Source organism: Pseudomonas sp. URMO17WK12:I12 (assembly GCF_000514395.1).
In the GTDB taxonomy this organism is placed as follows: domain Bacteria; phylum Pseudomonadota; class Gammaproteobacteria; order Pseudomonadales; family Pseudomonadaceae; genus Aquipseudomonas; species Aquipseudomonas mucoides.
This window is the reverse complement of the sequence record NZ_AZVV01000006.1, coordinates 1-115,343: the sequence shown is the minus strand read 5'-3', so window position 1 is coordinate 115,343 and position 115,343 is coordinate 1. Positions and strand designations below refer to the sequence as shown.

Below are 115,343 nucleotides of genomic sequence, written 5' to 3'. Positions count from 1 at the left end.
TACCGAGGCGTAGAGGTTGCCCACGCCCGTGCCGTGCAGGGCCGAGATGAAGTGGATGTCGGCGTAATCAACGAAGAACAGTCGGCGTTGCAGCTCGACCTTCACGAAGTCGCGCTCGCTCGGCGTCATGCCGTCCCACTTGTTGATCGCGATCACCAGCGCACGACCCGACTCAATGGCGAAGCCCAGCAGGTTGAGGTCGTGGTCCACCACGCCTTCGCGGGCGTCCATGACGAAGATCACCACGTTGGCGTCTTTGATCGCTTGCAGGGTTTTGACCACGGAGAATTTTTCAACTTCTTCGTGGATCTTGCCGCGCTTGCGCACACCGGCGGTGTCGATCAGCGTGTACTTCTCGTCGTTACGCTCGAACGGGATGTAGATACTGTCGCGGGTGGTGCCGGGTTGGTCATACACGATTACCCGGTCTTCACCGAGCATGCGGTTGACCAGGGTCGACTTGCCGACGTTCGGGCGACCGATGATGGCGATCTTGATACCGTCTTTTTCGCTTGGGCCAGGAATACGCTTGGCTTCCTCACCTTCGGCAACGATCTCTTCTTCGCCGTCTTCCGGCTCTTCCTCGTCTTTCGGGAAATCGCTCAGGGCGATTTCCAGCATCTGGGTGATGCCACGACCATGAGCACCGGCGATAGGAATCGCGTGGCCCATGCCTAACGGGGCGAACTCGGCGCGGGCCATTTCAGGGTCGATGTTGTCGACCTTGTTGGCAACCACGTAGGAACGCTTGTTACGTTTGCGCAAATGCTCGGCGATCATCTGGTCGGCGGCGGTAAAACCAGCCTTGGCATCTACCAGGAACAGAACGACATCCGCTTCTTCAATGGCCAGCAGCGACTGCTCGGCCATTTTTTCGTCCATACCGTGCTCGTCACCGGAGATACCGCCGGTGTCGACCAGAATGTAGGAACGCCCTTGCCACTTGGCCTCACCGTATTGGCGATCACGGGTCAGACCGGACAAGTCGCCGACGATGGCGTCACGAGTCCTGGTCAGGCGGTTGAACAAGGTGGACTTGCCGACGTTCGGTCGGCCCACCAGGGCGATTACGGGAACCATGCGGCTCTCCACTTCGTTATTTCAGAAAATACAAAAGCCGCTGCGAGGCAGCGGCTGGTGCTCGGGGCAACGCTTGAGGGCGCTGCGAACCCCGTGTTACGGGGCTGCCTGGGGATTAACCCCAAGCATAGTCAAACCTTTACTTAATGGTCAGGGCTTCCAGTTTGCCGCTGTTGCCATACACATAAATCGTGTCACCCACCACCAGCGGACGGGCACGCAGGCCGTCGCTGTCAATCTTTTCGCGGCCGACGAAACGACCGTCCACCTGGCTCAGCAGGTGCAGGTAGCCTTCCATGTCGCCGACTGCAACGTAGCTGGAGAACACTTCCGGAGCCGACAGTTGACGACGGGCCAGCGAGTCGTTGCTCCACAATGCAGTGGTGGAACGCTCGTCGACGCCTTCAACCGTGCCCGCAGACAGGCTCACGTAGACGTTGCCAAAGCCCTGGGCGACACCGGCATAGCTGGAAGCATCACGCTGCCAGAGCTGACGACCGCTTTCCAGGTCCAGTGCCGCAACGCGCCCCTGATAGCTGGCAACGTACAAAGTACCGCCGGACAGCAGCAAGCCGCCGTCGATATCGACCACACGTTCCAGCTCCGAACGACCTTGTGGAATCGCTACTCGCTGTTCCCACACCGGCACGCCGTTGGTGATGTCCAGAGCGACCACTTTACCGGTCGACAGGCCAGCCAGCGCAAGGCGGTTGGTCACGATCGGTGCGCTGGTGCCGCGCAGGGTCAGGACCGCAGGCGTACTGTCATACAACCAGCGCTGGTTGCCGGTCGCGGCATCCAGACCGATCAGACGGTCGTCCTGAGTCTGAACCACAACCACGTCACCGTTGTTGGCCGGCGGTGCGAGGACTTCACTGGTCACGCGAGCGCGCCATTTCTCTTCACCGTTGATCGCGTCCAGTGCAACGATTTCGCCTTTGAGCGTGCCGATCATGACCAGCCCGTAACCCACGCCAACGGCGCCGGAAACGGGCAGTTCGAGATCTTTCTTCCATTTGACGTCGCCATTGCTGCGATCCATCGCGACCACCACGCCAGTGACGTCGGCAGCATAGATGTTGTCGCCATCAATCGCCGGTACCAGCATGTTGTAGGTTTCGCCCTGACCGTCACCGATCGAACGACTCCACTGCTTGTGCAAGACCACTTCTTCTTTGAAGTCGACGAGCTCGGCAGGCGGCAATTCTTTTTTGCTGTTGCTGCTGCAACCCGCGGCCAAAATGGCCAGGGCCAGCAATGCTGCATGTTTCCAACGAATCACGTCACGCATCCCCTTTGGCCAGATCGTCCAGCTTGATTTGTAGGCCGCCGACCGCCGCTTCATCCGACAGGGCTGCCTTGGCTTTTTGATACGCCGTGTTCGCTTCGTCGGTACGACCCAACTGCACCAGCAGGTCGCCTTTGAGTTCTTCACGAGTGGCCAGGAATGCTTTGTCGGCATCGCCTTCGAGCAACTTCAGGGCTTCATCGGCCTTGTTCTGCGCGGCCAGTACCTGCGCCAGACGCTGACGGGCGATTTCACCCAGCGCCGGGTTGGCCGGTTTGGCGACAATGGCTTTGAGCTCGGTGGCGGCGTCGTCCAGCTTGGCGCTGTCGACCGCGACTTTCGCCACGAACAGGCTGCCGTATTGTGCGTAGGCACTGCCGGCGAACTCGCTGTTGAGCTTGCCAGCCAGGTCGGCAACACGGGCTGCGTCAGGCTTGCCGTCAGGCGTCAGCGTGGTTTCGAGCAGTTGCTGATAGAGCATCGAGGCGCCTTGCGACTGATTGCTCTGATATTTGTGAAAGGCTTGCCAGCCGAACACGATGACCAGCGCCAGCAGGCCGCCAGTAACCAGGGGCTTGCCGTTGCGTGACCACCAGTCCTTCAAATCCGCCAGTTGTTCGTCTTCGGTACTCGACACCCCAATACTCCTTAATCGCTAAATCGGCTGTTTGACAGCTTCAACCCTGCACGACGCAGGTGGCCAGGTGTGCAGCAAGCGCATCCCAGGCAATGCTTTGTTGTTCGCCCTGGCCACGCAGGGGTTTGAAACCTACCACTTGCTGGGCCATCTCATCGTCACCGAGGATCAGCGCATACAGCGCACCGCTCTTGTCGGCCTTCTTGAACTGGCTTTTGAAGCTGCCGGCGCCGGCATTGACTTGCAGGCGCAGGTTGGGCAATTGATCACGAACACGTTCACTCAGGGTCAGGCCGGCGAGTTCCGCCGCTTCGCCGAAGGCGCAGAGGTAGACATCGACCTGACGGGAGATTTCTTCCGGGATCTGCTCCAGGGTCTCAAGCAACAGCACCAGGCGCTCGATGCCCATGGCGAAACCAACGCCCGTGGTCGGCTTGCCGCCCATCTGCTCGACCAGACCGTCATAACGACCGCCGGCACACACGGTGCCCTGGGCGCCCAACTTGTCGGTGACCCATTCGAAAACGGTCTTGCTGTAGTAATCCAGCCCGCGAACCAGCTTCGGGTTGATCACATAAGGAATGCCGGCGGCGTCCAGACGAGCCTTGAGGCCCTCGAAGTGCACGCGGGACTCATCGTCCAGGTAGTCGGCCATTTTTGGCGCGTCGACCAGGATCGCTTGGGTGTCGGCGTTCTTGGTGTCCAGAACCCGCAACGGGTTGGTCTTCAGACGGCGTTGGCTGTCTTCGTCCAGCTTGTCCAGATGCGCGCACAGGAACTCGACCAGCGCTTCACGATAGCGACCGCGCGATTCGGCAGTGCCCAGGCTGTTGAGCTCGAGCTTGACCGCATCACGGATGCCCAGCTCGCCCCACAGGCGCCAGGTCAGCACGATCAGCTCGGCATCGATGTCCGGACCGTCGAGGTTGAACACTTCGACACCGATCTGGTGGAACTGGCGATAACGGCCTTTCTGCGGACGCTCGTGACGGAACATCGGGCCGATGTACCAGAGTTTCTGCACCTGGCCACCACCGGTGATGCCGTGCTCAAGCACTGCACGCACGCACGCAGCCGTGCCTTCCGGACGCAGGGTCAGGGAGTCGCCGTTGCGATCTTCGAAGGTGTACATCTCTTTTTCGACGATGTCGGTCACTTCACCGATGGAGCGCTTGAACAGCTCGGTGAACTCGACGATCGGCATGCGGATCTGCTTGTAACCGTAGTTATCCAGCAGACGCGAAACAGTGCCCTCGAAATGACGCCACAGGGGAGTCTGTTCGGGCAGGATGTCGTTCATGCCACGAATGGCTTGCAGAGACTTGCTCACTTTAAATCCTTAAATTCGTTCGGCTCAGCCGCGGGCGATGACTGCCGCGTCGGCTTCGACTTTCTCGGCCGCTTTCTGGCGGATCAAGCGTTCAAGCTCATCCACCAGATTGTCATTCGTCAGTTTCTGCGACGGCTTGCCGTCGATGTAAATCAGGTTGGGCGTGCCGCCGGTCAAGCCGATATGGGCTTCCTTGGCTTCACCCGGCCCGTTGACCACGCATCCGATGACCGCGACATCCAGCGGCACCAACAGGTCTTCGAGGCGCCCTTCCAGCTCGTTCATGGTCTTGACCACATCGAAGTTCTGCCGCGAGCAGCTCGGGCAGGCGATGAAGTTGATGCCACGGGAACGCAGATGCAGGGATTTGAGAATGTCGTAGCCGACTTTCACTTCCTCGACCGGGTCAGCCGCCAACGAGATGCGAATAGTATCGCCAATCCCTTCGGCGAGCAGCATACCGAGGCCCACGGCGGATTTCACTGTGCCTGAACGCAAACCACCCGCTTCGGTGATACCCAGGTGCAGCGGCTGGACGATTTCCTTGGCCAGTAAACGGTAGGCTTCGACGGCCATGAACACGTCAGAGGCCTTCACGCTGACCTTGAAGTCCTGGAAATTCAGGCGTTCGAGGTGCTCGACGTGACGCAGGGCAGATTCAACCAGCGCTGCCGGGGTCGGCTCGCCGTACTTCTTCTGCAGGTCTTTTTCCAGGGAACCGGCGTTGACGCCGATGCGGATCGGAATCCCGCGATCACGGGCGGCATCGACTACCGCGCGGACGCGGTCTTCGCGACCGATGTTGCCCGGGTTGATCCGCAGGCAGTCCACACCCAACTCGGCCACGCGCAATGCGATCCGGTAGTCGAAGTGGATGTCGGCCACCAAGGGCACTTTGACCAGTTTCTTGATCTTGCCGAAGGCTTCGGCGGCATCCATGTCTGGCACGGAAATGCGCACGATGTCGACGCCAGCGGCTTCCAGACGATTGATCTGGGCCACGGTGGCGGCAACATCATTGGTATCGCTGTTGGTCATGCTCTGCACAGCGATAGGCGCATCGCCGCCAACAGGCACGTTACCGACCCAGATCTTGCGGGATTCGCGACGTTTGATTGGAGATTCGCCGTGCATGACTTATTGACCCAACTTCAGGCGAGCAGTCTCGCCACTGGTGAACGGAGCGACATCAACCGCCTGACCGTTGTAGCTGACCTGCGCACCACGGGCGAAGCCCAGACGCACGGCAAACGGCGGCTTGCCGCTGACGGAAACGCTATCGCCTTTACGCTTGAGACCACTCAACAGCACCTTGCCGGTGCCATCGGTCACTTGCGTCCAGCAATCGGCGGTGAACTGCAGCTGAACCTGACCCTGACCGGCTACTGGAGCCGTCGCAACCGGTGCCTGTGCGGCAGGAGCAACCGGAGCGGTCACTACCGGTGCCGGAACCGCTGGAGCAGCCGGCGCCGGAGCAGTCGGCGTCGCAACCACTGGGGCAGTGTTGTGCGCTGGAGCAGCAACAACAGGAGCGGCGTTGTGCGTCGGAGCCACCGGTGTCGATACTACCGGAGCAGCCGGCGTGGTTGCTTCAGCTTCAGCCGGTGCTTCAGAGGAGGTCTCGGCTTGTGGCAATGCCAGCGAAGTAGTCCCTTCCGCCTGACCTTCCGCGACGGCCTGGTCTTCCGGCTCGTCCAGCGGATGGATCTGGGTGGTGCCGTCGGCGCCTTCAACTTCTACATGTTCCGGGGCGAGGCCGATCGAATCCTTGGTGCGCAGCGAGGTTTGATCCTGCCACCAGACAAAACCACCCCCAATCACCGCGATCAGCAGCAACAGGCTGACGATGCGCAAAATAGTATGGGAAACCCGTACCGGCTCTTCGATACGCCCCAGGCTGTGAACGCTGCTGCCCTGGGAATCGGTGCCGGTGGACTGGTCGAACTGCTGGACGAGAACGGCCTGGTCCATGCCCAGCAATTTGGCGTACGCACGGATATAACCGCGAGCAAAGGTATGCCCAGGCAGCTTGTCGAATGCGCCGGCTTCAAGATTGCTCAAGGAGGTGACGGTGAGGTTGAGCTTGAGGGCCACTTCGGCCAGCGACCAGCCATTGCTTTCGCGGGCCTGGCGCAAAGTCTCACCGGGGTTAACGCGATTCGCTGCTACAACTTCGGGATGCGCCGCTTTCATCATTGCTCCGACAGGTATTGCTGATATTCCGGCGTACCGGGATAGAGTCGTTTTAGTTGCAGGCCTGCACTTGCGGCCTTGTCGCGATCTTCGAACACATTTGCCAGCCGAACGCCGAGCAATAGACTACGTGCATTTTGCTCGGCCAGCAGGCTAAAACGATCGTAATAGTCACGCGCGGGCACATAATGCCTGTCTTCGAAGGACAACTCAGCCATTTCGAGCAATGCACGTGGCTGTTGGCGATTCAAACGCAGGGCTCTTTCGAGTTGCTGCTGTGCAAGATCACGCTCGCCCAACTTTGAAGCGGTCATGCCCAGGTTCTCGAATACTCGCGAACGCTCAGGATACAGCGTATCGGCGGCGGCCTGTTCAAAGCGCTCGTACGCCTCTTTGTAGCGTTTTTCCTCGAAGAGGAAGCTGCCGTAATTGTTCAGGATTCGTGCGTCGTTGGGGCGGGAAGACAATGCCTTGCGAAAATGCTGGTCGGCCAGTTCCGGCTCCATTTCAGCCTGGAACACCAGACCCAGCGCGGCGTTGGCATCAGGGTCCGAGTCATCCAGCTCCAACGCCTTTTTCAGCGGGACCTTGGCGCGCTCGGTCATGCCCTGCTGCAAGTACCCCAGGCCCAGCTGTACATAAGCCACACGCGCTTCATCGCGCCCCTTGCTGGTCTTCATCGGGTTGAAATCGCCCGACAGGACACAACCAGCACATAGGCTGGCCCACAGCAAAAGCAGCGCGAAGCGCAGGGACATAGAGATCCTCTCTTTAATTATTTCGCAGCGTTTGTAGCCATATCGTTCTCGGCGCTCAACTCGCGCACGGCGATATAACGTTCGCTGCGACGGGTGCGATCCAGCACCTGCCCTACCAATTGGCCACACGCGGCATCGATGTCTTCACCGCGAGTGGTGCGTACGGTGACATTGAAGCCTGCATGGTGAAGCTGATCCTGAAACCGGCGAATCGCGTTGTTGCTCGGGCGCTCGTAACCGGAATGCGGGAACGGGTTAAACGGAATCAGGTTGATCTTGCACGGGATGTTCTTGAGCAGCTCGATCATCTCAACGGCGTGTTCAACTTTGTCGTTGATGTCCTTGAGCAAGGTGTACTCGATGGTCAGCACGCGTTTTTCGCCCAGGGACGACATGTAGCGCTGGCACGACTCGAGCAGCATCTTAAGCGGATATTTCTTGTTGATCGGCACCAATTGGTTACGCAATGCGTCATTCGGTGCGTGCAGCGACAACGCCAGGGAGACGTCGATGTGCTTGGACAGCTCATCGATCATCGGTACCACGCCGGAGGTCGACAGGGTCACACGGCGCTTGGAAATGCCGTAGCCCAGGTCGTCCATCATCAAGTGCATGGCCGCGACGACGTTGTCGAAGTTCAGCAGCGGCTCGCCCATGCCCATCATCACCACGTTGGTGATGGCACGGTCGGCAGTCGCCGGGATGCTGCCAAACGATTTATTGGCAATCCACACCTGACCGATGACTTCGGCGGCGGTGAGGTTGCTATTGAAACCTTGCTTGCCGGTGGAGCAGAAACTGCAATCCAGGGCACAGCCTGCCTGGGACGAAACGCACAGAGTGCCGCGCTTGCCCTGGGGAATGTACACGGTCTCGACGCAGCTGCCGGATGCCACGCGCACTACCCACTTACGGGTGCCGTCGGTGGAAATGTCCTCGCTGACCACTTCAGGACCGCGAACTTCAGCAATCACCTTGAGCTTGTCGCGCAAGGCTTTGCTGACGTTCGTCATGGCGTCGAAATCATCGACGCCAAGGTGGTGAATCCATTTCATTACCTGACCGGCACGGAAACGCTTCTCCCCGATCGAGTCGAAGAATTTTTCCATTTCCTGTTGAGTCAGACCCAGCAGGTTGGTTTTTACAGTCGATGTAGTCATGGATTCACCTTCACTCTTAAGCCAATGCTTAGCGAGTGGTTACTTCAGTAGCTGCGAAGAAGTACGAGATTTCGCGAGCAGCAGCGGCTTCGGAGTCCGAACCGTGTACAGCGTTGGCGTCGATGGAGTCAGCGAAGTCAGCGCGGATGGTGCCGGCAGCAGCTTCTTTAGGGTTGGTAGCGCCCATCAGCTCACGGTTCAGAGCGATAGCGTTTTCGCCTTCCAGAACCTGAACAACAACCGGGCCGGAGATCATGAAAGCAACCAGGTCGTTGAAGAAACCACGAGCGCTGTGCTCAGCGTAGAAGCCTTCAGCTTCAGCTTTGGACAGTTGCTTCAGTTTCGAAGCTACAACGCGCAGGCCTGCTTTTTCGAAACGAGTGGTGATCTCGCCGATGACGTTTTTTGCAACAGCGTCAGGCTTGATGATGGAGAAAGTACGTTGAACAGCCATGGTGTAACTCCAGAAACGGTAATTTGTGAAAAATTAAACCCGCGAATTATACGCGGGTTCTTGGGTATTGCCTAACCTGCAGCGTGGCTCAGTCGCGTTCTTCGATCCAGTGGGCCTGAATGGCCTCCAGAATCTTTTCGCCACTATGCTCAGGCTTGTCGTCGAAATCGGGCAATTCCATAACCCATTTGCGCAGATCGACGAAGTTGACCGACATAGGGTCAACATCGGGCTTGCTTTCAGCCAGTTGGATCGCAATCTCCAGCACATCAGTCCACTTGAGACTCATGACAATTCCTTGAATCAGTGCGGCGCTTCGGCTGCGTGGTTGAGCGAGTATTTCGGAATTTCGACGGTCAGGTCTTCCGTGCCGACTCTGGCCTGACACGCCAGGCGGGACTGAGCTTCCAGCCCCCAAGCCTTATCAAGATAGTCTTCTTCCAGCTCGTCAGCCTCTTCCAGCGAATCAAAGCCTTCACGAATCAGGCAATGACACGTGGTGCAGGCACAGACGCCACCACAGGCACTTTCCATCTCGATGTGGTGTTCGTGCGCCAGTTCGAGGATGGAAATGCCGGGCTCAGCCTCTACAACCATGCCGTCCGGGCAAAACTTCTCGTGTGGCAGAAAAATGACCTGCGGCATCGTTATTCCTCAATCTCGTTCAGGTTGCGCCCCGCCAGCGCGGCTTTCACCGTCGAGTCCAGGCGGCGGGCAGCAAAGGCATCGGTCACTTGCGACAGACGCTTGGTCTGCTGCTCGATGGCGTAACCATCGGTACCTTTCATCAGTTCGGCCAGTTCCTGCATCTGCAACTCGATGACCATGCGCTCTTCGGCGTCGAGCAGGCGCTCACCGTCGACATCAAGGGCGGCCTGCACCGCCTCGATCAGGCGCTGTGCATCGACTTGCTGCTCACGCAGTACACGGGCGACTTTATCGTCATTGGCGTGCTGGAACGAATCCTTGAGCATTTTGGCGATTTCGCCGTCGGTCAGACCGTAGGACGGCTTGACCTGAATGCTCGCTTCAACGCCCGAACCCAATTCACGAGCCGAAACGCTGAGCAGACCGTCAGCATCGACCTGGAAGGTCACGCGAATCTTCGCCGCACCGGCCACCATCGCCGGAATGCCACGCAATTCAAAACGCGCCAGGGAGCGGCAGTCGCTGATCAGCTCGCGCTCGCCCTGCAATACGTGGATCGCCATGGCCGACTGGCCATCTTTATAAGTCGTGAAGTCCTGGGCGCGAGCGACGGGAATGGTGGTGTTGCGCGGAATCACCTTCTCCATCAGGCCGCCCATGGTTTCCAGCCCCAGGGACAACGGAATCACGTCGAGTAACAGCAGCTCATCGCCATCGCGCTTGTTGCCAGCCAGCGTATCGGCCTGGATCGCGGCACCGATGGCCACCACTTGATCCGGATCGATTTCAGTCAGCGGCTGACGACCAAAGGCTTCCGCGACCGCTTCGCGAACGCGAGGCACACGCGTCGAACCACCGACCATGACCACCGCGTGCACTTCTTCCAGCTCAACACCCGAATCACGCACGGCGCGGCGGCAGGCTTTCAGGCTGCGAGCGACCATCGGCTCGATCAGCGCATCAAAGGCTTCGCGGGTCAGCTCGGCTTTCCAGCCGCCATGAGCCACTTCAACCGACGAGGCGGTGGTCAGCGCTTCTTTGGCGGCACAAGCCGTTTGCAACAGTTGACGCTGCGCCCCCGGATCGAGGTCGGCGGACAGACCGGCGCTCTCGATGATCCAGCCAGCGATCGCGTGATCGAAGTCATCGCCACCCAGCGCGCTGTCGCCGCCGGTAGCCAAAACTTCAAACACGCCGCCGGTCAGGCGCAGAATCGAAATATCAAAGGTGCCGCCGCCCAGGTCATAAATGGCGACCAGGCCTTCAGCGTGTTGATCCAGACCGTAAGCCACAGCGGCGGCGGTTGGTTCATTGAGCAAACGCAGCACGTTCAGACCGGCGAGTTTGGCCGCGTCCTTGGTGGCTTGACGCTGCGCATCATCGAAATAGGCGGGAACGGTGATCACCGCGCCGACCAGCTCGCCACCCAAGGTCGCTTCAGCGCGCTGACGCAGCACTTTGAGGATATCGGCGGAGACTTCGACCGGGCTTTTCGGCCCCTGCACGGTGTCGATGAACGGCATGTGCGACTCGCCACCGACAAAGCGGTACGGCAGTTGATCGCCCAATTGCTTGACGTCGGACAGACCACGACCCATCAAGCGCTTGACCGACAGCACGGTGTTCAAGGGATCTGTGGCGGCAGCCAGTTTGGCGGACTCGCCGACTTCGACGCGATCTGCGTGATAACGCACGGCAGACGGCAGGATGACCTGCCCGTCAGCGTCGGCCAGAGGCTCGGAAAGACCACTGCGCAACGCAGCGACCAGCGAATTGGTAGTGCCCAAGTCGATCCCCACAGCCAGACGACGCTGGTGCGGTTGAGGACTTTGGCCGGGTTCGGCGATCTGCAGTAGGGCCATTGGTATCAGGACTTATCTGTATATCAGGCGTGCGACCGGAGCGGCACTGGGTTAATCGTCGAGGCGCTCTTCTAACTGGCGCACTTCGTAGGTGAGCTTGTCGAGGAACTGCATGCGCCGCATCAGGCGTTCGGCCTGCTCACGGTGCGCCGCATCATTCCAACAAGCCGCGAAGCTTTGGTTCAGTACATCCTGGGCGGTTTTCAAGCGACGCTTGAACGCTGCAACACCGGCCAGATCAGCACTGTCTTGCAGGTCTTCGAGCTCTTCACGCAGCTCCATCTGCTGCAGCAAAAACTCCGGATCATGCACCGTGACCTCCAGCGGCAGCTCACCACCGTTCAAGGCGAGCAAGTAACGCGCGCGCTTGGGCGGACTTTTGAGCGTCTGGTAGGCCTCGTTGAGGCTCGCGGATTGCTCTAGCGCCAACCGCTGCTCACGCTCGGAAGCGTCAGCAAAGCGGTCCGGGTGAACACTGCGCGCCAACTCACGGTAGCGCGTAGCCAGCTGGTCGAGGTCCAGATTGAAACTCGGTTGCAGCTCAAATAAAGCGAAATGACAAGGAGTACCCACGACAAGCCTCAGATGTTGAAGCTTTCGCCGCAGCCACATTCACCGCGTACGTTGGGGTTGTTGAACTTGAAGCCTTCGTTCAACCCTTCCTTGACGAAATCGAGCTCGGTGCCGTCCAGGTAGGCCAGGCTTTTCGGGTCGATAATCACTTTTTCACCGTGACTTTCGAACACCTGATCCTCTTCAACCACCTCGTCGACAAACTCCAGCACGTAGGCAAGGCCGGAACAGCCTGTGGTGCGAACACCCAGACGAATCCCTTCACCTTTGCCGCGCCCGTCGAGGGAGCGCCGCACGTGTCGAGCAGCCGCTTCTGTCATGCTGATAGCCATCGGTGACTCCTTACTCGTCGCCAAAACCTGAAAGTCAGATCAAGCCTTTCTTCTGCTTGTAGTCACGAACGGCCGCTTTGATAGCGTCTTCTGCGAGTACGGAGCAGTGGATTTTCACTGGCGGCAAGGCCAGTTCTTCAGCCAGCTGAGTGTTCTTGATGGTCTCGGCTTCGTCCAGGGTCTTGCCCTTCATCCACTCGGTAGCGAGGGAGCTGGAGGCGATAGCCGAACCGCAACCGTAGGTCTTGAACTTGGCGTCTTCGATGATGCCTTGCTCGTTGACCTTGATTTGCAGGCGCATAACGTCGCCGCACGCCGGAGCGCCGACCATGCCGGTGCCGACATCAGGATCTTCCGCGTCCATCTTGCCGACGTTGCGCGGGTTTTCGTAGTGGTCGATGACCTTTTCGCTGTAAGCCATGATGCTTAATCCTCACTCATCAGAGAGTCGCTCTTTAAGCCCTGCCAACCTGGGTTGTACAGGGCCGGTTCGCGGCGACTTGAAATCAGTGTGCCGCCCACTCGATTTTCGAAATGTCGACACCGTCTTTGTACATGTCCCACAGCGGCGACAGAGTGCGCAGCTTGGTAACGGCCTCGCAGACTTTCTGCGCGGCGTAATCGATTTCTTCTTCGGTGGTGAAACGGCCGAAGGTGAAGCGAATCGAGCTGTGTGCCAGTTCGTCGTTGCGGCCCAGGGCGCGCAGTACGTACGAAGGTTCAAGGGACGCCGAGGTGCAGGCCGAACCGGACGAAACCGCCAGGTCCTTGAGCGCCATGATCAGCGACTCGCCTTCAACGTAGTTGAAGCTCAGATTCAGGTTGTGCGGTACACGAGCGGTCATGCTGCCGTTGATGTACAGCTCTTCCAGGCCTTCGACCTGTTTGAAGAAGCGGTCGCTCAGGGCTTTGATGCGCACGTTTTCGGCAGCCATGTCTTCTTTGGCTACGCGGAAAGCTTCACCCATACCGACGATCTGGTGGGTCGCCAGGGTGCCGGAACGCATGCCACGCTCGTGACCGCCGCCGTGCATGGTCGCTTCGATGCGAACACGCGGCTTGCGGCTGACGTACAGCGCGCCGATGCCTTTAGGGCCGTAGGTTTTGTGGGCAGAGAACGACATCAGGTCGACTTTCAGCTTCGACAGGTCAATGTCGACCTTGCCGGTGGACTGAGCCGCGTCGACGTGGAACAGAATGCCCTTGGAGCGGGTCAGTTCGCCGATGGCTTCGATGTCGTTGATGGTGCCGATTTCGTTGTTCACGTGCATGACCGAGACCAGGATGGTGTCGTCACGCAGGGCCGCTTCGATCATCGCCGGCGTTACCAGACCATCAGTCTGAGGCTCGAGGTAGGTCACTTCGAAGCCTTCACGCTCCAGTTGGCGCATGGTGTCGAGGACAGCCTTGTGCTCAATCTTGGTGGTGATCAGGTGTTTGCCTTTGGTCGCATAGAAATGCGCCGCACCCTTGATTGCCAGGTTGTCGGATTCGGTGGCACCGGAGGTCCAGACGATTTCACGCGGATCGGCGTTGACCAGGTCTGCGACCTGACGACGGGCGTTTTCGACGGACTCTTCAGCTTTCCAGCCGAACACGTGGGAACGGGACGCCGGGTTACCGAAGTTTCCGTCAACCAGCAGGCATTCACTCATTTTTTGCGCAACACGCGGATCAACCGGGGTGGTCGCAGAGTAATCAAGGTAAATCGGCAATTTCATGGACTATCTCCTAAATCAGGCTGGCTGGCGTGCCGTTAGCTCTTTGGCTGTCATTCGACGGCGGACGCTTCAATCTTGTCCAGACGTGGCGCCTTGCTGTTGCAACGGCGCTGGTCCTGACGCTGGGCTATGTCTTGTACCTCACGGCGAGTCACAAGGTCAGCCAAGCTGATACCGCTCAGAAATTCGTGAATCTGCAGGCTCAAGTCGCACCACAAGTGGTGAGTCAGGCAGGTGTCGCCTGAATGGCAATCGCCTTGGCCCTGGCATTTGGTGGCATCTACTGATTCGTTCACCGCATCGATCACCTGGGCGACCTGGATGCCCTGCATCTCGCGGGACAGTTGGTAGCCGCCGCCCGGACCGCGGACGCTGGACACCAGATTGCTACGGCGCAATTTGGCGAAAAGCTGTTCGAGGTAGGACAGGGAGATGCCTTGGCGCTCGGAGATATCGGCCAGGGACACCGGCCCGTGCTGCGCGTGCAACGCCAGATCGAGCATGGCGGTCACGGCGTATCGGCCTTTTGTAGTCAGTCGCATGGACAATTACCACGGAGTTCGGAATGGGGCGAGTATGCAATTCCCGAGTGTTTAAGTCAACTATAAGACCTAGTACTTTAGTCAGGTTTACCCGCAAAAGAGCGGCCGCATCATAGCAAAGGCTGGACGGTTACAGCCAGCAATTGCGCGTTATCGTTCATCGCGGGCAAGCCCGCTCCCACAGGGTCCCGTGTGAACACTGAGATACCTGTGGGAGCGCGCTTGCCCGCGACTGAAGTCGACCCGGTCTAGCTCGCCTGGCTCTGATCCTTGTCCTTCACACAGGCGAAGTCTTCTTCGCGCAGTTCAGGCAGGTCCTTGGCACAGTAATTACTGCCCAGATCCTTCAGTGCGCCGCACATCCCCTCCAGACGACCATCGACCGCCTGCAAGTGATCCAGCAACTGACCAATGGCACGCGCTACAGGGTCCGGCATGTCTTCGCCGACACCGTAGGCATCGAAGCCGATTTTCTCGGCCATGGCCTTGCGCTTGGCATCCTGCTCGTCATCGGACTTGACGATGATCCGCCCTGGAATACCGACAACGGTCGCGCCGGCAGGCACTGCCTTGGTCACTACGGCGTTAGAACCAACCTTGGCACCCGCGCCGACGGTAAACGGACCCAGCACCTTGGCGCCCGCCCCCACCACCACGCCATCTTCAAGGGTCGGGTGACGCTTGCCCTTGTTCCAGCTGGTGCCACCCAGCGTCACACCTTGATAAAGGGTGACGTCATTACCGATCTCGGCGGTTTCACCAATAACGATGCCCATGCCATGATCAATAAAGAAGCGACGACCGACTTTGGCACCCGGATGAATCTCGATCCCGGTCAGCCAGCGACCGAAGTTCGACACCAGTCGCGCCAGCCATTTCAGCTCTGCGCGCCACAAGACCGACGACAGACGGTGAATCCAGATGGCATGCATGCCCGGGTAGCACGTCAGAACTTCAAAAGCGTTACGCGCCGCCGGGTCTCGATGGAATACGCTTTGGATATCTTCACGCAAACGCTCAAACATCATTAATCCTTCCGCTTTAGAAGCTCGCCACGGGCCGCTTTTTGGGTTTCCGTGAGGATGCCACGCAATATGTTCATTTCCGCCCGGCTGACCGAGCTACGTCCGTACAACCGGCGCAGGCGCGCCATCAAGTGCCGTGGTTTTTCCGGATCGAGGAATTCGATGGCCACCAGGGTGTGTTCCAGGTGCTCATAGAATCGCTCCAGCTCATCCATGGTCGCCAGTTCACCACTTTTGGTGGACGCCACTTCATCCTTCTCGACCTTGCTCGGCTGCCCTTGGGCCGCGAGCCAGGACATGCGCACTTCATAGCCCAGCACCTGCACCGCCGCCCCAAGGTTCAGCGAGCTGAACTCAGGGTCTGATGGAATGTGCACGTGATAATGACATCGCTGCAGCTCTTCATTGGTCAGACCGGAATCTTCACGACCAAACACCAAGGCAATCTCGGCGCCCTGCCCGGCTTCTTCCACCACTTTCACACCGCATTCGCGGGGATCGAGCAGCGGCCAGGGAATGCGCCGGTCGCGAGCACTGGTGCCGAGCACCAGATTGCAGCCGACCAAGGCATCTTCCAAGGTGGCGACGACTTGCGCGTTTTCAAGGACATCCCCGGCACCGGAAGCACGAGCGTCGGCTTCGTGATGCGGAAACTGCCGCGGTTCGACCAGCACCAGCCGCGACAGGCCCATGTTCTTCATGGCACGCGCAGCCCCGCCGATGTTGCCGGGATGGCTGGTATTGACCAGGACGACACGAATGTTATGCAGCACGGGAGGCAGTCTCGAACACAGAAATAAGGAGCCGAATCTTACAGTTCCTCCGGGTGTCCCGCCTCAAAAATAACTGTTCACTTTTGACGGCGTTCAATGTCGGCATGCTGCGCTGCCGCTTCTCCCCATAGCAAGCCATGAGTCGGCGCGGCGCCTTGCCCGCCAACATTGACCACTCGTCAAAAAGTGAACGTATTTCTGAGGCGGGACACACCGTTAAGCTATGAAAGCGAACACCGACCTTCTCCTGTAGAAAAGTTCTGATAGAATGCTCGGCTTTCTTTAACAACCTTAGGTGACACATCCATGCAGCCCATGCTGAATATCGCGCTGCGCGCCGCCCGCAGCGCCAGTGAATTGATTTTCCGCTCCATCGAGCGCCTGGATACCATCAAGGTCGACGAAAAAGACGCCAAGGATTACGTATCCGAGGTGGATCGCGCCGCCGAACAGAAAATCATCGATGCGCTGCGCAAGGCCTACCCGAACCACTCGATCCTGGGTGAAGAAACCGGCATGCACGCCGGCAACGGTATCGAAGGCGAAGAATACCTGTGGATCATCGATCCGCTGGACGGCACCACCAACTTCCTGCGCGGCATTCCTCACTTCGCTGTCAGCATCGCCTGCAAATACCGCGGTCGCCTGGAACACGCTGTTGTTCTGGACCCGGTTCGCCAGGAAGAATTCACCGCCAGCCGTGGTCGCGGCGCTCAACTGAACGGTCGTCGTCTGCGCGTCAGCGGTCGCACCAGCCTGGACGGCGCCCTGCTGGGTACCGGCTTCCCGTTCCGTGACGACCAGATGGACAACCTCGACAACTATCTGGGCATGTTCCGCGCCCTGGTTGGCCAGACTGCCGGCATCCGTCGCGCGGGTTCGGCGAGCCTGGACCTGGCCTACGTGGCTGCCGGTCGTTTCGACGCATTCTGGGAGTCGGGCCTGTCCGAGTGGGACATGGCTGCAGGCGCCCTGTTGATTCAGGAAGCCGGTGGCTTGATCAGCGACTTCACCGGTGGTCACGAATTCCTTGAGAAAGGCCACGTCGTTGCCGGTAACACCAAATGCTTCAAGGCAGTTCTGACGGCGATCCAGCCGCACCTGCCAGCCTCGCTGAAGCGCTAAGCCTCCAGCGAAAGAGAAAGCACCCTTCGGGGTGCTTTTTTATGCCTGCGATTTGGGTATTACCCCCAATCCTTGTGGGAGCCGGGCTTGCCCGCGATGGCGGTTTCGCCTGCACCCTTCATGGTGACTGACACATTGCTATCGCGGGCAAGCCCGGCTCCCACAGGGTTTTACGGTGATTCATGAATTCCAGGCACAAAAAAAGCACCCCGAAGGGTGCTTCTTTTAAAACGCTTAAGCTTGAAGATTTAGCGGTTTTCTTCGTTCTGCGACAGGACCAGCTTGCCTTCCTTGTCGACCGGGATCTGGTTGCCCGGATCACGATCCATCCGCACCTTGCCTTCCTTGCCATCCAGCGAATAACGAACATCGTAGCCAACGACCTTGTCGCTGATGTCATTCACTGTATTACAGCGAGTTTGAGTCGTGGTGTAGGTGTCACGCTCTTGCATGCCTTCCTGAACCTTGTTGCCTGCATAACCACCGCCGACAGCGCCTGCGACCGTAGCAATCTTCTTGCCGGTGCCGCCGCCGATCTGGTTACCCAGCAAACCACCTGCTAATGCACCGACCACCGTACCGGCAATCTGGTGTTGATCCTTGACCGGCGCTTGCCGAGTCACTGCGACATCCTTGCAGACTTCACGTGGCGTCTTGATCTGTGTCTTGACCGGTTCAACGGCTAGTACTTGCGCATACTCAGGGCCGCTTTTAACCAGGCTGTAGGTGGCAACAGCACCCCCGGCAGTCACACCGACAGCACCCAATACCGCACCAACCAGCAACGACTTGTTCACATGAACCTCCTGACCATCACATGCGGGACAAACCCGCGCTTCTCCCAGCCTTGGAGCATAAAAAAAGGCGCGAGTTCAACTCGCGCCTTTTTTGGCAGTCCGCGGGAAAGCGATGGCCGTTATGGACGGTCGTCGACTTCCTTCTCGGTTGCCGCAGGAGGAATCAGATCCTCACTGTTCAGGTTCAGCCAGATCAGCACCACGTTCGCGATGTAGATCGACGAGTAAGTACCCGCCAGAACACCGATGAACAGGGCAATGGAGAAGCCGAACAGGTTGTCACCACCGAAGAACAGCAGGGCCGCAATCGCCAGCAACGTGGAGATCGAAGTCGCCATGGTCCGCAGCAGGGTTTGCGTGGTCGAGATGTTGATGTTCTCGATCAGGTTAGCCTTGCGCAGTACCCGGAAGTTCTCACGAACCCGGTCGAATACCACGATGGTGTCGTTGAGCGAGTAACCAATGATCGCCAGTACCGCCGCCAGCACCGTCAGATCGAAAGTGATCTGGAAGAACGACAGGATACCGATGGTCACGATCACGTCGTGGATCAACGAAACAATCGCACCGACCGCAAACTTCCACTGAAAGCGGAATGCCAGGTAGATCAGGATGCCGCCCAGCGCCATCAGCATGCCGAGGCCGCCCTGGTCGCGCAGTTCTTCACCCACCTGCGGGCCGACGAACTCGACGCGCTTGACCGTCGCCGGGTTGTCGCCGCCGACTTTCAGCAGCGCTTCTGCCACTTGATGACCCAACTGTGGATCTTCACCCGGCATACGCACCAGCAAATCGGTAGTTGCACCGAAGCTCTGCACGATGGCTTCGTGATAGCCCGATGTCACCAGTTGCTCACGCACCTTGGTGACGTCAGCCGGACGCTCGTAGGTCAGCTCAATGAGCGTACCGCCGGTGAAGTCCAGGCCCCAGTTCATGCCCTTGTGGAAGACGCTGAAAATGGCCAGCGCCGTAAGGAACAATGTGACGCCGAACGCAAAGTTGCGAACGCCCATGAAGTTGATTGTACGTAACATGGCAGCCCCTTAAATCCACAACTTCTTGAAGTCACGACCGCCGAAGATCAGGTTGACCATCGCGCGGGTCACCATGATGGCCGTGAACATCGAGGTAAAGATCCCGAGGGACATGGTCACTGCGAAGCCTTTGACCGGGCCGGTGCCCATCGCAAAGAGAATCCCGCCGACCAACAGGGTGGTCAGGTTGGCGTCGAGAATCGCGGTGAATGCCCGGCCGAAGCCTTCGTTGATTGCCCGTTGTACGGTCATGCCCGCCGCGATCTCTTCACGTATCCGCGAGAAGATCAGTACGTTGGCATCGACCGCCATACCCATGGTCAATACGATACCGGCGATACCCGGCAGGGTCAGCGTTGCACCCAGCAAAGACATCAAGGCCAGCAGCAGCACCATGTTCACCGCCAGCGCGACGGTGGCAATGATGCCGAAGAAGCGGTAGATGGCGATGATGAACAGCGAGACAAACAGCATGCCCCACAGCGAAGCATCGATACCCTTGACGATGTTGTCGGCACCCAGGCTTGGACCAATGGTGCGCTCTTCAGCGAAGTACATTGGTGCAGCCAGACCACCGGCACGCAGCAGCAGCGCCAGTTCGGACGACTCGCCCTGGCCGTTCAGGCCAGTGATGCGGAACTGAGCACCCAGCGGCGACTGGATGGTCGCCAGGCTGATGATCTTCTTCTCTTCTTTAAACGTCTGGACCGCAACGTCTTTCTCGACGCCGTTGACCATTTGCTTGGTGTAGGTGGTCACAGGGCGTTGTTCGATGAAGATCACCGCCATGCTGCGACCGACGTTGCTGCGAGTCGCACGACTCATCAGCTCGCCACCGTGGCCATCCAGACGGATGTTCACTTCTGGCGTGCCGTGCTCGCCGAAGCCAGCCTTGGCGTCAGTCACTTGGTCACCGGTGATGATCAGGCCACGCTCGATCTGTGCCGGCGGACGCTTGCCTTCACGGAACTCGAAGGTTTCGGAAGTGGCTTTCGAAGCACCTGGCTCAGCCGCCAGACGGAACTCGAGGTTGGCGGTCTTGCCGAGGATACGCTTGGCTTCTGCGGTGTCCTGAACGCCCGGCAATTCAACCACAATGCGGTTGGCGCCCTGACGCTGAACGATCGGTTCGGCAACACCCAGTTCGTTGACGCGGTTACGTACCGTGGTCAAGTTCTGCTTGATGGAGTATTCGCGGATTTCCGCCAGCTTGGCTGGGGTCATCGCCAGACGCAGCACCGGTTGACCATTCAGGTCGGCCGGAACAATGTCGAAATCGTTGAAGTTCTTGCGGACCAGCGCACGGGCCTGTTCGCGGGTTGCTTCATCACTGAAGCCCAGCTGAATGGCACCGTTGAGTTGCGGCAGGCTGCGATAGCGCAGTTTCTCTTTACGCAACAGGCTCTTTACATCGCCTTCGTACACTTTCAAGCGTGCGTCGAGGGCTTTGTCCATGTCCACTTCCAGCAGGAAGTGCACACCACCGGACAAGTCCAGACCCAGCTTCATCGGGTGCGCGCCGAGGCTGCGCAGCCACTGCGGCGTGGTTTGTGCCAGGTTCAGTGCAACGACGTAGTCATCACCCAATGCCTTGCGCACGACGTCTTTGGCCGGCAGCTGATCTTCAGCCTTGGTCAGACGAATCAGACCGCCCTTGCCATTGGCCGCCAGCGTGGCTGCCTTGACGTTGATCCCGGATTCCTTGAGCGCTGTGCTCACGCGATCCAGATCAGCCTGATTGACCAACAGCGCAGTACTTGCACCGCTGACCTGAATGGCCGGGTCATCAGGATATAGATTGGGAGCGGAATAAATCAGACCGACCGCCAGCACCGCCAGGATCAGAATGTATTTCCACAGAGGGTATTTGTTCAGCATCACGCCGCCCGTTTATGACGCGGGGCGCCTTGCGCGCCCCGTCGATTGAATATGAAGTTGAAACTTAGATCGCTTTCAGCGTGCCTTTTGGCAGCGTCGCGGCAATAGCGCCCTTCTGGAACTTCATTTCGACAGTGTCGGAAACTTCCAGAACAACGAAATCGTCTGCCACTTTAGTGATCTTGCCGGCGATACCACCGGTGGTCACAACTTCGTCGCCTTTCTGCAGGCTGCTCAGCAGGTTCTTCTGTTCTTTGGCGCGCTTGGCCTGTGGACGCCAGATCATCAGGTAGAAGATGACCAGGAAACCGACCAGGAAAATCCACTCAAAGCCGCCACCCATTGGGCCTGCCGCAGGTGCAGCAGCGTCAGCCATGGCATTAGAGATAAAAAAGCTCATTTAGCACTCCAGTTGCAAATGTTGAATCTTGGGGTCAGAAAACTCAGTCCAAAGGCGGAACAGGTAACCCGCGTTTGGCGTAGAAGGCATCGACAAAGGCGGCCAATGTACCCTGTTGAATAGACTCGCGCAAACCAGCCATAAGCACCTGGTAATGGCGCAAATTGTGGATGGTATTCAACATGCTACCCAGCATTTCGCCGCACTTGTCCAGATGATGCAGATAAGCACGGGAGAAGTTCTGGCAGGTATAGCAATCACAGGTCGGATCGAGCGGCGAATCATCATGGCGATGGAACGCGTTACGGATCTTCAGCACGCCGGTGTCAATGAACAGATGCCCATTGCGGGCATTACGGGTTGGCATCACGCAATCGAACATGTCCACACCGCGGCGCACACCCTCAACCAGATCTTCCGGTTTGCCAACGCCCATAAGGTAACGAGGTTTGTCAGCCGGCATCTGACCCGGCAGGTAATCCAGCACCTTGATCATCTCGTGCTTGGGCTCGCCCACCGACAGACCGCCAATGGCCAGGCCATCAAAGCCGATCTGGTCGAGGCCTTCCAGGGAGCGCATGCGCAGGTCCTGGTGCATGCCGCCCTGAACGATGCCGAACAGCGCCGCCGTGTTGTCGCCATGGGCTTCTTTCGAGCGCTTGGCCCAACGCAACGACAGCTCCATCGACACGCGAGCGACGTCTTCGTCAGCCGGGTACGGGGTGCATTCGTCGAAAATCATCACGATGTCCGAACCCAGATCACGCTGGACCTGCATCGATTCTTCCGGACCCATGAACACTTTGGCGCCATCCACCGGGGAGGCGAAGGTCACGCCCTCCTCCTTGATCTTGCGCATGGCGCCCAGGCTGAACACCTGGAAACCGCCGGAATCAGTCAGAATCGGGCCTTTCCACTGCATGAAATCGTGCAGGTCGCCGTGCTTCTTGATCACTTCGGTGCCAGGACGCAGCCACAAGTGGAAGGTGTTGCCCAGAATGATTTCCGCGCCGGTGGCGACGATATCCCGCGGCAACATGCCCTTGACGGTGCCGTAGGTGCCCACCGGCATGAACGCCGGGGTTTCTACGGTGCCGCGTGGAAAGGTCAAACGACCGCGACGAGCCTTGCCGTCAGTAGCAAGTAACTCAAACGACATACGACTTTGGCGACTCATTCTGTTTCCTCTGGGCCACGTGGTGCGGGGTTACGGGTGATAAACATCGCATCACCGTAGCTGAAAAAGCGGTATCCATGCTCGACGGCCGCTTTATAAGCAGCCATGGCTTCGGGATAACCGGCGAATGCCGAAACCAGCATCAACAGCGTGGATTCAGGCAAATGGAAGTTGGTGACCAGGGCATCGACCACATGAAACGGGCGGCCCGGGTAGATAAAGATATCGGTGTCGCCACTGAACGGCTTGAGCACGCCATCGCGCGCAGCACTTTCCAGCGAACGCACGCTGGTGGTCCCCACCGCCACCACGCGACCACCGCGAGCACGACAGGCCGCCACTGCATCCACCACGTCCTGGCCGACTTCCAGCCATTCGCTGTGCATGTGGTGATCTTCGATCTTCTCGACGCGCACCGGCTGGAACGTACCGGCGCCGACGTGCAAGGTCACGAACGCGGTCTCGACGCCCTTGGCGGCAATCGCCTCCATCAGCGGCTGATCGAAATGCAGCCCCGCCGTCGGCGCCGCCACCGCGCCCAGACGCTCGGCGTAGACCGTCTGATAACGCTCGCGGTCCGAGCCTTCATCCGGGCGGTCTATATAAGGCGGCAACGGCATGTGCCCGACGCGGTCCAGCAGCGGCAACACCTCTTCGGCGAACCCCAACTCGAACAACGCATCGTGACGCGCCAGCATTTCAGCCTCGCCACCGCCATCGATCAGGATCTTCGACCCCGGCTTCGGCGACTTGCTGGAACGCACATGGGCCAGCACGCGATGACTGTCGAGCACGCGCTCGACCAGGATTTCCAGCTTGCCGCCGGAAGCCTTCTGGCCAAACAGCCGCGCCGGAATCACCCGGGTATTGTTGAACACCATCAAATCGCCCGGGCGCAAATGCTCGAGCAAATCGGTGAATTGACGGTGTGCCAGGGCGCCGCTGACCCCATCCAGGGTCAACAGGCGACTGTTGCGACGCTCGGCCAAAGGGTGGCGGGCGATCAGCGAATCTGGGAGTTCGAAAGTAAAGTCAGCAACGCGCATGATGGGGTTCGTCTAGCAGGGGCCGGAAGTCTAGCCGAAATAGTGAAAATTCTCTATGTACCTGATTGACCGACGGTAATCTCATCTCTATACTTCGCCGCCATTGAGCCCTGATGGCGGAATTGGTAGACGCGGCGGATTCAAAATCCGTTTTCGAAAGGAGTGGGAGTTCGAGTCTCCCTCGGGGCACCAAAATTAAGAAAGGTCTTGCTTAGCAAGGCCTTTTTTTTCGTCTGTAGAAAAGTGAGCTTGCTCATGGCTGTCGTGTCGCAGCTGTGGGAGGTAGCGAGCTTTTGATCTTCGTATTCTTGGCCGGTACGCCCCTACTCAAGGATTCACCCCATGGAACTGCTCCTGGAAACTGTCGCCCTGTTTTGCCTCAAGCTTGCTTATGAGACGGAGGATTCGAGTCCGATTCTGCGGGATGATCCAATCATGAGTGATTATGAGCGCGAGGTTTTTGGGTTGTTGGTGCGTCGAGGAGATATTGAGGGGATTCAGTTTCGGGTGGCGCACTGCATTGGTTTGGCGCTGGAAGCTTTAGACGGTGTTAACACGCCAATGGGGCGGGAGCTGCGCAGGTTGTCAGCTGATTTCAGCGCTGCCCAGAGGATGGCGCAGCTTGATACGCCGCTCATCGCGCTTAAGAATTACTTGAAAGATATTCAGTGAACAAGGCTGCGTGACAATACTAACTGTTGAGCAAACATCACCTCCCTCCGCATACCATCCGAAAGGAGGAAAAATATTCCTCACATTCGCACCAACAGCATAACAAATCCAAAACTATTGAATTCGTTGCTCACGAAACTGCATGTGTATCGACTCTTGACTTAACCCACTACGTTTAAATTTATATCTTAGAAAAGCAGACACCTGTTCTTCATGGTTTGACAAAATAATTTGTCTATCTGCAAACTCCACTCTCAAAAGGTCACTCAGTGATGCAATATTTATCTCATCCATTGATTGAACAGGATCATCAATTAATACAAATGGATTTCCAGCATACACTTTATTTAGAGCAAGAAAAAAAGCCATGCTCATAGCAGCAACTTGACCACTACTCATCGATAGGATGGCGTCATGCTCAGACTTTTCTGCCGAGTTAAACTTTAACACCCGGCCATCTTCTCCTGTTAAAATAAACAACCCCAACCCTCGTTGGTAGTTCTGAATCAAACGCCCACTATAAACATGGAAAATCAACTCAATCTCAGAAACCGTCCTCTTGGTATATTCGCCTTTCACAGAGAGCAGAGCTTGGCGTAAACCTGCAATCTTATCTTTTACGCGCTGACCAGCAGCCATAGTTTTCACCAACTCTTGCAATTCTCGCCGCTTCAACAACAAAGCATCGTTGCATTCTTTCGCATAGCAAAAATCTAAATACTCCCGCTTTGATTTCAATTTAACCTTAGAAACCCCAAAAACATCCTCAACACTTGAAAAACTTGAGCGATAAACCTCAAACCAATTTGAAATAAGGCCTTCACTTTCAGACACTTTCAAGCCCAGTACTTTTTCTTTTATCTCTGCAACCCTTCTCGCCACCACCTCGGGGTTCTCAGTATAATCCGGATAAAGATCAATAGAATAGACGGCTAGTCTATCTACGATTTTTTGAATAAGCTTAGTCTTTTCCTGTGTAGACTCAAGATCAGTAAATAGTGAGGAATTAAATTGCTTCTCCAGCTCAGCTTTCCGTTCCTCTATCTCAGTTGCAGCTACAAATAGCTCATGCTCAATAAGACCGAGAACCCTACTAATTTTTAAAATAGTACCTTCAATTTCACCTTTTATTCTAGAAATGCTTTTAGAAGCTTCTTCTAGCAAAATCTCGTAAGTAGGCCAATCAAATCCGCAAAAAGGACACTCCCCGTTCTTATCACCATCAATTTGCTGATAGCACAGCATTAGATCTTCGTGCGCCTTCACCATCAAACTAAGCTTACGATCATGACTTGATGATATCTTTATTAACCCATCCCTTTCACCTATTAACCGAACAATTTCGACTTTATTATCTATACTTGTCGATAGCTCCCCCACCTGCTGCAGAACGACTTTGTCGGCCTTAGTGCGCAAAACCAACAAATCGAGAGACAATAAAGAAATCGACTCTTTAACCGTTTTTAGACCTTGATATCTCCCAATATGGGCACCAATTTTTGCAGCAAGAAAAATCTCTTGGGATTTATCTTTCAAAAAATCGTCAATCTTGCGATTCTCTAACCTAACCTTTAACTCGTCGGCATTTAGAAATATATTCTCCACGTCATTGAAATCACTGATTAGATTCTGAAAATCGATGGCATTGGCAGACAAAACAGGCTTAGCACTATCCCATCCTGGAACAGGATCCACACTGCTTAATCGAGCGTACAAAGGAGCAACTTCGCTCACGCTCAGATTCGTATTAATTGTCGACAACTGAAGCTCTAACGCCAGTTTCTGCCGCTCCTTTTCCGGGCCACTATATTGCCGTCTAACTTGTAGCTCTAACGCCGAAAGCCGTTCAATTTTCTCAGTCAATTTATCTGTGCTAATCAGATGATCCAGCCCCTCCCGACGCTGGGTAACATTTCTAGAGTACAGGTATTTACTCTGCCCCTGTTCTAAGTAATTGAGAAGCGAAAAATTCTTCCGAAAATTATCACCAAGGACAGCCTCAAGCTTTAGGTCCTCAACCTTTCGTTCATAAACCTCTGACTCCAACGAGTCAATTCTATACAAATCAAAATAATCAAAATTATCTGGCGAATTTCGTCGTGGATTTTTAAGTTCAGAAACCTCCGCTCGGCGAGCTAAGTATAGGTACCTCCCATCGGCTTTATTTTGCAATTCAACTTTTAAAACAATGGGACCTCTCTTATTAACATTCCACACTAAATTCTCATCAAATTGCCGTCTTCTTTGATCCACAGCAATAGCTTTTGATAGATCAATTAGTCTCTGAACCCCACCTGTCAGAAGCAATTCGATTGCGTCAAATATGCTCGTCTTCCCAAAACCATTTGGCCCATCTAGAGTTATTAGCGAGGCACCTTTAAAATCAATCTGCAAATCTTCAAAAGGTTTAAAATTACAAATCCTCAGGCGAGATATCTTCCAATTCTTCATCAACCATCTCCTTTAGTAACTGTTCGGTCGTTAACTCATCATTTTCTAAATTCTCAACCTTCGACCACAAAGCTGAACCCCCTTTCAACGCCAGCATTTCTGAAACATAAAAATCAAGCGGCTTAAGATCCCCTTCTTTAACTGGAAGCTTTAAAAATGGCAGTTTAATATAGATACGCGCCGCCACCCCATACAAACTATTAGATAAAGGGGCGTTTTTATACTCTTTAAACATCTCCTCATTCTTTATTACTGCCTGCAATTCAGGAAACCCCACACCGTCCAGCAAGCTCAATTCCACATCATAATAATAAAGAAAGTATTTTTTAAAGTAGTATGGGTTTTCTTCTATATCAAATATCCAGCGCTCAACGTCATTGAACACCACACCGCTCTCAAGCCTAAAAATTACGACCAGGTCAGCATTCTTCTCAAAAGAAGGGTCACTCTTAAATTCAGCTGGCGCAAACTCAACCACATCACTATTCAATATTTCAGGCGCCACAAGCTCTGACAACTCGTAAAAAATTAGGAACCTTTTGCTATCGCCCTCAGAAAACTTATAAAAATCAAACTTTTTAGAGTTACTCCCCTCAACTTCTACTGGAGTAAAGGCGACAAATCCGGAATCATGAGCAATCTCTCGCAGCAATGATCTAATCATCAATCTTACCTCTTGCATCAGCTTTTGAAATAATCCTTGCCCCGAATGCCTTCGTAATCTTGCTTGGGACATTAACAGCCGACTTATACTCTGACTCAACCATATCAGCAGTAACTCCATTAAAAGTACAATATCGATCCATCAAAGAAAACGTTGTAGATACGTCAGCTATCAGCCAATCATACTCAAAAAGAATTTCAAAAATCGCCCCATTAGACTTTATCTCTTCAAAAATATCCTGAACAAGGATATCCTCTCGCACCTCAGATTTAGAAATGTATGCAGTAGGCAAATAAAACTGCTTGTGTCCACACACATAATAGGGCGCCCTGTCAACTATTGGAGGCATAACTATCTCGAGCAAAATATCCACATAATCAAAAACCGAAGTTTTCGAGATAGTGTCTACCCCCGACCCTAGGCAAACGGTTTTCCACAGAACCTCAAACCCTGCATCACTAAGAGATTTAATTCCCCCATATGCAGTAACGACCTTGTGATAAGCTTCAACGTCACATCGCCCAGCGAGAGCCTTCGCATACTGGTCAAATGCTTCAGCAAAAGCCAACCGCGCCTTATACATTTTATATTTCTTATCTGAATCAAACTCGGCAACCGCTTCCAACAACTCCTTAAGTTGTACACTTTTTATAGTTTGCGTATAAGCGGCCTCTTTAGCCGTCATTAAGTTATCCTGAGTAGCAGCATGGATGTACGTAATCTGTGACAATATTCGACATTGCAGCGACTCGTATTTCAGCTCAACCAATTGATTGCTACACGGCAAACCATTTAGTTTCAGATATGACTCGATCTCTAGTTTTATTTTCGATATGATATCCTGAAGAGCACAATATGGTACACCGGCGTATGTATAAAACTTTACAACAACGCCATCACTCGACGTATATTCTGAAAAATCATCCAATTTACTAGACACATGAAAATACCTAGTAGTACGCTCATTACAAAGGCGTGTCACGCTAGCTGCCTTCGCTAAGGCTTCTAAGTATTCACTTCTCTGAGTGTCCCCTAAAGCCTTTACCTGATGCGTCGAAACTGCGACCCCATCTATAATAATAGCAAAATCATCTATGCTATCTAACTGCAACTCAAATACGTCATTACTCTGAAGGCACTTTATACTGTGATAAATAGCAACATAGCCCTGGTATATGTAGCCACTCCAAGTTGTTGTTGCCGTATGCGGGTAATATATTTTATTCACCACGATTACCTTTTATCTAAGGCCTTGAGAGAATGCTCCATAGTCATTAACCTGCTAGCATCAAACCATCCTCTACGGCCACTTTCTATTATTTTTACTACTCGTACAATCAGTGGTCACCAATCATCTCTGGCCCCCACATTCTCAAAACACACGATTCTTATCACTCCAGTCACCCAGCCCTACCCGCTTCGCCCTAAACCTCCACTCTCTTTCCTCCTCACATTCACCACTTGAAGCACTGGCTGCGTAAACAAGTCGGGCTTCACTAATTGCTTGACTTGAAGGTCCGCATTTAGGATCTCAAAATCGCGGAAGTTGTAATGCGGCACGCAAACGGAGCTGTGGTAATGGCGACTCACGAGCGTTGCGCGCGCGACTCTTCTGAATGTCGGTCATATAGCACGGCATCCTCTGGCAATTGGCGTTGTAGTACTGGCAGCTTTCGTGTTGCTTGCTTTCGATGGTTTCAGGCCTCGAAAAGACAAAACTCTAACTGGGAAAGCCGCGACGGTAGTGGGCATGGAGTAGTCCTTTACAAGATGAGGCAATGGCACGAAGCTACTATCTTGACATCTCGCCGTCTACCGCCGGCAGTAAGACGTCGAAAAGGAGTGCATTGAACGGTTACACAACCATTTCGGATCAATTTCCATTACTGGGGTCGTTGGCGGACGGGTTGCAGGAAAATGACCTGCACGATACCCTCCCTCCGTCGCTGCCAATTCAGCGGCCGGGCTTGGTAACCCGAGGTAAATCACTGCGCAACAGTGCCATGCGTTCGCAGGCGCTTTTTTTTCGCCTGCGATCTGCGTTATGGCGGCTGTGCGTGGGACGTCTTCGGACGTGCCGGTTTCCTTGATTTCCCGGTTTACCAACCTGCGCACAGCTGCCACCCATTCGCTTGGTAACGAATTGTGGCGGCTCTTAAAAATTAAGGAGCTTCACAATGCGCTGTATGGATACGTACAAAATCTGGCTTTTCCCTCAACGCGACTCCCTGTTGCGTAACGCCCCACTGTCCACCCTCTCCCAGCGCCTCTCCCTCATCGGAGGTGGCCAATGACCGATCAATCCGAGCTGAAAACCATCGGCCTAACCCCTGCCATTTACTGCGCCGATCAACCACTCTTCCACGTCACTCGCGGCGTTCCCCTCGGCGATGCATTGGCCATGGCTTCTGACTTTCTGTTTCTCGCCAAGAAGCTGAATGAAGATGCCGCGTACGCAACAGACACAGACCGCCACGCCTGGGCTGCGCATTATTTGACGGCGATGAGTAAGGCGGTGGTTGATGATGCGGTGAAGGTGCTTGGGCGGGGGCGGGGTTCTGCGGCGGCGGCTGAGCGGGCGGCGGCTACGTCTGAAGGGTAGTGGTTCAAAAATGAGGTGAGTGGGCTGCTTGTGATGATGGCGGTAGATTCAGCATGAATGTTGGCTGGTCTGGCGCTTTCGCGGGCAAGCCCGCTCCCACAGGGATTGCGGTTAGCTGGAGGTCGTTGTTAGCCCCGAGTTTTCGGGGCTTTTTCGTGTTGGGGTCAGAGGACGTGTTGGGAGATCAGTTTTGAGATTTCTACCATGGATGTCCTGCCGGTGAATTCGAACTTCACTTTGCCCAACGACGAAAAGTAGATCTCCAGCTCTGAATCCAGGTCGAAGGTGCCGGACGTTTCCACCGAGTACGCCACGATGTTTTTGTAGGGCAGTGAGGTGAAGTCTTTTTTGCTGCCGGTGAGGCCCTGCACGTTGACGGCGATGATGCGTTTGTTGGTGAACACCACGCCGTCACGCATGGATTTGTAGGCGTCGATGACGTGTTCGCCGTCGAGCAAAAGGTCGGTAACGCGTTGGGCGTATTCTTCGTTTTGCTTGAGTTTGAAGAAGCCCTTGTTGTTGAAATCAATCATGTGTCGCTCCTGTTATTCAATCTGTATCGGTCCTTTGGTCCCGGCATCGCTGTCCATCCAGTAGTCCTGATTCTGCAGGCTTCGATCGCCCTGGAGGGTGAAGAGGATGTTGCCCTGGCGAAACTGCAGCGTGCCGTCGGTACGCTTGGCTTTGACCTGTTTGCCGTTGACCCACACTTGTTCCTTGGCATCGATGCGGATGGTGGCGACAGTGGCGCCGGCATCGCTCTTGGCCACCCATTGCCCGACGTAGGGGGTTGGGGCGCTTGGGCTGTCCGCGGCGGGGTTGGTGAAGCCTGCCTTGGCGTTTTCTGCCTTGCTCTTGTGGATATCGCAGCCTTGGGTTTCGCTGACCTGAGTGCAGCCGGATTGCTCCAGTTGTTTGCGATAGGTGTCGTTGATGGCGTAGGCCGGGGATTGCGCCGCGATCAGGATGACCAGCGCAGGCAGGATGAGTCGGTTCATATGTGCTCCTTTGCGATCTCGTCGGACGGCATCGTACGTTTACGGTAGCGGGCGAGTGTGCCGCGCTTGTACCACAAAACATTTCAGACAATGCGCGCCGTGGTCAGTGCTCTTCTAGACTTAACGGGTGGTCGTGGAAAGAACCAAACACGTCGCTTTGGTGCAGTCGAATCAATACCAGCGTGGCAAGCTCCCTCAATGCCCTATAAACGGTGCGGCAAAGACCGCGCCGGGCACAACAAGATGCCCGCTCAGGGTGCCCTGGCCAACGGCCTGACAATGCCACGATACCGTGACGTGGTGTGAATGCCGCAGCCGACACTTTCGGACGACCGACAACCGCCTGGTTTGTCCGTGACCGTGAGGAATGCTGTATGCCTGATGAGATGTTGCAATTGCCTATGGTCAACAGCGTGCTGGAGCGCCACAAGGGCTCTGCGGGTGCACTGTTGCCCATCCTCCATGAGATTCAGGCCGGTATCGGTTACATCCCCGATGCCGCCATCCCCGAGATAGCCCACGCCCTCAATCAGAGTCAGGCCGAGATTCGCGGCGTGATCAGCTTTTACCATGATTTCCGCACCGCGCCGCCGGCCCGGCATATCCTGCGTCTGTGTCGGGCGGAGTCGTGCAAGAGTCGCGGCGCCGAGCAGTTAGCCGCGCAGTTGCGTGATCGTCTGCAACTGGATGATCACGGCAGCAGCGCCGATGGCAGCATCAGTTTGCGTCCGGTGTATTGCCTCGGTGCCTGCGCCTGTTCGCCGGCGCTGGAGCTGGATGGTCAGGTGCATGCGCGGCTCAGTGCCGAGCGTCTCGATGCGTTGCTCGACGCTTGCCGGGAGGACGTATGAGCCTCTATTTATCCTGTGATTCCCTGGCCCGTGCCGTGGGTGCCGATGCGGTGGCGTCAGCCCTTGCCAGCCCGGACCTGCAACGCACCAGCTCTCGCGGCCTGTACTGGCTGGAACCATTGCTCGAAGTGGACACCCCGCAAGGCCGTATCGGCTTCGGCCCGCTGACCGCTAGCGATGTGCCGTCGGTGCTCGATGCGCTGCAAGGCGACCCGTCCTCGCACCCACTGGCCTTGGGCCTGGTGGAAGAATTGCCTTATCTCAAGTCTCAACAACGCCTGCTGTTCGCCCGCGCCGGCATCACTCGTCCGCTGTCGCTGGACGATTATCGGGCCCACGGCGGTTTCGAGGGTTTAACCAGGGCTGTCACTATTGGCGGCGATGAGACCGCGACCGCGGTGTTCGATTCGGGCTTGCGTGGCCGTGGCGGCGCCGCCTTCCCCGCCGGGATCAAATGGCGCACGGTGCGCGCTACCGAGGCGGCGCAAAAATACATTGTGTGCAACGCCGACGAAGGCGACTCCGGCACGTTCGCCGACCGCATGTTGATGGAAGGCGACCCCTTCCTGCTGATCGAAGGCATGGCCATTGCCGGCATCACCGTCGGCGCCAGTTACGGCTACATCTATGTGCGCTCGGAATACCCACAGGCCATCGCCACGCTGAATGAAGCGCTGGAGATTGCCCGGACCAACGGTTACCTCGGCGCCAATGTCGGCGGCAGTGGTTTGGCCTTCGATATGGAAGTGCGTGTCGGGGCCGGTGCTTACATTTGCGGTGAAGAAACCGCGCTGCTGGACTCGCTCGAAGGCAAGCGCGGGATCGTCCGCGCCAAGCCACCGATTCCTGCGTTGAAGGGGCTTTTCGGCCTGCCGACGCTGGTGCACAACGTGCTGACCCTGGCCTCGGTGCCGCTGATTCTGGCCAAGGGCGCGCAGTTCTATCGTGATTACGGCATGGGCCGCTCCCTCGGCACAATGCCATTCCAATTGGCGGGCAATATTCGTCGTGGCGGTCTGGTGGAACGGGCCTTTGGCCTGACCCTGCGTGAATTGGTGGAAGACTACGGCGGAGGCACCGCCAGTGGCCGGCCGTTGAAAGCCGCACAGGTCGGCGGCCCGCTCGGCGCCTGGGTGCCACCTTCGCAATTCGACACGCCGCTGGATTACGAAGCCTTCGCCGGCATCGGCGCGATGCTCGGTCACGGTGGCGTGGTGGTAGCTGACGACAGCCTGGACATGGCTCACATGGCGCGCTTCGCCATGCAGTTCTGTGCCGAGGAATCCTGTGGCAAGTGCACGCCCTGCCGCATCGGTTCGACCCGGGGCGTCGAGGTGATCGACCGCTTGCTGGCCGCACCGGACCAGAACGGTCGCGATGAGCAGGTGATCATCCTCAAGGACCTGTGCGACACCCTGCAATACGGTTCGCTGTGCGCCTTGGGCGGCATGGTTTCCTTTCCCGTCGCCAGCGCCCTCAAGTACTTCCCCGCCGACTTCGGTCTGCAATCTTCGGAGGCCGACCAATGATCACTCTCTTCGACCCGAACACCGACATCGATCTGGGCACGCCGGCCCGTGAAAGTCAGGTGCAAGTCACCCTGAACATCGACGGCCGCAGCATCAGCGTGCCCGAAGGCACTTCGGTGATGCGCGCCGCTGCGCTGATGGGCACCACGATTCCAAAACTGTGCGCCACCGACAGCCTCGAAGCCTTCGGCTCTTGCCGCATGTGTCTGGTAGAAATCGACGGCATGCGCGGTTATCCCGCGTCCTGCACCACACCGGTCAGCGAAGGCATGAGCGTGCACACCCAGACGCCGAAACTCGCGACGCTGCGCCGCAATGTCATGGAGCTGTACATCTCCGATCACCCGCTGGACTGCCTGACCTGCTCGGCCAACGGCAACTGCGAGCTGCAAACCGTCGCCGGCCAGGTCGGCCTGCGGGAAGTGCGTTACGGCTATGAAGGTGACAACCATCTGGCCGACGTGAAAGACACCTCCAACCCCTACTTCGACTACGACCCGAGCAAGTGCATCGTCTGCAACCGCTGCGTGCGCGCCTGCGAAGAAACCCAGGGCACGTTTGCCCTGACCATCACCGGACGCGGTTTCGAATCCCGGGTGGCAGCCGCTGGTGGCGAGAATTTCCTTGAGTCGGAATGCGTGTCCTGCGGCGCCTGTGTGCAAGCCTGCCCTACTGCGACGCTGATGGAAAAAAGCGTGGTCGAACTGGGTCAGCCCGAGCACAGCGTGATCACCACCTGCGCCTATTGCGGCGTGGGCTGCTCGTTCCGCGCCGAGATGAAAGGCGACCAACTGGTGCGCATGGTTCCCGACAAGAACGGCCAGGCCAACCACGGCCACTCGTGCGTCAAAGGGCGCTTTGCCTGGGGCTATGCCACCCACCCGGATCGCATCACCACACCGATGATCCGCAAACACATCAACGACCCGTGGCAGGAAGTCAGCTGGGATGAAGCGGTGACCTACGCCGCCAGCGAATTCCGCCGGTTGCAGCAAAAATACGGCCGCGACTCCATTGGTGGCATCACCTCCAGCCGCTGCACCAACGAAGAAACCTACCTGGTGCAAAAACTGGTGCGCGCCGCCTTCGGCAACAACAACGTCGACACCTGTGCGCGGGTCTGCCACTCGCCGACCGGTTATGGCCTGAAACAAACCTTGGGTGAGTCCGCCGGCACCCAGAGTTTCGACTCGGTGATGCAGGCCGACGTGATTCTGGTAATGGGCGCCAACCCCAGCGACGCCCACCCGGTGTTCGCTTCCCAGCTCAAACGTCGCCTGCGTGAAGGCGCGCGATTGATCGTGATCGACCCACGCCGCATTGATCTGGTGGACTCGGTGCATGCCCGCGCCGAACTGCACCTGGCCCTGCGTCCGGGCACCAACGTCGCGATGCTCAACGCCTTGGCCCACGTCATCGTCACCGAAGGCCTGCTCGATCAAGCCTTTATCGACGCCCGTTGCGAGGGTAGCGATTTTGCCCGCTGGAGCGAGTTCGTCAGCCGTGCGGAGAACTCACCGGAAGTGCTGGCCGCCGTCTGCGGCGTAGACGCTGCCGACATCCGTGCCGCCGCTCGCCTGTACGCCACCGGTGGTAATGCGGCGATCTACTACGGCCTCGGCGTCACCGAACACAGTCAAGGCAGCACCGCGGTCATGGGCATCGCCAACCTGGCCATGGCCACCGGCAACATCGGTCGCGAAGGCGTCGGCGTGAACCCGCTGCGGGGACAGAACAACGTTCAGGGCTCGTGCGACATGGGCTCCTTCCCCCACGAGTTGCCCGGCTACCGGCACATCTCCAACGAAGTGGTACGGACGCAGTTCGAGCAGGCGTGGAACGTCACCCTGCAACCCGACCCGGGCCTGCGCATCCCGAACATGTTCGAGGCCGCCCTCAGCGGCAGTTTCAAGGGCCTGTATTGCCAGGGCGAGGACATTGCCCAGAGCGACCCGAATACCCAACACGTCACCGCTGCCCTGTCGGCCATGGAATGCATCGTGGTGCAGGACATTTTCCTCAACGAAACCGCCAGGTTCGCCCACGTATTCCTGCCGGGCAGCTCGTTCCTGGAAAAAGACGGCACCTTCACCAACGCCGAGCGACGCATCTCCCGGGTGCGCAAGGTCATGGAGCCACTGGGTGGCAAGGCTGACTGGGAAGGCACCGTGGCCCTGGCCAATGCGTTGGGCTACCCGATGAACTACAAACATCCGTCAGACATCATGGACGAAATCGCCAGCCTGACGCCGACGTTCACCAACGTCAGCTACGCCGAACTGGATCGCCACGGCAGCCTGCAATGGCCGTGCAACGCCGCAGCACCGGACGGCACGCCAACCATGCACATCGAGGAATTCGTGCGCGGCAAGGGGCGTTTCATGCTCACCGGTTACGTGCCTACCGAGGAAAAGGTCAATAGCCGTTATCCGTTGCTGCTGACCACCGGGCGCATCCTCAGCCAATACAACGTCGGCGCTCAGACACGGCGTACCGAAAACGTTGCCTGGCATGACGAAGACCGTCTGGAAATTCACCCGACCGACGCCGAGAGCCGTGGCATCAATGAGGGTGACTGGGTCGGCATCGGCAGCCGCGCCGGGCAGACCGTACTGCGTGCGCGGGTCACCGAACGGGTCGCGCCGGGCGTGGTGTACACCACGTTCCACTTCCCGGAATCGGGGGCCAACGTGATCACTACCGACAACTCCGACTGGGCCACCAACTGTCCGGAGTACAAGGTCACCGCCGTGGAGGTCAGCCGCGTCTACCACCCTTCCGAGTGGCAAAAACGCTATCAGGCCTTCAGTGACGAACAGGATCGTTTGCTCAAGGAACGCCGGCATGCCCGTGGCGCTAAAGCGGAGGTGCGCCGATGAGCACTGAAAACCTGATCAAGATGGCCAACCAGATCGCCCAGTACTTCGCCACCGAACCGGACCAGCAAGCGGCCGTGCTCGGTGTGCGTAATCACCTGCAGATGTACTGGACGCCGGGCATGCGCAAGGAATTGCTGGCCTGGCAGACGGAGCATCAGGGGGCGGACATGCATCCATTGGCGCAGGCGGCGGTCAGTGGGGCGGGCTGGGCGGCATAGGTCTGGATTGACCTTGAAGATCACCCAACTTGTAATGAGGGAGCTTGCTCCCTCATTACATTGGATTCGCGCTGCGACTCAATCAAATCGATATAAACCCACAACGCCCTTCAGCTCAGAGCGGCTGATTTGATATCGTGCCTGCCATCGCCTCACCTCAACAAAGACCCACGACGTTGTTAACAGGGAAGATGGAATGCAGTTAATCAGTATGTTGATGTTCTTCGCTGCATCAGCAGGGATGTGGATTTGGGTTGTGAAGAGCCGTGGCCCGTTGAATATCTGGCTGGCGAACCTCTCGGGTGCCGTGGCCAGTTTCATCGTCGGGACTGCGGTGCTGATTCTTTGCTCGAGCTGGTTAACCCCGGACGCCCCCGTCTCGCGAGCCCCGGCCTTTGCGCTTTATACGCTGATGGCATTTATGGGCACTCTGATCGGGACCTGGCTCTTGGTATTCACCAAGTGCAACCAGGAACAATCCCCCGCTTATCGACATTTTGCTGCGGCAGCGTGCAGCCTGGTGGCCGCACTGGTTGCGCTGGTGGTGTCGGTCACGATCTTTCCCCTCAAGTGACCCCATCGGGCAATTGATGAAGTTCAGCCAGAGCTCTGCGCTATCATCGCCGGCCTGTGCGCCAAGAGCCTTGAACCCGGATGTCCGTATCTCTGCCTTTGTCTGATGACTGCCACTCACTGCCACCGGTGCTGGTCGGCCCGCTGTTGCGGCGGCTGGAACCTGCGCGGCTGGTCATGTGGCTCGTGGGTTCCCGGGCGCTGTCGCTGACGTTGCGCCTGCAAGACTGCGCCGACATCCGACTGGATGCCGGACAGTGCACCGTCATCCCGATCGGCACTCACGCGTTTATCCACTTGATCGATGTGCCGCTGGCGACCGCCCTGCCCTGCGACACCGTGATCGAATACGACCTGTTGATCGACGGGACGGGCATCGCCGAGTGGGCCCCGCATTTGCTCTACGGCGAAGCACGCTGCCCGAACTTCGTCCTGCGCTCGCGCATTGATCAATTGCTGCATGGCTCCTGCCGTAAACCCCATCACCCGGCCACCGATGGCTTGCTCTGTGTCGACGGTCTATTGGCAACGGAACATGACGCATCGCAACGCCCGGCGCTGTTGATGATGAGCGGCGATCAGATTTACGCCGACGATGTCGCGGGACCGATGTTGCGAGCAATTCATGCCTTGATCGAGCGGTTAGGACTGTTCGAAGAACACCTCGAAGGCGCCGTGGTCAGCGACAGCGCCAAGCTTTATGAGCACCCGGCCAGCTACTACCACCGTGCGGATTTGTTACCGGCGCTCAAGAGCAATGAAACCCTGCGTGATCGATTTTTCGGCGGCGCGCGCAAGCCGATCTTCACTAGCAGCAGTGCCGACAATCACCTGATGACGTTCGCTGAAGTGATGGCCATGTATTTGCTGGTCTGGTCGCCGACGCCCTGGAGATTGATCGCCCCGCAACCGCCTGCGCTGACGCCTGAGAGACGCAAGCGTTATGCCGCTGAACAGACCCATATCGATGGCTTCAAGTCCGGCCTGGGCGGTGTCGCCCGGGCCATGGCGCATCTGCCGTGCCTGATGATCTTCGATGACCACGACATCACCGACGACTGGAACCTTTCCGCGCAATGGGAGGAAACGGCCTACGGCCATCCGTTCTCCAAGCGCATCATCGGCAACGCCTTGATCGCCTACATGCTGTGCCAGGGTTGGGGCAACAACCCCGATGCGTTCAGCGATGTGCTGGAAAAAACCCGTTTGCTCAGCGTCACCGGGGCCGACCGTTACCTCGACAGTCCGGTGCAGGATGACTTGATCGATGCGCTGTTGAGCTTTCAGCAGTGGCATTACGTGCTGCCCACCACGCCCGCCCTGGTGGTGATCGACACCCGCACCCGGCGCTGGCGCAGCGAGATGAACCTCAAGCAACCGTCGGGCCTGCTGGACTGGGAAGCCCTCAGCGAGCTGCAACAGGAACTGCTCGATCATCCGTCGGCGATCATCGTGTCACCCGCGCCGATCTTCGGCGTCAAACTGATCGAAACCGTGCAGAAAGTCTTTAGCTGGTTCGGTTATCCCCTGCTGGTGGACGCCGAAAACTGGATGGCCCATCGCGGCGCGGCGCAAGTGATCCTGAACATCTTCCGACACTCGCGCACACCGGGTAACTACGTGGTGCTGTCCGGTGATGTGCATTATTCCTTCGTCTACGAAGTACTGATCCGGCACCGCAAGGCCGGCCCGAAAATCTGGCAGATCACCAGCAGCGGCATCAAGAATGAATTCCCGCCGAGGCTGCTCGAATGGTTCGACCGCCTCAACCGCTGGCTCTACTCGCCGCGCTCGCCCCTCAACTGGCTGACCAAACGCCGACGCATGCGCATCGTCCCGCACATCCCCGAACACGCCGAGGCCGGCGAACGGCTATGGAACTCGGCAGGCATCGGCCAGGTGTACTTCAATGAGAAAGGGCAACCCCAGGATATCTATCAGCACAACTCAAACGGCTCGCCCAAGACCCGGATGGTTGCGCCTGAACATGACGACTGAAACGGCGAGTCACCATGAACCTCACCCGCACGCTGATCATCGGCAACTCCGGCGCCGGCAAAAGCTGGCTGGCGGAACGATTGGCCGCACAACTCAAGGTGCCATGGATCGATCTCGACCTGATTTACTGGGTGTCGGACGAACACAGCATCGCCCGCCCATATGCCGCGGCACTGGACATAGCGCGGGTGGCGGCCGCTGAAGATCAGTGGGTGATCGAAGGTGTTTATGGCTGGATTGTCAGAGAACTTATCCACAGGGCAACGGCGCTGATCTGGTTGTGTGTGGATGACGACAGCTGTGTGGCCAATATTCGTCAACGAGAACATAGACCGGACAATGACGAGTTGCTGATAGCGTTGGTGGAATGGGCCGCCAGTTATCGGATGCGCGAAGACGCCAGTGGGTTTACCGTACACCGGCAATTGTTCGCAACGTTCACGGGCTCAAAAATCAAACTCATGGATCGAGGTGAAATCAGCGCTTTCGCCAAGTCCTCCCACACGGTTTAACAAGGATAGGTATGTTTGCACGGAGCAAGTTGGTCCCCGAACTGATGGTCATCGACCTCAAGAACAGCCTTCATTTCTGGACCTCATTGATCGGTTTCAAGATTGCTTACGAACGCCCGGAAGCGGGTTTCGCCTACCTCGATAACAACGGCGCACAGATCATGCTGGAGCAATATGCTCCGGATGACGGCCAGTGGGTGACGGGCGCATTGGAAGCACCGTTTGGTCGAGGTATCAACTTTCAGATCACCGTCGATCTCGTCGAACCGATACTTGAGCGATTGTCGGAAGTCGAATGGCCACTGTTTCGCCCGTGCGCCGATGTCTGGTATCGCGCCGATGCGGTGGAGGTCGGGCAACGCGAATTTCTGGTGCAGGATCCGGATGGGTATCTGGTTCGGTTGGTGGAAAGCTTGGGGGAGCGGCCGTATTCAGATCTGTCTGCTGCCGAGGAGACGGCCTAACTACTACGCTCTCCTGCTAACGCAGAACGCCTGATCAAATCGATTGGTGGCCTGCGCGCGGGGAAGACTAACGCCGGAAAACTTATAGAAGAGTGAACATTTGATCGTTCCCACGCAGAGCACGGGAACGATCGGGAACGTGTGTCAGGCAATGGTCACGGCCCGACAAACGCCTCTGACAACCATCTCCACTTCCCGCTCATCAATCGTCAACGGCGGCAGCAAGCGAATGGTTTTCCCGCGTGTCACATTGATCAGCAAACCGTGATCGCGCGCGGCGATCAGGGTCAGGTCGCGGATCGGTTGCTTGAGTTCGATGCCGACCATCAAGCCTTGACCACGGATTGCCAGGACGTTCGGATTGTCCGCCAATTCGCTGCGTAATCTGGCGAGCAGACGTTCGCCCTGAAGCCTGGCGTTGTCCAGCAGACCTTGTTCTTCGATGATGTCCAGCACGGTGCAACCCACACGGCAGGCCAGTGGATTGCCACCGAACGTGCTGCCATGGCTGCCCGGAGTGAACAAATCGGCGGCTTTGCCCCGGGCCAGGCAGGCACCGATGGGGATGCCGTTGCCCAGCCCTTTGGCCAGGGTCATGACGTCCGGAACAATACCCTCGTGCTGGAACGCGAACCATTGGCCGGTGCGGCCGATGCCGGTCTGGATTTCGTCGAGCATCATTAGCCACGAGCGTTTGTTGCAGAGTTCGCGCACCGCTTTGAGATAGCCCGGCGGCGCCAGCTGCACACCGCTTTCGCCCTGGATCGGCTCCATCAGGACTGCCACGATTCGTTGACCGTGGGCTTGCTGCACGGCATCCAGTGCACTGAGGTCACCGAACGGGACCTTGACGAAATCCCCCGGCAATTCATTGAACCCCAAGCGCACGGCCGGGCCATCGCTGGCGGATAACGTGCCCAGCGTCCGGCCATGAAAAGCATTTTCCATGACCACCACCAGCGGCTGCTCGACGCCTTTGTGCCAGCCATAAAGCCGTGCGAGTTTCAGCGCGGTTTCGTTGGCTTCGGCACCGGAGTTGTTGAAGAACGCCCGCTCCATGCCGGACAACGCTGTCAGCCGCTGCGCCAACCGTTGTTGCCAATTGATGCTGTAGAGGTTGGACGTGTGCAACAGCAAACCGGCTTGCTCAGTGATCGCCGAGACGATTCGAGGATGGGAGTGGCCAACGTTGGTCACCGCCACGCCCGCCACGGCGTCCAGGTATTCACGACCCGCGTCATCCCAAAGGCGCGTGCCCACCCCTTTGCTGAAACTCAGGGCCAGCGGTTGGTAAGTGCTCATCAGGCAGGCGGCGGTCATGGCATCAAGCTCCATCAATGGTCGGTGTTTTTGCAGTATGGTTAGCCACCTGAGCTGGATAAACGCTGCAATACTTCAATCATCTTAAAGCCGAGCTTGATAATGGATTTGTTCCAGGCAATGACCGTTTACGTACGCGTGGTGGAGGCCGGCAGCATGACGGCCGCCGCGCAGCAGTGTGAAATGTCCACGACCATGGTCGGCAATCACCTGCGGGCGCTGGAGCAACGCCTGGGTGTACGCCTGCTCAACCGCACGACACGGCGCCAGCGCCTGACGGAATTCGGCTCGGCCTATTACCAGCGTTGCCTTGAAGTATTGGGATTGGTCGCCGATTCCGAACGCCTGGCTGAACAGAGTCAGGATGCGCCCAGTGGCACCTTGCGTATCACGGCACCACTGACCTTCGGCACGGAAAGACTCGCGCCTGCGCTCAGCGAATTTTCGCTGCAATGCCCACAGGTCAAACTGGACGTGGTGCTCACCAACGGGCGCCCTGACCTGCTCGAAAACGGCCTTGATGTGGCGTTTCGCCTGGGCGCCATTGAGCCATCGAACCTGATCGCCCGGCCGCTGATCGACTACACCCTGACCATGTGCGCATCACCGGAGTACCTGGCACGCCGATCTACGCCGGAAAAACCCGAAGACCTGCAACATCACGATTGCTTGTCCTTTGCCTACCCGGTCGGGGATGACTGGCAATCGGTCGAAAAACAATGGCGCCTGAGCGGACCCGAAGGCGAAGTGATGGTGGCCGTCAGTGGTCCGATGTTGATCAACAGTTCAGCGGGGTTGCATCAGGCGGCCCGTACCGGGATGGGCATCGTGATGCTGCCCGATGCGCTGGTGGAACAGGACCTGCTCAACGGAAAACTGGTGGCATTGATGCAGCACTATCAACTGCCGAGCCGGCCCATGCACCTGGTGTACGCCCAGGATCGCTACCGGCTGCCAAAATTACGCCACTTCGTCGACTTTGCCATGCAGTTGTGGGGCAAACACTAGCCGTGGCAATGCGCCATGAACTAATCTCGACCCCCAGGCGAATCAATTGATATTTGCGCGTCAGGGAGAGCGGTGATGGGGGAAGCATCAAATATCACGCCGTTGAAATTCAATGTGTCAGATTTTAGCGAAGACCTGCTCCACACCATTCTGGAGCTGGTCAGCGATGGCATTTGGGACTGGAACGCCAACACCGGTTTTGTTTACCGCAACCCTGGTTGGTACAAGATGCTCGGCTACGAGCCTCATTCCCTGGACAACACCGCGTTGACCTGGGAAAACCTCATCCACCCTGACGATTACCCCCGCGTCATGGCCGTGTTTGATGACTACCTGAAACAGCGCGCCCCCACCTATCAAGCCGAATATCGCTGCCGCATGCTGGACGGCAGCTACACCTGGATCGAAGACCGCGGCTATGTGCTGTCCCGCAATGCCGACGGCACGGTAGCGCGGATGGTCGGCGCGCACCGCAGCATCGACGACAAGCGACGTCTGCTCGAGGAACTGGAGCGACGCGCTCATTCCCTTGAAGCCATCGTTGAAGAGCGCACCCGGGAATTGTCCCGGGTCAATCAGCAGCTGCAGATTCAACTCGAAGAGAACCGCAAACTCGCGGAAACCGACACGCTTACCTCCATCGCCAATCGCTACCTGATGGAAAAAAGCCTGCCTCAGGCATGCGAACGCGCCCAGCGCTTTCGATGTCCCCTGTCCCTGATCGCCATGGACATCGACGATTTCAAGATCATTAACGATCACTACGGCCATGCCTTGGGTGATGCCGCCATCGTGCAGGTGGTCGAGGGCGTGAAGCACTTCGTGCGCGAAGGCGATCTGCTGGCGCGATGGGGCGGTGACGAGTTCATCATGATCCTTCCCGATACCCCGTTGGCTGACGCCAGACTCCTGGCCGAAAAAATCCGCGATGGCCTGTCGAGCCTGCCCCCGGTGGGCGCGTTTCACGTGACCATGAGTTTTGGCGTGGTCCAGCGTTTTGAGGAAGAACAACAGACCGGGTTGCTGGCTCGGGCTGATCAGGCGCTTTATCGGTCGAAGGTGTCGGGCAAGAATATGATTTCGGGGTAACCCCCCGTTATCGCTTCCACTCACATCCCCGCCTTCACCAACACCGGCTTCTCCTGATAACGATCGGGATACAACTGCTTCAACTGCGCCACTTTCGGTAGATCGTTGATCACGATGTACGGATAGGTCGGGTGCTCGGTCAGAAAATCCTGGTGCTCCTCCTCCGCCGGGTAGAAGCCGTTGTAGGTTTCCAGCTTGGTCACTATAGGTTTGTTGAACGAATGAGCAGCGTCTAGCTGGGCAATGTAAGCCTGGGCGACGCGTTGCTGTTCGGTGTTCTCAGTGAAAATCGCCGACCGGTATTGAGTGCCGCTGTCGGGGCCTTGGCGGTTCAGTTCGGTGGGGTTGTGGGCCACCGAAAAATAGATCTGCAGCAGCGTCCCGTAACTGACCTGAGTCGGGTCGAACGTGACCTCGACGGACTCCGCGTGGCCGGTATCGCCCTCGCTGACCCGTTCATATTGGGCGGTGTTGGCCGCACCGCCGGCGTAACCGGAAACCGCTTTCTTCACGCCTTTAATGTGCTGAAAAACGCCTTGGACGCCCCAAAAACACCCGCCGGCAAACACCACTTTTTCGCTGTGGGCCTGGGTCGTTTCATCCAGCGCCGGCGGAGGGATGACGACGGCTTCTTCGGCTCCGAACGAGAACGCCGAGCACTGACTGATAATGCCGGCAGCGGCCATCCCCAACAGGGTGCGGCGCCAGGTGAACAGGGTTTTCATGGAGCAGACTCCTCAACAAATGAAATGACTTCAACCGAACGTAAACGCGTACGCCGAAACACCCGGATCGAGAAACTCGATGCTGAACGTGCGGTCGGTCACGCCGCCGCTCTGGCGTACCAATTGATACAAACGCTGTGAATTCACACGGCCGCTGCCATCGGGTGCCACATCGGTGCCGTGGGCATCGCCAGGGGCTTTGCCGTCAATGAGCACTTTGAATCGCACCGGTTTACCGTCGGCACCGGGGCCCAGTACCAAGTGCAGATCACGGGCATGGAAGCGATAAACGATGCGACTGGCTGGCGCGCTGGAAGTCGCACGCTCTGAACCGACATTCCACTTTCCGTCCAGGCTCCAGTCGTTGAGTGCCAGCTCGGCGGGAGGGCTGTACGCGGCCACTTTGTCAGGCACAAGGCCGGTTTCGGGGACGAAATGCTCCGCCCGCTGGAAACCGACATAGGTTTCCGGTGATTGCACTTCGCTCATGTCCGGCGCGAGTTGAACCCCTGTCGCCTCCGCGTTGATCAAACCGTCCGCGACGTTCACTGTGCCCGCTTCACGCAGCAGTTGCTGGATGACCCTTTCCGATTCGGCGTATTCGCCTTCACCAAAGTGGTGATAACGAATGCGCCCCTGAGCATCGGCAAAGTAGTGAGCCGGCCAGTATTCGTTGTTGAAGGCACGCCAGATCTTGTAGTCGTTATCGATGGCCACGGGGTAGTTGATACCCAGGTCCTTCATGGCCTTGGTGACATTACCGACGTCGCGCTCAAAGGCGAATTCAGGGGCATGGACGCCGATCACCACCAATCCCTGATCGCGATACTTCTCGGCCCAGGCTTTCACATACGGCAAGGTGCGCAGGCAGTTGATGCAGGAGTAAGTCCAGAAATCCACCAACACAACTTTGCCCTTCAAGGCCTGCGCGGTCAGAGGTGGGGAATTGAGCCATTGCACCGCGCCATCCAGCGCTGGGAGATTGCCTTCAATCGGCAACGCGCCCGATGCCTTGTCACTCGCTTTCATCGCGCCACCCGCGGCCATCATCGCCCCGCTGTTGTTCGGCGACTTGCCGGCCAATCGGCCCACCAGGGCTTGCTCGATCCCGCCGGTGGACGCGGTCGAAACCCGTGCCAGAATCCCGGTATCCAACCCCAGGGCAATCGCGGCGACACCCGCCAGCATGGCGGCCCCAAGACCGCGCCGAACCCATTCCCCGGCGCCAATCGAGCGCTTCATTGCCGCGAAGACTTTACCGCCGAGCAGCAGTGCCACGGCGAGCGACGTGGCGGCACCGGCCGCGTACGCCAGCAGCAACAGCGTGGTTTCGATGCTGGCTCCTTGCAGCGCCGCCCCGGTCAGCAACAGACCCAGGATCGGCCCGGCGCAAGGCGCCCAGAGCAAACCCGTGGCGACGCCGATCAGGAACGAAGCGCCGGGACGCGGCCGGGCATCGGCGCCGGCGGCTTCCGACAATCGACTGCCGGCCGCCACCAGTGGTCGAGTCAGACGCTCGGCGAGTCGTGGCAGCAGCAGCGTCAGCCCGAACAGTGCAACGAACAGCAACGCGAGCCAGCGACCGTACTGATTGACTTGCACCACCCAACCGCCGCCCACCGCCGCCAACGTCGCGAACAGGGCGAAGGTCAACGCCATCCCCGCCAACAGCGGCAAGCCACTCTTCATAAACGGCTGCCCGGTTCGCGCGAAGACAAAGGGCAGCACCGGCAGAATGCAGGGGCTGACAATCGTCAGGACACCACCGAGATAAGCGAGAACCAAAAGCCACATAGCGTCGACCTGCATCAAGCGAGTGAAATGAAATGCCCATGAATCAAGCTGCCTGTGGCTCGAACGTCAGCGCCAGACCGTTCATGCAATAACGCAGGCCGGTAGGCTTGGGCCCGTCATCGAAGACATGCCCCAGATGACCGCCACAGCGCCGACAGTGGACTTCTTCACGCAGCACGCCGAAAGACCGGTCCTGACGAGTGGCCACCGCTTTGTCCAGGGGGGCCCAGAAACTCGGCCAGCCGGTGCGACTGTCGAACTTGGTATCGGATGAGAACAGCGGCAGATCACACCCGGCGCAGGCGAAAACGCCCTCGCGATGCTCATTGTTCAACGGGCTGCTGTAGGCCCGCTCGGTGCCCTCTTTACGCAGGATTTCGTACTGCTCGTCACTGAGCATGGCGTGCCATTCGCTGTCGCTGCGGGTCACCTCGAATACCTCCGCGGCACTGGCATCACTGACCAGTGCGGTGCTGGCGGCAAATTTTGGCAACACACCGATCACCAAGGCTGCAGCGCCCAGCCCGCCGCCCGCTACAAGAAACTGTCGCCGTGAAAACATGGCCTTCTCCAAAATTCCCGATGCCTGATAAGGAACACAGCCTAGGCTTGGGTTGATCGCCAAATCCTCACGAGCAGTTAAACAATTCGTGATAACTCGGACTGAGGAAAACCCGCACAATGTGCCCATTGCGCTACAAAGGATTGAGCTTTATGGAACAGACCAAACGCGTCCTGGTGGTCGAGGACGACCTGCACATCGCCGACCTTATCTGCCTGCATCTTCGCGATGAGCAGTTCGAGGTGGTGCACTGCGCCGACGGTGACGAAGGCATGCGCCTGTTGCAGCAAGGAAGCTGGGACGCGTTGATCCTCGACCTGATGCTGCCCGGTGTCGATGGCCTGGAAATCTGCCGTCGGGCACGGGCGATGGCCCGCTACACCCCGATCATCATCACCAGCGCACGCTCCAGCGAAATGCACCGGATCCTGGGGCTGGAACTCGGCGCCGACGATTACCTCGCCAAACCTTTTTCGATGCTGGAACTGGTCGCCCGGGTCAAAGCGCTGCTACGCAGGGTCGACGCCATGGCCCGCAACCTGAAGATGGACTCGGGCAGCCTGATGACGGACGGCTTGTCCATCGACCCGATCACCCGCGACGTTTCGCTCGACGGTCGTCGCCTGGACCTCACGCCACGGGAATTCGACCTGCTGTATTTCTTCGTCCGCCAACCCGGCAAAGTCTTCTCGCGCATGGATTTGCTCAATGCGGTCTGGGGTTACAGCCATGAAGGTTACGAACACACGGTGAACACCCACATCAATCGTCTGCGGGCCAAGATCGAAACCGATCCGGCGCTGCCCGCGCGCATCCTCACGGTGTGGGGGCGTGGCTACAAATTCGCCGTCAAGGAGGAGCAGCCATGAGGCTGACCCTGACACAACGCCTGTCGCTGGTGTTCGCCATTCTGTTGCTGGTGTGCTGTGGCACATCGGCCTGGATGCAAGTGCGCTCCAACAAGATGCATGAACTGGAAGTGGTCCAGGGGCTGTCGCGCGATCTGGCGCAACACATCGCCCATGACACGGTGCTGATGGACAGCAGCGGCTTGATGCCCAATGCCATTCGTGAACTGTTCAGCAAACTCATGCAGGTCAATCCCAGCGTTGAGGTTTATCTGCTGGACACCGAGGGCAAGATTGTCGGAAGCGCCGCACCGGAGGGACGGATACGTCGGGAGCGGATCGATCTGGCCCCCGTCCAGCGCCTGCTCAAAGGCGATGCCCTGCCGATTCTCGGTGATGACCCGCGCAGCGCCGACGGGCGCAAGGTGTTCAGCGCTGCGCCATTGCAGGTCAACGGCCAGCCCGCCGGTTACCTGTATGTGGTACTGCTCAGCGAAGAACACGACCGCTTCGCCGAACGCGGTGCCACCAGCGCCGCACTCAATACCGCCCTGTTGTCCATCGGTCTGGTGGCATTGCTGTGCCTGATTGCCGGTCTGACGGCATTTGCCCTGATTACCCGACCGCTGCGGCGCTTGACCGAAAGAGTCAGTCAGTTCGACATCGACGGCGTGCCCTCCACACCGCCCACCTCCGAGCCGATGGAAAAAGCCGCCAGTCACGATGAAATCGCCGTGCTGGACGCCGCCTTCCGGCAGATGCAAACCCGCCTCAGTGAACAGTGGCGCTCGCTGACGCGTCAAGACCAGGAACGCCGCGAACTGGTGGCGAACATTTCCCATGACCTGCGAACACCACTGGCCTCGCTGCATGGATACCTGGAAACCCTGTCGCTCAAGGACGCCACGTTATCCCCCGTCGACCGGCGTCGCTATCTGGGCATCGCCCTCGATCAAAGCCGCAAGGTGGGAGGCCTGGCGCAATCGCTGCTGGAACTGGTCAGGCTGGAACACGGTTTTGTGCAACCGGTGCTGGAGCGCTTCTCACTGACCGATCTGGTGCAGGACATTTTCCAGAAATTCGAACTGACCGCCGAAGCGCGCCAGATCGAACTGAAGGCCACTTTCGCCCCTAACGTTTCCGCCGCCTGCGCCGACCTGGGATTGATCGAGCGCGTGCTGACCAACCTGTTCGACAATGCCCTGCGCAACACCCCTCAAGGCGGAGAAATCGAGCTGAGCCTGCGCCCTCAGGGGCCATTTATAGAAGTCACGGTCAGCGACACCGGCCCCGGCATCGCTGCGCCGCTGCGCGAAGGCCTGTTCCTGCGTCCCTTCAACATTGGCGGTGCACGGCGCGATGGCGGGTTGGGGCTGCGCATCGTGCATCGGATCCTGCAGTTACACGGACGTGAGATCCAGCTGATCGATCTGCCCGGACGAGGCGCGACCTTCCGCTTCTCCTTGCCGGTGGATCAGCAAACGGCGGAACAATGGGCGGTTCACTCGATGAACCTGAATTCGATGGGGAAATAGCCGACCGCACCTGCTCCGGTAACGACTATTATCCCGGCACTTGTTTTTCGGCATGGACGCTGCGTGATGCTCAATACCCTGCAACACACCCCGCTGTGGGTTTATGCGGTATTCCTGGTGCTCTGCTACTACGGAATCAAAGCGCTATCCCCGACTGAGGAAAGCAAAACCTCGCTACGCGTGACTCCGCCGATCTTGCTCGGCTGGTCGCTCTATTCACTGAACCTGTCGTTGAACCCCACCGCCTCCCTCGGTTGCTGGTTGATCGCCGTTGTTCTGGGAGGTCTGGCTGCGCTGGTGCTTTCCCAAAGCAGAGGCGTCGAACTCAATAAGCCGAAAACCGGACTGGTCGTGCCGGGAACAGCGAAAACCCTGGTGCTCTACCTGCTGTTTTTTGCCGTGAACTACTACTTCGGCTACCAGGATGATGTTCACCCGGAACAGGCCACCACGCTTGAGATGTTACTGCTCAAGGCCTCCGCATCCGGGTTTGTCTGCGGATTGATCAGTGGTCGCTCTTTGCAGTTTTATCGGGCGCTATCAGCGCTTCAGTCACAACGACCGCAAATGGCCATCGACTGAGGCCTTCTCGCAAAAATCATGACCAACCGCCTGTTCATCCGTGACAACTCGGCGTGGGTCCAATAGATTAGGCGACCTGAAAAGGCCCTGTGCTTTCTCGCCTCAATTCAAGTTAAAAGAAGTAGTGAAATTTCAATGTCCGATTCCAACACCGCTGAATCCGTAGTCACCCTGTCGTCCAAAGCGGAATACGAAAACTCCATCAATCTTTCACAGCATGTGCCTCAGGCCAAGACCATCAGCGAGATGGTCCTGGACGCTTTTCAATCCACCCGGGAAAGCGACCAGATCCGCGAACTGCGCGCCGCAATTCGCCAGGCACACGACAGCTTCGACGACGATAAAGCCTATGAACTGATGGGCGAACTCAAACAACTCAAGGACGCGGAAGCGGCCGACATTGCCGCTCTCGAAGACCTGAGCAGCAAATTCCCGATCAGCCGGATTCTCTCCAGCTTCAAGGATGACCCGGCGTTTCAGGAAATCGTCTACGGCCTCGCGCTGAAAGTGCTGAACCAGACTCACCAAGCCATCAGCAACCCAAGCAGTGGCAAAAGCAAAGTGGCTCGCGCCAAGAAAGACCTCGAAGTGTTCACCATCAGCAAGGACGGCATCAACGTCACCCTGCCACTGCGCACCCCGCGTTCAAGCCTGAACGTTGACCGCAAAGCGTTGGAGTTCCTCGGCTTTACCTTCGTCGGCGAAGGCGAAGACGCCGTGATTGAAAGCGAGACGTTCCTGGATAACGCCGGCGTCGAACAAGCGGTCAACCGCAAGAACATCATCACCGCACTGCAGCAACAAACCGCGTTCGACGGCTACAGCATCGCCGCGCAGTAACACGGCCCAACCCAAAAGCCCCGCCCTTGCAGCGGGGCTTTTTATTGCCTGCAAAAATCAGGAAATCGAAGGATGCAGCGCCGCAATCATGTCCACTTCCACCGGCGCGTTTTTCGGCAACTGATAAACACCGACCGTCGTGCGCGTATGTTTGCCAGCATCGCCCAACACTTGGGTGAAGACATCCGACGCGCCGTTGGCCACCTCACTGAGGTCGACGAAATCGAACGTGGATTTCACATAAACGGTGACACGAAGCAGGGCCTTGACGTTATCCAGTGAGCCGACGGCCTCGCGGATCAATGCCAGACCGCGTATCGCGCTGATGCTCGCGGCCTCTTGGGCATCGGCCAAATTAAGCTCCAGGCCCACCCGGCCCGGGTACTGGATTTTGCCGTTCATGCGCGGCACCAGGCCACTGACATACAGCTCATCGACATGCCGAAGCAGTGGCGCGTAATGCCCCCCGGCCGCGTTCTCGTCGTAGATATCGAAGCCATGCTCTTTCGCCATCTCGAGGAAACGTTCGTCGCGGGTTGTTTGCCTAATCATCTACTGAGCCCTCTTGATCCACCATACAAACGCGATTTTGATGGTAGAGACAGACGCTTCTCTTGATCAGGGCAAGTTCGTATAGAATCCAGCGAACTTTACTGCCAGGGAGACCAGTAAAATGCAGGCTCAACGCGCTGTGATCGCCGCCATCGAGTTCCAGCCGGGGGTGCCGCTGGTGCAGCAGATTGTCGATCAGCTGTCCGAAGCCATCAGCCAGGGAGGCCTGCCGCACGGGGCCAAGTTGCCGCCGATTCGCGAACTCTCCGAATTGATGAACGTCGGAAAATCCACCGTGGTGGACGCCCTCGACCGATTGCGGGCCAAGGGACTGGTGGTCTCACGCCAGGGCTCGGGGCATTACGTCCACCGGGCAAGCACTCAGCCCCCAACCGCTACTGCCCCAGACCTGCAACCGCAAGACACCCTCAGCCGTGTCCGCCGTGCGATTCTTATGGATAACGACGCTCTACGTCCCGGTTGTGGATTTCTACCCGGCTCGTGGTTACCGGCGGATGAACTGCTCAAAGCCGTGCGCGGCACCCTTCGTGCGACATCGCTGCGCATGGGCGAATACGGTGAGGTCGGCGGTTACCGGCCGCTGCGCGAGGCATTGCGGGTCAAGTTGTCGGGCTTTGGCATCGAAGTGCCGGTGGAGCAAATCATCACCACCGCCAACACCATGCAGGCCATCGATCAACTGATGCGCCTGTTGATAAAGCCCGGCGATACGGTGCTGCTCGACGATCCGTGCTACTTCAACCTGCACACCAATCTGGCGTTGCACGGCGCCAAGGTCCTCACCGTTCCCCGCGATTGCAGCGGGCTGGATCTGGAGACGTTCGAGCACCTGCTGATCGTCCACCGCCCCGTGCTCTATATGACCAACAGCACCTTGCATAACCCGACCGGGCACTCGTTTTCGGCGGCGCAGGTGTATCGCCTGCTGGAGTTGAGTCACCGCTACGGTTTTCACATTGTTGAAGATGACCTGTACGGCGATCTCCAGCAACGACGCACCCCGCGCCTGGCCGCCAGCGGGCTCGACAATGTCAGTTACGTGTCCGGTTTCTCCAAGACCCTGACGGCCAATAGCCGGGTCAGCTACGCCGTGTTATCACCACAACTGGCCGCCCGAATGATCAGCCTGAAGATGAGCATCGGTGGCGTGACCTCGGAACTGGCGGAGCAAATCACCTGCACCATGCTCAGCAACGGAAGCTACGCCAAGCACATCCGGCGCACGGTGGATCGCTTGTATGAGTCGAGCAGTCGCGTGGCGCGCTGGCTGGTGGAGGCCGGATGCTCAGTGTCATCGGTGCCGGGCGAAGGACTGTTCATCTGGGCGCGTCTGCCCGGCGGGTTCCATGCCGAAACCCTCGCCAACAAAGGCCTCAAGAATGACCTGGTACTGGCGCCCGGAGCGATGTTGAGTAAAGCGGCCGACGCCAATAGTTTTCTGCGCTTCAATGTTGCGCATAGCGATGATCCACTGGTGCGGGAGCGGTTTTTCCGGTTGCTTGATAAGTGAGCTTGCTGACGACCGAGGTGTGGCCATCGCGAGCAGGCTCACTCCTACACTCGATTGCATTCCACAGGAAAGAACGCGGTCGAATGCAGGAGTGAGCCTGCTCGCGATGGCCACGACACGGTCCAAAAGAAAGCCCCAACAAAAAGCCCCGCACTTCTCTCGAAGGCGGGGCTTTTGTTTACAGCATCCGACGCTTAAGGCGCGTACGTCAGCAGCAGCTCGGTCGGCACTTTGAAGTCCAGGGACATCATCACGCTCAACGCGGTAATGGTGAAGATCGAGAACACGAACAGCTTGCGTGCCCAGACCGTGTCATCCACTGCCTTGTAACCGGTCCAGGCCATGTACAACCAGTACATGCCCATGGCCGCGGCGACGGCGAGGTAGCTCATGCCGGCGTAGCCGCTGAAGGTCAGCATCAAGGTCGCCACGAGGAAGGCCAGGATGTAGATCAGGATGTGCTTCTTGGCCACCTGGATTCCGCGCTTCACTGGCAGCACCGGAATCGATGCGGCCAGGTAATCGTTGAAGCGGAAAATCGCGATGGCGTAGGAATGCGGCATCTGCCACAGGCTGAACATCACCAGCAACGTCAGTGCGGCCATGTCGAAGCTGTTGGTCACAGCGACGTAGCCAATCACCGGCGGCATGGCGCCCGACAGACTGCCCACCAGCGTGCCGTGAACCGACTTGCGCTTGAGGTACAGGCTGTAGAAGCCGACGTAGATGACGAAACCGATCACGGCGAACAGCGCGGCCAACGGGTTAGCCACCTTGTACAACAACGCAACGCCGGCAACACCCAGGACGGTCGCAAAGGCCAGGGCCAGTTTCAGGGAAATCAAGCCCTGGACCAGCACGCGGTTCTTGGTGCGTTCCATCTTCAGGTCGATGTCGCGGTCGATGCAGTTGTTGAACACGCAACCGGAAGCCACCACCAGGGACGTGCCGATCATGGCGGCCAGGAAGATGGCCAGATCGACATGCCCTTTCGAGGCCAGGAAAAATCCGCCTGCCACAGAAAGCACGTTACCGAAAATGATCCCCGGTTTGGTGATTTGGATAAAGTGCTTAAAGGACATCCGGACTTTCCTCAGTGCGCCATCATGACGGTGTGGATGCTGAACATGATCCACAGCGACAGGCCTACCAACAGGACGATTACCAATGCAGCGAAGACAAACGCGATCACGTTGTTACGCTGGGCAGCGGAGCGGTCCAGGTGGAGGAAGTACACCAGGTGCACGAGCACCTGGATCACGGCGAAGGCCAGTACGATCCACAGGGTCATGGCTTTCGGCAGCGACGGGTACATCACCAGGCCGAAAGGAATGATCGTCAGGATCACCGACAGGATGAAACCGATGGCATAGGACTTGACGCTGCCGTGGCTGTCGTCGTGGCCGTGGCCATCGTGGGAGTGTGCATTAGCCATTACAGGGTCCCCATCAGGTAAACAACGGTGAATACGCAGATCCACACCACGTCCAGGAAGTGCCAGAACAGGCTCAGGCAGCTCAGACGGGTCTTGTTGGTCGCCGTCAGGCCGTTTTTCTGGACCTGATACATCATGATCGCCATCCAGATCAGACCGCTGGTCACGTGCAGACCGTGGGTGCCGACCAGGGTGAAGAACCCGGACAGGAAGCCGCTGCGGTTAGGACCGTAGCCTTCGGAGATCAGCATGTGGAACTCGTTGATCTCCATGCCGATGAAGCCCAGGCCGAACAGGAAGGTGATGGCCAACCAGCCCAGTACCGCCTTCTTGTTGCCCTTGAACAACGCCAGCATGGCGAAGCCGTAGGTGATCGAACTGAACAACAGGCAGGCGGTTTCGCCCAGCACGTATGGCAGCTCGAAGATGTCGTGGCCCGACGGGCCACCCGCTACGTTATTAACCAGTACCGCGTACACCGCGAAGATCGACGCAAACAGAATGCAGTCGGTCATCAGGTAGAGCCAGAAACCGAATACGGTCATCTCGCCCGAGTCGTGGTGATGGTCATCGTGCCCATGTCCATCGACATGGGTGTGTCCAGCATTGGTCACTAAGTTCGACATGGTTTAAGCCTGTTCCAACGAGGTTTCAACACGGGTGGCAGTGGCCGGGATTTTCCCTGCGGCTACCAGACGTTTGCGCTGCTCGGCTTCGGTGCGCTCGATCACGTCGACCGGCACCATGTAGCCCTGGTCATCACGGGCAGCGTGGATCACGAAGTAGATCACGGCGCCGGCGAGGCCGAAGATGGCCATCCACCAGATGTGCCAGATCATCGCGAAACCGAACACGGTCAACAGAGCACCCATGACCAGGCCGGTCGCGGTGTTGTTTGGCATGTGGATCGGCTCGTACTTGACCGGAGTCTGGTACGCAGTACCGTCTTCCTTGGCTTCAGTGAACGGGTCGATGCAGTCGGCTTTTGGCAGTACGGCAAAGTTGTAGAACGGTGGTGGCGACGAGGTCGACCATTCCAGCGTGTGGGCATTCCACGGGTCACCGTGTTCGCACATGTTTTCCGGCTTCTTACGGTCACGAACACTGACGTAGAGCTGGATCAACTGGCAGGCGATACCGCAGGCGATCATGACCGCACCGAACATGGCCACGTACAGGTACGGCACCCACTCAGGGTTGGTGGTGGCGTTCAGACGACGGGTCATGCCCATGAAGCCCAGAGCATAGAGCGGCATGAACGCGACGAAGAAGCCCGAGATCCAGAACCAGAATGCTGCCTTGCCCCAACCTTCGTGCAGCTTGAAGCCGAACGCTTTAGGGAAGTAGAAGCCGAAACCAGCGATGTAGCCGAACACGGCGCCGCCGATGATCACGTTGTGGAAGTGAGCAATTACAAACAGGCTGTTGTGCAGGACAAAGTCAGCACCCGGAATGGCCAGCAGTACGCCGGTCATGCCGCCGATCGCGAAGGTCACCATGAAGCCCAGGGTCCACAGAACCTGGCTGGTCATGCGCAGACGGCCCTGGTAGATGGTGAACAGCCAGTTGAATAGCTTCACCCCCGTCGGGATCGAGATCAGCATCGTCGCCAGACCGAAGAAGGCGTTGACGTTGGCACCCGAACCCATGGTGAAGAAGTGGTGCAGCCAAACCATGAAGCCCAGGATCGAGATCGCGCCCGAGGCGTAGATCATCGAGTGGTGGCCGAACAGTTTCTTGCCGGAGAACGCCGAGATGACTTCGGAGAAGATCCCGAACGCCGGCAGAATCAGGATGTAAACCTCGGGGTGACCCCACGCCCAGAACAGGTTGACGTACATCATCGGATTGCCACCAAGTTCATTGGTGAAAATGTGGAAATCCATGTAACGGTCAAGCGTCAGCAGTGCCAGGGTAGCGGTCAGGATCGGGAAGGAAGCGACGATCAGAACGTTGGCCCAGGTGCAGGTCCAGGTGAAGATCGGCATGTCCATCAGTTTCATGCCCGGGGTACGCATTTTCAGCACGGTGGCCAGGAAGTTGACCCCGGTTAGCGTCGTACCTAGCCCGGATAGTTGTAGCGCCCAGATGTAGTAGTCCACACCCACGCCAGGGCTGTAGCCCAGTTCCGACAGCGGTGGATACGCCACCCAACCGGTACGGGCGAATTCGCCGACACCCAGGGACACGTTCACCAGCACGACGCCAGACATCAGCAGCCAGAAGCTCAGGGAGTTCAGGAACGGGTAGGCAACGTCACGCGCGCCGATCTGCAGCGGCACTGCAAGGTTCATCAGGCCGGTGAAGAATGGCATCGCCATGAAGATGATCATGATCACACCGTGAGCGGTGAAGATCTGGTCATAGTGCTCAGGCGGCAGGTAGCCCGGCGAGCCTTCGGTGGACAGGGCCAACTGGGTACGCATCATGATGGCGTCGGCAAAACCGCGCAGCAGCATGACCATGGCGACGATGATGTACATCACGCCGATTTTCTTGTGGTCGACCGAAGTCAGCCATTCGGACCACAGGTAGGTCCACTTCTTGAAATAGGTGATTGCAGCGAACACGCCCAGACCGCCGAGCGCGATCATGGCGATGGTCACCATCACGATCGGTTCGTGGAACGGGACCGCTTCCCAACTTAATTTACCAAACATCGTTTACTCCTCTGCCCCGGCAGCTGAATGCGAACTCATGTCCATCCCTTCCATCTGGGCCACTTCTTTCTCTTTCTTCTCGTGGTCCACTTTCGGACCTGGTTTCATGCCTTCGTACTTGTCGACGATGGTCTGGAACAGGTTCGGCGTGAACGAGGAGTAGAGCGCTACTGGATTGTTCTGGCTTGGTTTGGAAAGGGCTTCGTATTCAGCTTTTTCAAGCTGTTTAGGTGCCTTCTTGACATCACTGACCCAGGCATCGAAGTCCGCCTGAGAGGTGGCGATTGCTTTGAACTTCATGCCGGTGAAACCCGCGCCGCTGTAGTTGGCGGAGATCCCGTCGAATTCAGCGTTCTGGTTGGCGATCAGGTGCAGCTTGGTCTGCATGCCCGCCATCGCGTAGATCTGACCGCCCAGGCCCGGAATGAAGAACGAGTTCATCACGGTGTCGGAAGTGATCTGGAAATTGATCGGCGTGTTGGCCGGGAAGACGATCTTGTTGACCGTGGCAATCCCTTGTTCCGGATAGATGAACAGCCACTTCCAGTCCATCGATACCACTTGAATGGTGATCGGCTTGACGTCGGATTCCAGTGGTTTGTACGGGTCCAGAGCGTGGGTCGACTTGTAGGTGACATAACCCAGGGCAATGATGATCAGCACTGGAATAGCCCACACCGCGATTTCAATCTTGGTGGAGTGCGACCACTTCGGCGTGTAGACGGCGTCGGTGTTGGAGGCGCGATATTTCCAGGCGAACAGGAAGGTCATGACGATGACCGGTACCACGACAAGAAGCATCAGCAGCGTTGCGGTGATGATCAGGTTTCGCTCGTCCAGGCCAACCTGGCCCTTGGGATCGAGCAAGGTCATGTTGCAGCCTGACAGCAACAATGTGCCAATCAGCGGCAATAAGCCTAGTAGTCTGGGGTACCTGTTTTTACTCATCTCACGACCTCTAAAGCAGCTTGCGCAATGCAGTTGGGTTTTGATCGCCAACACTTCACCCTGCCAAGGGTTGGCATTTTTCTTGGATTGAATAAGGGCCGCCCGTCGCGCGTCAGACGCTGCTCGACAAATCCTGGGACAGCGGTAAGTTCTTATTCGAATTCGTGGTCAAAGGCCTTGTTACAGACCAATTCCATTTGGTGCGGATAGTTGGAAGGCTCCGACACCTGGGAGTCGCATGAGGCGTTCAAGCCTCTCGACGCCCTACTTTCTGCTCATGATGAGCAGTGCCGGGAATTCAGTGCGGGCGATTGTAGATATGTAACGATTCATAAACCATGTCTCATCCCGAAATAATTTTTATCCATTCCAGCAACAATCATTAACGGATTTCGCAAAAGTCCGGCATGGTATCGAAATTGATTCTCAACAAAAACACTAAAAATAGTAGGTCTACCTAACGCAGTTCAGACAGCTTCGGGGTGACTTCGCCCTCCCCCTACCCTGCTCAACCCCCTATGTGACAAGGGCTTTGGCAATTTGCCAGACCCTGTTAAAACTGCCTGTTCCAGCATTTCCGGGGTCAGATGATGTGCCGCGGCAACAGACCAATTTTGTTGCCCGCCCCCATGCCAATTCAGCCCCTTGAAATGCCTTGCGACACTCGCGCTGTGACAACATGTCGCACACGTGCCGCACCGTTGCTTGTCGCGCATCAAGGTCTTTTTACCTGGCCTCTGAAAATGCAAAACGCCCCGGCCCCCTCAACGAGGGCCGGGGCGTTTTTATGGATGACGCAGCAGTGCGGCGAACCGCCTCAGCGCAGCGCTTTACGGTTACGCGAAGTGAGCAACGGCACCAGAATCACGATCAGCACGAACGCTAACAGCGCCCATTGCGCCAGCGACAGACCGAGGATCGGCGGGTACGGCGTGGAGCAGAAGCCATCCACCTGGAAGCCCAGCGGGAAGATCTTCGCCAGCGGCAGACCATCGACAATCGGCTGCAGCACATCGATGCCGCAACTGACCGCAGGGTAGAACTGGGTGTAGACGTGATGCCCGGCCACCGCTGTGCCTGCCAGGGCACTGATGACCACCAGCGTCTCGAACACGGTAATGCTGCGACGGGTACGCGTGGCCGCGCCGATGAAGGCAAACACCGCGATAAACAACAACGCATAGCGCTGGAGAATGCACAGCGGGCATGGCGCCTCGCCCAACACAATTTGCATGTACAGCGCGCCGCCGATCAGCGCCAGGCAGATGATGCCCAGTAACACCAGATAGCGCCGTTCGCGCCCCAATCGCATTGTTTCCTCGCTCATCGCGTTTCCCTTTTAGATAGCAGTTGCCGCCAGTCTACACGCAGGCTCGGAGGTTTGAGAGCCTGGCGCGTGCCGGTGGATTGGGGGGAATAAACGATAGGCCGGTTAAGAAGGGATTAACTTTTCTGACTGTCATCAAGAATTGAGACCGTGGTGCGGCCATCGCGAGCAGGCTCACTCCTACAGGGAGCTGGGGTGAACACACATTTTGTGTACACCCAAAATCCCCTGTAGGAGTGAGCCTGCTCGCGAAGAAGGCGACTCGGTCTCCCGAGTCGCCACATACAGTTACTCCAACGCCGAAGCCGGCCCAAAGAACTCATAACGGCTCTGCTTCTCCGGAACCCCCAACGCCTTGAGGTGGCGCTTGATCGCCGCCATGAACCCCTTAGGCCCCAGGAAATAAGCATCCAGGTCACGCTGCTCGGGCAACCACTCGCCCAACTGCTCGCGGCTCAACAACCCGACCTTGTCCGCCGCCGGACTCACACCGTCATCCTCGGCGTAGCAATAGAAACGCTTGAGTTGCGGATGACGCTCAGCCAACCCATCGATCCAGTCGCGAAAGGCATGCACGCTGCCGTTACGCGCGCAGTGGATAAAATGCACCGGGCGCTCGGTGGCCAGCGCGGCTTCGAGCATCGCCAGTGTCGGAGTAATGCCGACACCGCCGCTGATCAGCACCAGCGGTTTGTCGCTGGCCGTCAGGGTGAATTCACCTGATGGCGGGAACAGCTGGATGCTCGCCCCGACATGCAACTGATCGTGCAAATGGTTGGACGCCCGCCCACCGGTTTCACGCTTGACGCTGATGCGGTACTCGCCCTTGTTTGCCAGCGCCGACAGTGAGTAGTTGCGACGGATCTCTTCGCCGTCGAGGATCAGTTTCATGCCGATGTACTGGCCAGGCTCAGCCTCAAGAATCGGGCCTTTGTCGGCAGGTTCGAAGTAGAACGAGGTGATTTCCGCGCTTTCTTCAACCTTGGCCGTGACGATGAATTCCCGCGCCCCGCGCCAGCCGCCGGGCGCCTGTTCCTTCTGATCGTAGATGCTGGTTTCGGCACCGATCAGAATCTCGGCGAGTTGCCCATAAGCAGCGCCCCAGGCCGCGATGACTTCAGGGGTGGCGATTTCTTCGCCCAGCACTTCGGCGATGGCACGCAGCAGGCAGGTGCCGACAATCGGATAGTGTTCCGGCAGGATTTGCAGGGCCACGTGCTTGTTGATGATCTTGGCCACCAGGTCGCCCAACTGGTCGAGCTGGTCGATGTGCCGTGCGTACATCAAGACACCGTTGGCCAACGCACGCGGCTGATCACCGCTGGCCTGGTGGGCCTGGTTGAACAGCGGGCGGACTTCCGGGTATTCGGAGAGCATCATGCGGTAGAAGTGAGTAATCAGCACTTCGCCGCCGCTTTCCAGCAACGGTACAGTGGATTTGACGATGGCACGGTCTTGAACGCTCAGCATAAGGACGACTCCGGAGCTTGATGTGTATTTCCTTAGACTTATCAGTTTCCGTGCCAAGTAATAAAACCATATAAATCAATAGTTTAAGAACATCGTAGTCATATCGACACACACTGTTTTATAGTCATGTCGACTACACGGAGTCACTATGACTGCAAAATCCCTGCTCACCGCCCTGCTGCCCCTGGTCTCCGACCTGTCCCGCGAACTGCCCGAAGGCGAGCGTTATCGACGCTTGCTCGAAGCCATGCGCGCCCTGCTCCCCTGCGATGCCGCGGCCCTGCTGCGCCTTGATGGCGAATGGTTGGTGCCGCTGGCCGTCGATGGCTTGAGCACGGACACCCTGGGCCGGCGCTTCAAAATCAGCGAGCACCCGCGATTCGAGGCTTTGCTGAGCAGCCACGGCCCGACCCGTTTTGCGGCCGACAGCGACTTGCCCGACCCTTACGACGGACTGGTCGAGGGTCTCGACGATCATCTGGAAGTCCATGACTGCATGGGTTGCCCGCTGTTCATCGACGAGCGCCCATGGGGTTTGCTGACCCTCGACGCCCTCGACCCGGAGCAATTCGAACCGATCGAACTGGATGCCCTGCAAGCCTTTGCCAGCCTCGCTGCGGCCACAGTCAACGCTGCCGAGCGCATTGAGCGCCTGGCCAACCGCGTCGAAGACGAGCACCAGCGCGCCGAGGTTTACCGTCAAGCCAGCGGTCAGCAGAACCGCGAGTTGATCGGCCAGAGCAAGTCCCACAAACGCTTGGTGGAAGAGATCAACCTGGTGGGTGGCAGCGACCTGACCGTGCTGATCACCGGCGAAACCGGGGTCGGCAAGGAACTGGTCGCGCAGGCGATTCACGCCGCCTCTGCCCGCGCCGACAAACCGATCATCAGCCTCAACTGTGCGGCACTGCCCGACACCTTGGTCGAAAGCGAATTGTTCGGCCATGTGCGCGGCGCGTTCACCGGCGCGATGAATGATCGTCGCGGCAAGTTCGAACTGGCCAATGGCGGCACGCTGTTTCTCGATGAGGTCGGTGAACTGTCACTGACGGTGCAGGCCAAGCTGCTGCGCGTCCTCCAAAGCGGCCAGTTGCAGCGCCTCGGCTCGGACAAGGAACACACAGTGGACGTGCGCCTGATCGCGGCGACCAACCGTGACCTGGCCGAAGAAGTGCGCAACGGTCGCTACCGTGCCGACTTCTACCATCGCTTGAGCGTTTACCCGTTGTTAGTCCCGGCACTGCGCGATCGCGGGCGGGATGTATTGCTGCTCAGCGGCTTCTTCCTGGAGCAAAATCGTTCACGCATGGGCCTCAACAGCCTGCGTTTGAACAGCGACGCCCAGGCGGCCTTGCTGGCCTACAACTGGCCGGGGAATGTGCGGGAGCTGGAGCATTTGATTGGTCGCAGCGCGCTTAAAGCGCTGGGTAATTGCAAGGATCGACCGAAGATTCTCAGCCTGAGTGCGGCGGATCTGGATTTGCCTACTGGCAGTGTCGAGGTGCTTACCGAACAACCCGTCGTCAGCCCTGTGTCATTAGTAGCCGGTGATCTGCGTGAGGCCACGGAGAATTATCAGCGGCAATTGATCAGCGCTTGCCTGGAGCGGCATCACAACAACTGGGCGAGCGCGGCGCGCGAGTTGGGCCTGGATCGGGCGAACCTCGGGAGGATGGCCAAGCGCCTAGGGATGAAATAACCCCCCCACTGTGGCGAGGGAGCTTGCTCCCGCTCGGCTGCGAAGCAGCCGCAAAACCTGAAAATGCGGATAGTCTGAAAACACACATCACCTGATCGGGAGTGCTTCGCACTCCAGCGGGAGCAAGCTCCCTCGCCACAGGGTTCGCCGTTGGGCCGGGAATGGGTATTTAGCCTAAAGCCTGCCCCCAACAAGTCGATAACCCGGCATCAATAGTTTTTGGCGACTTTTTACTCGCCCATCACCTTTTTCCACAGAAGGTTTTTATGTCCACCAACAAAGCCCGCGCAGATTCACTTTCGCTTTTGCTGTTTACCTTGCGCAGCGGCAAGCTGATGGCGATCAACCTGCTCAAAGTCAGCGAAATCATCCCCTGCCCGCCGCTGACCCGGCTGCCGGAGTCGCATCCTCACGTTAAAGGCATCGCCACCCTGCGCGGCGCTTCGTTGTCAGTAATCGACCTGAGCCGTGCCATCGGCGAACGCCCGCTGGAAGACCCGAACGGTGGCTGCCTGATCGTCACCGACGTCAGTCGCTCCAAGCAGGGCCTGCATGTTCAGGCCGTGAGCAAGATCGTCCACTGCCTCACCACCGACATCCGCCCGCCACCCTTTGGTTCCGGCGGCGTGCGCTCGTACATCACCGGCGTGACCTCGGTCGACGGCACGCTGGTGCAAGTGCTGGACATCGAAAAAGTCATCCACGGCATCGCCCCGGCACAGATCGAAACGGCCCCCACCGAACTGAGCATGGAAGACGCTGAAGTACTGGGCAGCGCACGCATTCTGGTGGTCGATGACAGCCAGGTCGCCCTGCAACAATCCGTGCATACCCTGCGCAACCTCGGCCTGCAATGCCACACCGCCCGCAGCGCCAAGGAGGCCATCGACTGCCTGCTCGACCTGCAAGGCACGGCCCAGCAGATCAACCTGATCGTCTCGGACATCGAAATGTCGGAGATGGACGGCTACGCCTTCACCCGCACCCTGCGCGAGACGCCGGACTTCTCGCACCTTTATGTGCTGCTGCACACATCGCTGGACAGCGCGATGAACAGTGAGAAAGCGCGTCTGGCCGGGGCCAACGCGGTGCTGACCAAGTTCTCTTCGCCCGAACTGACCAAATGCCTGATCGAGGCGGCCCGGGCTGTCGCTGAACAAGGTCATTAAGAGGTGGCCGAGCACTTTTGCTATTTGATGCGGCGCAACCTCGCCGAGGCTGTGCCGGTGATCACCTGGCCTGAAGGCATCGTCCTCAGCCAATACCGCCCTGAATTGGCAGTCGCCGTTCATCACTTGATGGAACAGGGTTACCAGGACGGTGGCGGCCGCGTCCCGATACTGGAGGTGTGGCAGCAGCGGTTTGAAACCGATCCCGAATACGATCCAGCCCTGTGTTTCATTGCGCTGGATGCCGACGGCATCGTCGGTGTATGCCAGTGCTGGACCAGCGCCTACATCAAGAACTTGGTGGTCCACCCGCGGGCGCAACGCCTCGGGCTGGGCCGCGCCTTGTTGCTGCAGGCGTTTCACGTGTTTCAGCAACGTCGGGAAGGGTTTGTCGATTTGAAGGTGTTGGAAGACAACCTTCGGGCGCAGCGATTGTACGAAAGCGCCGGGATGTATGTGGTCCGCCGGGAGCCAGTTCCCGTCTGACCCGCATCATCAGACCTTAAGGCATACTCGGCCATACAAACCCAATGGATGCCCGACCAATGAAAGCCGCCACCCTGACCTTCCTCTGCCTCACCGCCCTCGCCTCCCAGGCCCACGCCTCCAGCCCCGACGCCTGGGCCGCCTACGACAAAGCCGTCCTCACCAGTTGCACCAAAGCCAGCGGCCTGAAAAACGCCAAGCCCGTCGGCAACCCTGCGCAATTCGATGACCGGGTCGACTACACCGCCCTCCTGCTGCAAGGCCAATACCCGCAAAAACACATGAAAGGCCAGCAAGGCACCGAGCTGTGCCTCTACAACAAGAAGACAAAAACCGCCTATGTGACCGAGTGGGACTCCGTTCACCCGACCGCCAAGTCCCAGTGAATGGCGCATAACTTGCTTCATCGCTGAGCAGTGCGGTGACATTCTGTCGCCGTTTCTTGCCCTCACATGCGGCCCGGCGATCAATGAACACAACGTTTTCCTGCGTAGGTTGCGGCAAGTGCTGCACCGACCACCACGTCCCCCTGACCCTGGCGGAAGCCCGCATGTGGGCGGCCGATGGCGGTCAAGTGATCGTGCTGGTCGAGGGTTTTCTGGGTAACGGCCTGGGCTTGCCGGTGCAGCAACGCGAACACGCCGAACGCCGTTCGGTGCTGGTTCGAAGCGGCGCGTCCGAGGCGTACGTGGCGATCACCTTCGCCGCCTATAACGTCGGTCGCTGCCGGAATCTTGACGAAGACAACCTGTGCCGCATCTACGAGCGCCGACCGCTGGTGTGCCGTATCTACCCGGCAGAAATCAACCCGCACATCCTGCTGAACACAGCGATCAAGGATTGTCCGCCCGAGTCATGGGAACAGGGCCCGGATTTGATCATCGGCGGTCAGGTGGTGGATCAGGAGCTGGTGGAGTTGATCCAGCGTTCTCGCCAGGCGGATCGCGATGATATTCAGGCCAAGGACGCGATTTGCGCGTTGCTGGGGATTCGCACGACAGCGCTGAAGGGCGATGGGTTTACCGCTTATCTGCCGGACATGAACGCGTTTGCCACGGTCATTGATCAAGTGTCAGCGCAACCACTGGCGGCGCCGGAGGGTGAGTGGCTGTTTCATGTGTCGGGGGATGACATTGCCGGGCAGGTGCAGGCGGCGGGTGCGCAACTGGTGACTGAAGCACCGGTGAACTATGCGTTTATTTCGTTGCGGGCGGCTTGATTCAGGATTGATGTCGCCGGGTATGGCCCATCGCGAGCAAGCTCGCCCCCACAGTGGTTCTTCGTCGTACACAGAATCTGTGACCTGTGACGTTAACTGTAGGAGTGAGCCTGCTCGCGATGACGGCAGATCAGGCACCGCTCAAGTCAAATCCTAGCGCTTGCCCATCGAACGACGCGTACCCGGAGGCGCCGCCCCAGGCGTCTTGGTATGACCATTCTTCGCGCCATTCTTGTACCAGGGCTGACTGGCGTTCTTCGCGGCAGCCAGATCACCTGGTTTGAACGGGAACTTGAACGCCGGGATCGCGGTTTTGGTTTCGCTGTCTGCGCTGGAGTCGACGCTGTCTGGCAGGTCTGCCTGGTCGTCGCTCAAAGCGTCGGCAACCGGCGGTTGTGTCGGGGAAGTCATGAAAGCTCCGGGTGATGCACATAGAGTCGGGCCCGGTCAGCGAGCCGCGAAAGGCGGCAGTATACCTGTGTCGAGAGCCGCAAGCTTCACACCGCGCGTGAGTCCGTCGGGTTTTGTGCTGGCGGGCCCATCGCCGCAAATTTGAAAATCCCAAACTGACAGCCCCGTCAGTTAGCAGTCACCTTCCTGACGGGCTGACAGGGTTATAAAGAAGGGTATAAACCTGAAAATACCCCAACCTCTCAGCCCGGCGCCCCACTCGCATGCGAATTCAGAAAAAACCCGCCTTGATCGCAGGTCTGCTAATGGCCTTGGCAGCGCTGGGCACCTGGTACCTCGTCAAACCGGCCACCGCCAAGCTCACCGCCCCGACCGCCATCCCGGTGCGCGTGGTCAACGTCGTTGAGAAAGATGTGCCGCGTTATGTCAGCGGTATCGGGTCGGTGTTGTCCTTGCACAGTGTGGTGGTGCGCCCGCAGATCGACGGCATTCTCACCAAAATCATGGTCAAGGAAGGCCAATTGGTGAACAAAGGTGACCTGTTGGCCACCATCGATGACCGCTCGATCCGTGCCAGCCTCGATCAGGCCCGCGCTCAACTGGGAGAAAACCAGGCGCAGTTGCAAGTGGCACTGGTCAACCTCAAGCGTTACAAATTACTGAGCGTTGATGACGGCGTGTCCAAACAGACCTACGACCAGCAACAAGCGCTGGTCAATCAGCTCAAGGCCACCGCCCAGGGCAACCAGGCTTCAATCGACGCCGCTCAGGTGCAGCTCTCCTACACACAGATTCACTCGCCGGTCACCGGGCGCGTCGGTATTCGTACAGTGGATGAAGGCAACTTCCTGCGCATGACCGACGCCCAGGGCCTGTTCACGGTGACGCAGATCGACCCCATCGCCGTTGAGTTCTCCCTGCCGCAGCAAATGTTGCCGACCCTGCAAGGGCTGATCGGCGACCCGCAACGCGCACAAGTGAAAGCCTACATTGGCGCCGACACCGACGGTGAAACCGGCAATTTGCTGGGCGAAGGTCACTTGACCCTGATCGATAACCAGATCAACGCCAACACCGGCACCATCCGCGCCAAGGCCGAATTCAACAACCCCGGGCAGAAACTCTGGCCGGGCCTGCTGGTGACGGTAAAAATTCAGACTGCCTTGGAGAAAGATGCGCTGGTGGTGCCACCCACCGTCGTACAACGCGGTCCCGATCAACACTTCGTGTACCGGGTCAACGGCGACAAAGTGGAAACCGTGACCGTGCAGGTGGTTGCCCAAGGCAGCAGTCAGGACATCATCAAAGGCGTGAAACCGGGCGATGTGCTGGTCAGTGATGGCCAGTCGCGACTCAAACCGGGGTCGACCGTGCAGGTCATGAGCGATCCGCCACAAGTGGTGCAAACGGAGCCGAAGCCATGAAGGGCCACGGCTCGGTCTCGGCCTGGTGCATCGATCACCCGGTCGCCACCATCCTGCTGACCTTTGCGCTGGTGCTGCTCGGCGCCATTGCCTTCCCGCGCCTGCCGATTGCGCCGCTGCCGGAAGCCGAATTCCCGACCATTCAGGTGGCCGCGCAATTGCCCGGCGCCAGCCCGGAGACCATGGCATCGTCGGTGGCCACGCCGCTTGAAGTGCAATTCAGCGCCATTCCCGGCGTGACCCAAATGACGTCGAGCAGCGCCTTGGGCTCGACCAACCTGACCCTGCAATTCACCCTCGAAAAAAGCATCGACACCGCCGCCCAGGAAGTCCAGGCCGCGATCAACACCGCCGCCGGCAAACTGCCCAAGGACATGCCAACACTGCCGACCTGGCGCAAGGTCAACCCCGCCGACAGCCCGGTGCTGATCCTCAGCGTCAACTCCACGCAAATGCCCGGCACCGAGCTCAGTGACCTGGTGGAAACCCTGCTGTCCCGCCAGATCAGCCAGATTGAAGGCGTAGGCCAGATCAACATCACCGGTCAGCAACGTCCGGCGATTCGCGTTCAAGCCTCGGCGGACAAACTCGCCGCTATCGGCCTGACCTTGGCCGACATACGTCTGGCGATCCAGAACACCAGCCTCAACCTGGCCAAAGGTGCGTTGTACGGCGAGTCGAGCATTTCCACGCTGTCGACCAACGACCAGTTGTTTCACCCCGAGGAATACAGCCAACTCATCGTCTCCTACAAGGACGGCGCTCCGGTTCACCTGCGGGATGTGGCCAAAGTCGTCAACGGGTCGGAAAATGCCTACGTGCAAGCCTGGGCCGGTGACAAGCCGGGGGTGAACCTGGTGATTTCCCGGCAACCGGGCGCGAACATCGTCGAGACCGTGGATCGAATTCAAGCCGCGTTGCCGGCGCTGGAAGCCATGCTCCCCGCCTCGGTGCAGGTCGAGGTACTGGTCGACCGCACCCAGACCATCCGCGCGTCCTTGCATGAAGTGGAAATCACCTTGCTGATCGCGATCATGTTGGTGGTGGCGGTGATGGCGCTGTTCCTGCGCCAATGGTCGGCGACGCTGATTGTGTCTGCAGTGTTGGGCGTTTCCCTGATCGCGAGTTTCGCCCTGATGTACATCATGGGCTTCAGCCTGAACAACCTGACCCTGGTGGCAATTGTGGTGGCCGTGGGGTTTGTGGTCGACGATGCGATTGTGGTGGTCGAGAACATTCACCGACACCTTGAGGCTGGCGAGGGCATGCGCGAAGCGGCGATCAAGGGCGCGGGCGAGATTGGTTTTACCGTGGTCTCGATCAGTTTCTCGCTGGTGGCGGCGTTCATTCCGCTGCTGTTCATGGGCGGCGTGGTCGGGCGGCTGTTCAAGGAATTCGCCCTGACCGCGACGTCGACGATCATGATTTCGGTGGTGGTGTCGCTGACCCTGGCGCCGACGCTGGCCGCGCTGTTCATGCGTGCGCCGGTGCACCACGCCCACAGCAAACCGACGTTCGGCGAACGCTTGGTGGGCGGCTATGAAAAACTGCTGCGCCGCGCCCTCGCCCATCAGAAATTGATGATCGGGGTGTTTGGTCTTTCCCTGTGCCTGGCTGTCGTCGGTTACATCTTCATTCCGAAGGGCTTCTTCCCGGTGCAGGACACCGGTTTTGTCCTCGGCACCACCGAAGCAGCCGCCGACATTTCCTACGGCGACATGGTGAAAAAACACCTGGCGATGGCCGAGATCGTCGCGGCGGATCCGGCGGTTGCGGCGTTTTCCCACTCGGTCGGGGTGTCGGGCAGTAACCAGACCATCGCCAACGGGCGCTTCTGGATTTCCCTGAAAAAACGCGGCGACCGCGACGTCTCCGCCAGCCAGTTCATCGACCGGATTCGCCCACAACTGATGAAAGTCCCCGGCATCGTGCTGTACCTGCGCGCCGGCCAGGACATCAACCTCAGCTCCGGCCCGAGCCGCGCCCAGTATCAATACGTGCTCAAGAGCAACGACGGCGCGACCCTCAGCACCTGGACCCAGCGCCTCACGGAAAAACTGCGCCGCAACCCGGCGTTCCGCGATATTTCCAATGACCTGCAACTGGGCGGCAGCATCACCCACATCAGCATCGACCGCAGCGCCGCGGCGCGTTTCGGCCTGACCGCCAGTGACGTCGACGAAGCGCTGTACGATGCGTTCGGTCAGCGACAGGTCAATGAATTCCAGACCCAGATCAACCAGTACAACGTGATTCTGGAACTGGACACCCAGCAACGCGGCAAAGCCGAAAGCCTCAACTACTTCTACCTGCGCTCGCCGCTGAGTGGGGAAATGGTGCCACTGTCGGCGCTGGCCAAATTTGACGCACCCACGGTCGGTCCGTTGTCCATCGCCCACGACGGCATGTTCCCGGCCGCCAACTTGTCGTTCAACCTCGCGCCTGGCGTGGCGTTGGGCGATGCGGTGATCATGCTCAACCAGGCCAAGGCCGACATCGGCATGCCGGCGGCCATGAGCGGCAATTTCCAGGGCGCGGCCCAGGCATTCCAGAGTTCGCTGGCCAGCCAGCCGTGGCTGATTCTGGCGGCGCTGGTGGCGGTGTACATCATTCTCGGCGTGCTTTACGAGAGCTTCGTGCATCCGCTGACCATCATCTCGACGCTGCCGTCGGCGGGGCTGGGGGCGGTGATCATGCTGTGGATCTGCGGCCAGGACTTTTCGATCATGGCGCTGATCGGGCTGGTGCTGCTGATCGGTATCGTGAAGAAGAACGGCATCCTGATGATCGACTTCGCGCTGGACGCCCAGCGCAACCGTGGCTTGCCGCCGGAAGAGGCGATTTTCCAGGCCTGTATCACGCGGTTCCGACCGATCATCATGACCACCCTCGCCGCCTTGCTCGGTGCGCTGCCACTGATGCTCGGCTACGGCACCGGCGCCGAACTGCGCCAGCCCCTGGGTATCGCGGTGGTTGGCGGCTTGCTGGTGAGCCAGGCGCTGACGCTGTTCACCACTCCGGTCATATACTTGTGGCTTGAGCGGCTATTTCACGGGCCCAAACCTTCGCCGGTACCGGCGTTGGCGACCACAGACTGAGGCGGGGTCATGCGCGTTCTGATTATCGAAGACGAAGAAAAAACCGCGGACTATTTGCACCGCGGCCTGACGGAACAGGGGTACACCGTGGATGTGGCGCGGGACGGCGTTGAAGGCCTGCACCTGGCGCTGGAAAGTGACTACGCGGTGATCGTCCTCGACGTCATGCTGCCGGGCCTCGACGGCTTCGGCGTGCTGCGCGCCTTGCGTGCGCGCAAGCAAACTCCGGTGATCATGCTCACCGCCCGCGAGCGCGTCGAAGATCGCATCAAAGGCTTGCGCGACGGCGCTGACGATTACCTCGGCAAGCCGTTTTCCTTCCTTGAACTGGTGGCGCGCCTGCAAGCGCTGACCCGGCGCAGCGGCGGTCACGAACCGGTACAAGTGAGTATCGCTGACCTGTGGATAGATTTGATCAGCCGCAAAGCGACCCGCGCCGGCACACGCCTGGACCTGACCGCCAAAGAGTTCTCGCTGCTGAGTGTGCTGGCTCGTCGGCAAGGCGAAATCCTCTCGAAAACGGCGATTGCCGAGATGGTCTGGGACATCAATTTCGACAGCGACGCCAACGTCGTCGAGGTCGCGATCAAGCGTCTGCGGGCCAAGCTCGACGGGCCGTTCGACGAGAAGCTGCTGCACACGATTCGTGGCATGGGTTATGTGCTGGAGAGCCGTGGTGTCCAGTAACTCCATCGCACTGCGCCTGAGCGGGATGTTCACGTTGGTGGCGCTGTTGGTGTTTTTGTTGATCGGCTGGGCGTTGTATCAGCAGGTCGACAAGGGCCTGGGTCTGTTGCCCGAAGCCGAGCTGGATGCGCGCTACAGCGTGCTCGAATCCACGGTTGGCCGTTACGGCACGCCCGAGCATTGGGTGAAGATCAACAACAAGCTCAAGCTGCTTGGCGAGGAAGACAAGCGCATCAGTTTCTGGATTATCAGCGGCGATCCGCCGTACGAATATGGCAACCCGACGCCGCAGATTCGCGCCTTCGCCGAAGGGCCGCTGGGCATGCGCGACTTGCAGTTGCCGGATCATCCTTATCCGCTGAAAGTGCTGGTGAGCCAGTTCCCGGCCAAGGATCAACGCCCACCGCTGCGCTTCATGATCGGCATCGACACCGAAACATTTTTCGAGACTCAGCATCACCTGCTGATCGCGCTGATCAGCCTGGCGATTGTCGGCGTGTTGCTGGCGTCCGCGTTAGGGTACTGGGTGGCGCGCATCGGCCTTAAACCCTTGATCAAACTGTCCCAGGAAGCCCAGCGCCTGGCGCCGCCGCTGCGTTCCGGACGCTTGCGCCTGTCGTCGCTGCCGCCGGAGTTGAATCAATTCGTCAACTCGTTCAACTCCACACTGGAGCGGGTTGAGCAGGCCTATTCGCGGCTGGAGTCGTTCAACGCCGACGTCGCCCATGAATTGCGCTCGCCGCTGACCAACCTGATCGGCCAGACCCAGGTCGCGCTGACGCGCGGGCGCTCGGCCGAACACTATTTTGAAGTGCTGCAATCGAACCTCGAAGAACTGGAACGGCTGCGCTCGATCATCAACGACATGCTGTTTCTCGCCAGCGCGGACCAGGGCAGCAAGGCCACCAAACTGACGTCCACTTCCCTCGCCGTTGAAGTGGCGACAACGCTGGAGTATCTGGATTTCATTCTTGAGGATGCACAGGTTCAGGTGCAGGTCAGCGGCGATGCGCAGGTGCGGATCGAGATCGCGCATCTGCGCCGGGCGTTGATCAATTTACTGAGCAACGCGGTGCAGCACACTGAGCCCGGGCAAGTGATTCAGGTACGGATCGAGGTTGAGGAACATCAAGTGAGCATTGGTGTGGCCAACCCTGGATCGCCGATTGCCAGTGAGCATCTGCCACGGTTGTTTGAACGGTTTTATCGGGTAGATGCGTCGCGCAGCAACAGTGGCAACAATCACGGATTGGGGCTGGCGATCGTCAAGGCGATTGCGCTGATGCATGGCGGCGATGTGTTTGTGCGCAGCGACCACGGCATGAATACCTTCGGTATTCACCTCCCCGTCTGACCCCACCCATGATCATTCCCACGCAGAGCTTGGGAATGATCACTGGCAAACTGTTGCTTCTGGCGCAACAGTCCTTTCTTCGATTGGCTCTGTTTCCCATTGGCCAAGATCCTTATCTTTGCCCGCACCAAACAGCACTTGCCAAGCAAGAAGGTTTAAAAGATGTCCAACATTACGGGTATTGCCAGCGCTTTCGTTTTGTCCTCATTGTTTCTGTCTCCGTTCGCAATCGCGGAAGAGTCGCAGACGTTCGTCGCGCAAAATGCTGCACGCGCCGCCGCCTACGATCAGAGCGAAATGACGGCCAAGGCTCAAGACGCCGCGCAACCCCCTCAAGCGTCCACTTCCGCCACCCAGCAACGGGTTGAGAAAGACAGCTGACTCATCGAACACCTGTTTCCCTCGACACTTTTCATCGGCTCTTCCCTTTGAAAAGTTGTCTTCAAAGCCGCTGCTATCAGCGGCTTTTTTTCATTGGGGATTGGCGCAAGTGCGTTCCCGCTCAATGTCTTCTAAGCTTGAATAAGTAAAGGCCAGCGCGTTTTGCTGGCCTTTTTTATGCTCTTCAAGCAGACAAACGCCCCATGCCAGTGAGCCCCCCCCAACACCTATCAGGCAAGACCGGACGACCTGAGCTCATGGTGATGCTTGGCAGCCTGCTGACGGTGATCGCGATTCTCAGCATCGTCGCGTTTCTGCTGATCCGCGAACACGCCAACGCCCAGCAGGCCGCGACCCGCGGCGCGACCACCATTGCGCAGTTGATCGACGCAGACGTGCTGCGCACCGTCGAGCTCTACGACTTGACCCTGCAAGGCCTGATTGCCGCGTCGCAGCGCGAAGACCTGAAACAGGTTTCGCCGCAGATTCGCCATCTGGTGCTGTTCGATCGCTCCACCACCGCGCGCTTCAAGGGCGATATTTTGTTGTTGGACAAGCACGGGGACGTCCTCGCCGACTCATCGCTGATCGATCCCAAGCCCGGCAACTTTGCGGACCGCGACTATTTCCTCGCCCATGCGTTTAACAGTGACACCGGCATGTTCATCAGCCGGCCATTCAAGCCCCGCTGCGACTGCGACGACAGCGAGGAATGGCGGATCAGCTTCAGTCGACGCATCTCCTCGTCCACTGGCGAGTTTCTCGGCGTCGCCGTGGCATCGATGCGCCTCGCGTACTTCGAACAATTATTCAACAGCCTGGACATCGGTAACGACAGCACCCTGAGCATCATCAATGACGACGGCATTCTGCTCGCACAAAAACCTCATCTGATCAACGACCCCATCGGCAAGAACTTCGCCGGCAGGCCCAATGTCATGCGCATCCTGCGTGAGGGCGCGGGCAGCTTCGACAGCGTGTCGAGCGTCGATCATCTACAACGCCTGTACACCTTTTCCAGGGTCGGCAACCTGCCGTTGACGGTCATCGTCGCGCTCTCCGGCAACGAAGTGTTCGCCACCTGGAAGCGCACCGCGATTGTCATCAGCGGTGCCACCGGCGTGCTGTGCATCGGCCTGCTCTGGCTGACCTGGTTGCTGTGCCGCGAGCTACGCCTGCGCCATCACGCCGAACAGGAGTTGGCGCTTTTGGCCGCCACCGATGCCCTGACCGGTGTCGCCAACCGCCGAACCCTGGATCAGACCCTGCGCCATGAGTGGTTTCGTGCTCAACGCTCGGGTAAGCCGCTGTCGGTGCTGATGGTTGATGCAGACCACTTCAAGGCGTTCAACGATCGCCATGGCCATCAGGGTGGCGATGATGCGTTGCGGGCCGTGGCCAAGGTGATCTGCGCCAATGTACGGCGGCCCGGGGACCTGGTGGCGCGGTATGGCGGTGAGGAGTTCTCGGTGATCCTGGCGGAAACGGACAACGCAGGGGCCCGGCAGATTGCCGAAAAAATCCGCGTGGCAGTGGAGCAGATGCCATTGGTGGCGGGGGCGGAAACACCGATCACTGTCAGTATCGGGATCAGTACCTGGACGACGGAAAAGGAAATCAGTCTGGAGCAGTTGCTGTTTATGGCGGACAAAGCGCTGTATCAGGCCAAGGAAGGTGGGCGCAATCGGGTGGTGACTGCGCAGTGAGCTCTGCGTTGCAGCGCAGGGCCTCATCGCGGGCAAGCCCGGCTCCCAAGTAATGCGTCGGACCTAAATCTGTGGCTCTCCAAATAACCCGTGGGAGCCGGACTTGCCCGCGATGAGGCCGGAACGAACATCGCACGACTTTCCCAGGGGCATAAAAAAAGGCCACCCGAAGGCAGCCTTTAAAAACTAGAGAGGTTTTTTGCTTACACGGCCGCGACGGGACGCATGTAAGAGATCGGTGCAGTGCTGGCGTCTTCGAAAGTCACGACTTCCCAAGCATCTGTCTGCTCAATCAACTTGCGCAGCAGCTGGTTGTTCAATGCATGTCCGGACTTGAAGCCCTTGAACTCACCAATCAGGCTATTGCCCAGCAGGTAGAGGTCACCAATTGCATCGAGGATCTTGTGCTTCACGAATTCGTCTTCATAGCGAAGACCGTCTTCGTTCAGTACGCCATCCGCGTCGACCACAATAGCGTTTTCAACACTGCCGCCGAGTGCGAGGTTGTGCTTGCGCAGGTACTCGATATCACTCATGAAACCAAAGGTACGGGCGCGGCTGACTTCTTTTACGAACGAAGTGCTGGAAAAATCCACGCTTGCACTTTGTGTGCGGTCACGGAAAACCGGGTGATCGAAATCGATCTCGAAGCTCACCTTGAAACCTTCGAAAGGGACGAAAGTGGCGCGCTTGTCGCCATCTTCCACTGTCACTTCCCGCAGGATCCGGATGAACTTCTTGGCTGCGTCCTGTTCTTCCAGGCCGGCCGACTGAATCAGGAATACGAAAGGTCCAGCGCTACCATCCATGATCGGTACTTCGGACGCGGAGAGCTCGACGTAGGCGTTATCGATGCCCAGGCCAGCCATGGCCGAGAGCAAGTGCTCCACCGTGTCCACTTTGACGTCACCGTTAACCAGTGTGGTCGACATAGTGGTTTCGCCAACGTTTTCTGCGCGAGCAGGAATCTGCACCACAGGATCGAGGTCAGCACGACAAAACACGATGCCGGTGTCGATAGGCGCGGGCTTGAGGGTCAGGTATACCTTCTCCCCGGAGTGCAGGCCTACACCTGTGGCACGGATAATATTTTTCAGTGTGCGTTGTTTAATCATGGCTTGGGCCGCTTCAGCGCAAATTGCGAACTGGTATCAACAAAGGCTGGCGATGATAGCAGACCAGACCTTTGCTGAACACCAATCAACTTCATAGCCCTGATACATTCCATCAATCAGCCTGACGACGCAGGAAAGCCGGGATGTCCAGGTAGTCCAGATCATCTTGCGGATTCATCTTCGCGGCAGTCGCAGCACCGGCCTGAGCCTGGTTGCGCATGACGGTCGGACGGTCCAGGTCACGGTAGTTCACCGCTGGCTGTTCCTGACGAGCGGGCGCCGATTGTTGCGGCTGGGAGGCCATCGAGGTGTGAACGGTGTTGTCGATGACCTTCACAGGCTTCTCGATTTTCGCGCCCAGACCGGTAGCAACCACAGTCACGTGCAGCTCGTCGCGCATGTCCGGATCGATAACGGTACCGACCTTGACCATGGCGTGCTCGGAAGCGAAGGCTTCGATGATGCTACCCACGTCGGAGTACTCACCCAGGGACAGGTCAGGACCGGCGGTGATGTTCACCAGGATGCCGCGTGCACCTTGCAGGTTCACGTCTTCGAGCAACGGGTTGCGAATGGCCGCTTCGGTGGCCTCGCGTGCACGGTTCGGACCGCTGGCGCAGCCAGTGCCCATCATCGCCATGCCCATTTCGCTCATCACGGTACGGACGTCGGCGAAGTCGACGTTGATCATGCCCGGACGCTTGATGATGTCGGAGATACCGCGAACGGCACCGGCCAGTACATCGTCAGCCTTGGCGAATGCGGACAGCAGGCTTGCGTCCTTGCCAAGGATGGTCAGCAGTTTCTCGTTGGGAATGGTGATCAACGAGTCGACGCTTTCGGACAGCAGACGGATGCCTTCGTCCGCGATCTGCATGCGCTTGCGGCCTTCGAACGGGAACGGACGAGTCACCACCGCAACGGTGAGGATCCCCATTTCCTTGGCCACTTCGGCAATGATTGGCGCCGCACCGGTACCGGTACCGCCGCCCATGCCAGTGGTGATGAACACCATGTTGGTGCCCTGCAGGACTTCGGCAATGCGCTCACGGTCTTCGAGAGCGGCCTGACGACCTACTTCAGGGTTGGCGCCGGCGCCCAGACCTTTGGTCACACCGGTACCCAGTTGCAGGATGGTCCGCGCGCCGATGGATTTCAGCGCCTGGGCATCAGTGTTGGCGCAGATGAATTCAACGCCTTCAATGTTGCTCTTGACCATGTGGTTGACAGCGTTGCCGCCGCCTCCGCCAACACCGATAACTTTAATAACCGGGCTTGCGGGGATGTTGTCTACGAGTTCGAACATTTTCCCTCTCCTTTACGTTCTCTAGTTTTTTCGCCTACTGCCTGTATCTACAACGGTGCTGCGATAAATCTTTAGAAGTTGCCTTGTACCCAGCTCTTGATGCGATCGAGCAAGGCGGCTTTCGGTTCTTCATTGCTGTAGCTGTCACGGCTGCTGATGCCCGAGAACGAAATCCCGTCGGACTGCTTTTGCAGGCCGTACATCAACAGGCCAACGCCGGTGGAATAAATCGGGTTGCGGACCACGTCGTCCAGGCCCTTGACGCCATGCGGCACGCCCAGGCGGACCGGCATGTGGAAAATCTCTTCAGCCAGCTCGGTGGCGCCTTCCATCTTCGACGTACCGCCGGTCAGCACGATGCCGGCCGGGATCAGGTCTTCGTAGCCGCTGCGACGCAGTTCAGCCTGGATCAGCGTGAACAGCTCGTCGTAACGCGGCTCGACCACTTCGGCCAGGGCCTGACGGGACAGCTCGCGTGGAGGACGGTCGCCAACGCTTGGGACCTTGATGGTTTCACCGGCACCGGCCAGCTTGGCCAGGGCGCAGGCGTAGCGAATCTTGATTTCTTCGGCGTACTGGGTCGGGGTGCGCAACGCCATGGCGATGTCGTTGGTCACCTGATCACCCGCAATCGGGATCACCGCAGTGTGGCGGATTGCGCCTTCGGTGAAGATGGCGATGTCGGTGGTGCCGCCGCCGATGTCCACCAGGCACACGCCCAGCTCTTTCTCGTCGTCGGTCAGCACCGAGTAGGCCGAGGCCAGTTGCTCAAGAATGATGTCGTCGATTTCCAGACCGCAGCGACGCACGCATTTTTCAATGTTCTGTGCGGCGTTGACGGCGCAGGTGACCACATGGACCTTGGCTTCCAGACGCACGCCGGACATGCCCAGTGGCTCGCGAACGCCTTCCTGGTTATCGATCACGTAATCCTGCGGCAGGGTGTGCAGCACGCGCTGGTCAGCCGGGATCGCCACAGCCTGGGCAGCGTCGAGAACGCGCTCAAGGTCGGCCGAGCTGACTTCGCGATCACGAATCGCCACGATGCCGTGGGAGTTCAGGCTGCGGATGTGATTGCCGGCCACGCCGACAAACGCCGAGTGAATGCGGCAACCGGCCATCAGCTGCGCTTCTTCGATGGCGCGCTGGATCGACTGAACGGTGGACTCGATGTTCACCACCACGCCTTTCTTCAGGCCACGGGACGGATGGGTACCAATCCCGACGATTTCCAGCGTGCCGTCGTCCGAAACCTCGCCGACCAGCGCCACCACCTTGGAGGTGCCGATATCGAGACCGACGATCATTTTGCCGCTTTGCACGTTTGCCATGGGTCCTGCCTCTTCTTAATTCTTCGCGACAGCGGGTTGGGCTGTCGTGGGCGCTACAGGTTCCCGCCAGCCAACAGCGAGGCCGTTGGCGTAGCGCAGATCGATGCGCGCAATGTTCGTAATCTGTTCTTTGAGCGTCTTGTCATAGATGGCAATGAAACGGCGCATCTTCTCCACCAGGTTGCCGCGCCCCAGCAGCAGTTCGATCCCCGGGCCGGCACTGCCGGCGCCGGTGGTCAGGAACCAGCTGCCGCGTTCACGCAACTCCAGGCGTGCAATCGAGAAGCCCAGCGGCCTGAGCATCTGGCTCAGCACCTGGTATTGCTGCATGACCTGCTGTTGAGCCCGTTGTGGGCCGAACAGCTGCGGCAAATGTTCGTAGTTCGCCAGTTCACGCGGGGTGAACGCCTGGCCCTGGTTGTTCAACAGCGACTCATCGCCCCAACGGGCCACCGGCAGTTGTTCTTCCAGGCGGATCACCACCTGATCCGGCCACACCCGACGCACTTCGGCGTGAGCAATCCACGGCATCGTCTCAAGCTCGGTGCGCATGCTTTCCAGGTCGATGGTGAAGAAGCTCGACGCCACGTACGGGGCGATCCGCTGCTGCACGGCTTGCTGGCTGATGTAACTCAAATCACCCTGCACGTTGATCTTGGTGATCGGCCGGTCGGCGTACGGCAGCAAACGCTGTGCGCCTTCGTAAGTGCCAAACCCCAGTGCAACCAACAGCACTGGCCAGAACAACGCTTTGAGAAAACCAAAATTGGCTTTCGGCAGGCGCATCGACATCGGCTCTTTGGCCACCATTCGGCTGGCACCCCGTGGCACCGGCTTGCGGCCGGGTGCTGGGGGTGGCTGATGTCTTAGCTGCGCGCCTTGCATGGTCTTACCCTCGCGGCTCGTTATTGCCGGCAATGCTGGCGGCCAAAATCGCCAGAACCAGTTGCTGGAAATCCAGACCGGCGGCACGGGCCGCCATCGGCACCAGGCTGTGATCGGTCATGCCCGGCGCGGTGTTCACTTCCAGGAACCAGAACTGCCCGTCAGCGTCCTGCATCACGTCTGCCCTGCCCCAACCGGCGATACCCAGCGCCTCGCAGGCTTTCGCCGTGAGGTCCATGAGTTCCTTTTCCTTGGTACTGTCGAGCCCGCATGGAATGCGGTACTGGGTATCGTTGGCGATGTACTTGGCGTCGTAGTCGTAGAAGCTGTGCGTCGTGCCCAGGGCAATCGGAGGCAACACCTGGTCACGCAGGGTGGCGATGGTGAACTCCGGACCGTGAATCCATTGCTCGACCAACACTTGCGAATCGTAGGTACTGGCCGCTTTCCAGGCGTCGATCAACTCGGACGCAGAACTCACTTTGGCCATACCGATACTTGAACCTTCATGCGCCGGTTTGACGATCAAAGGGAAGCCCAGTTCCGTCGCTGCCGAAATACAATCGGCCTCGCTGCTCAACACGGCATGGCGCGGCGTCGGAATACCCAGGCTGTGCCAGACCTGCTTGGTGCGCAGTTTGTCCATGGCCAGTGCCGAAGCCAGAATGCCGCTGCCGGTGTACGGAATGCCCAGGCATTCGAGCAGGCCCTGCATGCTGCCGTCTTCACCGCCACGACCGTGAAGAATGATGAAGGCGCGGTCGATTTTTTCGTTGAGCAAACGCTGCAACAGGTCATCGCCGACGTCGAGGCCGAACGCATCCACACCAGCACTTTGCAGTGCAGCGAGGACCGCGTTACCGGACTTCAGCGAAACCTCACGCTCGGCACTCTTGCCGCCGAACAGCACGGCGACGCGGCCGAAGTCTTTCGGCGCAACGGTGGAGACGAGATTGGCGTAAGCAGCAGTCATTTCAACTTCCCCACGGCAGGTGCAGCAACGGCACCCGCGAACAACGGACTGTTCAACAGTTTTGGTGCGAGACCGCCGATATCACCGGCGCCCTGGCACAACAGGATGTCGCCGGCACGCAGCAGCGGCTTGACCAGCGGCGCGAGGTCGACACCACGCTCGATGTAGATCGGGTCCAGCTGACCGCGCTGACGGATGCTGTTGCACAACTTGCGGCTGTCAGCGCCCGGGATCGGCTCTTCGCCGGCCGGATACACTTCCATCAGCAGCAGGACGTTGGCGTCGGCCAGTACATTGACGAAATCGTCGTACAGGTCGCGGGTGCGGCTGTAACGGTGCGGCTGGTAAACCATCACCAGGCGGCGCTCCGGCCATCCACCGCGTACGGCCTTGATCACGGCGGCAACTTCGGTCGGGTGGTGACCGTAGTCGTCGACCAGCATCACGTTGCCGCCTTCGACCGGCAGTTCGCCGTAGACCTGGAAGCGTCGGCCGACACCCTGGAACCCGGACAGGCCCTGGACGATGGCTTCATCGCTGACGCCCTCGTCAGAGGCGATGCAGATGGTCGCCAGCGCGTTCAATACGTTGTGGTTGCCCGGCATGTTCACCGAGACATCCAGCGGCTCGCGTTCAGGGCGCAGCACGGTGAAGAAGGTCTGCATGCCCTGCTGACGCACATTGATCGCGCGCACGTCGCAGTCATCGCCGAAGCCGTAAGTGACGGTCGGGCGCTTGACCAGCGGGAGGATTTCACGCACCACCGGATCGTCCAGGCACACCACGGCCAAACCGTAGAACGGCAGGTTGTGGAGGAACTCGACGAAGGTTTTCTTCAGTTTGTTGAAGTCACCGTCGTAGGTCGCCATGTGGTCGGCGTCGATGTTGGTGACCACGGCCACCAGCGGCTGCAAGTGCAGGAAACTGGCGTCGCTTTCGTCGGCTTCGGCGATCAGGTAACGGCTGGTGCCGAGCTGGGCATTGGTGCCCGCGGCATTCAGGCGGCCACCGATGACGAACGTCGGGTCCAGGCCACCGGCCGCGAACACCGAAGCGATCAGGCTGGTGGTGGTGGTTTTGCCGTGGGTACCGGCGACGGCGATACCGTGGCGGTAACGCATCAGCTCGGCCAGCATCTCGGCGCGCGGCACCACCGGGATACGGCGTTCCAGCGCAGTCGCGACTTCCGGGTTGGAGGTGTTGACGGCACTCGACACCACCAGCACATCGGCAGCCGCGGCGTTTTCGGCGCGGTGGCCGATAAAGATATGCGCGCCGAAAGATTCCAGGCGCTCGGTAACCGGCGAGGCTTTCAGGTCGGAACCGGACACTTCATAGCCCAGGTTCAACAACACTTCGGCGATCCCGCACATGCCCACTCCGCCGATGCCGACGAAGTGGATTTTACGGATGCGGCGCATTTCCGGTTGCGGCATGGCTTTCTGATTCTCAACCATGAGCCACCTCCAGGCAGGTATCGACCACGTTACGGGTGGCATCGGGTTTGGCCAGGCGGCGTGCCGCGTTAGCCATATCGTTGAGTCGTTGTGGTTGCATCAGGACCTCTGTCAGGCGAGCGGCAAGATCCGCTGCGCCAGTCGTTCTTTGCGGCATCAGGAAGGCAGCGCCTTCACGGGCCAAATAATCGGCGTTGCGGGTCTGGTGATCGTCGATCGCGTGGGGCAAAGGCACCAGCATCGAGGGCAGACCGGCGGCGGCCAGTTCACTGATGGTCAGCGCGCCTGCGCGGCACACCACCAGGTCGGCCCAGCCATAGGCTTGGGCCATGTCTTTGATGAAAGGCTGCACTTGCGCCTCGACGCCAGCCGCGCGATAGCGCTCTGCAGTCACTTCATCGTGGTTTTTACCGGCCTGATGAAACACTTCCGGACGCAGGTCGGGGGCGACTTGCGACAAGGCTTCAGGCAGCAATTTGTTCAACGGTTCTGCGCCCAGGCTTCCACCCAGGATCAGCAAACGCGCCTTGCGACCGGCCAGGGCTGGTCGCGCCGTTTCGAGGAACAGCTCGGTGCGCACCGGGTTACCGGTGGTCCGACGGCTGTCCGACAGGGTAAAGGTGTCGGGGAACGCTTCACAGACTCGGGCGGCCAACGGCACCAGCAACCGATTGGCGGTACCGGCCACGGCGTTCTGTTCGTGAACGATCACCGGCACACCGGCCAGTTTGGCGGCAACTCCACCAGGGCCGGTCACGTAACCACCGAAGCCGACCACACACACTGGCCGCAGCTGACGAATGATCGCCCGCGCCTGCCAGACGGATTTAAGCAACATGAACGGTGCCTTGAGCAGGGACAATTTGCCCTTGCCGCGCAAGCCACTGGCGTTGATCCGGTGCAGTTCGATCCCGGCCATCGGCACCAGGTCGTTCTCGATGCCGCGCGGCGTCCCGAGCCAATGCACGGTGTAACCGCGGGCCTGGAATTCGCGAGCGCAGGCCAGTGCCGGGAAAACGTGCCCCCCGGTGCCGCCCGCCATGATCAATACGTTAGCGCCCATGGGGTGGCTCCTCGGCGAAGTCACTTTCATGGAACTCCATCTCCTCACTGCCCAGGTGGGTTCGACTCTCCCACTCGATGCGCAGCAACAAGCCGAGACAGGCACCGCAAATCACCAACGAACTGCCGCCGTAACTGAGGAACGGCAGGGTCAGGCCTTTGGTCGGCAGCAGGCCGACGTTCACGCCGATGTTGATCAGGAACTGACCAATCCACAGGAACGACAGACCGTAAGCAATGTAGGCAGCGAAGAACTGCTTGGCCTTCTCGGCCCAATAACCGATGTACATGCCACGAATACAGACAAAGACGAACAGCGCCACGGTGCACAACGAGCCCACGGCCCCCAGCTCTTCAGCCAGCACCGAGAACACGAAGTCGGTGTGGGCTTCTGGCAGGTAGAACTGTTTCTGTACGCTGTTGCCCAGGCCAACGCCCAGCCATTCGCCGCGACCAAACGCGATCAATGCCTGGGACAACTGATAGCCGGCACCAAACTGGTCGGCCCACGGGTCGGCAAAGTTGGTCAGACGCGCCATTCGATACGGCTGCACTTGAATCAACAGCACCACCGCCGCAACGGCCAGGACCACCATCAAGGAAAACCGGAACAGCCCGACCCCGCCCAGGAACAGCATCGCCGCCGCCGCCCCCATCATCACGACGGTGGCACCGAAGTCCGGTTCCATCAGCAGCAGACCGGCCATTGGCAGCAACACGATGAATGGCTTGAAGAAACCCATCCAGCTTTCGCGCACTTCTTTCTGGCGACGCACCAGATAGCCAGCGAGGTAGATCACCACGAACACCTTGGCGATTTCGGAAGGCTGAACGTTGAAGAAGCTGAAACCGATCCAGCGCATCGAACCGTTCACTTCACGGCCGATCCCGGGAATGATCACCATCACCAGCAAACCGAATGCACCCAGCAGCATCAGCCAGCCCAGGCGTTGCCAGGTGGCGATCGGGATCATCATGGTGATGACGCAGGCACCCAGGCCCAGAACAATGTAGATAAGGTGGCGAATCATGTAATACAGGGCACTGCCCGATTGCACTGCGGCAACTTCGGTCGAGGCCGATGCAATCATGACCAGCCCCAGGCCGATCAAGGCCAGGCAACCGGCGAGCATCGGGAAGTCGAGGTCGACCCCGCGCCCGGTGATGATCGGCGACGGATAAGGCTTGATGATGTTTCTCAGGCTCATGCCAGTTCCTCCACGGCTTGGACGAACTGATGACCACGGTCTTCGTAGTTCTTGAACATGTCGAAACTGGCGCAGGCCGGTGACAGCAGCACCACGTCACCGGGGTGGGCTGCCGCGCGGCATTGCTCCACGGCTTCGACCAGCGAACCGACACGAATCAGCGGCACGGCATCGCCGATGGCCTGGCCGATCTTGTCGGAGTCACGGCCCATCAGGATCACAGCGCGGCAGTTGGCAGCCACCGGATCACGCAGGTCATTGAACTCGGCACCCTTGCCGTCGCCACCGGCGATCAGCACGATCTTGCCGTCGATGTCCGCGCCCAAACCTTCGATGGCCGCCAGCGCGGCCCCCACGTTGGTGGCTTTGGAATCGTTGTAGTAGCTGACGCCGTCCAGATCACGCACCCACTGGCAGCGATGCTCGAGGCCGGCAAAGCTGCGCAGGGCCGTGAGCATGGCGTCGAATGGCAGACCGACGGCATGGCCCAGGGCCAATGCCGCCAGGGCGTTGGACTGGTTGTGGGCGCCACGAATTTTCAACTCGCGCACCGGCATCAGGTTCTGGAATTCGAAGGCCAGGTACTTCTCGCCGTCTTCTTCGCGGATACCGAACGCCTTGAAATCAGGTTTGCTCAAACCGAAGGTCCAGCAAGGCTGGCCCTCGCCCATCAGCGGACGGCTCAGGGCGTCCTGACGGTTGACCACAAACTGTCTGGCGCCACGGAAAATCCGGTGCTTGGCCAGGTGATAGGCCGGCAGACCGCTGTAACGGTCCATGTGGTCTTCGCTGACGTTGAGCACGGTCGCCACTTCGGCGTTCAGTTGATCGGTGGTTTCCAGCTGGAAGCTCGACAGCTCCATCACGTACAGCTCGATGTCATCGTCAAGCAGGTCCAGCGCTGGCGTACCGAGGTTGCCGCCGACCGCCACACGCTTGCCCGCCGCGACGGCCATCTCGCCAACCAGAGTGGTGACGGTGCTTTTCGCATTGGAACCGCTGATGGCGACAATCGGCGCCTTCGCGTTACGCGCGAACAGCTCGATGTCACCGGACAATTTCACGCCACGGGCGGCGGCAGCCTGCAGGGCCGGGGTCGCCAGCGCCAGGCCGGGGCTCACGTAGAGCTCGTCGGCACGGCACAGGAACTCGACGTCCAGCTCGCCACAACGCACTTCCACGTGCGGATAGTCACGCTTGAGCGTGGCCAGTTCCGGTGGATTTTCCCGCGTATCGGCCACAGCAAACGACGTGCCCCGGTTCGCCAGGAAGCGAACCAGGGACATGCCGCTCTTGCCGAGGCCGACAACGATGCGGAAGTGGTCAGAAGCGATCAGAGACACGAGTTTCTACCTCAGCTTCAGGGTGGCAAGGCCGACCAGCACGAGAATCACGGTGATGATCCAGAAACGGACGATCACGCGTGGCTCAGGCCAGCCCTTGAGTTCAAAGTGGTGGTGAATCGGTGCCATGCGGAACACGCGGCGACCGGTCATCTTGAAAGAAGCAACCTGGATGACCACCGACAGGGTCTCCATCACGAACACACCGCCCATGATGAACAGGACGATTTCCTGACGGACGATCACCGCGATGGTGCCCAGCGCGGCGCCCAGCGCCAGTGCGCCGACGTCGCCCATGAACACTTGAGCCGGATAGGTGTTGAACCAGAGGAACCCGAGGCCCGCCCCGATCAGCGCACCGCAGAACACGATCAGTTCACCCGCGCCCGGTACATAAGGAATCAGCAGGTATTCAGCGAATTTCACGTTACCCGACAGGTAGCAGAAGATCCCCAGACCGCCGCCGACCATCACGGTCGGCATGATCGCCAGGCCATCGAGGCCGTCAGTCAGGTTGACCGCGTTGCTCGAGCCAACGATCACGAAGTAGGTCAGGACGATGAAGCCTGCGCCCAGCGGAATGCTGTAATCCTTGAGCATCGGCAAAATCAGGGTGGTTTCTACCGGGGTGGCCGCGGTCATATAAAGGAAGACCGCAGCGCCCAGACCGAACACCGACTGCCAGAAGTACTTCCAGCGACTCGGCAAGCCACGGGAGTTCTTCTCGATCACTTTGCGGTAATCGTCGACCCAGCCGATGGCACCGAACAGCAACGTCACCAGCAGCACGGTCCAGACATAACGGTTGCTCAGATCAGCCCAGAGCAGGGTGCTGACACCGATGGACGACAGAATCAACGCGCCGCCCATGGTCGGCGTACCCGACTTGGACAAGTGCGACTGTGGACCGTCGTTGCGAACGGATTGGCCGATCTGACGGTTCTGCAGGGTGCGGATCATCCACGGGCCATAGCACAGCGACAAGACCAGCGCGGTCAGCACACCGAGAATCCCGCGCAGGGTCAGGTACTGGAAGACCGCGAAGCCTTTGTAGAACTGTTGCAGATACTCCGCTAGCAGCAGCAGCATTAATGTTTCTCCAGACTGGACCCGCACAAAGCGGCGACGATGTTTTCCATCGCAGCGCTGCGCGAACCCTTGATCAAAATGGTGGTATTGGTGTCTTGCTCGGCGCCCAGCGCCTTGATCAGTTCAGCCTGAGTGCTGAAGTGAAAGGCCTGTGGACCGAAAGCGTTTACGGCGTGAACCATCATGGGTCCGACGGCATACAGCGCAGATACTTTGCCGCGGGCGTATTCGCCCACATCGCGGTGCCCCTGCTCCGCCCAATCGCCCAACTCGCCGATATCCCCGAGCACCAGAACGGTGCGACCGGAAAAGCCGGCGAGTATATCAACGGCAGCGCACATGGAGGTCGGGTTTGCGTTGTACGTGTCATCAATCACGCGCATGCCGTTGGTGGCCAATTGCGCGACAGAGCGGCCCTTGACCGGTTGCACGGCGGCCAGGCCGGTGGCAATGCCGAACAGCGACACGCCCAAGGCATGAGCGGCTGCGGCAGCGGCCATGGCGTTGGCGACGTTATGCGTGCCGAGCAGGTTCAATTGAACACGCTCCACACCGTCAGGCGTGTGCAGGTTGAACGCCGGGCAACCACGAGCGTCGCGGTCCAGGTCGCTGGCATAGAAGTCGGCGCTGAGGTTGCTCAGGGCGAACGTCAGCACTTTGCGACCGGCAGCGCGGGTCTTCCAGATTTCAAAAGCCTTGTCGTCGAGATTAAGAACGGCGATGCCATCGGCCTCAAGCCCTTCGATAATTTCGCCTTTGGCTTCAACGATTTTTTCCGGCCCGCCAAACTCGCCAACGTGGGCAGTCCCGGCGTTGTTGAGGATGGCCACGTGGGGTTTGGTCATGCCCACGGTGTAGGCAATTTCGCCAAGGCGCGAAGCACCGAGTTCGATCACGGCGGCGGTGTGTTCCGGCGCGAGTTCGAGCAAGGTCAGCGGCACGCCGAGGTCGTTGTTCAGGTTGCCACGGGTCGCCAGTACCGGACCGCGCGTGCGCAGGATGCTCGCAAGCATCTCCTTGACCGTGGTCTTGCCGCTGGAACCGGTGATGGCTGCAACCGGGTGGGTGAACGCGGCACGGTTCAATGCGCCCAGTTGACCGAGCGCTTGACGAGTGTCCTTGACCAGCAGTTGTGGCAACGCGCTGTCGGCGACTTCACGCTCGACCAGCGCCGCTACGGCACCTTTTTCGGCCACGTCGTTCAGGTAGTCATGACCGTCGAAACGCGGGCCGGTCAGGGCAACAAACAGTTGGCCGGGCTTGATCGCGCGACTGTCGATGCTGACGCCATCAAATGTGGCATCGGCATTGAGCAGTTGGCCATTCAATGCGCCGGTCAGCTCGCTCAGTTTCAAGGCTTTAAGCATGGGCCACCTCCCACGCGGTCAGGGCATGATCGGCCTCGACCAGATCGGAAAAATCGTGACGCTCGCCGTTGATTTCCTGATAGTCCTCGTGACCTTTGCCGGCCAGGACAATCACGTCATCCGCCGAAGCGCTGGCGATCAATTGGGCAATCGCCTGGCCACGACCGGCCACGAACGTCACTTTATCCACAGCCGTGAAGCCGGCGCGGATGTCATCGAAGATCACTGACGGGTCTTCGGTGCGAGGGTTGTCATCGGTGACCAGTACGCCGTCGGCCAGACGCTCGACCACTTCGGCCATCAGCGGACGCTTGCCGCGATCACGATCACCGCCGCAACCGAACAGGCACAGCAAGCGACCCTTGGCGTGTGGACGCAGGGCCATCAGGACTTTTTCCAGCGCATCCGGGGTGTGGGCGTAATCGACCACCACCAATGGCTGAGTACCGCCACCGAGGCGCTGCATGCGACCGGCCGGGCCTTCGAGCTTCGGCAGGACGCTGAGAATTTCGTCCAGCGCATAATCCAGACCGAGCAAAGCGCCGACGGCGGCCAGCACGTTGCTCAGGTTGAAGCGACCGAGCAAGGTGCTGCGCAAATGGTGCTCGCCCTGCGGCGTCACCAACGTGGCGCGCACACCTTCGTCATCGAATTGCGCTTCACGGCAATACAGGTAGGCGCTGCTGTCTTCGAGGCTGTAGGTGATCAAACGCGACTCACGCTTTTCGGCGGCCAGTTGCCGGCCGAAGTCGTCGTCGAGGTTCACCACCCGGCACTTCAAATCATTCCAGGCAAACAGCCTGGCCTTGGCTTCGCCGTAGGCCTGCATGGTGCCGTGGTAATCAAGGTGATCGCGGGACAGGTTGGTCATCACCGCCACATCAAACGCCAGCGCCGTGACGCGGCCCTGATCCAGCCCGTGGGACGAGACTTCCATGGCGACCGCTTTGGCGCCGGCCTTTTTCAGGTCGGCCAGGGTCGCTTGCACGGCGATTGGATTCGGCGTGGTGTGCAGGCCGCTTTCCAGCGCGCCGTGGAAACCGCAGCCCAACGTGCCGACGATGCCGCAATGTTGGCCAAGCAGATCAAGCGCCTGGGCTACCAATTGGGTCACGCTGGTTTTGCCGTTGGTGCCGGTCACGCCCACCAGGTTCAAATGACGGCTCGGGTCGCCATAAAAGCGCCCGGCGATGTCCGACAGCTGTGCGGCCAGGCCTTTGACCGGAATCATCGGCACGTCGGTGATCGGCAATACGGTCGAGCCTTCGACTTCATACGCCACCGCGGCAGCGCCGCGTTGCAGCGCGTCGGCGATGTGCGCACGACCGTCGAAACGCCCGCCAGGAACAGCGAGAAACAAGTCGCCAGCGCGCACGTTGCGGCTGTCGAGCGCCAATTCGCGGATCAATAGATCGCGGCCAGCGTGGGCGAAAATTTTATTCAGACTTAGAGACATCAGCCGCGCCCTCCATTGGCTTTCAGCGGAACAACGGGAGTCGCGTTCGCGGTTTGTGTCGGCGGCAGGTTGTCCGGCGTGATGTTCATCAGGCGCAGCGTCCCGGACATCACTTTGCTGAACACCGGCGCCGAAACCAGACCACCGAAGTAACCGGCCTTGGTCGGTTCGTCGATCACCACGACGATGGCGTAACGCGGATCGCTCATCGGGCCGAAGCCGGCGAACAGCGAGCGGTAAGAGTTCTCGGCGTAGCCCTTGGTGCCCACCGACGTTTTACGTGCAGTACCCGACTTGCCGGCCACGTGATACGCCGGCACCTGCGCACGGAACACACCACGCGGCGCTTCGATGACCTGGGTCAGCATGCCTTGCATGGTTTTTGCGACGGCTTCCGGCAGCACTTGCGTGGTCTGCGGCGCCTTGTCGGTTTTGATCAGGGTCAGCGGCGCGAGACGACCGTTGTTGGCCAGCGCCGAGAAGGCGTGAACCAGCTGGATCGCCGTCACGGAAATACCGTAGCCATAGGACAGCGTGGCGGTTTCAGCCTTGCGCCATTCACGGTAGTTCGGCAGGTTGCCGACGCGCTCGCCCGGGAAGCCGAGGCCGGTGTCCTGGCCGAGGCCGACTTTTTGCGCCAGACGGAAAATCGTTTCGCCGCCGATATCGAACGCGACCTTACTCATGCCGACGTTACTGGAATTGATCAGAATCCCGGTCAGGTCGAGCACCGGGCCTTCGGTCTTCGAGACGTCCTTGATGGTGTACTTGCCGATCTGCAAGGAGCCTGGGTACACCTCGACGGTGTCGCTTGGTTTCCAGCGGCCGGTCTCGATGGCGGCGCTCATCGAGATCGCTTTCATGGTCGAACCCGGTTCGAACACGTCGATCATCGCGCGATTACGCATCATCGCCGGTTGCAGGTTGCGACGGTTGTTCGGGTTGTAGGTCGGCTGGTTGACCATGGCGAGGATCTCGCCGGTCTTCACGTCCATGATCACCAGGCTGCCGGCCTTGGCGCCATTCTCGATGATCGCGTTACGCAGTTCGCGGTTGGCCAGGTATTGCAGGCGCAGGTCAATGGACAACGCCAAGGGCTTGCCGGCCTTGGCGTTTTTGGTGACCTGGACATCCTTGATCAGCCTTCCGCGCCGGTCCTTGATGACTTGACGCTTGCCAGCGACCCCGGCGAGCCATTCGTCATAAGCCAGTTCGACGCCTTCACGACCGTGGTCATCGATGTCGGTAAATCCGACCATGTGCGCGGTCACTTCACCGGCCGGGTAGAAACGCCGGAACTCTTCAATGCCGTAGACGCCCGGTACTTTCAGGTCGAGCACTGACTGGCCCTGCTCGGGGGTCAGCCCACGCACCAGATAGATGAATTCTTTGTTGGCCTGGGCTTCGAGACGTTCAGCCAGGGCTTTCGGGTCCTGACCCAGCGCTGCCGCCAGTGCCGGCCATTTTTCCTTGGCCGTTTGCATTTCCTTGGCGTTGGCCCACAGCGTGGTGACCGGCGTACTCACGGCCAAAGGCTCGCCGTTACGGTCGGTGATCAGACCACGGTGAGCCGGGATAGGAATATGACGAACACTGCGCGCATCGCCCTGACCTTTAAGAAAGGCACGGTCGATGACTTGCAGGTCGATGATGCGCCAGGAGATCGCCGCAACCATGATGCCGAGCAGCCCCAGCACCACGCGAAAACGCCATGGGAACATTGCCCCTTCGAGTTTCATCATGGCGTCACCATCTGCACTTCAGCGGCGCCAGGAATGCGCATCTTCAGTTGTTCGGTGGCCAGCACTTCGATACGGCTGTGGGCGGTCCAGGTGCTCTGCTCGAGAATCAGGCGGCCCCACTCGGCCTGCGCCTTGTCGCGCACGCTCAGCTCGTTGTACAGCGAGTTCAACAGCTGACGGTTCCAGTGAGCGCTGTACGACACGCCGATCGCCGAAACAAGCACGGCCACAAACAGCAGCAGCATGAAAAAGCTTCCGCCGGGCAGTGGCTTGGCGAAAAGCTTGCTCACCGCAGCTTCTCCGCGACGCGCATGACGGCGCTACGGGAACGTGGGTTGGCTTTGAGTTCGGCCTCGGAGGCGGACTGCGCTTTGCCATGGATTTTGATGATCGGTTCGAAGGCGACGTGACGCACCGGCAGATTGCGCGGCAGGTTGTCGGCTTCACCTTTAACCAGTTTGCGCATGAACAGTTTGACGATGCGGTCTTCCAGCGAGTGGAAGCTGATGACGACCAGGCGGCCGCCGACTTCCAGGCATTCCAGCGCCGCTTCGAGGCCGGCTTCCAGATCGCCCAATTCGTTATTGACGTGAATGCGCAGGCCCTGGAACGCACGGGTCGCCGGGTTCTTGCCCTTTTCCCACGCCGGGTTGGCGACTTTCAGGACTTCGGCCAGGTCGGCGGTGCGCTCGAACGGCTTGATGTCGCGGCGCTCGGCGACGGCACGGGCCATACGACCGGAGAAACGTTCCTCGCCGTACTCTTTGAACACCCGAGCGATTTCTTCGACCGGCGCGGTGTTGACGAACTCGGCAGCGCTGATCCCGCGGGACGGGTCCATGCGCATGTCCAGCGGGCCGTCATTGAGGAAACTGAAGCCGCGCTCAGGGTCGTCGAGCTGCGGCGAAGACACGCCGAGGTCGAGCAAAACGCCGCTGACCTTGCCGGCCAGACCGCGGTCGGCGACTTCCGAACCGAGCTCGGCAAAGCTGCGCTGCACAACGACAAAGCGGCCGTCTTCGGCCGCTAGCGTCTGCCCGGTGGCAATGGCTTGAGGATCCTTGTCAAATCCGAGCAACCGGCCATCAGGCCCCAGCTGACTCAAGATCAGCCGGCTGTGACCGCCGCGCCCGAACGTACCGTCCAGATAGCAGCCATCAGGACGTACGGCGAGAGCCTCGACGGCTTCGTCAAGCAGTACGGTGATGTGGTTAAAGCCGCTATCAATAGTCACAGGATCAAATCACGCAGTTCATCAGGCATGGCGCCCGGTTGTTGAATAGCAGCCAGGTCAGCGGCAGAAACCGCATCCCAGGCATCCTCGTCCCACAATTGGAACTTGTTCAGTTGGCCTACCAACATCGCGCGCTTATCCAACTTGGCATATTCACGAAGACGCGGTGGAACCAGAAAACGACCACTGCCATCGAGCTCGAGGTCGACGGCATTACCAATCAGTAAACGTTGCAGGCGGCGGTTCTCTTCGCGAAGCGAAGGCAGTGCGCGCAGTTTGGTTTCGATAATTTCCCACTCATCGAGGGGGTAAACACACAAACATGGATCAACGGCATCGATTGTGACGATTAACTGACCGGAACTACGCGAAACGAGCTCGTCACGGTACCGGCTCGGCATGGCGAGACGGCCCTTTGCATCGAGACTGATAGCGTTAGCTCCGCGAAACACGTCAGCGTTTCTCCAAATTTTAGCGTTTTACGTTCAAAAAACCCACTTCATGCCACTTTCCGCCACTTGCGCACACTATAGGAATGCGGCCACCGCACCGTCAAGGCGCGGATTAAAGGAAAACCCTTACAGAACTGAGATTTAGGAGCACAGAAGGAGGTGTTACGGGAATCTGACGTGTCATTCGACCCAATAACTTGAATCAGCACGGATGGCTGCGTTCGAAAGTTAAAGTAGTTTGTTAAGAGTAAGATTTTTTTGGTATTACGAAAGTGCTTCTGCTGATGATTCTGAACGGAGGGAAACTGCCATCACTGGCGCCCTGTTCAACGATTCAAACAGGGAGGGGAAAAAGGTGGAGAGTCGATCTGTAAGCCGGGTTCTGTCTTGAACAGTCATTCGTCTACGATGGCCATCACTGGACATCTTTAGCAACCTACCCGGTCCCAGCGCGGGCCACGCCTTGGGACCCTATTTGGTCTTGCTCCAAGTGGGGTTTACCTAGCCACGAACTGTTGCCAGACGTGCGGTGCGCTCTTACCGCACCTTTTCACCCTTACCGGCGCCGAAGCGCTTAGGCGGTTATTTTCTGTGGCACTTTCCGTAGGCTCACGCCTCCCAGGCATTACCTGGCACTTCGCCCTATGGAGCCCGGACTTTCCTCCCCCCCCTAATTTTCATAGAGGGCAGCGACTGTCCGATCGACTCTCCGCCGCGAAGGTTAACGGCAGAGCGGCCGAAGAACAAGCGCTAAACGCCTTTGGCCCCTCCTGCACATCGGGTTTTACTCGCCCTTCTGTTTATCCAGTGCGACCTGATACAGCACATTCTTGCGCTCGCCGGTGATTTGCGCCGCCAATGCCGCTGCACGCTTGAGCGGCATCTCCTCTAACAACAAATTGAGGATGCGCATCGCTTCGCTGCTGACGGCGTCCTCGGTCTCAGGCGCAGCCCAGCCAGCCACCAGCACCACACACTCACCGCGCTGCTGATTGCTGTCCGACTCGACGAACTCGCGCAACTCGGCCAATGGCAGGCCTTTAAGGGTTTCAAAGGTTTTGGTGATTTCCCGAGCCAGCAACGCCTGACGCTCACCACCGAACACCAGCTCCATGTCTTGCAGGCATTCAAGGATGCGGTGCGGGGCTTCGTAGAAAATCAGCGTGCGTGGTTCTTCCTTTACCAGTTCAAGACGAGCGCGACGACCGACAGCCTTGGCCGGCAGGAAACCCTCAAAAATGAACCGGTCGGATGGCAAACCCGCTGCCGACAGCGCCGCGATCAAGGCGCAAGCTCCCGGCACCGGCACCACATTGATCCCCGCAGCACGGGCCTGACGCACCAGGTGATAACCGGGATCGGAAATCAGCGGCGTACCGGCGTCGGAGATCAGCGCTACATCGTCACCGGCCAGCAGGCGGGTGATAAAGCGGCTACCTTCATCCCGCTCGTTGTGTTCGTGACAGGCGGCCAACGGTGTCGGGATACCGAAATGCTGCATCAAACGCTGGGAGTGACGCGTGTCTTCGGCAGCAATCAACGCGACGTCGCGCAGGATCTTCAGCGCACGCGCACTGATGTCGTCCAGGTTGCCGATGGGCGTCGCCACCACATAAAGCGAGCCAGCAGCGGAATTCAAAGCACCTGGAGCAGTCAAAGCGCACACCTCATGATCGGTAAAAGGCGACATTGTAGCGCGTAGCGGCGCTTGCGATACGTCTGGCCCTTGACGGGTTTTTCCGCCATTTGTGCAGTGCTGCAACATTTACACGAGCTAAATTGATCGATTCACGCCAGTAACATCGCGCCCCGGCCAGTGCTTGGGTACAATTCCACGCTAATTTGATCGAGTATCAGGAACACTACATGATCGCTTGCCTGCGGCTGTTCACTGCCCTCTGCCTCGCTGCCTTGCTGGCGGCTTGCGCCAGCTCGCCCTCCTCCAGCCTTGGCGAACTTCCACGGACCCCGGATGCCAGTATCGAGCAACTGCTCGAGCAGGCGAATCAAAGCAAGGATCCGGAAAAAGCCGCCCTGTTGCGCTTGAGCGCAGCGGACGCAGCCTACCGACAAGGGAATGCCGGCCAGTCCGCGCAAATCCTGCAGTTGGTTCCGGTCGAGCAACTCAAGCCTGGCCCACAAGTCTTCGCCAGCACGCTGGCGGCGGAACTGGCGATGGTGCGCAACCAGCCCAAAGCGGCACTGACTGCCTTGAGCCATCCGAGCCTGCAACACCTGAGTGAATTGCCCGTCGAGCAACAGGTTCGCACGGGTACTGTTCACGCTCGCGCCCTTGAAGCCGATGGCCAGACGCTCGCCGCCGCACGGGAGCGTATTTTCATCGCGCCGATGTTGAGCGGTGAAGCAGCCAGCAAAAACCACGAAGCGATCTGGACCCTGATCGCCTCACTGCCTACCGAGCAGCTGCAACCCACCACCTCCGACGACCTCGGTGGCTGGATGGGCCTGGCGCTGGCCGTGAAATCGGCCGGTACGCTGGAACAACAGCAAGCCGCGATTGATAACTGGCGCGCGCAAAACCCTAAACACCCTGCCGCCGTTCATCTGCCGCAGGCACTGACCAACCTCAAGGAACTGGCCAGCCAGCCCCTGAGCAAGATCGCCCTGCTACTGCCACAGGACGGCCCGCTGGCCTCGGTCGGCAAAGCATTGCGCGAAGGTTTCATGGCGGCTCACTACCAGGCACAACAAGCCGGGCAGAAGCCACCGGCCATCGAGTTCTATGACAGCTCGAAGCTGACGTCGATGGACGAGTTCTACCGCAAGGCCCAGGCCGATGGCGTGCAACTGGTGGTTGGCCCGCTGGAGAAGCCGCTGGTCAAACAGCTTAGCTCGCGTCCGCAACTGCCAATCACAACCTTGGCACTGAACTACAGCGAAGGCGAACAAGGCCCGGCCCAACTGTTCCAGTTTGGCCTGGCGGCTGAAGACGAAGCCCGCGAAGTGTCTCGCCGCGCTCGTGCCGATGGCCTGCATCGCGCCGCGATCATGGTGCCAAAAGGCGAATGGGGCGATCGTGTACTCCGCGCCTTCAGCCAGGACTGGCAGGCCAACGGTGGCAGCATCGTCGCCACCGAACGCGTCGACCAACCGGTTCAACTGGCCCAGCAGATTGCTGACATGTTCCAGCTGCGCCAGAGCGAAGGCCGCGCGAAAAGCCTGCAAAGCACCGTAGGCTCGCAGGTCGCTGCCCAGCCTTCACGTCGCCAGGACATCGAGTTCATCTTCCTGGCCGCCACTCCGCAACAGGCCCAGCAGATCAAACCGACCCTGAACTTCCAGTACGCAGGCGATGTGCCGGTTTACGCCACCTCCCACGTGTTCAGTGCCAGCGGTGACGTCAATCAGTACAACGACATGAACGGTATTCGCTTCTGCGAAACCCCGTGGTTGCTGGATGCCAATGATCCACTGCGCAAACAAGTGACAGCACAATGGCCACAAGCCGGCGGCAGCCTCGGTCGCCTGTATGCCATGGGCGTCGATGCCTACCGTCTGGCGCCACGCCTGGGGCAACTCAAGGCCTTGCCGGACAGCCGCATCTCGGGCCAGTCGGGCAGCCTGGGCATGACCCAGAACCAACGCGTCGTGCGCCAGTTGCCTTGGGCCCAGTTCGTCAACGGCCAGGTTCAACGCCTGCCTGACACCCCGAACTGATGCCTGACAGGTCACGCCAGCAAAGCGGTCAAGATGCCGAGCGCCATGCGCTCGAGCATCTTCAACAACACGGTCTGCGCCTGCTGGCGCAGAACTGGTTGTGTAAACGCGGCGAGCTTGATCTGGTCATGCTTGATGGCGATACAGTAGTATTCGTTGAAGTCCGCTACAGAAAAAATACCCAATGGGGTGGCGCGCTCGATAGCATCGATGAGCGCAAACGGCAGAAACTGATTTTCGCCGCGCAGTATTTTCTTCAGCGCGAGTCGCGTTGGGCCAATTCCCCTTGCCGCTTCGACGTGGTTGCCATCGACAGCAATCTTGATCAGTTGAACTGGATTCAGAATGCCTTCGACAGCTGATCGCTTGCGCCCCGAACCGGACACCTACACCCAACACTTTTGCTCTTTGCTTTGCGGGCTGCACATTCATGTGCCGAGTAGCCGCGCTAATTAAGGTCACACAGATGGACATGCAATCCCGAATTCGCCAGCTTTTTCAGGCCAGTATCGACACCAAGCAAATGGCGATGGACGTACTTGCACCGCACATCGAGCAAGCCAGCCAAGTGATGGTCAACGCCCTGCTCAATGAGGGCAAAATGCTTTCCTGCGGCAACGGCGGTTCCGCCGGCGACGCCCAGCACTTTTCGTCGGAGCTGCTCAACCGCTTCGAGCGTGAGCGCCCGAGCCTGCCAGCCATCGCGCTGACCACCGACAGCTCGACGATCACCTCGATTGCCAACGACTACAGCTACAACGAAATCTTCTCCAAACAGATCCGCGCCCTCGGCCAGCCAGGCGATGTATTGCTGGCGATTTCCACCAGCGGCAACTCGGCAAACATAATTCAGGCGATCCAGGCCGCACATGATCGCGAAATGATTGTCGTAGCATTGACCGGTCGCGATGGCGGCGGCATGGCGTCACTGCTATTGCCCGAGGATGTCGAGATTCGCGTACCGGCCAATGTCACCGCACGTATTCAGGAAGTCCACCTGCTGGCGATCCATTGCCTTTGCGATCTGATCGACAGCCAACTGTTCGGGAGTGAAGAATGACCCCTAATCGCCTAGGCCTGATGGCCTTGACCCTGTGCCTGATCGGCATCAGCGGCTGCACCTCGGTGGTTAACGCCAGCCGTGAAGCGCCGATTGAAGATGACCGTGGCACACGCACCTTCGGCAGCAAGATCGACGACTCCCTGATCGATACCAAAGTCGGCGTCAACGTGGCCAAGGCCGACCCGGCCCTGGACAAGGATTCGCACATTGTCGTTACCAGCTTCAATGGTGTGGTGCTGCTCGCCGGGCAGACGCCTCGCGAAGACCTCAAGGCCAAGGCCGAGCAGGCCGCAGCCGCTGTGCAGCGGGTAAAAACCGTGCACAACGAATTGCAGATCCTGCCGCCCTCCTCGCTGCTGGCACGCCAGAACGACGCCTGGCTGACCACCAAGATCAAGACCCAGATGCTCGCAGACGCCAACATCCCCGGCTCGCGCATCAAGGTGGTGACCGAAAACGGCATCGTCTACTTGCTAGGCCTGCTGACCAAACAGGAAGCTGCTCAAGCGACCAATCTGGTACAAGGCGTTTCCGGCGTGCAGAAGATTGTGAAGCTGTTTGAGTACATCGACTGATCCACACCTGTAGGAGCACGGCTTGCCGGCGATGGCGTCTTTGAATCGCCATCGCGAGCCAGCTCGGCTCCTACGGAAGTAATAAAAAAGGCGATCCATCCGGATCGCCTTTTTTATTACTTCACCACTTTCAAACTGGGTCGACCGCTGGGACGCGGCGGCTCGCTGTCGGGTGGCGGAATATCATCATCCGGCTCAATCTCTTCTTCGTCTTCCATAGGCGATTCCAGATCGAACACCATGCCCTGACCGTTCTCCCGGGCGTAAATCCCCAGGATCGAGGCGATAGGCACGTACAGGGTGTGTGGCACACCGCCGAAGCGCCCTTCGAAGCTGACCGCCTCGTTGTCCATGTGCAAATGCCGCACGGCTTGTGGCGACACGTTCAAGACGATTTGACCGTCACTGGCAAAGCCCTGAGGCACCTGCACCGATGGGTATTCCGAATTGACCAGCATGTGCGGGGTGCAATCGTTGTCCACAATCCACTCGTAGAGCGCGCGGACCAGATAAGGTCGACTGGAGTTCATAGCGGCTCCTTAAGCCTTAGCGCATATCGCGTTCGACACCAGACAGACTTGCCTGGAAAGCCTCACGCGCAAACGAGCGCTCCATATAATCAAGCAGCGGCTTGGCAGGCCGCGGCAGTTCAATACCCAAAATCGGCAAGCGCCAGAGTATTGGTAATAGGCAGCAGTCCACCAGACTTTGTTCCTCACTGAGGAAAAACGGCTTGTCGGCAAACAGCGGCGACACGCCCGTCAGGCTCTCGCGCAGCTCTTTACGAGCGACGACGCGGGCTGCTTCCTTGGTCTTCGAATCCAGGATCAGATCCACCAGGCCACACCAGTCGCGCTGAATACGATGAATCAGCAGACGGCTGTTTGCACGCGCCACAGGATAAACCGGCAGCAAGGGCGGGTGCGGGTAACGCTCATCCAGATATTCCATCACCACGGTCGACTCCCACAACGCCAGGTCACGATCGACCAGGGTGGGCAGGCTTCCGTAAGGGTTCACCTCAATCAGTTTAGGCGGCTGGCGACCAGCTTCCACGTAAATGATCTCGGCGCTGACACCCTTCTCTGCAAGTACGATACGCACTCGGTGGGAATAGTGGTCGGCGGGGTCGGAGTAACAGGCCAACCGATTGGTCACGCCCATGGCGGTCCTCCTCGCTTGTTGAAATTATCGAAAGCGGAAAAACGAGCGCGCCCAGAGGACGCCTCCCGTAACGCCTGGATCACCAGACTCGTTACACCTTCAGAGGCGCCCTTGGGCGCGCGCGATTAACAGCAACTGCTTGAATCTTTATCAGTGCACATCTTTCCAGTATTCGCGCTTGAGCAGATAAGCGAACACGAAGAAGAACGCCAGGTACAGCAAGACGTAAGTACCAATGCGCTGATGTTGCAACTTAACCGGGTTAGCCGAGTAAGCCAGGAAGGTTACCAGATTCTTGACCTTCTCATCGAACTGCTCTTCGGTCAGGGCTCCCGTTTTCGGCACGATGGTCATTTGATCACAGGCTTCATGCGTCAAAGGCGTACCGGTCAGCGGGTCAAACTGCTTCTTGCCGTCTTCGACGATCTGAACCTGCTTGCAACCGATGATCTGACGACCTTGCAGGCCCGCCAGGACGTTAGGCATACCGACGTTCGGGAAAACCTTGTTGTTCACGCCCCATGGACGCGACGGATCTTCGTAGAACGACTTCAGGTAGCCATAGAGCCAGTCAGTACCGCGAACACGAGCCACCAGCGTCAGATCAGGCGGAGCCGCGCCGAACCAGGCCTTGGCGTCTGCCGGCTGCATGCCGATGCTCATGTGGTCGCCAATCTTGGCGCCGGTGAATACCAGGTTCGAGAGCATCAGCTCATGGGGAATGCCCAGGTCATCCGCAACGCGCTCGTAGCGCTGGAACTTGGCGCTGTGGCAGCCCATGCAATAGTTGGCAAAGGTACGTGCACCATCTTGCATGGCAGCCTTGTCGGAAACGTCGATGTCGACCTTTTCCAGCTCGGGACCACCATGTTCAGCCGCGAAGGACAGGACAGGCAAAGCAGCAAAAATCAGCGCAAAAAATAACTTTTTCATCAGCCAGTCACCCTTTCCGGAACCGGTTTGGTCTTCTCGAGCCTGGTGTAGAACGGCATCAGAATGAAGTAGGCGAAGTACAGGAAGGTACAGACCTGCGACAGCAACGTCCGCTCAGGAGTCGGGGCCAACACGCCCAGCACGCCAAGGATCACGAACGAAATGCAGAACACCCACAGCCAGATCCTGCTCAGCCAGCCTTTGTAGCGCATCGACTTGACGGGGCTACGGTCCAGCCACGGCAGGACGAACAGCATGGCGATCGACGCACCCATGGCAATAACACCCATGAGCTTGTCCGGGATGGCCCGCAAAATCGCGTAGAACGGAGTGAAGTACCAGACCGGAGCGATGTGCTCTGGGGTCTTGAAGGCGTTCGCCACTTCGAAGTTCGGTTTCTCGAGGAAGTAACCACCCATTTCCGGGAAGAAGAACACGATCGAGCAGAAGATGAATAGGAACACCACCACGCCGACGATATCTTTCACGGTGTAGTACGGGTGGAAGGCAATGCCGTCCAGCGGTACGCCGTTTTCGTCCTTGTGTTTCTTGATGTCGACGCCGTCCGGGTTGTTCGAACCGACTTCGTGCAACGCCAGAACGTGCAGCACCACCAGACCGAGGATCACGATCGGCAACGCAACAACGTGCAGGGCGAAGAAGCGGTTCAGGGTAATACCGGAAATCAGGTAGTCACCACGGATCCACTGGGTCAGGTCGTTACCGATGACCGGGATCGCACCGAACAGCGAGATGATCACCTGGGCACCCCAGTAGGACATCTGGCCCCACGGCAGCAGGTAACCCATGAAGGCTTCAGCCATCAGCGCCAGGTAGATCAGCATGCCGAAGACCCACACCAGCTCACGCGGCTTCTGGTACGAACCGTAGAGCAGGCCACGGAACATGTGCAGATAAACCACGATAAAGAACGCCGAGGCGCCAGTGGAGTGCAGCAGACGCAGGATCGAGCCGTACTCGACGTCGCGCATGATGTATTCGACGGAAGCAAACGCCTCTTCTGCCGACGGGGTGTAGCTCATGGTCAGCCAGACACCGGTGACGATCTGGTTAACCAGAACGAGCAGTGCCAGGGAGCCAAAGAAATAGAAGAAGTTGAAGTTCTTCGGGGCGTAGTACTTGCTGAGATGGTCTTCCCACATTTTGGTCGCGGGAAAGCGCGCATCAACCCAATCCATGAACTTGCTCATCACGCTTTCTCCGTATCGACGCCGATGACAATGATGTCGTCGGTCTCATAGGAATGCGGGGGAACTGGCAGGTTCAAAGGCGCAGGTTGCGACTTGTAGACGCGGCCAGCCAGATCGTAGTGGGAACCGTGGCACGGGCAGAAATAACCGCCTACCCAGTCCTTGCCCAGATCAGCAGGTGCCACTTCGGGACGGAAGGTCGGCGAGCAACCCAGGTGTGTGCAGATACCGATCAGCAGCAGTACTTCTGGCTTGATCGAACGCGTTTCCGGGTCGACATAAGTCGGTTGTGTCGAGTTCTTGGAGGTCGGGTCAGACAACTGGCCCTCGATCTTTTTCAGATTCCCCAGGATTTCCGTAGTACGGCGGACAATGAATACCGGCTGGCCGCGCCACTCAGCAATCATCTGCTGGCCTGGCTCGATTTTGCTGACATTCACTTTCACCGGTGCACCTGCGGCTTTCGCCTTGGCACTGGGAAACCATGACCCCACGAACGGGACCGCAGCCCCCACCGCTCCTGCAGCACCCACCACGGATGTGGCTGCTACCAAGAAGCGACGCCGGCCTGCATTCACGCCGTCATTGCTCATTCAGTCCTCTCCCATCAGCTTTTGTGGCCTGTTAAATCAGGCATCTACTAAGTAAATCTATGTACTTATAAAAATTTTGCCGAATGGTAATGAAAAGCCCCAATTCTGACAAGGTAATTACCCAAGGGCTCCACTGCCAAGCCTTGCAGTATAGGGGCTCTACGGCTGTGGCAAGTTGTCACAGCGCAATTCTTTGATAAATCGCACGCATAAAAAAACGCCCAGCTCCGCGAGGAGACTGGGCGTTCTTTTTTGAACGTGAAAGCGAATTAACGCTTCGAGTACTGCGGACGCTTACGCGCTTTACGCAGACCGACTTTCTTACGTTCAACTTCACGAGCATCGCGAGTAACGAAGCCAGCTTTGCGCAGAGCGCCACGCAGGGTTTCGTCGTACTGCATCAGTGCGCGAGTGATACCGTGGCGGATTGCGCCAGCTTGACCACTTACACCACCGCCGATCACGGTGACGTAGATGTCGAACTTCTCGACAGTCTCAGTCAATTCCAGCGGCTGACGAACTACCATGCGGGCAGTTTCGCGGCCGAAGAAATTATCCAGCGAACGGTTGTTGATGGAGATGTTACCAGTACCCGGACGCAGGAAAACGCGTGCGGTTGCGGTCTTGCGACGGCCAGTGCCGTAATTTTGAGTCGCCGACATAATGAACTATTCCGTTAAAACTTCAGTTCTTGGGGCTGCTGAGCAGTATGAGGGTGTACAGCGCCCGCATAGACTTTCAGCTTACGATACATGTCGCGACCCAGCGGGTTCTTAGGCAGCATGCCTTTGACCGCGGTCTCGATCACGCGCTCAGGGGCTTTAGCGATCAGCTTTTCGAAGTTGATCGACTTGATGCCGCCCGGGAAACCGGAGTGGGAGTAGTAGATTTTGTCGGTGGTTTTAGCACCGGTTACACGAATCTGCTCGGCATTGATAACGACGATGTAATCGCCGGTGTCAACGTGAGGAGTGTACTCAGCTTTATGCTTGCCACGCAGACGGCTCGCGATTTCGGTGGCCAGACGACCCAGGGTCTGACCTGCAGCGTCGACGACAAACCAGTCGCGCTGTACTGTTTCCGGTTTAGCAGTAAAAGTTTTCATTCTTTATAGCCTCAGGGGCCGCCCTGTAAATTAGACGGCGGATCTTACTGAATAGTGCGTACTTTGACAAGTCAAAGGCAGCCGGATACAGACGCTTTCGGGGGCTCGGGTCGGCGCGTCCGTTCAACGGCAAGATTCTTCGGCGGCGGCGCATCACTTCCACTGCAGAAAGAGGTGCGCAATTATGCAGATTGCGAAAAATAATTCAACCTGCTTTTATGATTGTTTTGCCCGAGGAGTACCCGATGGACTATCGCCAGCTAGGCAGAACCAATCTGAATGTGAGCGCCATCTGCCTCGGAACCATGACCTGGGGCGAGCAAAACAGCGAGGCTGAAGCCTTCGCGCAGATTGAACGGGCCAAAAGTGCCGGGATCAATTTCATCGACACCGCCGAGATGTACCCGGTGCCACCCAAGGCCGAAACCTACGCCACCACCGAGCGCTACATCGGCAATTACTTCAAAAGTCGCGGCGATCGCGCCGACTGGATCCTCGCCAGCAAGATCGCCGGCCCCGGCAATACCATCGATTACATCCGTGATAAAAACCTGCGCCACAACCGCCAGCACATCACCGAAGCCGTGGACGCGAGCCTGAAACGCCTGCAAACCGACTACATCGACCTCTATCAACTGCACTGGCCGGAACGCAGCACCAATTTTTTCGGACAGCTGGGCTACAAGCACAAGAGCGAAGCCAACCTCACGCCGCTGGAAGACACCCTCGAAGCGCTGGACGAGCAGGTCAAGGCCGGCAAGATCCGCCACATCGGCCTGTCCAATGAAACACCATGGGGCACCATGCGCTTCCTCGCCCTGGCCGAAGCCCGTGGCTGGCCGCGCGCCGTGTCGATCCAGAACCCGTACAACCTGCTCAACCGCAGCTTCGAAGTCGGCCTGGCAGAAATTGCCATTCGCGAACAATGCGGCTTGCTCGCTTATTCGCCGCTGGCGTTCGGTTTCCTGTCGGGCAAGTACGAAGGTGGCGCTCGCCCACCAAAAGGCCGCCTGAGCCTCTACAGTCGCTTCAGCCGCTATTTCAACCCACAATCGGAAGCAGCGTGCAGCCGTTACGTGGCACTGGCCCGTGAACACGGCCTGGACCCGGCGCAAATGGCATTGGCATTCGTGACCCAGCAACCGTTCGTCACCAGCAACATCATTGGTGCGACGACGATGGAGCAACTGGAGAGCAACATCGCCAGCTTCGATTTGAAACTGTCGGATGAAGTGCTGGAGGGGATTGAGGCGATTCACAAGGATCACCCGAACCCTGCACCTTGATTGATCCTTAAAACCAATCGCGGGCAAGCCCCGCTCACACAGGTTCGGTTATTCCTGTGGGAGCGAGGCTTGCCCGCGATGGCGCCAGTTCAGTCAATGCAGATCAAAGCGAACGCGCAATAATCTCCTTCATGATTTCATTGGTCCCCGCATAAATCCGCTGCACCCGCGCATCCGCCCAAGCCCGGGCAATCGGGTATTCCCACATAAAGCCGTAGCCGCCATGCAACTGCACGCACTCATCGAGTACCTTGCATTGCAGGTCCGTGCCCCAATACTTGGCCATCGCCGCCGTCGGCACGTCCAGCTTGCCTTGCAGGTGCAACTCCAGACAGCGATCGACGAAGACTCGGCCAATCTGAATTTCGGTGGCCATCTCCGCCAGCTTGAAGCGCGTGTTCTGGAAATCGGCAATCGCCTTGCCGAACGCCTTGCGTTCGCGGGTGTAGTCCAGCGTCCATTGCAACGCAGCCTCAGCCGACGCCAGCCCGCCGATGGCCACGGTGAGGCGTTCTTGCGGCAATTCCTGCATCAGGTAAGCGAAGCCCATCCCGGCCTGCCCCAACAGGTTTTCCTTGGGCACCCGAACGTCCTGAAAGAACAATTCCGACGTGTCCTGCGCCTTCATCCCGACCTTTTCCAGGCGCTTGCCCTTGTCGAAGCCGGGGGTGCCGGCCTCGACCAGAAACAGACTAGTGCCCTTGGCGCCGGCCTTCGGATCGGTCTTGGCCACGACAATTACCAGGTCCGCCAGAAAGCCGTTGGTGATGAAGGTTTTCGAACCGTTGATGATGTACTCGTCGCCATCCAGCACCGCCGTGGTCTTCACCCCTTGCAGGTCGGAACCGGCCCCCGGCTCGGTCATGGCGATCGCCGTGACCATCTCGCCGGACACCAGTTTCGGCAGGTATTTGTGCTTCAACGCCTCACTGCCGTAATGCAGGATGTAAGGCGCCACAATGTCCGAATGCAGGGAGAAACCGATCCCGGTCAGCCCCAGGCGCCCGACCTCTTCGATCACCACCGCGCTGTACAAAAAGTCCGCGCCCAACCCGCCGTATTCCTCCGGCAGATGCGAACACAACATCCCCGCCTCCCCGGCCTTGTTCCAGAGTTTTCGGTCGATATAGCCTTGTTTTTCCCAGTGTGCATGGAACGGAACGGCCTCTTTTTCGAGGAATGTACGCACGCTGTCGCGGAAAAGTTCGTGCTCGGAACTGAACAAGGTTCTGGGGATCATGCGGCACCTGTCGTTATTGTTAGAGGAATGGCCCTTCAGAGACTAAGCCTCACCTCCGACACAGGACACTGGACACATCAGACAAAAAATAAGACGATCCAGCCGTTTGATGACCACTTTCCCTTATAAAAATAAAGTTGAATTATGTCTAAGCACGTCTCCACGCCCCTGCGGCGCGTCAGCATCCTGGCGATCGACCGGGTTTTCGCTTCCACCCTCCTGCAAGCCAAAGATTTCTTCCATCTGGCCAGCCTGCGCTATGGAAAACAGCTGGGCCAGGGCCTGACACCGGCATTTGAAACCCGGTTGGTCAGCCCCGACGGCAAGCCAGTGAATAGCTTCAGCGACGTGATCATCCCGGTAGACGGCGGCCTGGAAAACGCCGACATCATCATCCTCCCCGCCTTCTGGGACGACTTCGAGACGCTCTGCAAACGTTATCCGCAGGTCTTCCCGTGGCTGCGCGAGCAACATGCCCGCGGTGCGGTGCTGTGCGGCGAAGCCACAGGGGTGTTCTGGCTCGCCGAGGCCGGCCTGCTCAATGGCAAGGAAGCGACCACGTACTGGCGCTTCTTCAACGCGTTCGCCGAGCGCTACCCGCAGGTTCAGCTGAATCAGGACAAGCACCTGACCGACGCCGACAACCTGTATTGCGCCGGCGGTACCACCTCGGCCTGCGATCTCTACATCTACCTGATCGAGCGCTTCTGCGGCGCCAACGTATCGCAGGCCGTGGCGCGGGATATCCTCTACGAAGTCCAGCGCAGCTATTCCCCGGGACGGATTGGTTTTGGCGGCCAGAAGCTGCATCAGGACGTGATCATCCTGCAGATCCAGCACTGGCTCGAAGAGCACTTCGCCGACAAATTCCGCTTCGAAGACGTCGCCCGCGAACACGGCATGAGCATCCGCAACTTCATGCGCCGCTTCCAGACCGCGACCGGCGACAAGCCGCTGCATTACCTGCAACGCCTGCGCATCGAAACCGCCAAGGGGCTGCTGTCCGGCAGCCGCAAGAGCATCAAGACCATCAGTTATGAGGTCGGTTACGATGATGCAAGCTTCTTCGCGCGGCTGTTCCGCCAGCACACGGAACTGTCGCCGAACCAGTATCGGCAGCAGTTTCAGCAGGCGGCGTAATACTCAAATCCAACACATATCCAATGTGGGAGCGAGCTTGCTCGCGATTGCGGTGTGTCAGTCGACATCAATGTTGAATGTGAAACCGCCATCGCGAGCAAGCTCGCTCCCACAGGGTCCGCGCTGGATTCAAGGTCTGCTCAAGGCATAAAAAAGGGCCTGCAAATGCAGGCCCTTTTTTTGTGTCCGAATCGTCCTACGGCTTGTGCGCCCGGGACAGGAATTCGTGCGACTGCATTTCCAGCAGACGGCTGAGCGTGCGCTGGAACTCGAAGTTCAGGCGACCGCCGGTGTAGAGGTCTTTGAGCTCGACTTCGGCTGAAATGATCAGCTTGACGTTACGGTCATAGAACTCATCGACCATGTTGATAAAGCGACGGGCGATGTCATCCGTGGTGACGCTCATCTGCTCGACACCGCTGAGCAGCACGGCGTGGAAGATCTTGCCCAGTTCGATGTAATCGTTCTGGCTGCGTGGGCCGTCGCACAGTTCGCGGAAGTCGAACCAGGCCACGTCATCACACGTACGTACCGCGCGGATGGCGCGATTCTCGATCATCAGCACGTCATTTTCGACCGCGGCGGTGCATTCCGGCGTCAGTGCGCGGAAGCTCTTGCGCAGGCTTTCCTGAGCGGCTTCGTCCAACGGAAAGTGGAACAGTTCCGCTTGTTCAAGATGACGCAGACGGTAATCGACGCCGCTGTCGACGTTGACGATGTCGGTGTTCTGCTTGATCAGCGCGATGGCCGGCAGGAAGCGCGCGCGTTGCAGGCCGTCCTTGTACAGGCCGTCCGGCACGATGTTCGAGGTCGCGACCAAGGTCACGCCGTTCTTGAACAGCTCTTCCATCAGCGTGCCAAGAATCATGGCGTCGGTGATGTCGGAGACGAAAAACTCATCGAAGCAGATCACGCGCGACTCGTCGGAGAAACGCTTGGCGATGATGGTCAGCGGGTTTTTCTCGCCACCGAGGGTCTTCATCTCCTCGTGCACGCGCTTCATGAAGCGGTGGAAGTGAGTCCGGGTCTTTTCCTTGAACGGCAGCGCTTCGAAGAAGGTGTCGACCAGGTAAGTCTTGCCGCGACCCACGCCGCCCCAGAAGTACAGGCCCTTGACCGGCGCCTGCTCTTTCTTGCCAAACAGTTTGCCAAACAGGCCCGGCTTGCTCTGCGAGGCCGCGACCAGATCGTCGTACAGGCGCTGCAAATGGCGCACAGCAGTTTCCTGCGCGGCGTCATGGAAGAATTCCGGGCGCTTCAGATCAGCTTGATATCGTTCTAGGGGCGTCATAATTCGTTAGCAAGGCAACAAAAACGGGCCGTCACTGTAGCGACGGCCCGGGGGAATGGCAATCGGCCCTTGGTCGGGTCGAGCCGCTGTTTTATTCCTGAACCGGCGTCAACGTAACGCGCAGGGCGTCGATGGCGCCGTCACGCGCGGCGCTGTCGGCGAATGCCGGGCTGTCTGCCACACACTCGCCTTCCAGCCAGACACTGAAGCTCAGGTCTTCGCTGCGCAGGTCCAGAGGCTGGCCCGCTTGCAGTTGCTTGGTCACTTGCCCAGCGGTTTTGCCGTCGGCAAAGTTGCGCGACAACAGCAGTTGCTCGCCATCGGCCGCCAGCAGACGGAAGCGGAAACTGCCGTCGTCTTCACGGAAGCTGACAAAACGTGCTGCTTTCGCGGCTTTTTTCTTGGTAGTGGCCGCGACTTGAGTCTGCGCCACGAAAGAACGCAGGCCGACCGCTTCACGCAGTTCGTGAAGGAACGGTGTCGCCACGGCACGGGCCTTCTTGGCGCCGACTTGCAGCATGTCTTCCAGGTCCGCCGGGCGTTCGATCAACTGGTGATAACGCTCGCGGGACTCGCCCAGTTCGCTGTCCAGCAACTGGAACAGACGATTCTTCGCTTCGCCCCAACCCAGGCCTTGCAACAGTTCGCTGCGGAACTCGTTGGACTGCGCCGGGGTGGCAAATGCCTGGAACAGTGTGAACAGGTGCGAATTGTCCGGGTCTTTGGCTTCGCCCGGCGCGCGCGAATCGGTGACGATCCGCGAAATCGCGTCCTTCATCTCTTTGGCGCTGCTGAACAACGGGATGGTGTTGTCGTAGCTCTTCGACATTTTGCGACCGTCGAGGCCTGGCAGCGTGGCAACACTTTCTTCAATCAGCGCTTCAGGCATGGTGAAGAATTCTTTGCCTTGACCGAACAAATGGTTGAAGCGCTGACCGATGTCGCGGGCCATTTCCACGTGCTGGATCTGATCGCGACCGACCGGCACCTTGTGCGCGTTGAACATCAGGATGTCCGCGGCCATCAGCACCGGATAGCTGTACAAGCCCATGGTAATGCCTGCATCCGGGTCTTCGCCGGTCTCGACGTTCTTGTCCACCGAAGCCTTGTAGGCGTGGGCGCGGTTGAGCAGGCCCTTGGCGGCGACGCAGGTCAGCAGCCAGGTCAGCTCGGGGATTTCCGGGATGTCGGACTGGCGATAGAACGTCACGCGGTCCACATCCAGGCCACCGGCCAGCCAGGTCGCGGCGATTTCCAGACGCGAGCGCTGGATGCGCAGCGGGTCATCGCATTTGATCAGGGCGTGGTAGTCGGCCAGGAAGTAGAACGAATCGGCATTGCTGTCACGGCTGGCGACGATCGCCGGGCGGATGGCGCCGGCGTAGTTGCCCAGGTGTGGCGTGCCGGTGGTGGTGATGCCGGTGAGGATACGGGTACGAGTCGTCATGGGTAATCGCTTGTCAGACTGCAATCAATTCGAAAGACGCGGCAGGATCAGATCCTTGAGATCGGTCAGCTTGCCATGAAAAAAGTGTCCGCATTCTGCCACTTTCAGCAGCTCATGGGGACGCTCGAGTTTCGCGGACCAATCGTAGACGACTTGCGGGTCAATCACTTCGTCGGTTTCCGGCTGGATCAGGGTCAATTCGCCGTGTTGCGGCAGTTGATCCTGATCGCCCAGGCGCATGACAGCGGGCGCTACCATGAACACATGTTTCAGCTGTTCGCCCTTGGCTTCCAGGCGTCCGCCGAGACTGGCGGCAACAAAACCGCCGAAGGAGAAACCGAACAGGGTCAGTGGCAAATCTGGATGTTTGGCCCGCAGCCATTCGGCCACCGCCTCGGCATCGTCGACTTCGCCGGTGCCCATGTCGTGGGCGCCTTCGCTGGCACCGACGCCACGGTAGTTGAACCGCAAGGTAATCAAACCGGCATCACGCGCGGTGCGCTGCAGGGTCGACACCACTTTGTTGAGCATGGTGCCGCCCTGCACCGGGTTCGGATGGCAGATCAGCGCAATGCCGCGTGGCTGCTCATTATCGAGGTAAAGGGCTTCCAGTTGACCCACCGGGCCATCAATCACTACAGGGGTTTCGCGCATAAGCAAGGAAGGAACTCCGTGACCTCGAATCGGGTCGACTCGTCTAGCAATTTGTCTGTGCCAATCTATTGCGAGTGAATCGCGGTATACAGCGCAGGTTCGAGCCGTTAACGTAAAGCAAAGCCGTTTATAGAGGAAGGACTCGTGGAACACTCGCTCTTAGTTTGGTTGTTACCGACTCTTGCCCTGGTTGTGGGTGTCGCCATTGGATTCCTGATCGCTCGCCTGGTGCCAAATGCCGCGCCGAGCAGCACGCAACGTCAGCTGGATGACATTCAGGAACGTTTCGACAATTATCAGAATGAGGTGGTAACCCACTTCAACAGCACGGCCACCCTGGTCAAGAAGCTGACTCAGAGCTATCAGGAAGTGCAGGATCACCTCGCCGAGGGCGCCAACCGCCTGGCCCTGGACGAGCAAACTCGCCAGCGCTTGCTGGCCTCCTTGCACGCCGATGCGGCAACGGCCCCGCGTGAACGCCTGACGCCGCCGCGCAACCAGGAGCCGCCTCGCGATTACGCACCAAAATCCCCGAACGCGCCGGGCATGCTTGATGAGCATTACGGCCTGAAGAAGTAATCAGGTTTAGCGCAATACAAAAGCCCTCGGACGAGTGATTGTCCGGGGGCTTTTTTGTTGCTGATGTTTGGGTTGTCAGCACTGGCCTCATCGTCGGAACAAATCACACAAAAAAGCCCGCCCGATCTGTTGAGGATCGGGCGGGCTCTTTTTTTTACGCCTGGGGTTCAGTCAGGTTGGTAAAGGTAAAACGGTTATTACTGAGGATACTGCTGACCCGGAATCGCTTTCAAGTTGACTTCAACGCGACGGTTCTGTGCCCGACCATTGGCATCACCGTTGCTGGCAATCGGATTATCCGGGCCGGCACCGCGAGCCGAGAGATTGGCACCGCTCACGCCTTGCGACGTCAGGTAAGTCGCCACGCTCTGTGCACGACGCTGGGACAGGTCCATGTTGTGCTGACGCCCACCGGTGCTGTCGGTGTAGCCGACGATCTCGATCTGGTTCTGGTTGAACTCCTTGAGCGAGCCCGCCAGGTTGTTCAACGGCTGATAGAAGCTTGGGGCGATGTTCGCCGAATCGGTGGCGAACGTGATGTTGCCCGGCATGATCAGTTTGATCTGATCGCCCTGGCGCTGCACTTCAACCCCGGTGTTGGCCATGCTGGCGCGCAGTTTTTTCTCTTGCTGGTCGGCGTAGTAACCGTAACCGGCGGCGGAAGCACCCACCACCGCAGCGCCGATCAGCGCGCCCTTGCCACGGTTATCGTGGTTGATCGCGGCACCGGCCAAGGCACCCGCCAAGGCACCGAGGCCGCCGTATTTAGCGGTTTTGCTCATGCCTTCGGAGCCAGTATCAGCCTGCCCCTGAGGCTGGCCATTGTAAGGGTTGGGCGAAGCACAGCCCGACAGCAAGGCCACTGCGGTAGCGACAATAATCAAAGGACGCATGGTGAACATTAAGAGCTCCTACTTTTTGCATTCTGTGGTGCAACGGACTTAAGCATTGGACCTTTGCGGGCGTTGGATCGTCGCGCCGGTCAAAAATTCCCTGTGTTACAAATCAGGCCCGCACGAACGGGTTCTCGCGCATTTCATCGCCCAGACGCGTGTCCGGACCATGCCCGGTGACCACGGTCGCTTCTTCGTCGAGGGTATACAGCCGCTGCTTGATCGACCGCACGATGGTCGCCTGATCGCCGCCCCACAAATCCGTGCGCCCTACCCCGCGTCGAAACAGCGTATCACCGGCAATCAGCAGCTTAGCCTCTGAAAACCAGAAGCTCATGGAACCTGGCGTATGCCCCGGTGTGTGGATCGCCACACCGCAACCGCAAGCCAGTTCTTCGTCATCGGCCAACCAGCGATCCGGCGACGGAACCGGCGTATAAGGCACTCCGAACATCTGGCACTGCATTTCCAGGTTGTCCCAGAGAAACTGATCTTCTTTGTGCAGGTGCAACGTCGCGCCGGTTTTCTCCTTGAGCTGACCGGAGGCCAGGAAGTGATCCAGGTGCGCGTGGGTATGGATGATGCTGACCACCTTCAAGCCCAAGGCATCGAGGCGCGCCAGAATCAATTCATGATTGCCGCCCGGGTCGACCACGATCGCCTTTTTAGTGATCGGGTCGCCGATGATGGTGCAGTTGCACTGCAACGGGCCGACGGGGAAGGTTTCGCGGATCAGGGCGGGGTTTGTAACGGTCATGGGAAATCGATGGCCTGTATTGGACAGAAGGCATTGAACATGGCTTCAGGATTCTACGCCACTCGCCGATACAGTTCTCCAGGCCAATTACTTGACGTCAGCAACAGAAAAGTAGTGGCCAGATGATGTCAACTGTACCGATTCTGGTGCAGAATTGTACTTTTGTAGCGGCCGCATCCAGGAAGGGCCGCAGCGCACTCAGGAATTTCGCATGCCCACTCCGACTGGTTCCACCTTAAGCTTTTATTCTTCGTTGACTGGCGTCAAACCCGTAGACAGTCTGCTCTCCGGAACTTACTGGCTAGGTTCGAGCTGGACCGTTGGAGGGTCGACGAACCTGAGCTACAGCTTCATCTCGGGCAGCAATTCCTACTTTGCTACCAACTACAGTGCCGACAATGAATACCTGGCAATGTATGAGCTGTCGCAGGACCAGCGTGGCGGCATTATCAGAGCGCTGAGCTCTTGGAGTGCGGTCGCCAATATCAAATTCACCCAGACCACCGACGATATCTCGAACGTCGGAGACCTGCGCTTTGGCGGCTATGCGCTGATGAAGGATCAGGCCGCTGCCTGGGCCTACACACCGTCCAATACGCCCAAGGGCGGGGATGTCTGGATCGGCGACCCAGCCAATGAGTTCCCGATCAATGGCTCCTACGATTACATGACCTATATCCACGAAATCGGTCATGCCATCGGACTTAAACACCCCTTCTCACCCAACTCGCTGAACACCACGATCCTGGACCCGTCGCTGGACGATGTCCGCTTCACCGTGATGAGCTACAACAATAACTACTCGTATCAGCCTACAACGCCGATGCTTCTGGACATTCTCGCGATCCAGGCACTGTATGGGGCCAATACCCAGTGGCAATCCGGTGACAACGTTTATCGTTGGGAGAGCTACCAGAAGGTATTCGAAACCATCTGGGACTCCGGCGGTACCGATACGATTGACGCCAGCAACCAGCTGAATTCGGTCAACCTCGACTTGAACGAGGGCGCGTTCAGTTCCATCGGTGTCTACTTTGAGAACAGCACCAGCGGGACCACTTACATCTTCAACAGCGGTCTTGCGATTGCTTACGGTACGAAGATCGAAAACGCTATTGGCTCGACGTTCAACGATATTTTGAAAGGCAATGCCCTGGACAACGTCCTGGATGGCCGCGAAGGCGCGGATACCATGTACGGTGGCGCGGGTAACGATACTTACTACGTCGACAATAAAAATGATGTGGTCGTTGAAACCGGTACGTCCGCCACGGAAATCGACTCGGTAATTTCGACGGTCAGCTACAACCTCACCTTCAGCCCCAACGTGGAAAACCTCACGTTGCTCACTAGCGGCAACCTCAACGGGACCGGCAACGCTTCGAACAACGTGATCCTGGGCAATGCCGGCAACAACATCATCGACGGCGGCGTGGGGGGCGACTATCTGGCCGGCGGCGCGGGCAACGACACCTACATCGTCGACAATGTGAACGACGTCGTCATCGAGACCAGCACTCTGGTCAGCGAAATCGACACCGTTCGCTCGTCGGCGACGTTCATGCTGGGCGCGAACCTGGAAAACCTCATCCTGACCGGCAATGCCAGCGTCAACGCCATTGGTAACGCACAGAACAACGTGCTCACAGGCAATGATGGCGACAACCAGTTGAATGGTGGCTTAGGGCTGGACACCATGATCGGTGGCAAGGGCAACGATGCCTACGCGCTCGACCAGGTCGGCGAACTGACGCGGATTCAGGAAAACGCCGGGGAAGGCAATGACTCGCTGTACGTGGTCTACAACGCAGACCAAGGCAACGCCATCAACCTGGGCGTGAGCAATCTGCAGAACGTCGAGAACGTATTGCTGTTGGGCACCGGCGCCTTTTCGGCGGTCGGCAACGACCTGAACAACGCCCTGACCGGCAACGGCTCGTCCAACACGCTTGACGGTGGACTGGGCAACGACACCCTTGATGGGGGCGCTGGCGCCGACACGATGATCGGCGGACTCGGTAACGACACCTATGTCGTGGACGACGTTGCGGATTCGGTGGTCGAAGCCGCCAACGAAGGCATCGACCTGGTCCAGAGCTCCATCGGGTATGCGCTGGGCGCCAATATCGAGAACGGCCAACTGGTAGGTACTGCCCAGGTCGACCTTACCGGTAACGATCTGAACAACCTCCTGACCGGTAACGCGGGCGCGAACATTCTCAACGGCATGGCCGGTGCCGACATCATGGACGGCGGGGCTGGCAACGACAGCTACTACGTCGACAACGTCGGTGACGTGGTCATCGAACGGGGCGCGTCCACCTCGGAAATCGACGCAGTCGCCGCCTCTATCGACTACACCCTGGGCGCCAATGTCGAATACCTGACCCTGCTGGGCTCGGCCAATCTCAACGGCACCGGCAACATCCTGAACAACGTGATCACCGGGAATGCCGGCGACAACATCCTCGATGGTGGCGCCGGCGGCGACTACCTGGCGGGAGGGACGGGTAACGACACTTACCTGGTCGACAATGTCGGCGACGTGGTGGTGGAAACCAGTACCCTGGTCAGTGAAATCGACACTGTGCGCTCCTCCGTGACATTCACGCTGGGTGCAAACCTGGAAAACCTGACGCTCGTCGGCACGAACACCGGCCCCATCAACGCGTTCGGCAACAGCCAGAACAACGTGCTGACGGGCAACGATGCCGACAACCAGTTGAGCGGTGGCGGCGGTCTGGACACGATGATCGGCGGCAAGGGTGATGACGGTTACATCCTGGATCAGTCCGGTGAACTGGCGCTGGTTCAGGAAAACGCCGGAGAAGGCAGAGACTCGCTGTACGTCACCTACAACGCGACCGCACAGGATTATGTGGTCGACCTCGGCTTGAGCAATCTGCAGAACGTCGAGGACGTCCTGATCCAGGGCAGCGGCGCATTCAGCGTGACCGGCAACGCCTTGAACAACGGCATGATCGGCAACAGTGGCGACAACCTGATAGACGGCGGCCTGGGCGCCGACTTCATGGCAGGCGGCACAGGCAACGACACCTATGTCGTCGATAACATTGGCGACGTCGTCAGTGAAACCAGTACTGTCGCCGGCGAAATCGACACCGTGCGCTCCTCGGTCACCTACGTGCTCGGCGCCAACCTGGAAAACCTCACCCTCACCGGCACCGCCAACATCAACGGCGTCGGCAACACCCAGAACAACGTGCTGATTGGCAATGATGGCGACAATCAGCTCAACGGTGGCGCCGGACTGGACACACTGATCGGTGGCAAGGGTAACGATGACTACGGTATCGACCAGGTGGGAGAACTGGCCCGTGTTCAGGAAAATGCGAACGAGGGGATCGACACGCTCTACATTGGCTACAACGCCGGCGACCCGAGGCTGTTCAGCAGCTATGTCGACCTGCTCGGTAATCTGCAGAACGTCGAAAACATCATTGTGCAGGGCAGCGGGTCATTCAACCTGACGGGCAACAGCCTGAACAACGCCCTGACCGGCAACGCCGACAACAACGTGCTCGACGGCGGCACCGGCGCCGACACCCTGGACGGCGGCGCCGGCAACGACACCTACTACGTCGACAAC

General features: G+C 58.6%; 110 protein-coding genes, 1 tRNA gene and 1 other RNA gene (1 of these 112 running past the window's edge). 38 read left to right on the top strand and 74 right to left on the bottom strand.

The annotated features are described in order from the left end of the window. From der to trmJ, 19 genes are all read right to left on the bottom strand, one after another. A protein-coding gene (der, locus tag D882_RS0108090; RefSeq protein WP_027922762.1) for a ribosome biogenesis GTPase Der crosses the window boundary here: on the bottom strand, positions 1–1,080 show its 5' portion. It extends 390 nt beyond the left edge of the window; only the first 1,080 of its 1,470 coding nucleotides appear in the window; its start codon is at positions 1,078–1,080; its stop codon lies beyond the left edge, outside the window. Between the two features lie 139 nt (positions 1,081–1,219). Then, entirely contained in the window at positions 1,220–2,371 is a 1,152-nt protein-coding gene (bamB, locus tag D882_RS0108085) for an outer membrane protein assembly factor BamB (protein ID WP_027922761.1), read from the bottom strand. Next, positions 2,364–3,005: a tetratricopeptide repeat protein gene (locus tag D882_RS0108080; protein WP_027922760.1), complete on the bottom strand. Its 642-nt coding sequence runs from the start codon at positions 3,003–3,005 to the stop codon at positions 2,364–2,366. Before D882_RS0108080 ends, bamB begins: the two co-directional genes overlap by 8 nt. A 40-nt stretch (positions 3,006–3,045) precedes the next feature. Continuing rightward, positions 3,046–4,335 (bottom strand): histidine--tRNA ligase, encoded by a 1,290-nt coding sequence (gene hisS / locus D882_RS0108075; RefSeq protein ID WP_027922759.1) that lies wholly within the window; start codon positions 4,333–4,335, stop codon positions 3,046–3,048. A gap of 24 nt (positions 4,336–4,359) precedes the next feature. Then, the gene (gene ispG / locus D882_RS0108070) at positions 4,360–5,469 is read right to left on the bottom strand and encodes a flavodoxin-dependent (E)-4-hydroxy-3-methylbut-2-enyl-diphosphate synthase (protein ID WP_027922758.1); all 1,110 of its coding nucleotides are present in this window, start codon (positions 5,467–5,469) and stop codon (positions 4,360–4,362) included. Positions 5,470–5,472: 3 nt separating this feature from the next. Then, complete coding sequence (locus tag D882_RS0108065; protein WP_027922757.1) at positions 5,473–6,528, bottom strand: RodZ family helix-turn-helix domain-containing protein; 1,056 nt, start codon at positions 6,526–6,528, stop codon at positions 5,473–5,475. After that, positions 6,528–7,286: a type IV pilus biogenesis/stability protein PilW gene (gene pilW, locus D882_RS0108060; protein ID WP_027922756.1), complete on the bottom strand. Its 759-nt coding sequence runs from the start codon at positions 7,284–7,286 to the stop codon at positions 6,528–6,530. Before pilW ends, D882_RS0108065 begins: the two co-directional genes overlap by 1 nt. A 17-nt stretch (positions 7,287–7,303) precedes the next feature. After that, positions 7,304–8,446: a 23S rRNA (adenine(2503)-C(2))-methyltransferase RlmN gene (rlmN, locus tag D882_RS0108055; RefSeq protein ID WP_027922755.1), complete on the bottom strand. Its 1,143-nt coding sequence runs from the start codon at positions 8,444–8,446 to the stop codon at positions 7,304–7,306. Positions 8,447–8,474: 28 nt separating this feature from the next. Then, positions 8,475–8,900, bottom strand: a complete 426-nt coding sequence (gene ndk / locus D882_RS0108050) for a nucleoside-diphosphate kinase (RefSeq protein WP_007903599.1) — start codon at positions 8,898–8,900, stop codon at positions 8,475–8,477. 88 nt (positions 8,901–8,988) lie between these two features. After that, on the bottom strand, positions 8,989–9,189 hold the full coding sequence (gene iscX, locus D882_RS0108045) for a Fe-S cluster assembly protein IscX (protein ID WP_027922754.1): 201 nt from the start codon (positions 9,187–9,189) through the stop codon (positions 8,989–8,991). Positions 9,190–9,203: 14 nt separating this feature from the next. Further along, positions 9,204–9,545 (bottom strand): ISC system 2Fe-2S type ferredoxin, encoded by a 342-nt coding sequence (gene fdx, locus D882_RS0108040; protein ID WP_027922753.1) that lies wholly within the window; start codon positions 9,543–9,545, stop codon positions 9,204–9,206. 2 nt (positions 9,546–9,547) lie between these two features. Continuing rightward, positions 9,548–11,410: a Fe-S protein assembly chaperone HscA gene (gene hscA, locus D882_RS0108035; protein ID WP_027922752.1), complete on the bottom strand. Its 1,863-nt coding sequence runs from the start codon at positions 11,408–11,410 to the stop codon at positions 9,548–9,550. A gap of 51 nt (positions 11,411–11,461) precedes the next feature. Next, complete coding sequence (hscB, locus tag D882_RS0108030; protein ID WP_027922751.1) at positions 11,462–11,983, bottom strand: co-chaperone HscB; 522 nt, start codon at positions 11,981–11,983, stop codon at positions 11,462–11,464. 8 nt (positions 11,984–11,991) lie between these two features. Then, positions 11,992–12,315 carry an iron-sulfur cluster assembly protein IscA gene (gene iscA / locus D882_RS0108025; protein WP_027922750.1) on the bottom strand — a complete coding sequence of 108 codons (324 nt, stop codon included), beginning with the start codon at positions 12,313–12,315 and terminating at the stop codon, positions 11,992–11,994. Positions 12,316–12,349: 34 nt separating this feature from the next. Continuing rightward, entirely contained in the window at positions 12,350–12,736 is a 387-nt protein-coding gene (iscU, locus tag D882_RS0108020; RefSeq protein WP_003443374.1) for a Fe-S cluster assembly scaffold IscU, read from the bottom strand. A gap of 85 nt (positions 12,737–12,821) precedes the next feature. Next, positions 12,822–14,036, bottom strand: a complete 1,215-nt coding sequence (locus D882_RS0108015) for an IscS subfamily cysteine desulfurase (protein WP_027922749.1) — start codon at positions 14,034–14,036, stop codon at positions 12,822–12,824. 50 nt (positions 14,037–14,086) lie between these two features. Then, on the bottom strand, positions 14,087–14,578 hold the full coding sequence (iscR, locus tag D882_RS0108010) for a Fe-S cluster assembly transcriptional regulator IscR (protein ID WP_027922748.1): 492 nt from the start codon (positions 14,576–14,578) through the stop codon (positions 14,087–14,089). A gap of 248 nt (positions 14,579–14,826) precedes the next feature. Then, a complete protein-coding gene (cysE, locus tag D882_RS0108005; RefSeq protein ID WP_027922747.1) occupies positions 14,827–15,603 on the bottom strand; it encodes a serine O-acetyltransferase in 777 nt (258 codons plus the stop codon). A 2-nt stretch (positions 15,604–15,605) separates the two neighbouring features. Then, positions 15,606–16,376 (bottom strand): tRNA (cytosine(32)/uridine(32)-2'-O)-methyltransferase TrmJ, encoded by a 771-nt coding sequence (trmJ, locus tag D882_RS0108000; protein WP_027922746.1) that lies wholly within the window; start codon positions 16,374–16,376, stop codon positions 15,606–15,608. Positions 16,377–16,682: 306 nt separating this feature from the next. On the opposite strand from trmJ, the gene suhB reads away from it, so the two are divergent. Next, positions 16,683–17,501 (top strand): inositol-phosphate phosphatase, encoded by an 819-nt coding sequence (gene suhB, locus D882_RS0107990; RefSeq protein ID WP_027922744.1) that lies wholly within the window; start codon positions 16,683–16,685, stop codon positions 17,499–17,501. 248 nt (positions 17,502–17,749) lie between these two features. Here suhB and D882_RS0107985 read toward each other — a convergent pair whose 3' ends face one another. From D882_RS0107985 to queA, 6 genes are all read right to left on the bottom strand, one after another. Continuing rightward, entirely contained in the window at positions 17,750–18,298 is a 549-nt protein-coding gene (locus D882_RS0107985) for a glycine zipper 2TM domain-containing protein (protein ID WP_027922743.1), read from the bottom strand. 119 nt (positions 18,299–18,417) lie between these two features. After that, positions 18,418–19,332: a protein translocase subunit SecF gene (secF, locus tag D882_RS0107980; RefSeq protein ID WP_027922742.1), complete on the bottom strand. Its 915-nt coding sequence runs from the start codon at positions 19,330–19,332 to the stop codon at positions 18,418–18,420. 9 nt (positions 19,333–19,341) lie between these two features. Further along, positions 19,342–21,210, bottom strand: coding sequence for a protein translocase subunit SecD (secD, locus tag D882_RS0107975; protein WP_027922741.1), 1,869 nt, complete (start codon positions 21,208–21,210; stop codon positions 19,342–19,344). Between the two features lie 64 nt (positions 21,211–21,274). Then, positions 21,275–21,610, bottom strand: coding sequence for a preprotein translocase subunit YajC (gene yajC, locus D882_RS0107970; protein ID WP_007982729.1), 336 nt, complete (start codon positions 21,608–21,610; stop codon positions 21,275–21,277). A 43-nt stretch (positions 21,611–21,653) separates the two neighbouring features. Next, on the bottom strand, positions 21,654–22,769 hold the full coding sequence (tgt, locus tag D882_RS0107965; protein WP_172825974.1) for a tRNA guanosine(34) transglycosylase Tgt: 1,116 nt from the start codon (positions 22,767–22,769) through the stop codon (positions 21,654–21,656). 14 nt (positions 22,770–22,783) lie between these two features. Continuing rightward, on the bottom strand, positions 22,784–23,833 hold the full coding sequence (gene queA, locus D882_RS0107960) for a tRNA preQ1(34) S-adenosylmethionine ribosyltransferase-isomerase QueA (RefSeq protein ID WP_027922739.1): 1,050 nt from the start codon (positions 23,831–23,833) through the stop codon (positions 22,784–22,786). A 107-nt stretch (positions 23,834–23,940) separates the two neighbouring features. On the opposite strand from queA, the gene D882_RS0107955 reads away from it, so the two are divergent. After that, positions 23,941–24,025, top strand: a tRNA-Leu gene (locus tag D882_RS0107955). A gap of 150 nt (positions 24,026–24,175) precedes the next feature. After that, positions 24,176–24,505 carry a hypothetical protein gene (locus tag D882_RS0107950; protein ID WP_027922738.1) on the top strand — a complete coding sequence of 110 codons (330 nt, stop codon included), beginning with the start codon at positions 24,176–24,178 and terminating at the stop codon, positions 24,503–24,505. 114 nt (positions 24,506–24,619) lie between these two features. Here the strand turns inward: D882_RS0107950 and D882_RS0107945 are convergent, their stop codons facing one another. The 3 genes from D882_RS0107945 to D882_RS1000000131620 are packed head-to-tail and all read right to left on the bottom strand — an operon-like array spanning position 24,620 to position 28,848. Next, the gene (locus tag D882_RS0107945) at positions 24,620–26,956 is read right to left on the bottom strand and encodes an AAA family ATPase (protein WP_027922737.1); all 2,337 of its coding nucleotides are present in this window, start codon (positions 26,954–26,956) and stop codon (positions 24,620–24,622) included. Beyond that, entirely contained in the window at positions 26,919–27,620 is a 702-nt protein-coding gene (locus D882_RS01000000130895) for an ABC-three component system middle component 1 (RefSeq protein ID WP_050590162.1), read from the bottom strand. The genes D882_RS0107945 and D882_RS01000000130895 overlap by 38 nt, the downstream gene beginning before the upstream one ends. Then, positions 27,613–28,848 (bottom strand): ABC-three component system protein, encoded by a 1,236-nt coding sequence (locus D882_RS1000000131620; protein ID WP_155953709.1) that lies wholly within the window; start codon positions 28,846–28,848, stop codon positions 27,613–27,615. The genes D882_RS01000000130895 and D882_RS1000000131620 overlap by 8 nt, the downstream gene beginning before the upstream one ends. 1,062 nt (positions 28,849–29,910) lie before the next feature. On the opposite strand from D882_RS1000000131620, the gene D882_RS0107925 reads away from it, so the two are divergent. Then, positions 29,911–30,222 carry a DUF3077 domain-containing protein gene (locus D882_RS0107925; protein WP_027922736.1) on the top strand — a complete coding sequence of 104 codons (312 nt, stop codon included), beginning with the start codon at positions 29,911–29,913 and terminating at the stop codon, positions 30,220–30,222. Between the two features lie 164 nt (positions 30,223–30,386). Here D882_RS0107925 and D882_RS0107920 read toward each other — a convergent pair whose 3' ends face one another. Continuing rightward, positions 30,387–30,755, bottom strand: a complete 369-nt coding sequence (locus tag D882_RS0107920; protein ID WP_027922735.1) for a PH domain-containing protein — start codon at positions 30,753–30,755, stop codon at positions 30,387–30,389. A 12-nt stretch (positions 30,756–30,767) separates the two neighbouring features. Further along, positions 30,768–31,220 carry a hypothetical protein gene (locus tag D882_RS0107915; RefSeq protein WP_027922734.1) on the bottom strand — a complete coding sequence of 151 codons (453 nt, stop codon included), beginning with the start codon at positions 31,218–31,220 and terminating at the stop codon, positions 30,768–30,770. A gap of 374 nt (positions 31,221–31,594) precedes the next feature. On the opposite strand from D882_RS0107915, the gene D882_RS0107910 reads away from it, so the two are divergent. The 8 genes from D882_RS0107910 to D882_RS0107875 all read left to right on the top strand — a co-directional run bounded on the left by D882_RS0107910 (position 31,595) and on the right by D882_RS0107875 (position 40,244). After that, positions 31,595–32,071 (top strand): formate dehydrogenase subunit gamma, encoded by a 477-nt coding sequence (locus tag D882_RS0107910; protein WP_027922733.1) that lies wholly within the window; start codon positions 31,595–31,597, stop codon positions 32,069–32,071. After that, positions 32,068–33,600, top strand: coding sequence for an NADH-quinone oxidoreductase subunit NuoF (locus D882_RS0107905; protein WP_027922732.1), 1,533 nt, complete (start codon positions 32,068–32,070; stop codon positions 33,598–33,600). The genes D882_RS0107910 and D882_RS0107905 overlap by 4 nt, the downstream gene beginning before the upstream one ends. Next, positions 33,597–36,479, top strand: a complete 2,883-nt coding sequence (fdhF, locus tag D882_RS0107900) for a formate dehydrogenase subunit alpha (protein ID WP_027922731.1) — start codon at positions 33,597–33,599, stop codon at positions 36,477–36,479. Before D882_RS0107905 ends, fdhF begins: the two co-directional genes overlap by 4 nt. Further along, entirely contained in the window at positions 36,476–36,697 is a 222-nt protein-coding gene (locus D882_RS0107895) for a formate dehydrogenase subunit delta (protein WP_027922730.1), read from the top strand. The genes fdhF and D882_RS0107895 overlap by 4 nt, the downstream gene beginning before the upstream one ends. A gap of 196 nt (positions 36,698–36,893) precedes the next feature. Next, a complete protein-coding gene (locus D882_RS0107890; protein ID WP_027922729.1) occupies positions 36,894–37,271 on the top strand; it encodes a hypothetical protein in 378 nt (125 codons plus the stop codon). An 80-nt stretch (positions 37,272–37,351) separates the two neighbouring features. Beyond that, positions 37,352–39,268: an alkaline phosphatase D family protein gene (locus tag D882_RS0107885; protein ID WP_027922728.1), complete on the top strand. Its 1,917-nt coding sequence runs from the start codon at positions 37,352–37,354 to the stop codon at positions 39,266–39,268. Between the two features lie 14 nt (positions 39,269–39,282). Then, a complete protein-coding gene (locus tag D882_RS0107880) occupies positions 39,283–39,780 on the top strand; it encodes an adenylate kinase (RefSeq protein ID WP_027922727.1) in 498 nt (165 codons plus the stop codon). An 11-nt stretch (positions 39,781–39,791) separates the two neighbouring features. Then, on the top strand, positions 39,792–40,244 hold the full coding sequence (locus D882_RS0107875; RefSeq protein ID WP_027922726.1) for a VOC family protein: 453 nt from the start codon (positions 39,792–39,794) through the stop codon (positions 40,242–40,244). A 144-nt stretch (positions 40,245–40,388) separates the two neighbouring features. Here the strand turns inward: D882_RS0107875 and D882_RS0107870 are convergent, their stop codons facing one another. Then, positions 40,389–41,564, bottom strand: a complete 1,176-nt coding sequence (locus D882_RS0107870; protein ID WP_027922725.1) for an aspartate aminotransferase family protein — start codon at positions 41,562–41,564, stop codon at positions 40,389–40,391. 102 nt (positions 41,565–41,666) lie between these two features. Between D882_RS0107870 and D882_RS0107865 the strand changes: the two genes are divergently transcribed. Together D882_RS0107865 and D882_RS0107860 are read left to right on the top strand one after the other, a co-directional pair. Beyond that, on the top strand, positions 41,667–42,572 hold the full coding sequence (locus D882_RS0107865; RefSeq protein ID WP_027922724.1) for a LysR family transcriptional regulator: 906 nt from the start codon (positions 41,667–41,669) through the stop codon (positions 42,570–42,572). Positions 42,573–42,647: 75 nt separating this feature from the next. Continuing rightward, positions 42,648–43,661 (top strand): sensor domain-containing diguanylate cyclase, encoded by a 1,014-nt coding sequence (locus D882_RS0107860; protein ID WP_027922723.1) that lies wholly within the window; start codon positions 42,648–42,650, stop codon positions 43,659–43,661. Positions 43,662–43,681: 20 nt separating this feature from the next. Here D882_RS0107860 and msrA read toward each other — a convergent pair whose 3' ends face one another. Genes msrA through msrB form a run of 3 tightly spaced genes read right to left on the bottom strand, consistent with a single transcriptional unit; the run spans position 43,682 to position 46,742 of the window. After that, positions 43,682–44,386 (bottom strand): peptide-methionine (S)-S-oxide reductase MsrA, encoded by a 705-nt coding sequence (gene msrA / locus D882_RS0107855; RefSeq protein WP_027922722.1) that lies wholly within the window; start codon positions 44,384–44,386, stop codon positions 43,682–43,684. 30 nt (positions 44,387–44,416) lie between these two features. Beyond that, positions 44,417–46,180: a cytochrome c biogenesis protein DipZ gene (locus tag D882_RS0107850; protein ID WP_027922721.1), complete on the bottom strand. Its 1,764-nt coding sequence runs from the start codon at positions 46,178–46,180 to the stop codon at positions 44,417–44,419. 43 nt (positions 46,181–46,223) lie between these two features. Further along, positions 46,224–46,742 carry a peptide-methionine (R)-S-oxide reductase MsrB gene (msrB, locus tag D882_RS0107845; protein WP_027922720.1) on the bottom strand — a complete coding sequence of 173 codons (519 nt, stop codon included), beginning with the start codon at positions 46,740–46,742 and terminating at the stop codon, positions 46,224–46,226. Between the two features lie 152 nt (positions 46,743–46,894). Here msrB and D882_RS0107840 point away from each other — a divergent pair, with 152 nt between their 5' ends. From D882_RS0107840 to D882_RS0107825, 4 genes are all read left to right on the top strand, one after another. Continuing rightward, positions 46,895–47,611 (top strand): response regulator transcription factor, encoded by a 717-nt coding sequence (locus D882_RS0107840; protein ID WP_027922719.1) that lies wholly within the window; start codon positions 46,895–46,897, stop codon positions 47,609–47,611. After that, a complete protein-coding gene (locus D882_RS0107835) occupies positions 47,608–49,125 on the top strand; it encodes a HAMP domain-containing sensor histidine kinase (protein WP_027922718.1) in 1,518 nt (505 codons plus the stop codon). Before D882_RS0107840 ends, D882_RS0107835 begins: the two co-directional genes overlap by 4 nt. Before the next feature lie 66 nt (positions 49,126–49,191). Beyond that, complete coding sequence (locus D882_RS0107830) at positions 49,192–49,707, top strand: hypothetical protein (protein WP_027922717.1); 516 nt, start codon at positions 49,192–49,194, stop codon at positions 49,705–49,707. A 135-nt stretch (positions 49,708–49,842) separates the two neighbouring features. Continuing rightward, entirely contained in the window at positions 49,843–50,547 is a 705-nt protein-coding gene (locus D882_RS0107825; protein ID WP_027922716.1) for a hypothetical protein, read from the top strand. Between the two features lie 57 nt (positions 50,548–50,604). Here the strand turns inward: D882_RS0107825 and D882_RS0107820 are convergent, their stop codons facing one another. Beyond that, positions 50,605–51,099 (bottom strand): RidA family protein, encoded by a 495-nt coding sequence (locus D882_RS0107820; protein WP_027922715.1) that lies wholly within the window; start codon positions 51,097–51,099, stop codon positions 50,605–50,607. A 121-nt stretch (positions 51,100–51,220) separates the two neighbouring features. Between D882_RS0107820 and D882_RS0107815 the strand changes: the two genes are divergently transcribed. Beyond that, positions 51,221–52,630, top strand: a complete 1,410-nt coding sequence (locus D882_RS0107815; RefSeq protein ID WP_027922714.1) for a PLP-dependent aminotransferase family protein — start codon at positions 51,221–51,223, stop codon at positions 52,628–52,630. 194 nt (positions 52,631–52,824) lie between these two features. Here the strand turns inward: D882_RS0107815 and cyoE are convergent, their stop codons facing one another. From cyoE to hmpA, 7 genes are all read right to left on the bottom strand, one after another. Beyond that, positions 52,825–53,712 carry a heme o synthase gene (gene cyoE / locus D882_RS0107810; protein WP_027922713.1) on the bottom strand — a complete coding sequence of 296 codons (888 nt, stop codon included), beginning with the start codon at positions 53,710–53,712 and terminating at the stop codon, positions 52,825–52,827. A gap of 11 nt (positions 53,713–53,723) precedes the next feature. Beyond that, positions 53,724–54,065: a cytochrome o ubiquinol oxidase subunit IV gene (gene cyoD / locus D882_RS0107805; protein WP_027922712.1), complete on the bottom strand. Its 342-nt coding sequence runs from the start codon at positions 54,063–54,065 to the stop codon at positions 53,724–53,726. Beyond that, a complete protein-coding gene (locus D882_RS0107800) occupies positions 54,065–54,691 on the bottom strand; it encodes a cytochrome o ubiquinol oxidase subunit III (protein WP_027922711.1) in 627 nt (208 codons plus the stop codon). The genes cyoD and D882_RS0107800 overlap by 1 nt, the downstream gene beginning before the upstream one ends. A gap of 3 nt (positions 54,692–54,694) precedes the next feature. Next, positions 54,695–56,725, bottom strand: coding sequence for a cytochrome o ubiquinol oxidase subunit I (cyoB, locus tag D882_RS0107795; RefSeq protein WP_027922710.1), 2,031 nt, complete (start codon positions 56,723–56,725; stop codon positions 54,695–54,697). A 3-nt stretch (positions 56,726–56,728) separates the two neighbouring features. After that, on the bottom strand, positions 56,729–57,673 hold the full coding sequence (gene cyoA / locus D882_RS0107790; protein WP_027922709.1) for a ubiquinol oxidase subunit II: 945 nt from the start codon (positions 57,671–57,673) through the stop codon (positions 56,729–56,731). An 817-nt stretch (positions 57,674–58,490) separates the two neighbouring features. Beyond that, on the bottom strand, positions 58,491–59,000 hold the full coding sequence (locus D882_RS0107785) for a disulfide bond formation protein B (RefSeq protein ID WP_027922708.1): 510 nt from the start codon (positions 58,998–59,000) through the stop codon (positions 58,491–58,493). A 288-nt stretch (positions 59,001–59,288) separates the two neighbouring features. Beyond that, positions 59,289–60,470: an NO-inducible flavohemoprotein gene (gene hmpA, locus D882_RS0107780; RefSeq protein WP_027922707.1), complete on the bottom strand. Its 1,182-nt coding sequence runs from the start codon at positions 60,468–60,470 to the stop codon at positions 59,289–59,291. Between the two features lie 148 nt (positions 60,471–60,618). Here hmpA and norR point away from each other — a divergent pair, with 148 nt between their 5' ends. The 5 genes from norR (at position 60,619) to D882_RS0107755 (ending at position 65,043) form a co-directional block, all read left to right on the top strand. Continuing rightward, entirely contained in the window at positions 60,619–62,169 is a 1,551-nt protein-coding gene (gene norR, locus D882_RS0107775) for a nitric oxide reductase transcriptional regulator NorR (protein WP_027922706.1), read from the top strand. Positions 62,170–62,435: 266 nt separating this feature from the next. Beyond that, positions 62,436–63,338, top strand: coding sequence for a chemotaxis protein CheV (locus D882_RS0107770; protein ID WP_027922705.1), 903 nt, complete (start codon positions 62,436–62,438; stop codon positions 63,336–63,338). Between the two features lie 27 nt (positions 63,339–63,365). After that, on the top strand, positions 63,366–63,824 hold the full coding sequence (locus D882_RS0107765; protein ID WP_027922704.1) for a GNAT family N-acetyltransferase: 459 nt from the start codon (positions 63,366–63,368) through the stop codon (positions 63,822–63,824). Between the two features lie 59 nt (positions 63,825–63,883). Next, on the top strand, positions 63,884–64,210 hold the full coding sequence (locus tag D882_RS0107760; RefSeq protein WP_027922703.1) for a hypothetical protein: 327 nt from the start codon (positions 63,884–63,886) through the stop codon (positions 64,208–64,210). A gap of 83 nt (positions 64,211–64,293) precedes the next feature. Beyond that, entirely contained in the window at positions 64,294–65,043 is a 750-nt protein-coding gene (locus D882_RS0107755) for a YkgJ family cysteine cluster protein (protein WP_027922702.1), read from the top strand. 153 nt (positions 65,044–65,196) lie between these two features. On the opposite strand, the gene D882_RS0107750 is transcribed toward D882_RS0107755, so the two are convergent. Continuing rightward, positions 65,197–65,454, bottom strand: coding sequence for a hypothetical protein (locus D882_RS0107750; protein ID WP_027922701.1), 258 nt, complete (start codon positions 65,452–65,454; stop codon positions 65,197–65,199). A 263-nt stretch (positions 65,455–65,717) separates the two neighbouring features. Here D882_RS0107750 and D882_RS0107745 point away from each other — a divergent pair, with 263 nt between their 5' ends. From D882_RS0107745 to D882_RS0107720, 6 genes are all read left to right on the top strand, one after another. Next, a complete protein-coding gene (locus D882_RS0107745; protein WP_027922700.1) occupies positions 65,718–66,878 on the top strand; it encodes an efflux RND transporter periplasmic adaptor subunit in 1,161 nt (386 codons plus the stop codon). Then, on the top strand, positions 66,875–69,976 hold the full coding sequence (locus D882_RS0107740) for a multidrug efflux RND transporter permease subunit (RefSeq protein WP_027922699.1): 3,102 nt from the start codon (positions 66,875–66,877) through the stop codon (positions 69,974–69,976). Before D882_RS0107745 ends, D882_RS0107740 begins: the two co-directional genes overlap by 4 nt. Positions 69,977–69,985: 9 nt before the next feature. Next, positions 69,986–70,663, top strand: coding sequence for a heavy metal response regulator transcription factor (locus D882_RS0107735; RefSeq protein ID WP_007943491.1), 678 nt, complete (start codon positions 69,986–69,988; stop codon positions 70,661–70,663). Continuing rightward, positions 70,653–72,017: a heavy metal sensor histidine kinase gene (locus tag D882_RS0107730; protein ID WP_027922698.1), complete on the top strand. Its 1,365-nt coding sequence runs from the start codon at positions 70,653–70,655 to the stop codon at positions 72,015–72,017. The genes D882_RS0107735 and D882_RS0107730 overlap by 11 nt, the downstream gene beginning before the upstream one ends. Positions 72,018–72,179: 162 nt before the next feature. Then, on the top strand, positions 72,180–72,398 hold the full coding sequence (locus D882_RS0107725) for a hypothetical protein (protein ID WP_027922697.1): 219 nt from the start codon (positions 72,180–72,182) through the stop codon (positions 72,396–72,398). 257 nt (positions 72,399–72,655) lie between these two features. Next, a complete protein-coding gene (locus D882_RS0107720) occupies positions 72,656–74,104 on the top strand; it encodes a sensor domain-containing diguanylate cyclase (protein ID WP_177327597.1) in 1,449 nt (482 codons plus the stop codon). Between the two features lie 203 nt (positions 74,105–74,307). Here the strand turns inward: D882_RS0107720 and lpxC are convergent, their stop codons facing one another. The 18 genes from lpxC to rsmI all read right to left on the bottom strand — a co-directional run bounded on the left by lpxC (position 74,308) and on the right by rsmI (position 93,814). After that, positions 74,308–75,219 carry a UDP-3-O-acyl-N-acetylglucosamine deacetylase gene (gene lpxC / locus D882_RS0107715; protein ID WP_008060300.1) on the bottom strand — a complete coding sequence of 304 codons (912 nt, stop codon included), beginning with the start codon at positions 75,217–75,219 and terminating at the stop codon, positions 74,308–74,310. A 112-nt stretch (positions 75,220–75,331) separates the two neighbouring features. After that, a complete protein-coding gene (gene ftsZ, locus D882_RS0107710; RefSeq protein ID WP_007943486.1) occupies positions 75,332–76,525 on the bottom strand; it encodes a cell division protein FtsZ in 1,194 nt (397 codons plus the stop codon). Between the two features lie 71 nt (positions 76,526–76,596). Continuing rightward, positions 76,597–77,856 carry a cell division protein FtsA gene (gene ftsA, locus D882_RS0107705; protein ID WP_027922695.1) on the bottom strand — a complete coding sequence of 420 codons (1,260 nt, stop codon included), beginning with the start codon at positions 77,854–77,856 and terminating at the stop codon, positions 76,597–76,599. A 15-nt stretch (positions 77,857–77,871) separates the two neighbouring features. Continuing rightward, the gene (locus D882_RS0107700; protein WP_027922694.1) at positions 77,872–78,741 is read right to left on the bottom strand and encodes a cell division protein FtsQ/DivIB; all 870 of its coding nucleotides are present in this window, start codon (positions 78,739–78,741) and stop codon (positions 77,872–77,874) included. Between the two features lie 4 nt (positions 78,742–78,745). Further along, the gene (locus D882_RS0107695; RefSeq protein ID WP_027922693.1) at positions 78,746–79,714 is read right to left on the bottom strand and encodes a D-alanine--D-alanine ligase; all 969 of its coding nucleotides are present in this window, start codon (positions 79,712–79,714) and stop codon (positions 78,746–78,748) included. Next, the gene (gene murC, locus D882_RS0107690) at positions 79,711–81,171 is read right to left on the bottom strand and encodes a UDP-N-acetylmuramate--L-alanine ligase (RefSeq protein ID WP_027922692.1); all 1,461 of its coding nucleotides are present in this window, start codon (positions 81,169–81,171) and stop codon (positions 79,711–79,713) included. The genes D882_RS0107695 and murC overlap by 4 nt, the downstream gene beginning before the upstream one ends. Continuing rightward, positions 81,164–82,234, bottom strand: coding sequence for an undecaprenyldiphospho-muramoylpentapeptide beta-N-acetylglucosaminyltransferase (gene murG, locus D882_RS0107685; protein WP_027922691.1), 1,071 nt, complete (start codon positions 82,232–82,234; stop codon positions 81,164–81,166). Before murG ends, murC begins: the two co-directional genes overlap by 8 nt. Further along, a complete protein-coding gene (gene ftsW, locus D882_RS0107680) occupies positions 82,224–83,441 on the bottom strand; it encodes a putative lipid II flippase FtsW (RefSeq protein ID WP_027922690.1) in 1,218 nt (405 codons plus the stop codon). Before ftsW ends, murG begins: the two co-directional genes overlap by 11 nt. Continuing rightward, entirely contained in the window at positions 83,438–84,784 is a 1,347-nt protein-coding gene (gene murD, locus D882_RS0107675) for a UDP-N-acetylmuramoyl-L-alanine--D-glutamate ligase (RefSeq protein WP_027922689.1), read from the bottom strand. The genes ftsW and murD overlap by 4 nt, the downstream gene beginning before the upstream one ends. A gap of 6 nt (positions 84,785–84,790) precedes the next feature. Beyond that, positions 84,791–85,873 (bottom strand): phospho-N-acetylmuramoyl-pentapeptide-transferase, encoded by a 1,083-nt coding sequence (gene mraY, locus D882_RS0107670; RefSeq protein ID WP_027922688.1) that lies wholly within the window; start codon positions 85,871–85,873, stop codon positions 84,791–84,793. Continuing rightward, positions 85,873–87,240: a UDP-N-acetylmuramoyl-tripeptide--D-alanyl-D-alanine ligase gene (gene murF, locus D882_RS0107665; protein WP_027922687.1), complete on the bottom strand. Its 1,368-nt coding sequence runs from the start codon at positions 87,238–87,240 to the stop codon at positions 85,873–85,875. Before murF ends, mraY begins: the two co-directional genes overlap by 1 nt. After that, complete coding sequence (locus D882_RS0107660) at positions 87,233–88,696, bottom strand: UDP-N-acetylmuramoyl-L-alanyl-D-glutamate--2,6-diaminopimelate ligase (RefSeq protein WP_027922686.1); 1,464 nt, start codon at positions 88,694–88,696, stop codon at positions 87,233–87,235. The genes murF and D882_RS0107660 overlap by 8 nt, the downstream gene beginning before the upstream one ends. Continuing rightward, positions 88,696–90,435 (bottom strand): penicillin-binding protein 2, encoded by a 1,740-nt coding sequence (locus D882_RS0107655; RefSeq protein WP_172825972.1) that lies wholly within the window; start codon positions 90,433–90,435, stop codon positions 88,696–88,698. The genes D882_RS0107660 and D882_RS0107655 overlap by 1 nt, the downstream gene beginning before the upstream one ends. Then, complete coding sequence (ftsL, locus tag D882_RS0107650; protein ID WP_027922684.1) at positions 90,435–90,728, bottom strand: cell division protein FtsL; 294 nt, start codon at positions 90,726–90,728, stop codon at positions 90,435–90,437. Before ftsL ends, D882_RS0107655 begins: the two co-directional genes overlap by 1 nt. Beyond that, complete coding sequence (gene rsmH, locus D882_RS0107645) at positions 90,725–91,672, bottom strand: 16S rRNA (cytosine(1402)-N(4))-methyltransferase RsmH (RefSeq protein WP_027922683.1); 948 nt, start codon at positions 91,670–91,672, stop codon at positions 90,725–90,727. Before rsmH ends, ftsL begins: the two co-directional genes overlap by 4 nt. Continuing rightward, entirely contained in the window at positions 91,669–92,124 is a 456-nt protein-coding gene (gene mraZ / locus D882_RS0107640) for a division/cell wall cluster transcriptional repressor MraZ (RefSeq protein ID WP_008147486.1), read from the bottom strand. Before mraZ ends, rsmH begins: the two co-directional genes overlap by 4 nt. Before the next feature lie 355 nt (positions 92,125–92,479). Then, an RNA gene (rnpB, locus tag D882_RS1000000131625) (RNase P RNA component class A) lies at positions 92,480–92,833 on the bottom strand. A 75-nt stretch (positions 92,834–92,908) separates the two neighbouring features. Next, complete coding sequence (gene rsmI / locus D882_RS0107635; protein WP_170219129.1) at positions 92,909–93,814, bottom strand: 16S rRNA (cytidine(1402)-2'-O)-methyltransferase; 906 nt, start codon at positions 93,812–93,814, stop codon at positions 92,909–92,911. Positions 93,815–93,990: 176 nt separating this feature from the next. Between rsmI and D882_RS0107630 the strand changes: the two genes are divergently transcribed. The 4 genes from D882_RS0107630 to D882_RS0107615 all read left to right on the top strand — a co-directional run bounded on the left by D882_RS0107630 (position 93,991) and on the right by D882_RS0107615 (position 97,440). Continuing rightward, a complete protein-coding gene (locus tag D882_RS0107630) occupies positions 93,991–95,802 on the top strand; it encodes a penicillin-binding protein activator (protein ID WP_027922681.1) in 1,812 nt (603 codons plus the stop codon). Beyond that, positions 95,802–96,164: a YraN family protein gene (locus D882_RS1000000131920; protein WP_081743924.1), complete on the top strand. Its 363-nt coding sequence runs from the start codon at positions 95,802–95,804 to the stop codon at positions 96,162–96,164. The genes D882_RS0107630 and D882_RS1000000131920 overlap by 1 nt, the downstream gene beginning before the upstream one ends. Before the next feature lie 104 nt (positions 96,165–96,268). Then, positions 96,269–96,862: a phosphoheptose isomerase gene (locus D882_RS0107620; RefSeq protein ID WP_008025961.1), complete on the top strand. Its 594-nt coding sequence runs from the start codon at positions 96,269–96,271 to the stop codon at positions 96,860–96,862. Further along, complete coding sequence (locus D882_RS0107615; RefSeq protein WP_027922679.1) at positions 96,859–97,440, top strand: BON domain-containing protein; 582 nt, start codon at positions 96,859–96,861, stop codon at positions 97,438–97,440. Before D882_RS0107620 ends, D882_RS0107615 begins: the two co-directional genes overlap by 4 nt. A 116-nt stretch (positions 97,441–97,556) precedes the next feature. Here the strand turns inward: D882_RS0107615 and D882_RS0107610 are convergent, their stop codons facing one another. The 7 genes from D882_RS0107610 to rplM form a co-directional block, all read right to left on the bottom strand. Further along, positions 97,557–97,970 carry a ClpXP protease specificity-enhancing factor gene (locus D882_RS0107610; protein WP_007943725.1) on the bottom strand — a complete coding sequence of 138 codons (414 nt, stop codon included), beginning with the start codon at positions 97,968–97,970 and terminating at the stop codon, positions 97,557–97,559. A 16-nt stretch (positions 97,971–97,986) separates the two neighbouring features. After that, complete coding sequence (locus D882_RS0107605; protein WP_027922678.1) at positions 97,987–98,604, bottom strand: glutathione S-transferase N-terminal domain-containing protein; 618 nt, start codon at positions 98,602–98,604, stop codon at positions 97,987–97,989. Positions 98,605–98,754: 150 nt separating this feature from the next. Next, a complete protein-coding gene (locus D882_RS0107600; RefSeq protein ID WP_027922677.1) occupies positions 98,755–99,537 on the bottom strand; it encodes a cytochrome c1 in 783 nt (260 codons plus the stop codon). Continuing rightward, complete coding sequence (locus D882_RS0107595; protein ID WP_027922676.1) at positions 99,537–100,748, bottom strand: cytochrome bc complex cytochrome b subunit; 1,212 nt, start codon at positions 100,746–100,748, stop codon at positions 99,537–99,539. Before D882_RS0107595 ends, D882_RS0107600 begins: the two co-directional genes overlap by 1 nt. Next, positions 100,748–101,341 carry a ubiquinol-cytochrome c reductase iron-sulfur subunit gene (gene petA / locus D882_RS0107590; protein WP_027922675.1) on the bottom strand — a complete coding sequence of 198 codons (594 nt, stop codon included), beginning with the start codon at positions 101,339–101,341 and terminating at the stop codon, positions 100,748–100,750. Before petA ends, D882_RS0107595 begins: the two co-directional genes overlap by 1 nt. A gap of 269 nt (positions 101,342–101,610) precedes the next feature. Continuing rightward, positions 101,611–102,003, bottom strand: coding sequence for a 30S ribosomal protein S9 (gene rpsI, locus D882_RS0107585; protein ID WP_002555064.1), 393 nt, complete (start codon positions 102,001–102,003; stop codon positions 101,611–101,613). 14 nt (positions 102,004–102,017) lie between these two features. Continuing rightward, entirely contained in the window at positions 102,018–102,446 is a 429-nt protein-coding gene (gene rplM, locus D882_RS0107580; protein WP_007905295.1) for a 50S ribosomal protein L13, read from the bottom strand. Positions 102,447–102,691: 245 nt separating this feature from the next. On the opposite strand from rplM, the gene D882_RS0107575 reads away from it, so the two are divergent. Continuing rightward, positions 102,692–103,732 (top strand): NADP(H)-dependent aldo-keto reductase, encoded by a 1,041-nt coding sequence (locus D882_RS0107575; protein WP_027922674.1) that lies wholly within the window; start codon positions 102,692–102,694, stop codon positions 103,730–103,732. Positions 103,733–103,835: 103 nt separating this feature from the next. On the opposite strand, the gene D882_RS0107570 is transcribed toward D882_RS0107575, so the two are convergent. After that, the gene (locus D882_RS0107570) at positions 103,836–104,972 is read right to left on the bottom strand and encodes an acyl-CoA dehydrogenase family protein (protein WP_027922673.1); all 1,137 of its coding nucleotides are present in this window, start codon (positions 104,970–104,972) and stop codon (positions 103,836–103,838) included. Positions 104,973–105,215: 243 nt separating this feature from the next. Between D882_RS0107570 and D882_RS0107565 the strand changes: the two genes are divergently transcribed. Continuing rightward, positions 105,216–106,112 (top strand): GlxA family transcriptional regulator, encoded by an 897-nt coding sequence (locus D882_RS0107565; RefSeq protein ID WP_172825971.1) that lies wholly within the window; start codon positions 105,216–105,218, stop codon positions 106,110–106,112. 196 nt (positions 106,113–106,308) lie between these two features. On the opposite strand, the gene zapE is transcribed toward D882_RS0107565, so the two are convergent. The 3 genes from zapE to D882_RS0107550 form a co-directional block, all read right to left on the bottom strand. Further along, positions 106,309–107,403 carry a cell division protein ZapE gene (gene zapE, locus D882_RS0107560; protein WP_027922671.1) on the bottom strand — a complete coding sequence of 365 codons (1,095 nt, stop codon included), beginning with the start codon at positions 107,401–107,403 and terminating at the stop codon, positions 106,309–106,311. Positions 107,404–107,494: 91 nt separating this feature from the next. Beyond that, the gene (locus D882_RS0107555; RefSeq protein WP_027922670.1) at positions 107,495–108,850 is read right to left on the bottom strand and encodes a tryptophan--tRNA ligase; all 1,356 of its coding nucleotides are present in this window, start codon (positions 108,848–108,850) and stop codon (positions 107,495–107,497) included. Positions 108,851–108,874: 24 nt separating this feature from the next. After that, a complete protein-coding gene (locus D882_RS0107550) occupies positions 108,875–109,504 on the bottom strand; it encodes an alpha/beta hydrolase (protein WP_027922669.1) in 630 nt (209 codons plus the stop codon). 144 nt (positions 109,505–109,648) lie between these two features. Between D882_RS0107550 and D882_RS0107545 the strand changes: the two genes are divergently transcribed. Continuing rightward, positions 109,649–110,083, top strand: coding sequence for a YhcB family protein (locus D882_RS0107545; RefSeq protein WP_027922668.1), 435 nt, complete (start codon positions 109,649–109,651; stop codon positions 110,081–110,083). A gap of 197 nt (positions 110,084–110,280) precedes the next feature. Here the strand turns inward: D882_RS0107545 and D882_RS0107540 are convergent, their stop codons facing one another. Beyond that, the gene (locus D882_RS0107540; RefSeq protein ID WP_027922667.1) at positions 110,281–110,985 is read right to left on the bottom strand and encodes an OmpA family protein; all 705 of its coding nucleotides are present in this window, start codon (positions 110,983–110,985) and stop codon (positions 110,281–110,283) included. Positions 110,986–111,088: 103 nt separating this feature from the next. After that, on the bottom strand, positions 111,089–111,733 hold the full coding sequence (locus D882_RS0107535; protein ID WP_027922666.1) for an MBL fold metallo-hydrolase: 645 nt from the start codon (positions 111,731–111,733) through the stop codon (positions 111,089–111,091). Between the two features lie 211 nt (positions 111,734–111,944). Between D882_RS0107535 and D882_RS0107530 the strand changes: the two genes are divergently transcribed. Then, positions 111,945–115,343: M10 family metallopeptidase (locus tag D882_RS0107530; protein ID WP_027922665.1), on the top strand; the 3,399-nt coding region annotated here is incomplete at its 3' end.

Coding starts and splice junctions, on each gene's coding strand:
- rlmN (WP_027922755.1), bottom strand. CDS start 8,446: ATGACTACATCGACTGTAAAAACCAACCTGCTGGGTCTGACTCAACAG.
- murC (WP_027922692.1), bottom strand. CDS start 81,171: ATGGTTGAGAATCAGAAAGCCATGCCGCAACCGGAAATGCGCCGCATC.
- fdx (WP_027922753.1), bottom strand. CDS start 9,545: ATGCCGCAGGTCATTTTTCTGCCACACGAGAAGTTTTGCCCGGACGGC.
- D882_RS0107925 (WP_027922736.1), top strand. CDS start 29,911: ATGACCGATCAATCCGAGCTGAAAACCATCGGCCTAACCCCTGCCATT.
- D882_RS0107950 (WP_027922738.1), top strand. CDS start 24,176: ATGGAACTGCTCCTGGAAACTGTCGCCCTGTTTTGCCTCAAGCTTGCT.
- rplM (WP_007905295.1), bottom strand. CDS start 102,446: ATGAAAACTTTTACTGCTAAACCGGAAACAGTACAGCGCGACTGGTTT.
- suhB (WP_027922744.1), top strand. CDS start 16,683: ATGCAGCCCATGCTGAATATCGCGCTGCGCGCCGCCCGCAGCGCCAGT.
- iscA (WP_027922750.1), bottom strand. CDS start 12,315: ATGGCTATCAGCATGACAGAAGCGGCTGCTCGACACGTGCGGCGCTCC.
- petA (WP_027922675.1), bottom strand. CDS start 101,341: ATGAGCAATGACGGCGTGAATGCAGGCCGGCGTCGCTTCTTGGTAGCA.
- D882_RS0107915 (WP_027922734.1), bottom strand. CDS start 31,220: ATGAACCGACTCATCCTGCCTGCGCTGGTCATCCTGATCGCGGCGCAA.
- D882_RS0107910 (WP_027922733.1), top strand. CDS start 31,595: ATGCCTGATGAGATGTTGCAATTGCCTATGGTCAACAGCGTGCTGGAG.
- ftsW (WP_027922690.1), bottom strand. CDS start 83,441: ATGAGCCTGAGAAACATCATCAAGCCTTATCCGTCGCCGATCATCACC.
- ftsA (WP_027922695.1), bottom strand. CDS start 77,856: ATGGCAAACGTGCAAAGCGGCAAAATGATCGTCGGTCTCGATATCGGC.
- D882_RS01000000130895 (WP_050590162.1), bottom strand. CDS start 27,620: ATGATTAGATCATTGCTGCGAGAGATTGCTCATGATTCCGGATTTGTC.
- D882_RS0107570 (WP_027922673.1), bottom strand. CDS start 104,972: ATGATCCCCAGAACCTTGTTCAGTTCCGAGCACGAACTTTTCCGCGAC.
- D882_RS0107785 (WP_027922708.1), bottom strand. CDS start 59,000: ATGAGCGAGGAAACAATGCGATTGGGGCGCGAACGGCGCTATCTGGTG.
- hscA (WP_027922752.1), bottom strand. CDS start 11,410: ATGGCCCTACTGCAGATCGCCGAACCCGGCCAAAGTCCTCAACCGCAC.
- D882_RS0107835 (WP_027922718.1), top strand. CDS start 47,608: ATGAGGCTGACCCTGACACAACGCCTGTCGCTGGTGTTCGCCATTCTG.
- rsmI (WP_170219129.1), bottom strand. CDS start 93,814: ATGTCGCCTTTTACCGATCATGAGGTGTGCGCTTTGACTGCTCCAGGT.
- D882_RS0107630 (WP_027922681.1), top strand. CDS start 93,991: ATGATCGCTTGCCTGCGGCTGTTCACTGCCCTCTGCCTCGCTGCCTTG.
- D882_RS0107695 (WP_027922693.1), bottom strand. CDS start 79,714: ATGACTGCTGCTTACGCCAATCTCGTCTCCACCGTTGCGCCGAAAGAC.
- bamB (WP_027922761.1), bottom strand. CDS start 2,371: ATGCGTGACGTGATTCGTTGGAAACATGCAGCATTGCTGGCCCTGGCC.
- D882_RS0107840 (WP_027922719.1), top strand. CDS start 46,895: ATGGAACAGACCAAACGCGTCCTGGTGGTCGAGGACGACCTGCACATC.
- D882_RS0107760 (WP_027922703.1), top strand. CDS start 63,884: ATGAAAGCCGCCACCCTGACCTTCCTCTGCCTCACCGCCCTCGCCTCC.
- mraY (WP_027922688.1), bottom strand. CDS start 85,873: ATGCTGCTGCTGCTAGCGGAGTATCTGCAACAGTTCTACAAAGGCTTC.
- D882_RS1000000131920 (WP_081743924.1), top strand. CDS start 95,802: ATGCCTGACAGGTCACGCCAGCAAAGCGGTCAAGATGCCGAGCGCCAT.
- murG (WP_027922691.1), bottom strand. CDS start 82,234: ATGGGCGCTAACGTATTGATCATGGCGGGCGGCACCGGGGGGCACGTT.
- D882_RS0107905 (WP_027922732.1), top strand. CDS start 32,068: ATGAGCCTCTATTTATCCTGTGATTCCCTGGCCCGTGCCGTGGGTGCC.
- D882_RS0107820 (WP_027922715.1), bottom strand. CDS start 51,099: ATGATTAGGCAAACAACCCGCGACGAACGTTTCCTCGAGATGGCGAAA.
- cyoD (WP_027922712.1), bottom strand. CDS start 54,065: ATGGCTAATGCACACTCCCACGATGGCCACGGCCACGACGACAGCCAC.
- secD (WP_027922741.1), bottom strand. CDS start 21,210: ATGCTGAACAAATACCCTCTGTGGAAATACATTCTGATCCTGGCGGTG.
- D882_RS0107945 (WP_027922737.1), bottom strand. CDS start 26,956: ATGAAGAATTGGAAGATATCTCGCCTGAGGATTTGTAATTTTAAACCT.
- cysE (WP_027922747.1), bottom strand. CDS start 15,603: ATGTTTGAGCGTTTGCGTGAAGATATCCAAAGCGTATTCCATCGAGAC.
- fdhF (WP_027922731.1), top strand. CDS start 33,597: ATGATCACTCTCTTCGACCCGAACACCGACATCGATCTGGGCACGCCG.
- tgt (WP_172825974.1), bottom strand. CDS start 22,769: ATGTCGTTTGAGTTACTTGCTACTGACGGCAAGGCTCGTCGCGGTCGT.
- iscX (WP_027922754.1), bottom strand. CDS start 9,189: ATGAGTCTCAAGTGGACTGATGTGCTGGAGATTGCGATCCAACTGGCT.
- zapE (WP_027922671.1), bottom strand. CDS start 107,403: ATGACGCCCCTAGAACGATATCAAGCTGATCTGAAGCGCCCGGAATTC.
- D882_RS0107535 (WP_027922666.1), bottom strand. CDS start 111,733: ATGACCGTTACAAACCCCGCCCTGATCCGCGAAACCTTCCCCGTCGGC.
- D882_RS0107700 (WP_027922694.1), bottom strand. CDS start 78,741: ATGCAAGGCGCGCAGCTAAGACATCAGCCACCCCCAGCACCCGGCCGC.
- D882_RS0107895 (WP_027922730.1), top strand. CDS start 36,476: ATGAGCACTGAAAACCTGATCAAGATGGCCAACCAGATCGCCCAGTAC.
- cyoE (WP_027922713.1), bottom strand. CDS start 53,712: ATGTCCTTTAAGCACTTTATCCAAATCACCAAACCGGGGATCATTTTC.
- D882_RS0107720 (WP_177327597.1), top strand. CDS start 72,656: ATGGTGATGCTTGGCAGCCTGCTGACGGTGATCGCGATTCTCAGCATC.
- rpsI (WP_002555064.1), bottom strand. CDS start 102,003: ATGTCGGCGACTCAAAATTACGGCACTGGCCGTCGCAAGACCGCAACC.
- ispG (WP_027922758.1), bottom strand. CDS start 5,469: ATGCACGGCGAATCTCCAATCAAACGTCGCGAATCCCGCAAGATCTGG.
- D882_RS0108065 (WP_027922757.1), bottom strand. CDS start 6,528: ATGAAAGCGGCGCATCCCGAAGTTGTAGCAGCGAATCGCGTTAACCCC.
- D882_RS0107880 (WP_027922727.1), top strand. CDS start 39,283: ATGAACCTCACCCGCACGCTGATCATCGGCAACTCCGGCGCCGGCAAA.
- D882_RS0107825 (WP_027922716.1), top strand. CDS start 49,843: ATGTCCGATTCCAACACCGCTGAATCCGTAGTCACCCTGTCGTCCAAA.
- cyoA (WP_027922709.1), bottom strand. CDS start 57,673: ATGAGTAAAAACAGGTACCCCAGACTACTAGGCTTATTGCCGCTGATT.
- queA (WP_027922739.1), bottom strand. CDS start 23,833: ATGCGCGTTGCTGACTTTACTTTCGAACTCCCAGATTCGCTGATCGCC.
- D882_RS0107750 (WP_027922701.1), bottom strand. CDS start 65,454: ATGACTTCCCCGACACAACCGCCGGTTGCCGACGCTTTGAGCGACGAC.
- D882_RS0107660 (WP_027922686.1), bottom strand. CDS start 88,696: ATGTCTCTAAGTCTGAATAAAATTTTCGCCCACGCTGGCCGCGATCTA.
- D882_RS0107860 (WP_027922723.1), top strand. CDS start 42,648: ATGGGGGAAGCATCAAATATCACGCCGTTGAAATTCAATGTGTCAGAT.
- D882_RS0107800 (WP_027922711.1), bottom strand. CDS start 54,691: ATGTCGAACTTAGTGACCAATGCTGGACACACCCATGTCGATGGACAT.
- D882_RS0107655 (WP_172825972.1), bottom strand. CDS start 90,435: ATGAAACTCGAAGGGGCAATGTTCCCATGGCGTTTTCGCGTGGTGCTG.
- secF (WP_027922742.1), bottom strand. CDS start 19,332: ATGTTACGTACAATCAACTTCATGGGCGTTCGCAACTTTGCGTTCGGC.
- pilW (WP_027922756.1), bottom strand. CDS start 7,286: ATGTCCCTGCGCTTCGCGCTGCTTTTGCTGTGGGCCAGCCTATGTGCT.
- D882_RS0107920 (WP_027922735.1), bottom strand. CDS start 30,755: ATGATTGATTTCAACAACAAGGGCTTCTTCAAACTCAAGCAAAACGAA.
- murF (WP_027922687.1), bottom strand. CDS start 87,240: ATGCTTAAAGCCTTGAAACTGAGCGAGCTGACCGGCGCATTGAATGGC.
- D882_RS0107550 (WP_027922669.1), bottom strand. CDS start 109,504: ATGCGCGAAACCCCTGTAGTGATTGATGGCCCGGTGGGTCAACTGGAA.
- D882_RS0107740 (WP_027922699.1), top strand. CDS start 66,875: ATGAAGGGCCACGGCTCGGTCTCGGCCTGGTGCATCGATCACCCGGTC.
- iscU (WP_003443374.1), bottom strand. CDS start 12,736: ATGGCTTACAGCGAAAAGGTCATCGACCACTACGAAAACCCGCGCAAC.
- iscR (WP_027922748.1), bottom strand. CDS start 14,578: ATGCGACTGACTACAAAAGGCCGATACGCCGTGACCGCCATGCTCGAT.
- msrB (WP_027922720.1), bottom strand. CDS start 46,742: ATGTTTTCACGGCGACAGTTTCTTGTAGCGGGCGGCGGGCTGGGCGCT.
- ftsZ (WP_007943486.1), bottom strand. CDS start 76,525: ATGTTCGAACTCGTAGACAACATCCCCGCAAGCCCGGTTATTAAAGTT.
- D882_RS0107870 (WP_027922725.1), bottom strand. CDS start 41,564: ATGACCGCCGCCTGCCTGATGAGCACTTACCAACCGCTGGCCCTGAGT.
- D882_RS0107890 (WP_027922729.1), top strand. CDS start 36,894: ATGCAGTTAATCAGTATGTTGATGTTCTTCGCTGCATCAGCAGGGATG.
- msrA (WP_027922722.1), bottom strand. CDS start 44,386: ATGAAAACCCTGTTCACCTGGCGCCGCACCCTGTTGGGGATGGCCGCT.
- D882_RS0107610 (WP_007943725.1), bottom strand. CDS start 97,970: ATGAACTCCAGTCGACCTTATCTGGTCCGCGCGCTCTACGAGTGGATT.
- ndk (WP_007903599.1), bottom strand. CDS start 8,900: ATGGCTGTTCAACGTACTTTCTCCATCATCAAGCCTGACGCTGTTGCA.
- D882_RS0107770 (WP_027922705.1), top strand. CDS start 62,436: ATGTCCACCAACAAAGCCCGCGCAGATTCACTTTCGCTTTTGCTGTTT.
- norR (WP_027922706.1), top strand. CDS start 60,619: ATGACTGCAAAATCCCTGCTCACCGCCCTGCTGCCCCTGGTCTCCGAC.
- D882_RS0107885 (WP_027922728.1), top strand. CDS start 37,352: ATGTCCGTATCTCTGCCTTTGTCTGATGACTGCCACTCACTGCCACCG.
- D882_RS0107755 (WP_027922702.1), top strand. CDS start 64,294: ATGAACACAACGTTTTCCTGCGTAGGTTGCGGCAAGTGCTGCACCGAC.
- D882_RS0107725 (WP_027922697.1), top strand. CDS start 72,180: ATGTCCAACATTACGGGTATTGCCAGCGCTTTCGTTTTGTCCTCATTG.
- D882_RS0107735 (WP_007943491.1), top strand. CDS start 69,986: ATGCGCGTTCTGATTATCGAAGACGAAGAAAAAACCGCGGACTATTTG.
- D882_RS0107555 (WP_027922670.1), bottom strand. CDS start 108,850: ATGACGACTCGTACCCGTATCCTCACCGGCATCACCACCACCGGCACG.
- D882_RS0107605 (WP_027922678.1), bottom strand. CDS start 98,604: ATGGGCGTGACCAATCGGTTGGCCTGTTACTCCGACCCCGCCGACCAC.
- cyoB (WP_027922710.1), bottom strand. CDS start 56,725: ATGTTTGGTAAATTAAGTTGGGAAGCGGTCCCGTTCCACGAACCGATC.
- D882_RS0107540 (WP_027922667.1), bottom strand. CDS start 110,985: ATGTTCACCATGCGTCCTTTGATTATTGTCGCTACCGCAGTGGCCTTG.
- D882_RS0107815 (WP_027922714.1), top strand. CDS start 51,221: ATGCAGGCTCAACGCGCTGTGATCGCCGCCATCGAGTTCCAGCCGGGG.
- D882_RS0107875 (WP_027922726.1), top strand. CDS start 39,792: ATGTTTGCACGGAGCAAGTTGGTCCCCGAACTGATGGTCATCGACCTC.
- yajC (WP_007982729.1), bottom strand. CDS start 21,610: ATGAGCTTTTTTATCTCTAATGCCATGGCTGACGCTGCTGCACCTGCG.
- D882_RS0107595 (WP_027922676.1), bottom strand. CDS start 100,748: ATGAGCAAGTTCATGGATTGGGTTGATGCGCGCTTTCCCGCGACCAAA.
- D882_RS0107765 (WP_027922704.1), top strand. CDS start 63,366: ATGCGGCGCAACCTCGCCGAGGCTGTGCCGGTGATCACCTGGCCTGAA.
- D882_RS0107575 (WP_027922674.1), top strand. CDS start 102,692: ATGGACTATCGCCAGCTAGGCAGAACCAATCTGAATGTGAGCGCCATC.
- D882_RS0107620 (WP_008025961.1), top strand. CDS start 96,269: ATGGACATGCAATCCCGAATTCGCCAGCTTTTTCAGGCCAGTATCGAC.
- D882_RS0107865 (WP_027922724.1), top strand. CDS start 41,667: ATGGATTTGTTCCAGGCAATGACCGTTTACGTACGCGTGGTGGAGGCC.
- D882_RS0107600 (WP_027922677.1), bottom strand. CDS start 99,537: ATGAAAAAGTTATTTTTTGCGCTGATTTTTGCTGCTTTGCCTGTCCTG.
- lpxC (WP_008060300.1), bottom strand. CDS start 75,219: ATGATTAAACAACGCACACTGAAAAATATTATCCGTGCCACAGGTGTA.
- D882_RS0108015 (WP_027922749.1), bottom strand. CDS start 14,036: ATGAAATTGCCGATTTACCTTGATTACTCTGCGACCACCCCGGTTGAT.
- D882_RS0107850 (WP_027922721.1), bottom strand. CDS start 46,180: ATGTGGCTTTTGGTTCTCGCTTATCTCGGTGGTGTCCTGACGATTGTC.
- D882_RS0107830 (WP_027922717.1), top strand. CDS start 49,192: ATGCTCAATACCCTGCAACACACCCCGCTGTGGGTTTATGCGGTATTC.
- D882_RS0107745 (WP_027922700.1), top strand. CDS start 65,718: ATGCGAATTCAGAAAAAACCCGCCTTGATCGCAGGTCTGCTAATGGCC.
- hmpA (WP_027922707.1), bottom strand. CDS start 60,470: ATGCTGAGCGTTCAAGACCGTGCCATCGTCAAATCCACTGTACCGTTG.
- D882_RS0107615 (WP_027922679.1), top strand. CDS start 96,859: ATGACCCCTAATCGCCTAGGCCTGATGGCCTTGACCCTGTGCCTGATC.